The sequence below is a fragment of the Pseudomonas sp. NFACC39-1 genome, assembly GCF_900110355.1.
GTDB classification, from domain to species: Bacteria; Pseudomonadota; Gammaproteobacteria; order Pseudomonadales; family Pseudomonadaceae; genus Aquipseudomonas; species Aquipseudomonas tehranensis.
In genome coordinates, this window is the sequence record NZ_FODL01000005.1 from 403,701 (window position 1) to 519,043 (window position 115,343).

General features: G+C 62.1%; 93 protein-coding genes and 1 pseudogene (2 of these 94 cut by a window edge). 40 read left to right on the forward strand and 54 right to left on the reverse strand.

Going from position 1 to position 115,343, the window contains the following annotated elements; all coding sequences use genetic code 11:
* From BMY45_RS13710 to BMY45_RS13720, 3 genes are all read right to left on the reverse strand, one after another.
* Positions 1-1,382, reverse strand: partial view of a TonB-dependent receptor gene (locus BMY45_RS13710; protein ID WP_092398377.1) — the 5' portion only. 1,042 nt of this gene lie to the left of the window's left edge; the window shows 1,382 of its 2,424 coding nt (coding positions 1-1,382); its start codon is at positions 1,380-1,382; its stop codon lies off the left edge, out of view.
* Between the two features lie 67 nt (positions 1,383-1,449).
* Positions 1,450-2,394: a FecR domain-containing protein gene (locus tag BMY45_RS13715; protein ID WP_092398380.1), complete on the reverse strand. Its 945-nt coding sequence runs from the start codon at positions 2,392-2,394 to the stop codon at positions 1,450-1,452.
* Positions 2,394-2,903 (reverse strand): sigma-70 family RNA polymerase sigma factor, encoded by a 510-nt coding sequence (locus BMY45_RS13720; RefSeq protein ID WP_092398382.1) that lies wholly within the window; start codon positions 2,901-2,903, stop codon positions 2,394-2,396. Before BMY45_RS13720 ends, BMY45_RS13715 begins: the two co-directional genes overlap by 1 nt.
* Positions 2,904-3,227: 324 nt before the next feature.
* Here BMY45_RS13720 and BMY45_RS13725 point away from each other — a divergent pair, with 324 nt between their 5' ends.
* Positions 3,228-4,967, forward strand: coding sequence for a dipeptidase (locus BMY45_RS13725; protein ID WP_092398384.1), 1,740 nt, complete (start codon positions 3,228-3,230; stop codon positions 4,965-4,967).
* Between the two features lie 119 nt (positions 4,968-5,086).
* Here BMY45_RS13725 and BMY45_RS13730 read toward each other — a convergent pair whose 3' ends face one another.
* On the reverse strand, positions 5,087-5,314 hold the full coding sequence (locus tag BMY45_RS13730; RefSeq protein WP_092398604.1) for a DUF3079 domain-containing protein: 228 nt from the start codon (positions 5,312-5,314) through the stop codon (positions 5,087-5,089).
* 201 nt (positions 5,315-5,515) lie between these two features.
* Between BMY45_RS13730 and BMY45_RS13735 the strand changes: the two genes are divergently transcribed.
* From BMY45_RS13735 to BMY45_RS13750, 4 genes are read left to right on the forward strand one after another with little or no spacing between them, the layout of a single operon-like run.
* The gene (locus BMY45_RS13735) at positions 5,516-6,046 is read left to right on the forward strand and encodes an iron transporter (RefSeq protein WP_092398386.1); all 531 of its coding nucleotides are present in this window, start codon (positions 5,516-5,518) and stop codon (positions 6,044-6,046) included.
* A 47-nt stretch (positions 6,047-6,093) separates the two neighbouring features.
* Positions 6,094-6,399 carry a cupredoxin domain-containing protein gene (locus BMY45_RS13740; protein WP_256573652.1) on the forward strand — a complete coding sequence of 102 codons (306 nt, stop codon included), beginning with the start codon at positions 6,094-6,096 and terminating at the stop codon, positions 6,397-6,399.
* A 22-nt stretch (positions 6,400-6,421) separates the two neighbouring features.
* A complete protein-coding gene (locus BMY45_RS13745) occupies positions 6,422-7,276 on the forward strand; it encodes an FTR1 family iron permease (RefSeq protein WP_092398390.1) in 855 nt (284 codons plus the stop codon).
* The gene (locus BMY45_RS13750) at positions 7,264-8,619 is read left to right on the forward strand and encodes a 4Fe-4S binding protein (RefSeq protein ID WP_092398392.1); all 1,356 of its coding nucleotides are present in this window, start codon (positions 7,264-7,266) and stop codon (positions 8,617-8,619) included. The genes BMY45_RS13745 and BMY45_RS13750 overlap by 13 nt, the downstream gene beginning before the upstream one ends.
* A 164-nt stretch (positions 8,620-8,783) precedes the next feature.
* Here the strand turns inward: BMY45_RS13750 and BMY45_RS13755 are convergent, their stop codons facing one another.
* The 12 genes from BMY45_RS13755 to BMY45_RS13810 form a co-directional block, all read right to left on the reverse strand.
* Positions 8,784-10,406: a methyl-accepting chemotaxis protein gene (locus BMY45_RS13755; RefSeq protein WP_092398394.1), complete on the reverse strand. Its 1,623-nt coding sequence runs from the start codon at positions 10,404-10,406 to the stop codon at positions 8,784-8,786.
* A 123-nt stretch (positions 10,407-10,529) separates the two neighbouring features.
* Entirely contained in the window at positions 10,530-11,225 is a 696-nt protein-coding gene (locus BMY45_RS13760; RefSeq protein WP_092398396.1) for an anaerobic ribonucleoside-triphosphate reductase activating protein, read from the reverse strand.
* A complete protein-coding gene (gene nrdD / locus BMY45_RS13765; protein ID WP_003182303.1) occupies positions 11,222-11,383 on the reverse strand; it encodes an anaerobic ribonucleoside-triphosphate reductase in 162 nt (53 codons plus the stop codon). The genes BMY45_RS13760 and nrdD overlap by 4 nt, the downstream gene beginning before the upstream one ends.
* 31 nt (positions 11,384-11,414) lie before the next feature.
* Complete coding sequence (locus BMY45_RS13770) at positions 11,415-13,430, reverse strand: ribonucleoside triphosphate reductase (RefSeq protein WP_092398398.1); 2,016 nt, start codon at positions 13,428-13,430, stop codon at positions 11,415-11,417.
* 271 nt (positions 13,431-13,701) lie between these two features.
* Positions 13,702-14,694, reverse strand: a complete 993-nt coding sequence (moaA, locus tag BMY45_RS13775; protein ID WP_092398400.1) for a GTP 3',8-cyclase MoaA — start codon at positions 14,692-14,694, stop codon at positions 13,702-13,704.
* Between the two features lie 25 nt (positions 14,695-14,719).
* Entirely contained in the window at positions 14,720-15,691 is a 972-nt protein-coding gene (locus BMY45_RS13780; RefSeq protein WP_092398402.1) for a peptidylprolyl isomerase, read from the reverse strand.
* Between the two features lie 10 nt (positions 15,692-15,701).
* The gene (narI, locus tag BMY45_RS13785) at positions 15,702-16,382 is read right to left on the reverse strand and encodes a respiratory nitrate reductase subunit gamma (RefSeq protein WP_092398404.1); all 681 of its coding nucleotides are present in this window, start codon (positions 16,380-16,382) and stop codon (positions 15,702-15,704) included.
* A complete protein-coding gene (narJ, locus tag BMY45_RS13790) occupies positions 16,375-17,130 on the reverse strand; it encodes a nitrate reductase molybdenum cofactor assembly chaperone (protein ID WP_092398406.1) in 756 nt (251 codons plus the stop codon). Before narJ ends, narI begins: the two co-directional genes overlap by 8 nt.
* A gap of 2 nt (positions 17,131-17,132) precedes the next feature.
* Entirely contained in the window at positions 17,133-18,671 is a 1,539-nt protein-coding gene (gene narH / locus BMY45_RS13795; protein WP_092398408.1) for a nitrate reductase subunit beta, read from the reverse strand.
* Position 18,672: 1 nt separating this feature from the next.
* Positions 18,673-22,446, reverse strand: coding sequence for a nitrate reductase subunit alpha (locus BMY45_RS13800; protein ID WP_092398410.1), 3,774 nt, complete (start codon positions 22,444-22,446; stop codon positions 18,673-18,675).
* Between the two features lie 64 nt (positions 22,447-22,510).
* On the reverse strand, positions 22,511-23,908 hold the full coding sequence (locus tag BMY45_RS13805; protein ID WP_092398412.1) for a NarK family nitrate/nitrite MFS transporter: 1,398 nt from the start codon (positions 23,906-23,908) through the stop codon (positions 22,511-22,513).
* Complete coding sequence (locus BMY45_RS13810) at positions 23,886-25,187, reverse strand: MFS transporter (protein ID WP_092398414.1); 1,302 nt, start codon at positions 25,185-25,187, stop codon at positions 23,886-23,888. The genes BMY45_RS13805 and BMY45_RS13810 overlap by 23 nt, the downstream gene beginning before the upstream one ends.
* Before the next feature lie 311 nt (positions 25,188-25,498).
* Here BMY45_RS13810 and BMY45_RS13815 point away from each other — a divergent pair, with 311 nt between their 5' ends.
* The 3 genes from BMY45_RS13815 (at position 25,499) to BMY45_RS13825 (ending at position 28,882) form a co-directional block, all read left to right on the forward strand.
* Entirely contained in the window at positions 25,499-27,298 is a 1,800-nt protein-coding gene (locus tag BMY45_RS13815; protein WP_092398416.1) for a HAMP domain-containing protein, read from the forward strand.
* Positions 27,295-27,942 carry a two-component system response regulator NarL gene (narL, locus tag BMY45_RS13820; RefSeq protein ID WP_092398418.1) on the forward strand — a complete coding sequence of 216 codons (648 nt, stop codon included), beginning with the start codon at positions 27,295-27,297 and terminating at the stop codon, positions 27,940-27,942. The genes BMY45_RS13815 and narL overlap by 4 nt, the downstream gene beginning before the upstream one ends.
* Before the next feature lie 262 nt (positions 27,943-28,204).
* The gene (locus tag BMY45_RS13825) at positions 28,205-28,882 is read left to right on the forward strand and encodes a Crp/Fnr family transcriptional regulator (protein ID WP_092398420.1); all 678 of its coding nucleotides are present in this window, start codon (positions 28,205-28,207) and stop codon (positions 28,880-28,882) included.
* Positions 28,883-29,019: 137 nt separating this feature from the next.
* Here the strand turns inward: BMY45_RS13825 and BMY45_RS13830 are convergent, their stop codons facing one another.
* From BMY45_RS13830 to norR, 8 genes are all read right to left on the reverse strand, one after another.
* Positions 29,020-29,409 (reverse strand): putative zinc-binding protein, encoded by a 390-nt coding sequence (locus BMY45_RS13830; RefSeq protein WP_092398422.1) that lies wholly within the window; start codon positions 29,407-29,409, stop codon positions 29,020-29,022.
* Positions 29,409-29,879: a ubiquinone anaerobic biosynthesis accessory factor UbiT gene (locus BMY45_RS13835; protein ID WP_092398424.1), complete on the reverse strand. Its 471-nt coding sequence runs from the start codon at positions 29,877-29,879 to the stop codon at positions 29,409-29,411. Before BMY45_RS13835 ends, BMY45_RS13830 begins: the two co-directional genes overlap by 1 nt.
* Positions 29,873-30,763, reverse strand: a complete 891-nt coding sequence (locus BMY45_RS13840; protein WP_092398426.1) for a U32 family peptidase — start codon at positions 30,761-30,763, stop codon at positions 29,873-29,875. The genes BMY45_RS13835 and BMY45_RS13840 overlap by 7 nt, the downstream gene beginning before the upstream one ends.
* 10 nt (positions 30,764-30,773) lie before the next feature.
* Positions 30,774-31,769, reverse strand: coding sequence for a ubiquinone anaerobic biosynthesis protein UbiU (locus tag BMY45_RS13845; RefSeq protein WP_092398428.1), 996 nt, complete (start codon positions 31,767-31,769; stop codon positions 30,774-30,776).
* An 81-nt stretch (positions 31,770-31,850) separates the two neighbouring features.
* Entirely contained in the window at positions 31,851-33,098 is a 1,248-nt protein-coding gene (gene glp, locus BMY45_RS13850) for a molybdopterin molybdotransferase MoeA (protein ID WP_092398430.1), read from the reverse strand.
* The gene (gene moaB / locus BMY45_RS13855) at positions 33,095-33,649 is read right to left on the reverse strand and encodes a molybdenum cofactor biosynthesis protein B (RefSeq protein WP_092398432.1); all 555 of its coding nucleotides are present in this window, start codon (positions 33,647-33,649) and stop codon (positions 33,095-33,097) included. The genes glp and moaB overlap by 4 nt, the downstream gene beginning before the upstream one ends.
* 221 nt (positions 33,650-33,870) lie before the next feature.
* The gene (gene pdxH, locus BMY45_RS13860; protein WP_092398434.1) at positions 33,871-34,518 is read right to left on the reverse strand and encodes a pyridoxamine 5'-phosphate oxidase; all 648 of its coding nucleotides are present in this window, start codon (positions 34,516-34,518) and stop codon (positions 33,871-33,873) included.
* A 213-nt stretch (positions 34,519-34,731) separates the two neighbouring features.
* Positions 34,732-36,264 carry a nitric oxide reductase transcriptional regulator NorR gene (gene norR, locus BMY45_RS13865; protein WP_092398436.1) on the reverse strand — a complete coding sequence of 511 codons (1,533 nt, stop codon included), beginning with the start codon at positions 36,262-36,264 and terminating at the stop codon, positions 34,732-34,734.
* 159 nt (positions 36,265-36,423) lie between these two features.
* On the opposite strand from norR, the gene ytfE reads away from it, so the two are divergent.
* The gene (ytfE, locus tag BMY45_RS13870; protein ID WP_092398438.1) at positions 36,424-37,101 is read left to right on the forward strand and encodes an iron-sulfur cluster repair protein YtfE; all 678 of its coding nucleotides are present in this window, start codon (positions 36,424-36,426) and stop codon (positions 37,099-37,101) included.
* Positions 37,102-37,272: 171 nt separating this feature from the next.
* On the opposite strand, the gene BMY45_RS13875 is transcribed toward ytfE, so the two are convergent.
* Both BMY45_RS13875 and BMY45_RS13880 read right to left on the reverse strand, forming a co-directional pair.
* Entirely contained in the window at positions 37,273-37,713 is a 441-nt protein-coding gene (locus BMY45_RS13875) for a hypothetical protein (protein WP_092398440.1), read from the reverse strand.
* 13 nt (positions 37,714-37,726) lie between these two features.
* The gene (locus tag BMY45_RS13880) at positions 37,727-38,917 is read right to left on the reverse strand and encodes an NnrS family protein (RefSeq protein ID WP_092398442.1); all 1,191 of its coding nucleotides are present in this window, start codon (positions 38,915-38,917) and stop codon (positions 37,727-37,729) included.
* 576 nt (positions 38,918-39,493) lie between these two features.
* Here BMY45_RS13880 and BMY45_RS13885 point away from each other — a divergent pair.
* Both BMY45_RS13885 and BMY45_RS13890 read left to right on the forward strand, forming a co-directional pair.
* Complete coding sequence (locus tag BMY45_RS13885) at positions 39,494-40,177, forward strand: Crp/Fnr family transcriptional regulator (protein WP_047225841.1); 684 nt, start codon at positions 39,494-39,496, stop codon at positions 40,175-40,177.
* A complete protein-coding gene (locus BMY45_RS13890; RefSeq protein ID WP_092398444.1) occupies positions 40,174-40,374 on the forward strand; it encodes a protein DnrP in 201 nt (66 codons plus the stop codon). The genes BMY45_RS13885 and BMY45_RS13890 overlap by 4 nt, the downstream gene beginning before the upstream one ends.
* Before the next feature lie 4 nt (positions 40,375-40,378).
* Here BMY45_RS13890 and BMY45_RS13895 read toward each other — a convergent pair whose 3' ends face one another.
* The 6 genes from BMY45_RS13895 to BMY45_RS13920 all read right to left on the reverse strand — a co-directional run bounded on the left by BMY45_RS13895 (position 40,379) and on the right by BMY45_RS13920 (position 46,191).
* Positions 40,379-42,217 carry a nitric oxide reductase activation protein NorD gene (locus BMY45_RS13895; protein ID WP_092398446.1) on the reverse strand — a complete coding sequence of 613 codons (1,839 nt, stop codon included), beginning with the start codon at positions 42,215-42,217 and terminating at the stop codon, positions 40,379-40,381.
* A gap of 179 nt (positions 42,218-42,396) precedes the next feature.
* Positions 42,397-43,824 (reverse strand): cbb3-type cytochrome c oxidase subunit I, encoded by a 1,428-nt coding sequence (locus tag BMY45_RS13900; protein ID WP_092398448.1) that lies wholly within the window; start codon positions 43,822-43,824, stop codon positions 42,397-42,399.
* 3 nt (positions 43,825-43,827) lie between these two features.
* Positions 43,828-44,268: a c-type cytochrome gene (locus tag BMY45_RS13905; RefSeq protein ID WP_092398450.1), complete on the reverse strand. Its 441-nt coding sequence runs from the start codon at positions 44,266-44,268 to the stop codon at positions 43,828-43,830.
* Positions 44,269-44,546: 278 nt separating this feature from the next.
* A complete protein-coding gene (locus BMY45_RS13910; RefSeq protein WP_092398452.1) occupies positions 44,547-44,804 on the reverse strand; it encodes a cytochrome C oxidase subunit IV family protein in 258 nt (85 codons plus the stop codon).
* A 12-nt stretch (positions 44,805-44,816) separates the two neighbouring features.
* Positions 44,817-45,404, reverse strand: coding sequence for a cytochrome c oxidase subunit 3 family protein (locus BMY45_RS13915; RefSeq protein ID WP_092398454.1), 588 nt, complete (start codon positions 45,402-45,404; stop codon positions 44,817-44,819).
* Entirely contained in the window at positions 45,388-46,191 is an 804-nt protein-coding gene (locus BMY45_RS13920; protein ID WP_092398456.1) for a CbbQ/NirQ/NorQ/GpvN family protein, read from the reverse strand. Before BMY45_RS13920 ends, BMY45_RS13915 begins: the two co-directional genes overlap by 17 nt.
* A gap of 309 nt (positions 46,192-46,500) precedes the next feature.
* Here BMY45_RS13920 and nirS point away from each other — a divergent pair, with 309 nt between their 5' ends.
* From nirS to BMY45_RS13975, 11 genes and pseudogenes are all read left to right on the forward strand, one after another.
* Positions 46,501-48,069, forward strand: a complete 1,569-nt coding sequence (nirS, locus tag BMY45_RS13925; RefSeq protein ID WP_256573657.1) for a nitrite reductase — start codon at positions 46,501-46,503, stop codon at positions 48,067-48,069.
* A gap of 24 nt (positions 48,070-48,093) precedes the next feature.
* Positions 48,094-48,405, forward strand: a complete 312-nt coding sequence (locus tag BMY45_RS13930; RefSeq protein WP_047225832.1) for a c-type cytochrome — start codon at positions 48,094-48,096, stop codon at positions 48,403-48,405.
* Between the two features lie 222 nt (positions 48,406-48,627).
* Positions 48,628-48,957 (forward strand): c-type cytochrome, encoded by a 330-nt coding sequence (locus BMY45_RS13935; RefSeq protein WP_092398460.1) that lies wholly within the window; start codon positions 48,628-48,630, stop codon positions 48,955-48,957.
* Complete coding sequence (locus tag BMY45_RS13940; protein ID WP_092398462.1) at positions 48,954-50,132, forward strand: cytochrome D1 domain-containing protein; 1,179 nt, start codon at positions 48,954-48,956, stop codon at positions 50,130-50,132. The genes BMY45_RS13935 and BMY45_RS13940 overlap by 4 nt, the downstream gene beginning before the upstream one ends.
* A gap of 2 nt (positions 50,133-50,134) precedes the next feature.
* The gene (locus tag BMY45_RS13945) at positions 50,135-50,593 is read left to right on the forward strand and encodes an Lrp/AsnC family transcriptional regulator (protein ID WP_092398464.1); all 459 of its coding nucleotides are present in this window, start codon (positions 50,135-50,137) and stop codon (positions 50,591-50,593) included.
* Complete coding sequence (locus BMY45_RS13950) at positions 50,590-51,102, forward strand: siroheme decarboxylase subunit beta (RefSeq protein ID WP_092398466.1); 513 nt, start codon at positions 50,590-50,592, stop codon at positions 51,100-51,102. The genes BMY45_RS13945 and BMY45_RS13950 overlap by 4 nt, the downstream gene beginning before the upstream one ends.
* On the forward strand, positions 51,095-51,538 hold the full coding sequence (locus tag BMY45_RS13955) for an Lrp/AsnC family transcriptional regulator (RefSeq protein ID WP_092398468.1): 444 nt from the start codon (positions 51,095-51,097) through the stop codon (positions 51,536-51,538). Before BMY45_RS13950 ends, BMY45_RS13955 begins: the two co-directional genes overlap by 8 nt.
* Positions 51,513-52,037: pseudogene (locus tag BMY45_RS13960) on the forward strand (Lrp/AsnC family transcriptional regulator); the annotation flags it as partial. The gene BMY45_RS13955 and the pseudogene BMY45_RS13960, both read left to right, overlap by 26 nt.
* A 101-nt stretch (positions 52,038-52,138) precedes the next feature.
* Positions 52,139-53,335, forward strand: a complete 1,197-nt coding sequence (gene nirJ, locus BMY45_RS13965) for a heme d1 biosynthesis radical SAM protein NirJ (RefSeq protein ID WP_092398472.1) — start codon at positions 52,139-52,141, stop codon at positions 53,333-53,335.
* A 37-nt stretch (positions 53,336-53,372) separates the two neighbouring features.
* Entirely contained in the window at positions 53,373-54,203 is an 831-nt protein-coding gene (gene cobA, locus BMY45_RS13970) for a uroporphyrinogen-III C-methyltransferase (RefSeq protein WP_092398474.1), read from the forward strand.
* Positions 54,200-55,693, forward strand: a complete 1,494-nt coding sequence (locus BMY45_RS13975) for a nitrite reductase (RefSeq protein ID WP_092398476.1) — start codon at positions 54,200-54,202, stop codon at positions 55,691-55,693. Before cobA ends, BMY45_RS13975 begins: the two co-directional genes overlap by 4 nt.
* Before the next feature lie 181 nt (positions 55,694-55,874).
* Here BMY45_RS13975 and BMY45_RS13980 read toward each other — a convergent pair whose 3' ends face one another.
* Genes BMY45_RS13980 through nosR form a run of 6 tightly spaced genes read right to left on the reverse strand, consistent with a single transcriptional unit; the run spans position 55,875 to position 63,661 of the window.
* The gene (locus BMY45_RS13980) at positions 55,875-56,402 is read right to left on the reverse strand and encodes a nitrous oxide reductase accessory protein NosL (protein ID WP_092398478.1); all 528 of its coding nucleotides are present in this window, start codon (positions 56,400-56,402) and stop codon (positions 55,875-55,877) included.
* Between the two features lie 31 nt (positions 56,403-56,433).
* On the reverse strand, positions 56,434-57,264 hold the full coding sequence (locus tag BMY45_RS13985; RefSeq protein WP_092398480.1) for an ABC transporter permease: 831 nt from the start codon (positions 57,262-57,264) through the stop codon (positions 56,434-56,436).
* A complete protein-coding gene (locus tag BMY45_RS13990) occupies positions 57,261-58,178 on the reverse strand; it encodes an ABC transporter ATP-binding protein (RefSeq protein ID WP_092398482.1) in 918 nt (305 codons plus the stop codon). Before BMY45_RS13990 ends, BMY45_RS13985 begins: the two co-directional genes overlap by 4 nt.
* Positions 58,175-59,494: a nitrous oxide reductase family maturation protein NosD gene (locus BMY45_RS13995; RefSeq protein WP_092398484.1), complete on the reverse strand. Its 1,320-nt coding sequence runs from the start codon at positions 59,492-59,494 to the stop codon at positions 58,175-58,177. The genes BMY45_RS13990 and BMY45_RS13995 overlap by 4 nt, the downstream gene beginning before the upstream one ends.
* Before the next feature lie 26 nt (positions 59,495-59,520).
* Entirely contained in the window at positions 59,521-61,440 is a 1,920-nt protein-coding gene (gene nosZ / locus BMY45_RS14000) for a TAT-dependent nitrous-oxide reductase (RefSeq protein WP_092398486.1), read from the reverse strand.
* Positions 61,441-61,492: 52 nt separating this feature from the next.
* Positions 61,493-63,661, reverse strand: coding sequence for a transcriptional regulator NosR (gene nosR / locus BMY45_RS14005; protein ID WP_092398488.1), 2,169 nt, complete (start codon positions 63,659-63,661; stop codon positions 61,493-61,495).
* A gap of 117 nt (positions 63,662-63,778) precedes the next feature.
* Between nosR and BMY45_RS14010 the strand changes: the two genes are divergently transcribed.
* Positions 63,779-66,421: an excinuclease ABC subunit UvrA gene (locus BMY45_RS14010; protein WP_092398490.1), complete on the forward strand. Its 2,643-nt coding sequence runs from the start codon at positions 63,779-63,781 to the stop codon at positions 66,419-66,421.
* 86 nt (positions 66,422-66,507) lie between these two features.
* On the opposite strand, the gene hemN is transcribed toward BMY45_RS14010, so the two are convergent.
* From hemN to BMY45_RS14025, 3 genes are all read right to left on the reverse strand, one after another.
* Positions 66,508-67,896 carry an oxygen-independent coproporphyrinogen III oxidase gene (hemN, locus tag BMY45_RS14015; RefSeq protein ID WP_092398492.1) on the reverse strand — a complete coding sequence of 463 codons (1,389 nt, stop codon included), beginning with the start codon at positions 67,894-67,896 and terminating at the stop codon, positions 66,508-66,510.
* A complete protein-coding gene (locus BMY45_RS14020; protein ID WP_092398494.1) occupies positions 67,893-69,272 on the reverse strand; it encodes an oxygen-independent coproporphyrinogen III oxidase in 1,380 nt (459 codons plus the stop codon). The genes hemN and BMY45_RS14020 overlap by 4 nt, the downstream gene beginning before the upstream one ends.
* A gap of 96 nt (positions 69,273-69,368) precedes the next feature.
* Positions 69,369-69,812 (reverse strand): CopD family copper resistance protein, encoded by a 444-nt coding sequence (locus tag BMY45_RS14025; RefSeq protein ID WP_092398496.1) that lies wholly within the window; start codon positions 69,810-69,812, stop codon positions 69,369-69,371.
* 399 nt (positions 69,813-70,211) lie between these two features.
* Between BMY45_RS14025 and BMY45_RS14030 the strand changes: the two genes are divergently transcribed.
* Complete coding sequence (locus BMY45_RS14030) at positions 70,212-75,824, forward strand: putative Ig domain-containing protein (RefSeq protein WP_092398498.1); 5,613 nt, start codon at positions 70,212-70,214, stop codon at positions 75,822-75,824.
* A 25-nt stretch (positions 75,825-75,849) separates the two neighbouring features.
* Here the strand turns inward: BMY45_RS14030 and BMY45_RS14035 are convergent, their stop codons facing one another.
* A complete protein-coding gene (locus BMY45_RS14035; RefSeq protein WP_092398500.1) occupies positions 75,850-76,290 on the reverse strand; it encodes a carboxymuconolactone decarboxylase family protein in 441 nt (146 codons plus the stop codon).
* A gap of 205 nt (positions 76,291-76,495) precedes the next feature.
* Here BMY45_RS14035 and BMY45_RS14040 point away from each other — a divergent pair, with 205 nt between their 5' ends.
* The 3 genes from BMY45_RS14040 (at position 76,496) to BMY45_RS14050 (ending at position 79,002) form a co-directional block, all read left to right on the forward strand.
* Positions 76,496-77,929, forward strand: coding sequence for a MocR-like pyridoxine biosynthesis transcription factor PdxR (locus tag BMY45_RS14040; protein ID WP_092398502.1), 1,434 nt, complete (start codon positions 76,496-76,498; stop codon positions 77,927-77,929).
* A 123-nt stretch (positions 77,930-78,052) separates the two neighbouring features.
* On the forward strand, positions 78,053-78,334 hold the full coding sequence (locus tag BMY45_RS14045; protein WP_092398504.1) for a putative quinol monooxygenase: 282 nt from the start codon (positions 78,053-78,055) through the stop codon (positions 78,332-78,334).
* Between the two features lie 263 nt (positions 78,335-78,597).
* Complete coding sequence (locus BMY45_RS14050; protein WP_092398506.1) at positions 78,598-79,002, forward strand: cupin domain-containing protein; 405 nt, start codon at positions 78,598-78,600, stop codon at positions 79,000-79,002.
* A gap of 184 nt (positions 79,003-79,186) precedes the next feature.
* Here the strand turns inward: BMY45_RS14050 and BMY45_RS14055 are convergent, their stop codons facing one another.
* The gene (locus BMY45_RS14055; RefSeq protein WP_092398508.1) at positions 79,187-84,055 is read right to left on the reverse strand and encodes an NAD-glutamate dehydrogenase; all 4,869 of its coding nucleotides are present in this window, start codon (positions 84,053-84,055) and stop codon (positions 79,187-79,189) included.
* Positions 84,056-84,525: 470 nt separating this feature from the next.
* Between BMY45_RS14055 and BMY45_RS14060 the strand changes: the two genes are divergently transcribed.
* The 10 genes from BMY45_RS14060 (at position 84,526) to BMY45_RS14105 (ending at position 97,848) form a co-directional block, all read left to right on the forward strand.
* On the forward strand, positions 84,526-84,879 hold the full coding sequence (locus BMY45_RS14060) for a hypothetical protein (RefSeq protein ID WP_092398510.1): 354 nt from the start codon (positions 84,526-84,528) through the stop codon (positions 84,877-84,879).
* A gap of 365 nt (positions 84,880-85,244) precedes the next feature.
* The gene (locus BMY45_RS14065) at positions 85,245-86,204 is read left to right on the forward strand and encodes an AAA family ATPase (protein WP_025213310.1); all 960 of its coding nucleotides are present in this window, start codon (positions 85,245-85,247) and stop codon (positions 86,202-86,204) included.
* 10 nt (positions 86,205-86,214) lie between these two features.
* Positions 86,215-87,159, forward strand: coding sequence for a DUF58 domain-containing protein (locus tag BMY45_RS14070; RefSeq protein ID WP_092398512.1), 945 nt, complete (start codon positions 86,215-86,217; stop codon positions 87,157-87,159).
* The gene (locus BMY45_RS14075; protein ID WP_092398514.1) at positions 87,156-87,650 is read left to right on the forward strand and encodes a DUF4381 domain-containing protein; all 495 of its coding nucleotides are present in this window, start codon (positions 87,156-87,158) and stop codon (positions 87,648-87,650) included. Before BMY45_RS14070 ends, BMY45_RS14075 begins: the two co-directional genes overlap by 4 nt.
* Entirely contained in the window at positions 87,643-88,722 is a 1,080-nt protein-coding gene (locus BMY45_RS14080) for a vWA domain-containing protein (RefSeq protein WP_092398516.1), read from the forward strand. Before BMY45_RS14075 ends, BMY45_RS14080 begins: the two co-directional genes overlap by 8 nt.
* A complete protein-coding gene (locus tag BMY45_RS14085; RefSeq protein ID WP_092398518.1) occupies positions 88,719-90,455 on the forward strand; it encodes a tetratricopeptide repeat protein in 1,737 nt (578 codons plus the stop codon). Before BMY45_RS14080 ends, BMY45_RS14085 begins: the two co-directional genes overlap by 4 nt.
* Complete coding sequence (locus tag BMY45_RS14090; protein ID WP_092398520.1) at positions 90,452-92,089, forward strand: BatD family protein; 1,638 nt, start codon at positions 90,452-90,454, stop codon at positions 92,087-92,089. The genes BMY45_RS14085 and BMY45_RS14090 overlap by 4 nt, the downstream gene beginning before the upstream one ends.
* Positions 92,090-92,366: 277 nt before the next feature.
* Positions 92,367-93,611, forward strand: coding sequence for an exonuclease SbcCD subunit D C-terminal domain-containing protein (locus BMY45_RS14095; RefSeq protein ID WP_092398522.1), 1,245 nt, complete (start codon positions 92,367-92,369; stop codon positions 93,609-93,611).
* Positions 93,608-97,249: an AAA family ATPase gene (locus BMY45_RS14100; RefSeq protein ID WP_092398524.1), complete on the forward strand. Its 3,642-nt coding sequence runs from the start codon at positions 93,608-93,610 to the stop codon at positions 97,247-97,249. The genes BMY45_RS14095 and BMY45_RS14100 overlap by 4 nt, the downstream gene beginning before the upstream one ends.
* Complete coding sequence (locus tag BMY45_RS14105; protein ID WP_092398526.1) at positions 97,246-97,848, forward strand: glutathione S-transferase; 603 nt, start codon at positions 97,246-97,248, stop codon at positions 97,846-97,848. Before BMY45_RS14100 ends, BMY45_RS14105 begins: the two co-directional genes overlap by 4 nt.
* A 34-nt stretch (positions 97,849-97,882) precedes the next feature.
* Here BMY45_RS14105 and BMY45_RS14110 read toward each other — a convergent pair whose 3' ends face one another.
* The 9 genes from BMY45_RS14110 to BMY45_RS14145 form a co-directional block, all read right to left on the reverse strand.
* Positions 97,883-98,140, reverse strand: coding sequence for a hypothetical protein (locus tag BMY45_RS14110; RefSeq protein WP_092398528.1), 258 nt, complete (start codon positions 98,138-98,140; stop codon positions 97,883-97,885).
* Positions 98,137-98,349, reverse strand: a complete 213-nt coding sequence (locus tag BMY45_RS14115; RefSeq protein WP_092398530.1) for a hypothetical protein — start codon at positions 98,347-98,349, stop codon at positions 98,137-98,139. Before BMY45_RS14115 ends, BMY45_RS14110 begins: the two co-directional genes overlap by 4 nt.
* A gap of 114 nt (positions 98,350-98,463) precedes the next feature.
* Positions 98,464-98,589: a hypothetical protein gene (locus BMY45_RS28410; RefSeq protein ID WP_256244135.1), complete on the reverse strand. Its 126-nt coding sequence runs from the start codon at positions 98,587-98,589 to the stop codon at positions 98,464-98,466.
* A 161-nt stretch (positions 98,590-98,750) separates the two neighbouring features.
* Positions 98,751-98,930 carry a hypothetical protein gene (locus BMY45_RS14120; protein WP_092398532.1) on the reverse strand — a complete coding sequence of 60 codons (180 nt, stop codon included), beginning with the start codon at positions 98,928-98,930 and terminating at the stop codon, positions 98,751-98,753.
* A gap of 156 nt (positions 98,931-99,086) precedes the next feature.
* The gene (locus BMY45_RS14125) at positions 99,087-100,262 is read right to left on the reverse strand and encodes a lactonase family protein (RefSeq protein ID WP_092398534.1); all 1,176 of its coding nucleotides are present in this window, start codon (positions 100,260-100,262) and stop codon (positions 99,087-99,089) included.
* Complete coding sequence (locus tag BMY45_RS14130) at positions 100,249-100,545, reverse strand: DUF5629 family protein (protein ID WP_177193350.1); 297 nt, start codon at positions 100,543-100,545, stop codon at positions 100,249-100,251. The genes BMY45_RS14125 and BMY45_RS14130 overlap by 14 nt, the downstream gene beginning before the upstream one ends.
* Before the next feature lie 234 nt (positions 100,546-100,779).
* Complete coding sequence (locus tag BMY45_RS14135) at positions 100,780-102,360, reverse strand: aldehyde dehydrogenase (NADP(+)) (RefSeq protein ID WP_092398538.1); 1,581 nt, start codon at positions 102,358-102,360, stop codon at positions 100,780-100,782.
* 13 nt (positions 102,361-102,373) lie between these two features.
* Entirely contained in the window at positions 102,374-103,366 is a 993-nt protein-coding gene (gene araD1 / locus BMY45_RS14140) for an AraD1 family protein (RefSeq protein WP_092398540.1), read from the reverse strand.
* 147 nt (positions 103,367-103,513) lie between these two features.
* Positions 103,514-104,836 (reverse strand): MFS transporter, encoded by a 1,323-nt coding sequence (locus BMY45_RS14145; protein ID WP_092398542.1) that lies wholly within the window; start codon positions 104,834-104,836, stop codon positions 103,514-103,516.
* A 193-nt stretch (positions 104,837-105,029) separates the two neighbouring features.
* Here BMY45_RS14145 and BMY45_RS14150 point away from each other — a divergent pair, with 193 nt between their 5' ends.
* From BMY45_RS14150 to BMY45_RS14160, 3 genes are all read left to right on the forward strand, one after another.
* Complete coding sequence (locus BMY45_RS14150; protein WP_092165380.1) at positions 105,030-106,766, forward strand: IlvD/Edd family dehydratase; 1,737 nt, start codon at positions 105,030-105,032, stop codon at positions 106,764-106,766.
* A gap of 277 nt (positions 106,767-107,043) precedes the next feature.
* Positions 107,044-107,763, forward strand: a complete 720-nt coding sequence (locus tag BMY45_RS14155; RefSeq protein WP_076384441.1) for a FadR/GntR family transcriptional regulator — start codon at positions 107,044-107,046, stop codon at positions 107,761-107,763.
* A gap of 142 nt (positions 107,764-107,905) precedes the next feature.
* Positions 107,906-112,621, forward strand: a complete 4,716-nt coding sequence (locus tag BMY45_RS14160) for a dermonecrotic toxin domain-containing protein (protein WP_092398544.1) — start codon at positions 107,906-107,908, stop codon at positions 112,619-112,621.
* 225 nt (positions 112,622-112,846) lie between these two features.
* On the opposite strand, the gene BMY45_RS14165 is transcribed toward BMY45_RS14160, so the two are convergent.
* Positions 112,847-115,222: an efflux RND transporter permease subunit gene (locus BMY45_RS14165; protein ID WP_092398546.1), complete on the reverse strand. Its 2,376-nt coding sequence runs from the start codon at positions 115,220-115,222 to the stop codon at positions 112,847-112,849.
* Between the two features lie 43 nt (positions 115,223-115,265).
* On the reverse strand, positions 115,266-115,343 hold the final stretch of the coding sequence (locus tag BMY45_RS14170) for a WD40/YVTN/BNR-like repeat-containing protein (RefSeq protein WP_092398548.1). 975 nt of this gene lie beyond the right edge of the window; 78 of the gene's 1,053 nt are visible here — the last part of the coding sequence; its start codon lies beyond the right edge, outside the window; the stop codon is at positions 115,266-115,268.

Consider the following 115,343-nt stretch of genomic DNA (forward strand, 5'->3'; position numbering starts at 1 on the left):
TGGAACCAGTTGCGCACTCCGGCCGTGGCCGTGCGGACATTTTCATCCCGGGTAAAGTCGCGGGGTTGAACGCTGAAATCGCCCGCGTCGTTGCTGACCGAAACGTTATGGCGCAGGAAGTCATGATCACTTTTACGCGCCCCTGCGCCGCCGTACAGCATCACCGAATCGTTGACATCGTATTCGGCATTGACTGTACCGAAAGTGTCCTGGGTACGTGCCTTGCTCCAGCGCTGAGCGTAGTTGCGGCGCACATCGCTGGCATGCGGGACCTGTGCGTTGGCACCTACCAGTACGCGCTCCTGCGGCGCGTCGGTATCGCGCTCGGTGCGCCCGATGTCCGTCGAGAGGCGCAAACGCTCGCCACGAAAATCCAGGCCCAGCACGGCCATGTCGCGGTCGACACTCTGGTGATCCCATTCGGTGTCGCCGGACTGCTTCACGCCGTTGAAACGAACGCCGAACTTGTTGTCTTCACCAAAACGCCGGGCGACATCCACGGCCCCGCCGAGCTGGTTGTTGGAGGCGTAGCTGCCCGTGAACGAAGTGATGGGTTTGTCGGTGGCCCGCTTGGGCACCACATTGATCCCGCCCCCCACGCTGCCACGTGGCGAGACGCCGTTGATGAGCTGGGTCGGGCCCTTGATGATGTCGACGCGGTCGGCCATCTCCATGTCGATCGAATAGGTCGGCAGGATGCCGTAGAGGCCGTTGTAGGCGACATCACTGTTGAACAGACTGAAACCACGAATGGTGAACTGCTCGAAACGCCCGCCCGCCGGATTGGTGGCGCGAACCGAAGGGTCGCTGGCGATCAGGTCGCCCAGGGTACGAGCCTGCTGGTTCTTGACCACTTCGCTGGTATAGGTGGTCATGCTGAACGGGGTTTCCATGAAATCCCGCGACCCGAGCAAGCCTTGCGAGCCGCGGCGCGCAACCTGGCCACCGGCATAGGGTTCGCCCTGCGCCAGGCTCGTGGCCCCCATGATCGAGGTGGGAGCCAGTTGCAAGCTGCTGCCTTCCGGGGCCGGAGTCAGGATGTAAGCCTGCTCGCCCACTGGCTGCAGTTGCAGACCCGAGCCCTGCAACAGTCGGGCAAAGCCCTCCTCCACGGCATACTCACCCGACAGACCGGCGCTGTTACGCCCGCTCACCAGGGTCGGGTCGACCGACAGGTTGACACCCGCCAGGCCGGCGAACCGGGTCAGCGCGGCGCTGAGGCTGCCGGCCGGCACCTGATAGCTGCGTCGAGCAGCTTCTTCGGCCTGGCTGGAGGACATGAACAATGGACTGGCGCTCAGGCTTAGCACGAGGCTCAGGTTCAACAGCGCACGCCGGTCGGCAAAGGCCGGGCGAAAACGCAAAGGTACGACTGCGGACATTGGGGGGAGCTCTCATTTTTGTTCAGTTGCCTTGAATGACAAGCGAGACAAAAAAAGGGGACAGGCGTCAGACAGTATTTTTGCGAAGCGTCAATGTGACCCAGTATCGGGTGCGCATTTGCACGTGCACCGGCAGGCTGGCCGAGAGCAACGCGAGGATGCGATCGGTGTTTTCCAGACGGAAGCTGCCGGTCACCCGCAGCGACTCCAGGACGGGGTCCCAACGCAATAAACCTGAGCGATAACGGCCCAGTTCACGGAGAAAATCCCCCAGCGGCTGGTTCTGCGCCACAAGCACACCGTCACGCCAACCCAACTGCGCTACGTCGAACGCCCCCACAGGTCCCGCGCCCGAGGCCAAGAGGTTGACCTGCTCGCCTTCCTTGAGCGTCAGCATTGGCCCGCGCAGCGGTCGCAGTTGCACCGAACCACTGAGGACCGACACCCGGCAACTGCGCTCACTCAGACGTACGCAGACCTCGCTACGGCTGACGGAGATCAGGCCGAACGGTGCCTGAATGGCCAATGGCGCAGCCCCCGGGACGTTGAGGGCCATCTCCCCTTGCACCAGCACCAGGCGTCGAGCCTTGAGGTCCAGGTCCAGGGCGCTGTCGGTGTTCAACTGCAAGGCGCTGCCGTCGGCCAGCGACCAGCGCCGCTGTTCGCCCGTGGCTGTGTGCAGGTCGGCGCGCCAGACCTCCAGCGGCAGCTCTCGCCCCAGCCACCAGGCCGTGGGCACCAAGGCGGCAACGCCGAGCGCGCGCTTGAGCACCGCCCGACGGGGCAATGCCGGGCGATCCAGGGTCGCCAGGCCCAACGATGGCGGCACCCCGGCGAAACGCTGGCGCAATCGCTGGGCTTTTTGCCAGGCCGCCTCGTGCTGGGCGCTGCTGTCGCGCCAGCGTTGCAGCGCGGCGCAATCGAAGTCATCCCCGCCAGACTCCATCATGGCCAGCCAGCGAGCCGCCGCCCGAGCGACTTCACGAGCTTCAGGCGAAGGGGCCTGGCGCATCAAAAGTCCACCAACAGGCAATGCTCATAAGCCTGGGCCATGTAGCGCTTGATGGTGCGCTCCGACACCTGCATGCGCTCGGCGATCTCTCGGTAGCCCAGGCCTTCGAGCTGGCTCCACAAAAAAGCCCGCCGCACCAGAGCCGGCAGGCCATCGAGCAATTCATCCAGGGCTTGCAACGTTTCCAGCAGCAGCCAACGCTGCTCCGGTGAGGGTGCGCACGCTTCGGGCAAGCTCGCCAAGGCGTCGAGGTAGGCCTGCTCCAGATTGCGGCGAGCGTAAAAGTTGCTCAGCAGGCGCTTGCCGACTGTCAGCAGATAAGCGCGTGGTTCGTGCAGATCGGCCAATGGCTGAGCGCTGGACAGTACGCGCAGGAACGTATCCTGGCGCAGATCCGCAGCATCCCAGGCGTTGCCCATGCGTCGTCTCAACCAGCCTTCCAGCCAGCCACCGTGGTCTCGGTACAGCGCGTGCAAGGAACGCTCCGTTGGCGTAGCTGCATCAGACATGTCAAGAAGCCTTGTGCAAGAGATCGATTAAATGAGAGTGATTCTAATTAATGTTCCCGCACGAATCCAACTTCTTTATCGACCGCTCTGTTAAATGCACGCTGGCCTATCAATGTTTGCCCGCACCGCCAAACGGGTGCCCACCTGCGGGCACCCGTTGTCAGTCAGGCCTGGGAACGAGCCTGCTCGCGATAGCAATGGATCAGCATGCATGAGTGTTGATTACAAAACTCCCGGCAGGTCCTTCTCGGTGCTAGGTTGTAAGTGAGTGTTCCATCAACCAGTCACGTCTCTCCAACCGTCCGCAAAGGAATGCCTCTACCAATGAACTTATCCCTCAAGCACCTGGCCGTGACCACCCTGCTGCTGTCCAGCCTGGCGTCGATCACCCCAACCGCCTCGGCCAATATCACTGCGCAACAGAGTTCGGCCCTCGTTGAAACCCTCGCTGACACCTCCGTCACCGACTTCAGGCAGTTCCTGGGAGACGCGGCCAAGAGCGAGTTGGCCGAAACCGCCAAACTCGGCCCGGCCATCAGCACGTTCCTCGACAACAAGCCCCTTTCGGCTGAGCAGCAGAACGAAATCCATCGTCTGCTCGGCCTCTATGCTCGGGTGAAATACGGTAGCGCCGCCACGAAAACCCTGCGCGAATTGGTGGCAATCCCAACCTTTCGTAAGGACGGCGTTGCCCAGCACGAGAACCCCGAGTTCCTCAAGATCGCGGACAAGATCAAGCGCATTGCCCTAGCCTTCAACCTGGACTTTCGCAACGTCGACAACCGCGTCTACGAGATTTCACTGCATGGCAGTGGCAACGAAGTCGTGGGCATTCACGCCCATGCCGACGTCGTGCCGGTGACCCCGGAAAACTGGGTATTGAAAGACGGCACTCGTCTGGATCCGTTCAAGGTCACCCTGGTGGGCGACCGCATGTACGGCCGGGGCACCGAAGACGATAAGAACGGCATCGTCGTGGCGCTCTACGCCATGAAGATCATCAAGGAAGAAAAGCTGCCGCTGGCGAGGAATTTCAAGCTGCTGGTAGACACCACCGAGGAAACCACCGGCGACGCCATCCCCTATTACTTCGAGCGCAACCCAACCCCCAACTACAACCTGGCGCTGGATGGCGGCTACCCGGTTGTGATTGCCGAAAAAGGCTATGGCACCGTCATGGCCAGCTTCGCCCGGCGTGAGGCCCAGGGCAAAGGCGCTGAGATCACGGCAATGACCGGTGGCCTGGCCACCAACCAGATTCCGTCCACATCGGTTAGCACCTTCGTGGACGACCAGCCTGCTGAACTGGCCGCCACGCTGCTAAAAGCCGCTTCCGAGTATGCCAAGGGCAATGGCGGCGACTTCCAGGTAACCACCGCGGTCGTCGGCAAGGACGTCAAACTGACCTTCACCGGCGTCTCCGCCCACTCCTCAGAACCAGAGTCCGGGGTCAACCCGGTGGCGAGGATGCTGGGCTTCATCAACAGCCTCGAGGGCAAGGTTGCGCTCAAGCACAACCACATCACCGATGCCGCCCGCTATGCCGCCGATAACTGGGGCCTGGACTACCTGGGAAGCAAACTGGGGATTGGCTTTTCCGACGCTTTCATGGGCCCGCTGACCGCTTCCCTGACGTATGTCGGCATGGATGCCAACGCTTTCAAGCTGGCGGTCAATCTGCGCGTGCCGGTGGGCAAGCCGACGGAAACGCTCAAGGCTGAAATCACCGACAAGTTGGCCGCCTGGAGCAAGAAGACGGAGGTTGCCGTGGCGTTCGATTATTCAATCGATGAGCCGATGTATCGCAACCCTGACGGTGAATGGGTCAAGGCACTGTTGGCCGTAGCCAGCGAAAACCTGGGCATGGAGCACAAGTACGGCACCTCCGCTGGCGCCACATCGGTTCATGATTTGCCCAACGGCGTGCAGTTCGGCCTGGCCATGCCCGACGTCAAGTACACCGGTCATAACGACAACGAGTTCAAGACGGTCGAGCAGTTTTTGCTGGACCTGCAGATCGTGACCGAGATGATGGGGCGGATCGGGCAGTTGCCGAAGTTGTGATCCCCGTCCGGGACGGATGTGGCGAGGGGATTTATCCCCGCTGGGCTGCGCAGCGGCCCCAGGATTTTGCGGTCGCTGTGCAACCGAGCGGGGATAAATCCCCTCGCCACAGGTTCACTTCATTCCTTCGGGCGAGTGGCGCTTGGATCGATGACCTTGGCACTAATGTCGACCAGCTCCACCCCCCAATCACCATGCAGGTACCAATCTTCCCCGATCATTTCGGCCGGGTGCATGGTTCGATCTGCGCCGTTACCACACGCCAAGGCGCTGGCCGGGCAATAGCGGTCGCAGCCCCAGCATATGCGCTCGGGATGTTTCGGACTGATGGGAAAGGGCTTTGCCATGACGACCCCGTATAACCAATGGGTGTACCCGTACCCTACCGTTTCCGGGCCAAGGCGCCCTTGATTTCGATCAAGAAGGGTCAGCACGGCTGGACCGGCATTCACGGTCGGTAAATTGCCCTGAAAATTGACAAGAATCATTATTATTCGCAGCAAAGCTTCCTAGACTCGGCCATCCCTTAGTCCTCAGGAAGTCTTCACATGCGTACCCTTGCTCCTCTGTCTCTCGCCCTGCTGTTTCTCACACCGCTGGCCCAGGCCAAGGAATACCCCATTGGCGAACCGCAGATGTGCCCGGGCCTGGAGGTCGGCGCGGTGTACCTGCAACCGATCGAAATGGCCCCGGCCGGCATAATGCGCCCAACCGCCGAATCTGACGTTCACCTGGAGGCCGATATCCGCGCCACGGCAGACAACCAGCAGGGTTTCCAGGAAGGCAGCTTCGTGCCCTACCTCAACGTGTCGTTCCAACTGAAAAAACAGGGAAACGACACCCCGCTCAAGGGCGACTTCCACGCCATGGTCGCCAATGACGGGCCGCACTATGGCGACAACGTCAAGCTGCTCGGTCCCGGCAAATACCAATTGACCTTCACCGTCCTGCCGCCCGGCGGCCATGGCTCCCTCGGCCGTCATACCGACAAGGAAACCGGCGTGGCGCCATGGTTCGAGCGCTGTGAACTGCATTACGAATTCGTCTATGCCGGGATTGGCAAAAAAGGCGGGTATTGAGGATGCGGCGCGCGACGAGCCGAACAGCGCGACAGCTGGCCGGGTGGATGCTGGCCGGCCTGCTGTTGCCTTCAATCGCCCATGCCCAACTGCTGACTTACGAGTTGAGCATGCGCGACGGGCATTTCACTCCGCCGCTGCTGCAAGTGCCGGCCGGGCAGCGCTTCAAGATCGTGCTGAAAAACGTCGGCCAGGGGCCGGCGGAATTCGAGAGCACGCCCCTGCGGGTGGAAAAGGTTCTGTCGCCCGGCGTGACGACTTTTGTCGTCATTCACCCGCTGCGGCCCGGGCACTATCCGTTTTTCGATGAATTCAATCCGCAACTGCCCGAGGGCGGCATCCTCGCCCAGTAGTCGGCGAACAGGAGGTGTTTGCATGACTCAATCGATGTTTATTGTCTGGCGCGAAAGCGTCGAGGCGTTGTTGGTGATCGGGATCCTCCAGGCCTGGGTCAGCCGGCAGTCACAGGCCAGTCGCTTGTTGCAGTTCGTGTGGGCTGGCGTGGCGCTGGGGTTGCTGCTGTCGGGCATTTTGGCCGGCCTGATTCTGGTGGCCGGCGAAGCCATGAGCGGCGCCGCCAATGAATGGTTCCAGGCTGCGTTGGCGCTGGTCGCCAGTCTGCTGATCGTGCAAATGGTCGGTTGGATGCACCGAAACGCCGGGACGCTGAAACAGGATCTGACGCGTCACGCCGACCATCGTTTCAGCCGTCAGGGTGGATGGGGGCTGATGGTGTTGGCGCTGCTGGCCGTCAGCCGCGAAGGCAGTGAAACCGTGGTCTTTCTGTATGGCGCCGGGGCGCGTCTGCAAGGGGCGCCACTGGGCTTGTTCGCAGTGGGCGCGGTGGCTGGCCTGCTGCTGGCGCTGCTGACCATCGCCTTGCTGCACGGCAGTCGTCGGTTCATCTCATGGCCACGTTTCTTTGCCTTCAGCGAAACCATCCTGTTGTTATTGGGAGCGGCACTGCTGGTCAGCGGCATCGAGCGTATCAGCGGCCAGTTGCTCGCGATGGACTGGCCCGAAGTGGTCTATCACGGCATCGGCGACGCGCTCTGGGACAGCAGCGCGATATTGGATGACGGCCATGGCCTGGGCGGTTTCCTGGCGGATTTCACCGGCTATCGAGCCAGTCCCAGTGCCATGACCTTGTTGGTGTGGCTCGGTTACTGGCTGATGCTTGCCGGCTGGCTGCGGCCACGCAAAGCGCAGACGCTGCCATGTTCGACGTGAACCTCTGGCTCCAGCGCCTGGGTGACGGCATGCGGCGCCACGGCGCAACCATTCGCGCCATGCAATGGGCGGTGGTGCTGTTCTATGCGGTGCTGCTGGTGGTGCCGGCACTGTTGCCATTGCCCAGCAGCCAGGCTCGGCTGTTCGACAACCTCACGCTGCTGGCGCAGTTTCTGTTCTGGGGCATCTGGTGGCCGTTCGTGTTGCTGTCGATCGTGCTGTTCGGCCGGCTCTGGTGTGGCGTGCTGTGTCCTGAAGGTGCCTTGAGTGAATGGGCCAGCCAGTATGGCAAAGGCCTGGGCGTGCCACGCGGGGTGCGTTGGGCCGGCTGGCCGACCCTGGCGTTCTGCCTGACCACGATCTACGGGCAGTTGATCAGCGTCTATGACTATGCCCAGGCGGCGCTGTTGATCCTGGGAGGCTCGACGGTCGCAGCGGTGATCGTTGGCCTGCTGTTCGCCCGAGGCAAGCGCATATGGTGCCGCTACCTGTGTCCAGTCAGCGGGGTCTTCGCCCTGCTCGCCCGCCTGGCACCCGTCCACTTCCGTGTGGACGAACAACGCTGGCTGGAAAACCCCACGCCGCGTCGCCCTCCCCCCAATTGCGCGCCATTGCTGGACATCCGCCGGATGCGCGGTGCCGCCGATTGCCACGCCTGTGGTCGCTGCAGCGGCCAGCGCGATGCGGTGCGCTTGATAGCCCGCTCCAGTAACGAGGAAATCCTTCACTCAACAGCAACCACCCTTTCGCCCTGGGACGCGCGTTTGTTGTTGTTTGGCGTCATTGGCCTGGCCATGGGGGCTTTTCAGTGGACCATCAGCCCCTGGTTCATTGCCTTGAAACAAAGCCTGGCCCAATGGCTGGTCGCCCACGAGCTGTTCTGGCCGTTACAGGACAACGCCCCCTGGTGGTTGCTGACCCACTATCCGCAGTTCAATGACAGTTTCAGTTGGCTCGATGGCTTTTGCATCGTCGCGTATCTGGGCATGAGTGCCTTGCTGTTGGGCACGTCGCTGCTGCTGTTGATGCGCCTGGCGGCAAGACTCTCGGGCGACGCCGCACAATATTGGCCCTTAGCCATCACTCTGACGCCCCTCGGCGGTGCAGGGTTGTTCCTCGGCCTGTCGGCCACCACCGTCAAACTGCTGCGCTATGAAGGGTTGTTGCTCGAGTGGGTGCAGCCGGCTCGGGCCGCGCTGCTGCTCGCGGCAATCGCCTGGAGCCTGTGGTTAGGCTACAAGCGCCTGGAACATACCGCCCGCCGGCGACTGGCAATGGCCTGCCTGGTATTGGCCAACGGCCTGGTGGGCTATGGCTGGTGGTTGCAGTTCTGGGGTTGGTGATCGCCGCTCCCACATCCGGATGCAACACAAAACCCTGTGGGAGCGAGCCTGCTCGCGATGACGTAAGCACATCCAGCATCCATGCAACCTGACCCACCGCTATCGCGAGCAGGCTCGCTCCCACAGGGGATGCGTGTGGATCATTACATCTGACACGGGTTCGCCTAGACCTTGAAACGCGCCACCGTCTCATGCAGTGAACCGGCCATCTGCGCGAGGTCCTGGCCGGCGGTATCGGTATGCCGGGCCCCGAGCAATACCTGTTCAGACAAGTTGCGAATACCCACCAGGTTGCGGTCTACCTCCCGGGCTACCAACGCCTGTTCTTCCGTGGCGCTGGCGATCATCAGGTTGCGTTCGTTGATCTGCGAGATCGAACGGGCGATTTCATCCAGGGCATCGCCGGAGCGCCGGGCCACTTGCAGCGTGGTCTGCACCAGCTCGCTGTTGTTTTGCATGGATGTCACGGCGTGCTCGCTGTCCTGACGAATGTTGCCGATCATCTCTTCGATTTCCCGGGTCGAATCCTGGGTGCGATGGGCCAGCGCCCGGACTTCGTCGGCCACCACCGCAAAACCGCGCCCGGCATCGCCGGCGCGGGCCGCTTCAATAGCGGCGTTCAGGGCCAGCAGATTGGTTTGATCGGCGATGCTGCGGATCACGTCCAGCACCGAACTGATGTGCTCGACCCGTCCAGCCAACTGCTGGATGCGTCCCGAAGAGTCCGTGACCCCCAGCGCCAATGCGCTGATCGAAGCGACGGTCTCCTGGACCTGCTCACGACCACGCTGGGCGGTTTGCTCGGAGACCCGCGAGGCTTCGCTGGTACTCACGGCGTTGCGCGCCACTTCATCCACCGCCGCCGTCATTTGGTTCACGGCCGCCGCGGCCTGTTCGATTTCCTGGCCTTGCAGCTCCAAAGTGCTGTTGGTCTGACTGCTCACCGCGCTCAGCTCTTCGGAGGAACTGGCCACCCGATCCACCGAAGCTGCAATGTGCCGGACCATGCTGTTGAGGCTCTGTTGCATGTCATGCATGTTGCTCATCACACTGTCGTTAGCGCTACCGGCGTCCAATGGCACCTGGATCGTCAAGTCGCCTCGGGCAATCTGGCTCAGCACCCGCGCCGCATCATCGGGCTCGCCGCCCAACGGACGGGTCACACTGCGGGTCACCAGTACCGCAACGGTACTCACCAGGGCCAGGCAGACCAGCACCAACGCCAGCATGTTGCGCCGCGCGTCGCTGTAGCGCGCCTGGGCCAGACGTTCACGCTCGACAAACAACCTGCCCTGCATCGCCATCAGCCCTTCCAGGCTCTTGTAGACCTCAATCTCCGCCGGCATCACGCCTTGCTTGAGTTGCGTCATCGCGTCGTCCATCGCACCCTGGCGAATCAACGCCTGCACTTGAACGAACGCGGCCACATACGCCTCACGGTGCTTCTTCAGTGCCGCATACGCCGCTTTGCCCTCGGGCTGGTCGAACAACGGCTCCAGCGTGGTAAAGGCCTGGGTGATGCGTTGCCGGGTCATGTCGATCGATTGCTGGACCTGCGCGTTGTTCTTGTCGATCAACAGATCCCGGGTGTTCCTGGCGTTATCGCGCACGCCCGTGGCGATCACCATGATCGGCTCGATCTTCGGCCAATCCTGTTTGACGATCTGCACCGCCTGATCGCGCAGCGTGGCCAGGTCGTTCAAGGCGTACAACGCCAGAGCGATCAACGCCAGTGGCGCGATGGCAAAGCCGATCACGATACGGTGGGCAGTGGTGAGTCTGGTCATATCAAATGCTCCCTGTTCAACTACCTGCCGATTGGCAGCGCATTTGAAAACCATAAGAAAAGCCATAGAAAAGAACGGCTCGGCGATCCCGAGCCGCTGTCGGTCGTTCATCCCCGGGGACGGTCAACTACGTAAAACGAACGAGGGAAACAACTCGCGCATGGCGGCCCACAACTCCGGCTGCAAGGCCTGTGCCGAAACACTGGAAAGATGGGGGTCGAGCATTCGTGCGGTGCGCACCAGTTGCACAGCGAAACGCGTGACGCCCTGCTCGCTCAAGCGGCGAGCCAGGGTCAGTAAGCGTTCGGGGTCGAACAAATGCCAATGCACGGTGGTCCGGCATTCATAGTCCACGCCGCTTTCCAGCAAATGGTCGAGGCTGCGCCAGTTGGCGGCGCCGCTGCCATGAACCCGAGTCACGTCCAGAGCGTCTTCGGGCAAGGCCTTGATGTCGAAGCCAACCCAGTCGGCTTGCCCGACCACTTTGGCGAAGGCCGCCGGTTTGATGCCGGCGCTGTGCAGGCCAATGCGAAAGCCCATCTGCCGCACCTCGTCCATGGCCGAGGCCAGGCCGTCCTGCAAGGTCGGTTCGCCGCCGCTGAACACCACGGCGTCAAGCAGATTCTGGCGACGTTGCAAAAACGCTAGCACCCGACACCAATCCACTTCTTCGCTGCCGCGCGGCGGGATCAGTTGCGGGTTGTGGCAATAACGGCAACGCCAGGCGCAACCCTGGCAAAACAGTACGCAAGCCAATTGGCCCGGATAATCAAGGGTGGTCAGGGGCACCAGGCCCCCGACCCGTAGCACTCGACTCATGGACGCCCGGCCGCGCTTTCAGTGAAATGCACCCGTTCGCGGTGCTCGGACTGCTTGCCTGGATTGAAGGCCGCCACCGGGCGGTGGTAGCCCATCACGCGGGTCCAGACTTCGCAACGTTGACGCTGGGCTTGTGGAAGGCTCTGCGATGCATTCATGGGTGAAGCTCCTTGCGGTCGATGGATCGGATCAGTGAACGCTGCCTGCCAACTGCTGTTGCAGTAGCAAGGCCTCGTCGCATTTGGGGCAAAACTCATGCTCGCCAGCCAGGTAGCCGTGCACCGGGCAGATGGAAAAGGTCGGCGTGATGGTCAGGTACGGCAGGCGGAAGCGTCCCAGGGCCTTGCGCACCAGCTGCTTGCAGGCCTGTGTGGAGGAGATCTGCTCGGCCATGTACAGGTGCAGCACGGTGCCGCCGGTGTATTTGCATTGCAGTTCGTCTTGCAGTTCCAGGGCTTCGAACGGGTCGTCGGTGAAGCCCACCGGCAATTGCGACGAGTTGGTGTAATACGGTGCGATCGGACTGCCGGCCTGCAAGATATCGGGGTAGCGCTTGAGGTCTTCTTTGGCGAAACGGTAGGTGGTGCCTTCGGCGGGCGTGGCTTCCAGGTTGTAGAGGTGGCCGGTTTCTTCCTGGAAACGCAGCAGCGTGGCGCGTACGTGATCCAGCAGTTTCAGCGCGAATGCCCGGCCTTGCTCGGTATGCAGGCCTTGTTGGTCATCGGTGAAATTGCGCAGCATTTCGTGCAGGCCGTTCACGCCGATGGTGGAGAAGTGATTGCGCAGCGTGCCCAGGTAGCGTTTGGTGTACGGGTACAGCCCGGCGTCCATGTGGTGCTGGATGACCTTGCGCTTGACCTCCAGGCTCTCCTTCGCCAGTTCCATCAGCGTATCGATGCGTTGCAGCAACGCGCTGGTGTCGCCTTTGTACAGGTAGCCCAGGCGCGCGCAGTTGATCGTCACCACACCCAGTGAGCCGGTCTGTTCCGCCGAGCCGAACAGGCCTCCTCCGCGCTTGAGCAACTCGCGCACATCCAGTTGCAGGCGGCAGCACATCGAGCGCACCTGGTTGGGTTGCATGTCCGAGTTGAGGAAGTTCTGGAAATACGGCAGGCCATAACGGGCGGTCATTTCGAACAGCCGGTCGGCGTTCTCGCTGTCCCATGGAAAATCATGGGTGATGTTGTAGGTCGGGATCGGGAAGGTGAATACCCGCCCTTTCGCATCGCCGGCCTGCATCACCTCAATGTAGGCGCGGTTGATCAGCTCCATTTCTTCTTGCAGGTCGCCATAGGCGAACGGCATCTCTTCGCCGCCGATCACCGGGATCTGTTCGCGCAGATCCTCTGGGCAGACCCAATCGAACGTGAGGTTGGTGAACGGGGTTTGTGTCCCCCAGCGCGACGGAACGTTGAGGTTGTAGATAAACTCCTGCAACGACTGGCGCACCTCGCCATAGCTGAGCTTGTCCTTGCGCACATAGGGCGCCAGGTAGGTGTCGAACGAGCTGAACGCCTGGGCGCCGGCCCATTCGTTTTGCAGGGTGCCGAGGAAATTCACCATCTGCCCCAGGGCGCTGCTCAAATGCTTGGGCGGCCCGGCCTCGACCCGACCCGGTACGCCGTTGAGGCCTTCGTGCAACAGCGTACGCAAGGACCAGCCGGCACAGTAGCCGGCGAGCATGTCCAGGTCATGGACATGCAGATCCGCCTCGCGGTGTGCCTGGCCGATGGCCTGGCTGTAGACCTCGTCGAGCCAGTAGTTGGCGGTGACCTTGCCCGACACATTGAGGATCAGCCCACCGAGGGAGTAACCCTGGTTGGCGTTGGCCTGCACGCGCCAGTCTTCGCGGTCCAGGTATTCGTTCATCGAAGTGGCGACTTCGACCAGGGTGCGACGGTCGCGGCGCAGGCGTCCATGTTGCTCGCGATAGACGATATAGGCACGCATGGCCAGAAAGAAACCGGCGTCCATCAGCACCCGCTCGACACGGTCCTGGATCTGCTCGACGTTCAAGCGCGTTTGCCCTTCCAGTCGAGCCAGCACTGCCTTCAGCAACTCCTCGGCCTCGGCCTCGGCGTATTCGCCCGTGGCCTTGCCGGCGGCGATCAGCGCCTGGCGGATCTTGTCCGCGTCGAAGGCAACCACACTGCCGTCGCGCTTGTGCAAGCGGTTACACCCCACTGTGATCAACGTGCTCTGCATTTTGGCTCCAGACACTACATATAGATAATTAATAAGCTATAAACACAATATGCAGTGTAGATTACGGCCAAACGATCGAGTTGCAATTGACCGATATCAAGAATCGAGGGTCGGTCAGCAGGCATTGAGGTTGACCTTGCTGTCGTCATCGCGAGCAGGCTCGCTCCCACATTGGTTTCAGGCGACTGCAATTTCTGCGTACACCTTAGATCCCCTGTGGGAGCGAGCCTGCTCGCGATGGCGGCGGTACATTCAATATGTTCGGTGCAGCTCACCCACCACTCATATTCATGAACCGCACAATCTGCACTTCCCCGCCCGGGTTGAAGTCATGGCGCAAAGGTTTCCCGCGCAAGGCCTGTTGCACCGCCTGGATCACCGGTTGATCGTCCAGCGGATAACGCCGCAGCAAGCTGCGCAGGTCCAGCGAGTCCTCCTGTCCCAGGCACAGCAGCAACCGTCCTTCAACGGTCATGCGCACTCGGTTGCAACTGGCGCAAAAGTTATGGGTATTGGGGGAAATAAAACCGATTCGGGTCTGCGCATGCTGCTCCAGGCGCACATAACGCGCCGGACCGCCGCTGTTTTCGGTGCTGTCGAGCAGCCGGTGATGGCCGGCAATGACAGCCCGGACCTCATCGCTGGAACAGAACGACTCACCACGGGAACGCCCGACTTCACCCAGGGGCATTTCCTCGATGAAGCTGATGTCGATGCGTTGCTCGATGGCGTACTGCACCAGTGCCGGGACTTCATCGAAGTTGCGCCCTTTCATCACCACGCAGTTGAGCTTGATCCGCTCGAACCCCGCAGCCTTCGCCGCCTCAATGCCCGCCAGCACCTGATCCAGGTCACCGTTACGGGTGATCGCCCGAAAGCGCTCGCCATCTAGACTGTCCAGGCTGATGTTCATGCGTTTGACCCCGGCTTCGACCAGCGGTCGGGCCAGTCGCCCCAGTTGCGAACCGTTACTGGTCATCACCAGTTCCCGCAGGCCGGGCAACGCCGCGATGTCGCGACACAACCCGACGATGCCCGGACGGATCAGCGGTTCGCCACCGGTCAGGCGGATTTTCTTGACCCCCAGGCCCACGAACAGCCGCGCCAAGCGGTGCAGTTCCTCCAGGGTCAACACTTGCTGACGCGGCAGGAAGGTCATGTTTTTCGCCATGCAATACACACAGCGAAAATCACAACGATCGGTCACCGACATCCGCAGATAATCGATCTGGCGCCCAAATCCGTCCTGCAACACGGCGTTCATGTCTGTCCCCTGATTGAGCTGGTGCTCACTGCACCAGCGGCGAGTCGGCGCCCTGAAGATGAATGCCGCGAATGTCCGCCGCACCGATCAGGGTTTGCAGGTACTGCACCAGCGCCTTCTGCCACACGCCTTGTTGCAGTTGGGTGCGAATCGCCGTCGCCACCGCCTCATAAGGCAACGGTTGGCCTTCGACACGCTGATCGATGCTGATCACATGCCAGCCGTAGCGACTTTCCAGCGGTTTGCCAACCAGGCCGGCCGGCAAGGCAAACAACTGGCGCTCCAGTTCGGGCACGGTCTGGCCCTTGCTGATCTGCCCCAGCGAACCGCCCTGCGCCTTGGACGGGCAGGCCGAGTGATTCAGCGCCAGCTCGGCAAAGCTGCCGGGGAACTCGTCCAGGCGTTGCAGCAGGCTTTCGGCCTGGTCGTGAGCCTGGTCGCGCGCTTCGGCGTCGTCCGGTGCACACTCGAGCAGGATGTGCCGCACCGCCAGCAACGGTGCGCTGTGAAAGCGCGCCCGATTGCTTTCGTAGTAGCGCAGACAGGTCGCCTCATCACACTGCGGCACCTGCACCTCACGTTCGAGCAACAGCCGCGTGGCCGCCTCCTCTTCGTTTTCACCCGCGCCCACCTGCAACGCCAGTCCCAGCTCGGCAATGCGTTGCTGGAGCAATTCCCGGATCACCAACGCCCGGGCAGCCTGGTAGACCGCATCCTCGCGGCTTTCAGCCGGGTGATATTGCAGCTCCTGGGCCATCGCCTGCGGGGTGATCGACACCCCGTTGACGCTGATGATCGGCCACTCCTGCTCACTGCTGGCGATCAATTGCGCCGGGGCTTCATCGCCCGCTGCCGGCCCGGCCTGCGCCGGTTCGAACTGCACCGCCCCGGTCGGTTCGACCTCATCGATCGACGCCATCACCGGTGCCGCTTTTGCCGAAGAACCACAACCGCCGCTGCCGCCACCACTGCCACCACATCCGCATCCACTCGCCATGATCTTCTCCTCAAAACTTCTGCCGAACGATTTGATAACGACGTCCCAGGTACCAGACCGGCGCACTGACGATGTGTACCAGACGGGTGAACGGGAATAGCACGAACAGGGTCAGGCCCAGCACCACATGAAGCTTGTAGACCAAGCCCACTGGCGCAATGGCCGCGGCCGCCTCAACCGGACGCAACAGCACAGTGTTCTGTGCCCAGTCGGCCAGCATCACCATCACCGAGCCGTCCATATGGGCGGTCGACGCCACAATGGTCATCAAGCCCAGCACCAGTTGCACCAGCAGCACCACCAACACCAGGATGTCCGACGTACTGGACGTGGCACGCACCCGCGGGTCAGTCAGCCGCCGGTTGAGCAGCATCACCAGGCCGATCAGGCCCAGCACACCGAAGAAACCGCCGGACACCATCGCCAGCAACTGCTTGTTCTCAGTGCTCAATACATGGTGGTAGATCGCCGAAGGTGTCAGCAGGCCGACAAAGTGCCCGGCCAGCACGAACAGCACACCGACGTGGAACAGGTTGCTCGCCACACGCATGCCACGGTTGCTCAGCATCTGGCTGGAACCGGCCTTCCAGGTGTACTGGGACAGGTCGAACCGCGCCCAACTGCCGATCAGGCAAATCGCCAAGGCGACATAGGGGTAGACCCCGAACATCAACAGATCCCATTTAGACATTACCCACCTCCCCGGCTGGCGCTGCGGCCAGGCCTTCATGCTGAAAATCCACCCAGTGCAACGGCACCGCACTTTCGTCCCGCGCCTTGCCTGGCCCGCTGGGCAGTGAACTGCAACGGTCCTGCTGTTCGGCCTGCATGAAATCCACCGCTTCTTCTTCCCAGATCTTGTCCAGGGCCTCGAGGGAGTCATCCCGTGGCTCGGCCTTTACCTGCTCGCGCAACCCGGCCACGGCCACCTGGGGCTCGGCCCCGGCGATTTGCAGCAAGGCCCTGAAGCAACTGGCGTAGGCGCTTTCCCGCTCTTCCAGGCGTGCAGCGAGCAAGGCCAACAGGTGTTCCACGTCAGCCAGGCCCTCGCGAGCCTCGACGTCTTCGCGGGTGGAGAGAAACTCCAGGTACAGCGGGATGTAATCGGGCAGTTCCTTCACGCCGATGGCAAAACCGGCCTCTTCGTACTGGGCCATCATGTCCACCATGGCCTGGCCCCGATCGCGGGATTCGCCATGGACGTGTTCGAACAACAGCAGCGACAGCGAGCGCCCACGGCCGAACAGCGCACCGTAGTGCTCCTGGCCGTCCATCAGGTCCTTGCCGCAGATCAGTTCGAGCAGTTCGAAGAGCGCGGCGCGCTGTTGCGGACTGATTTCCCGTGCCTGGAGGATGGCCTGTTCCAGCTCGTCACGGCCTTGCACCAGGGTCTCGGTCGGATAATCGAGCAGCAACGAAATCACCTTGAGAATGCGCATGTTCATTCCTCCCACAACTGCACGGTTTTGATCACGTCGCGACGATTGGCTTTCTTGCCGCCGAACATGTTGGTGTCGGAACTGCCACTGCAACCGCTGCCGAAACTGAAACCACAACCGGAGCGTTCGGCGAACGCGTCGCTCATGGCGTCTTCGCGGTGGGCGCTTGGCACGACGAAACGGTCTTCGTAGTTGGCGATGGCCAGGTAGCGGTACATCTCTTCCACCTGGTTCACGCTCAGGCCGACATCGGCCAGCACCTGCAGGTCCTGCACGCCGTCCACCTGTTCGGAACGCTTGTAGGCACGCATCGCCAGCAGGCGCTTGAGGGCGCGCTTGACCGGCTTTTCATCGCCAGCGGTGAGCATGTTGGCCAGGTAGCGCAGCGGGATGCGCAGGCTGTCGACGTCCGGGATCACCCCGTTCATGCCCACAGTGCCGGCCGCCGCAGCGTTCTGGATCGGCGACAGTGGCGGCACGTACCAAACCATGGGCAAGGTGCGGTATTCAGGGTGCAACGGCAGCGCGAGTTTCCAGTCCACGGCCATTTTGTAGACCGGCGAGCGTTGCGCCGAGTCGATCACCGACTGCGGCACGCCGTCGGCCAGGGCCTGGCGAATCACCGCCGGGTCGTTCGGGTCGAGGAAGATCTCCAGTTGCTTCTCATACAGGTCGTGCTCGTTGGCGGTGCTCGCCACTTCACTGATGCGGTCGGCGTCATACAGCAACACACCCAGGTAGCGAATGCGCCCTACGCAGGTTTCAGCGCAAACGGTCGGCATCCCGGCTTCGATGCGCGGGTAGCAGAAAATGCATTTTTCCGATTTGCCGCTCTTCCAGTTGAAATAGATTTTCTTGTACGGGCAGCCGCTGATGCACATGCGCCAGCCCCGGCATTTCTCCTGGTCGATCAGGACGATGCCGTCCTCCTCGCGCTTGTAGATCGCCCCGCTCGGGCAGGACGCCGCGCACGCCGGGTTCAGGCAGTGCTCGCACAGACGCGGCAGGTACATCATGAAAGTGTTTTCGTATTCGCCGTAGATGTCCGCCTGGATCTGGTCGAAGTTCTTGTCCTTGCGCCGCTTGGCGAACTCGGTGCCGAGGATTTCCTCCCAGTTCGGGCCCCATTCGATTTTCTCCATGCGCTTGCCAGACACCAGCGAGCGCGGCCGTGCGGTGGGCTGATGCTCGCCCAAAGGCGCGGTGTGCAGGTGCTGGTAGTCGAAGTCGAACGGTTCGTAGTAATCGTCCAGGCTCGGCAGGTCCGGGTTGGCGAAGATGTTCGCCAGCACGCGGAACTTGCCGCCGATGCGCGGGTTGATCGAACCGTCGGCGTTGCGGATCCAGCCGCCCTTCCACTTGTCCTGGTTTTCCCATTCCTTGGGGTAGCCGATGCCGGGCTTGGATTCAACGTTGTTGAACCAGGCGTATTCCATGCCTTCACGGCTGGTCCAGACGTTCTTGCAGGTGATCGAGCAGGTGTGGCAGCCGATGCATTTGTCCAGGTTCAGGACCATGCCGATTTGTGAGCGAATTTTCATCTCAGTTCTCCTCGATATCGGTTGGCAGTGGACGCGGCAGATCATCGCCACTGGAACCGTCGAGCCAATCGACCTTGGACATCTTGCGCACCACGACGAACTCGTCGCGGTTGCAACCGACCGTGCCGTAATAGTTGAAACCGTAGGCCTGTTGCGCGTAGCCACCGATCATGTGAGTGGGCTTGAGCACTACTCGGGTCACCGAGTTATGGTGGCCGCCACGGGTCTTGGTGGTTTCCGAACCTGGCACGTTCACGATCCGTTCCTGAGCGTGATACATCATCACCATGCCTTCCTTGACGCGCTGACTGACCACCGCGCGGGCGGTCAGTGCACCGTTGACGTTGAAGCATTCGATCCAGTCGTTGTCCTCGATACCGGCGCGCTTGGCGTCGATCTCCGAGAGCCAGACGATCGGTCCGCCTCGACTCAAGGTGAGCATCAGCAAGTTGTCGCTGTAGGTGCTGTGGATGCCCCACTTCTGGTGCGGGGTGATCCAGTTCAGGACGATCTCGGTCTCGCCATTGCTGCGCTTGCCCTTCACGCCTTCGATGGTGCGGGTGTTGACCGGCGGCCGATAGCTCATCAGTTGCTCGCCGAACGCCTGCATCCACGGGTGATCCTGGTAGAACTGCTGGCGGCCAGTGATGGTGCGCCATGGAATCGCCTCGTGAACGTTGGTATAGCCGGCGTTGTAGCTGACGTGATCGTCTTCCAGGCCAGACCAGGTCGGGCTGGAAATGATCTTGCGCGGCTGCGCCTGGATGTCGCGGAAACGAATCGCTTCGTGGGCCTTGGACAGCGCCAGATGGCTGTGATCGATACCGGTGAATTTCGACAGAGCCGCCCAGGCCTTGACGGCCACCTGGCCATTGGTTTCCGGGGCCAGGGACAGAATAACCTCGGCCGCGTCAATGGCGCTGTCGATCTTCGGCCGACCCTGGCTGATACCGGCGTCGACTTCATGGTGATTGAGCTCACCGAGGAACTTCACTTCATCGTCGGTGTTCCAGTTGATGCCCTTGCCGCCGTTGCCGAGTTTTTCCAGCATCGGGCCCAGGGACGTGAACTGCTTGTAGATGTTCGGGTAATCGCGCTCCACCACCTGCAGATTGGGTGCGTTCTTGCCCGGTTGCGGCGCCACGCCGGCGCTTTTCCAGTCGGTGCCGCCAAACGGCTGGGCCAGTTCACCGACGCTGTCATGCATCAACGGCACGGTGACCAGGTCTTTCTCGACACCCAGGTGCCCGACCGACATGGCGGAGAACGCCTTGGCGATGCCCTTGTAGATTTCCCAGTCCGAACGCGATTCCCAGGCCGGATCGATGGCGGCCGACAATGGGTGGATGAACGGGTGCATGTCCGACGTGTTCATGTCGTCTTTTTCGTACCAGGTCGCGGTCGGCAAGACGATGTCGGAGTACACGCAGGTCGAGGACATGCGGAAGTCCAGGGTGGTCACCAGGTCCAGTTTGCCGATGGCACCGTTGTCGACCCATTCAGCCTCGGTAGGCTTGGATTCGCCGCCAAAACCGATGTCTTCGTTCATCACGCCGTTCTTGGTGCCCAGCAGGTACTTGAGCATGTACTCGTGGCCTTTGCCCGAGGAGCCCAGCAGGTTGGAACGCCAGATGAACATGTTGCGCGGGAAGTTAACCGGGCTGTCAGGTTGCTCGCAGGCAAACCGCAGGGTGCCGTCCTGCAGCGACTTGACCACGTAATCCTTGGGCTCCAGGCCCGCGGCGGCGGCATCGCGGCAGATGTGCAGCGGGTTGGTGTTGAGTTGTGGCGCGCTGGGCAACCAGCCAGCCCGTTCGGCGCGAATGTTGTAGTCCAGGGCATGCTCGGGGAACTGCGATTTGTCCGCCAGGGGCGAGAGCACGTCGTGCATGCTCATCTTCTCGTGGCGCCATTGCGAGCTATGGCCGTAGAAGAAGCTGGTGCCGTTCATCTGCCGGGGCGGACGGTTCCAGTCCAGACCGAAGGCCAGGGGCAACCAGCCGCATTGCGGACGGAGTTTTTCCTGGCCGACATAGTGGGCCCAACCGCCGCCGGTCTGACCGACACACCCACAGAGCATGAGCATGTTGATCAGCCCACGGTAGTTCATGTCCATGTGGTACCAGTGGTTCATCGCCGCGCCGACGATGATCATCGAGCGACCACGGGTCTTGTCGGCGTTGTCTGCGAACTCACGGGCGATCTGGATGGCTTTCTCGCGGCTCACGCCGGTGATCTGCTCCTGCCAGGCCGGGGTGCCGGGCACCGAGGCGTCGTCGTAGTCCTTGGCAACGTTGGCGCCACCCAGGCCACGGTCGATGGCCAGGTTGGCCGCCGACAGGTCAAACACCGTGGCGACCTTCGCCACGCTGCCGTCAGCCAGCACCACGCTGTGCACCGGCACTCGGCGGTACTGCACCGCCTCACCGGCCACGTGCTGGAAGTACTCCTGGGCTTCACCGGCAAAATACGGGAAGGCCACTTCAGCGACGTCATCGCCAATCAGGCTGAGCTTGAGGTCGATCTCACGGCCCTCACTGCCTTCACGGGCAAGAATGTTCCATTTGCCCTCCTCGCCCCAGCGATAGCCGATGGAGCCTTGTGGCGAAACCAGTTCACCGCTGGCATCCAGGGCGATGGTTTTCCATTCAGGGTTGTTCTCCTGTCCAAGGTTATTGGTCAGGTCGCTGGCGCGCAGGAAGCGATCAGGCTGGTAGCCCGAACCCGGCGCCACGCCGAGCATCGGCTTGAGCATCACCAGCACCGGCAAGTCGGTGTAACGCTTGGCGTACTCGGTGAAGTAGGCGCTGGGCTTGTCCAGGTGAAACTCTTTGAAGATCACATGGTTGAAAGCCTGGGCCAGGGCCGCGTCGGTGCCCTGCTTGGGGTTGAGCCACAGGTCGGTGAGCTTGGCGACTTCCGAATAGTCCGGGGTGATCGCCACGGTCTTGGTGCCCTTGTAGCGCACCTCGGTGAAAAAGTGCGCGTCAGGGGTGCGGGTCTGCGGGACGTTGGAGCCCCAGGCAATGATGTAGTTGGAGTTGTACCAGTCGGCCGATTCCGGCACGTCGGTCTGCTCGCCCCAAACCATCGGCGAGGCCGGTGGCAGGTCGCAGTACCAGTCGTAGAAGCTCAGGCACACGCCACCGATCAGCGACAGGTAACGCGAACCTGCGGCATAGCTGACCATCGACATGGCCGGGATCGGCGAGAAGCCGACCACCCGATCCGGGCCGTATTGCTTGACGGTGTAGACGTTGGCCGCGGCGATGATCTCGTTGACTTCTTCCCAGTTGGAACGGATGAAACCGCCCATGCCGCGCTTGCTTTTATACGAGTCGGCCTTGGCCTTGTCCTCGACGATGCTGGCCCAGGCTTCGACCGGCGCCAGGGTTTGCCGGGCGTCGCGCCACAGCTTGAGCAATGGCTTGCGGATCTTCGGGTACTTGAGCCGGTTGGCGCTGTAGATGTACCAGCTATAGCTAGCGCCGCGAGGACAGCCGCGCGGCTCGTGGTTGGGCAAGTCGTTACGGGTGCGCGGGTAATCGGTCTGCTGGGTTTCCCAGGTGATCAGGCCGTTCTTGACGTAGATTTTCCATGAGCACGAACCGGTGCAGTTCACCCCGTGGGTGGAACGCACGATCTTGTCGTACTGCCAGCGGGAACGGTAGACGTTCTCCCAGTCGCGGGACTCCTTGCGGGTCTCGCCATGGCCGTCGGAAAACTCGCCTTGCTTACGGTTGAAAAACCGCAGTTGATCCAGTAAATGACTCACAGTGTGTTCCTCTCAGGCTTGCTCCGCGGGGTCTGCGCCCCGCCCACGCAGGTTTAGGTTCGGCTTAGCACGGTGTTGCGGCGCCCTTGCGGGCGTACCACCACCAGGTCACCACGATGCAGCTCAGGTAGAAGCCGACGAACATGTAGAAGGCCATCTCCGGGCCGCCGGTCAGGGCCATCGAAGTGCCGAATGATTTGGGGATGAAGAACGCGCCGAAGGCGCCCATGGCCGAGCTGAAACCCAGCACCGCGGCCGACTCCTTGCCGGCGTTCTTGAGCGCTTGTTCACGCAGTTCGGGTTGTTGGCCGCGGCTGGCTTTTTCATGCAGGGTGCGGAAGATCACCGGGATCATGCGGAACGTGGAACCGTTGCCCACGCCAGTGGTGATGAACAGCAACATGAACATGCCGAGGAAGCCGTAGAAACTACCGCCCTGGCCGTTCTGCGGCAGGAAGTGCATGACGCCGAAGACCATCGCGATCATCAGTACGAAGTTCCACAAGGTGACCTTCGCGCCGCCGAGCTTGTCCGCCAGCCAGCCACCCAGTGGCCGTACCAAGGCACCCACCAGCGGGCCAAGGAAGGCGAATTTCAGGGCGATGACTTCCGGGAACGAGGTTTTGATCAGCAGCGGAAACGCGGCCGAGAAACCAATGAACGAACCGAAAGTCGCCAGGTACAACCAGCACATCAGCCAGTTGTGCTTGCGCTTGAAAATCACTGCCTGCTCGCTGAACGAAGCGCGTGCGCTGGACAGGTCGTTCATGCCGAACCAGGCAATCACGGTTACGGCGAGGATGAACGGCACCCAGATAAAACCGGCGTTCTGCAGCCACAACGAACTGCCGTCGGCCAGCACCTGCGGCTGGCCGCCCATGAAGCCGAAGACGCCGAAGGAAATCACCAGCGGCACGCTGAACTGCATCACCGACACGCCCAGGTTGCCCAGCCCGGCGTTCAGGCCAAGGGCGGTGCCCTGCTGGGACTTGGGATAGAAGAAGCTGATGTTGGACATGCTCGAGGCGAAGTTGCCGCCGCCAAAACCACAGAGCAGCGCGATCAGCACGAACACGCTGTAAGGCGTGGCCGGATCCTGCACGGCAAAGCCCATCCACAGCGCCGGTATCAGCAGCGACGCGGTGCTCAGGGCCGTCCAGCGACGACCGCCGAAGATCGGCACCATGAACGAATAGAAGATGCGCAAGGTCGCGCCCGACAGCCCCGGCAAGGCCGCGAGCCAGAACAACTGGTCGGTAGTGAAGCTGAAGCCGATGGCGTTCAGGCGCACGATCACCGTGCTCCAGACCATCCACACCGCGAAGGCCAACAGCAGCGCCGGGATGGAAATCCACAGGTTGCGCCGGGCGGTCTGTTTGCCACTCTTGCCCCAGAACGCGGGGTCTTCCGGGCGCCAGTCATGGATGACCGGGCCCTTTTCAGGCGTTTGCAGAACGGACATGTTCTTCTCCTTGGGCAATGCTGGAAAACGGGGATTGGCTGGCGGGCGGCTGTTTACCCAACAGCGGGCGCTTGCGCACCTCGCTCAGGTACATCCAGATGAGGGAGACCCAGACCACGCCGTACATCAACATGAAGCAGGACGAGCGCACGCCGGTGAGGTCCACCAGGGCGCCGAACATGATCGGCAGCACAAAGCCCCCCAACCCGCCGGCCAGGCCGACGATGCCGGACACCGCGCCCATGTTTTTCGGGTAGTCATTGGCGATGTACTTGAAGACCGAGGCCTTGCCGAACGCGAAGGCAATGCCCATCACGAACAGCAGCACGGTGAACAGCGTGGCGTTGAGGCCGATGTGAAAATCCACCGTGCCGTTGACGGTCTGCACTTGCAGTTGGGTCTGTGGGTACGAGAGCAGGAACAGGCAGATCCAGCTGACCCACAACACCCACCAGGTGACGCTCTGGGCGCCCCAACGGTCGGACATCCAGCCACCGACCGCGCGCAGCACGCCACCGGGCAGGGAGAAACATGCCGCCAGCAACGCCGCGCTTTGCAGGCTGAAGCCGTATTCCTGCACGTAGTACTTGGTCATCCACAGGGCCAGGGCCACATAGCCGCCGAACACGATCGAGTAGTACTGGCAGTAGCGCCAAACGGCCGGCTCTTTCAGGGTTTTCAATTGCTCGCGCAACGTGGCGCCACCGCTGCCGCTGTGTTCCTTTTTCTCGGTGGTGAGGAACCAGAACAGCAGCGCGGTGATGAACAGAATGGCGCTGAACACCTTCGGCACCAGGTGCCAGGAACCGAATGCGATCAAGGCCGGCGCGAGGAATTTGGTCAATGCGGCGCCAGCGTTACCCGCGCCGAACACACCCATCGCGAAGCCTTGGTTCTGTTTGTCGAACCACTTGGCCACATAAGCGATGCCCACCGAGAACGATCCCCCGGCCAGGCCGACGAACAGACCCAGCACCAGGAACTGCCAGAATGCAGTCGCCAGGGTGATCAGGTACAGCGGCAGCACACAGGAGAGCATCAGCAGGAAGAACACGATGCGCCCGCCGAAGCGGTCGGTCAGCAACCCCAGAGGCAGGCGCACCAGCGAACCGGTGAGCACCGGCGTGGCCGCCAGCAAGCCAAACTGGGTTTCGTTCAGGGCCAGCATTTCCTTGATCGGAACACCGAGCACGGCAAACATCATCCAGACCATGAAGCACACGGTGAAGGCCAGGGTACTCATCCCCAGTACCAGCCCTTGTTGCACTTGCGCTCGCATCTCGGTGCACTCCCCATAAGTTCGATGAGCGCAGCCTAGTGATGCGTACCCTGCTAAAACTTGACTTGGGTCAACGTGCGTCCCGGCGGTACTGACCTATGCTGGCGCCGTCTACCTCTTAGGGGGTAGAGCCTGAAGTTGATAAGAACCTTTATTTATCAAGGCCTTGAACATTTCGGCCGACGCTTTTATCGAAACGGAGCGGCCGACAACTCTTTAGAGGTAGTGCGTCCGGGATCGGCTGCTACCCCCCCAAGTCCAGGGCATCCCCCCATGTTCGGTTTGCAGATTTTCTTCCAGGGTCGGTCTCGATGATGCGCTGGCTGCGCAGTTCCCTGCCCGCTCGCGCCGGGCTGGCGGTGATCCTGATCGCCATCCTGGCCCTGGCCAGCTCCTTGAGCGCCGGTCTGATTGCCTGGTTCAGCCAGGGTGATGCAGCCGCCATCAACACCGCCGGATCCGTGCGCATGGAGACCTATCACCTGAGCTGGAAATTGACCGCCGGGGCCAGCGACGATGTCCCGGCGATCATCGACAGCCTGCAACGACGTCTCGAAAGCCCGTCCCTGCGCGCCGTGCTGGAAGACGGACCGGCGACCTCCCTGCATCAGAGTTATCAGAGCCTCCTGCAGCGTTGGAACCAGACCTTGCGTCCGGCCATCGAACGCGGCGATTCAGCGTTCTTTCATGCCAGCGCTGGCTCCTTCGTCGAGCAACTGGACCAGTTCGTCACCCTGTTGCAGCGCCAGAGCGAGCACAAACAAGCCTGGCAACAGACGATCCAGGGCATGGCGCTGTTCAGCACCATGATCATCCTGCTGATCGGTTTGTATGAATTGCAGTACGGCGTGGTCACGCCGTTGCAGGAGCTGGTGGATGCCACTCAGCGCTTTCGCCGTGGTGAGTTCCAGGTGCGGGTCAATCATCAGTCCGAGGATGAACTGGGCCAGTTGGCGACCAGCTTCAACACCATGGCCGAGACGATCGAGCAATCGCACCGCACCCTGGAGAACCAGGTCCGGCAAAAGACCCTGAACCTGCAACAGGCCAATGCCGCCCTGGAGCTGCTGTATCAGAGCAGCCGCAGCCTGGCCACGCGGCAGGCCAATGCCGAAGGGTTGGATGAACTGATCAGCCGGTTCCAGCAGCGGCTGCCGGGCCTGCGTCTGTCGCTATGCCTGCAAGGCCAGTTGCAGGCACCGGCCCGGCAACTGCTGTCGCTGCATGGCGCCAACAGCCGCGAGGTCTGCGCCAGCAGCGATTGCGCCACCTGCCAGAAACATCACAGCGCCCGGCCGCAGACGTTCAGCATCAGTAACCAGGGCACGGAGCTGGGTGAGCTCAAGGCGAATTTTGTTGACGGCCATAAGGCCCAACCCTGGGAAACCGCACTGATCCAGGCCCTGGCGAACCTGATCGGCACTTCGCTATCCCTCAAGCGCCAGCGCGAACAGGACCATCGCCTGCTGCTGCTCGATGAGCGCACGATCATTGCCCGCGAGCTGCATGACTCCCTGGCCCAAGCCTTGTCGTACATGAAGCTGCAGGTGAGCCGCATGCAAACCCTGATGCGGCGTGGCGAGCCGGTGCAAACCCTGGAAATCGTCACCGCCGAACTGCGCGAAGGCCTGAACAATGCCTACCGCCAGTTGCGTGAACTGCTCACCACGTTCCGCTTGCAGATCCACGACGACGGGTTGGTCCAGGAACTCAAGGACACCGCTGAAGAGTTCTCCCGCCGGGGCGATTTCCAGGTGCATCTGTTCGTCGACACCCTGGCCTTCGAGCTCTCGGCCAGCGAGCAGATCCATATCCTGCAGATCACCCGTGAGGCGCTTTCCAACTGCCTGCGCCATGCCCATGCAGAGAACGCCTGGCTCGAACTTCGCCAGGAAGGCGAAACCGTGCGCTTGTCGGTCGAAGACGATGGCCGGGGCTTCAGTGGCGAAGTGGACCAGCGCGAACACCATGGCCTGAACATCATGAACGAACGAGCCCGCAGCTTGCGCGGCCAACTGCAAATTAACTCCCGAACGCCCCAGGGCACCCGTATCCAGGTGCATTTCCAACCGGAATTCCTGGGCCAACACAGCGAAGGTCTCGCAACATGAACGCCCCCCTGCGTCACACCCTCCTGCTGGTCGACGACCATCCCATGATGCGTCGAGGGATCCGTCAGATGCTCGAACTCGAAGACGACTTGCACATCGTCGGCGAAGCCAGCCACGGCGAAGAAGCCCTGACCCTGATCGAACCGCTCAAACCCGACCTGGTGCTGCTGGACAACAACATGCCGCAAATGAACGGCATCGAAACCCTGCGCCGGCTGCGGGCCATGCATTACACCGGTAAAGTATTGCTGTTCACCGTCTCCGACGCCGAGGATGACATCCGCGATGCCCTGCGCCTCGATGCCAACGGATACCTGCTCAAGGACATGGAGCCGGAGCTGCTGGTGCAGTACATCCGCGACGCCCTCAACGGCGCGCTGGTGATCAGCCCCGGTCTGACCCGCGTCATGGCCCAGGCCTTGCGCTCCCCGCCCCGCCAAGCCGACGTGGAACTGACCGAGCGCGAACGCCAGGTACTCAAGACCATCGCCGGCGGCTGCAGCAACAAAGTCATCGGCCACAAACTGGGCATCACCGAAGGCACGGTCAAGGTTCATGTGAAGAACTTGCTGCACAAACTGGGTTTGCGCTCACGGGTCGAAGCGGCCGTGTGGGCGATGGAGCATTTGCGCGGGGCGGGCTAACTCAATCAACACCTACCCCTGTGGGAGATGGGTGGTGAACACAAGCCCGGGAACACTCGAAAAACTGTGGGAGCGAGCCTGCTCGCGATGACGGCGGCATATTCAACATCCCTGCAAGCTGACCCTCCGCTATCGCGAGCAGGCTCGCTCCCACAGGGTTTGTGTTTGAGCGGGGACGCACCTCCCTCTTCCGAGGTAAGCCTGCCGAGGCATAGGCCGCAAGCGCGTGGGGTTCTACCATGACGGTACGCGGAGGTACGCCATGCTGACTCATCCTTCCATCGTTTTACTGTTGCGTCGTCATCATTTGTTCAGCCAGTTACCGGAACGGGTCTTCGAGGACGTGTGCAATCTGGCCGTGCTCAAACGCCTGGAGTGCAACAGCACGCTCATGCATCAGGGCGACCCGGCCAAGCGGTTTTTCCTACTGATCAGCGGTCAGATCAAACTGTTCCGGGTCACCGGTGAAGGCCAGGAAAACCTGGTGGAGATCATCCAGCCTGGGCAGACCTTTGCCGAGGCACTGCTGTTCAGCCAGGCCAGGTGCTACCCGGTCAGTGCGTCGGCACTCAAGGACAGTGTGCTGGTGAGTATCGAAGGCACCCACTACCGCAAGGCCCTGGAAGACCAGCCAAAGGTCTGCCTGGCGATTCTGGCGAGTATGAGTATCCATTTGCACCAGCGCCTCAAGGACATCGACAACCTGACCCTGGCCAGCGCCAGCCGACGGGTCATCAACTTTCTGCTTCAAGAGCGCGATCCGCGCGACGGCCAGGTAGTGCTGCAGGTGTCCAAACGCCTGGTGGCCTCCAAGCTGGGAATCCAGCCAGAGACTTTCTCGCGCATTCTTCATCGCCTGGTGGACGGCGGCCTGATCGCCATGGAGCGGCGCAACATTCGCATCCTGGCCGAGGATGAGCTTGACGCTTACCAGCAATAATGCGCGCAGCCCCAACTCCCTTGTGGCGAGGGGATTTATCCCCGCTGGGGCGCGAAGCGGCCCCTATTCAAACTGTCTGACACAGCGCATTGGGACTGCTTCGCAGTCCAGCGGGGATAAATCCCCTCGCCACAGGTTCAGCCAGACTCACTATCTGCTGTGTCATTTCCAACGATCATCGGTATCAACCGCTCAAACAACGCCTCCCCCTCTTCTTGCGTGCAATCGACCCCGAACCGCTTGCGCCAGCCCAACTGACTCAGAATCACATGCACATCCGCCCTCAAATCATGCTGCTGCAAACACGCCTGGACGCATTGCAGCGGGCAACCGTCCAGCGCGATGATCCGCCGCCCCGAGCGGGCTTTGTTGACCAGTGCCGGCACATGCCCGCCGACCCCGACAATGCAGGACATCTCGGCCAGGCCGGCGCGGTCCAGGCGCAGGGCGACGGTGTTGGCCAGTTGCGCGACGTTGGAGCAACCGGAACAGGAGTACACCAGGGGCAGTGTGCCTGGAGTTTTCATCAGGCCGTCGCCAATCCCTTGCCCGCCCGCTCCAGATTGCGCCATAGCCACGGCGGCAATACTTCCGGGTCGAGGCTGTCGATCAGGTTCTTCAACGCCAGCCCCAATTCGGTGTCGCCCTCGATCACCAACCGCCGCCGGAAGAACAACGTATCGGGATCCTCCTGACGACTGGCGAGCAAGAGGAATTCACGCCAGTTGCCGCTGATGGTGACCTGGGCTTCGGCCCGTTCGGCGATGCGCAGTCCATCCTGCGCCAGGGTCAGGTACCAGCACAACTTCAGGTCCGGCACCCGCAGGCACAGCCAGCGCCCACGTAGCACCTCGAAACCGCCATCGCGCAGCGGCTCGGCCAGGCAACGATTGAGCGCCTGTTGCAGCGCCAGGCGCTGCACGACAAACGGCACCTTGCCCACCAGCGGCAGCACCCGGTCAGCGCCTTTGAGCAACCATTTTTTAGGACTCAGCACAGGCCCGCCTCCTCAACTTTCAACATACCGGCATGGCCGTGCCAATAGCCGTTGCAACCGTCCACAAACAGCGGTGGCGCCTCGCCCTGGCGAACCTTGTCGAAGGCCCTGACCACCTCGGCCATGCCCTGGGCGCGCGGGCTCAGGCGCAGGACGTTGGCGCCACTGGCCATCAGCGCGGGGTAATCGGCCAGCAGATTGGTCACCTCACCGGACATCGTCTGAATGCCATTGAGGGTGAACAGTTGCTGGCCCTCCTGACTGCTCAACGCCAGGCCATCGGGATAGTTGATGCAACAGAACTGACAGTCGTCCTTGGGCCGGTTTTCGGCCCGGGCGGTAAAGCAGCGCGCCGAATAAGCCAGGGGCAAGTGGCCGTAGGCAAAGATCTCCACCTCGGGCACCTCGCGGTCCATTTCCCGCACCTGCTCCAACACATCGCCGATCAGCGCCGCCGAGCATTCCACCGGCGGCACCCAGCGAATCATGCCGCTGTCGAGCAATTGCTTCAGGGCGTGGCCGTTGTACAGGTTCAACGCCGGGCCGCCGACGAAGGGCAGCTTGCGTTCGGCGAGCAACTGCACCGCGCCCATGTCATTGGCTTCCACCAGCAGTTGACCGTTGTCACACAGGCGTCGCAGCGACGACAGCTCCGAAGCCGCTTCGATCAGTGTCAGGCTCGACAACACGATCTGCGCCTGGCTGCACGTTTGTAGCTCGCGCGCCAAACCCAGCCATTGATCCAGAGAGAATGCCCGGCGCTTGGAACACACGGTTTCCCCCAGGTAAATCACATCCAGCGGCAAGGCCGACATCTCGGCGTAGAAATTCCCCAGTTGCGCTTTGTCCCAGTAAAACAGGACCGGTCCCAGGCTGAGTTTCATCTGGCCTCCCTCATTGCCATGATCGATGGTAAGCGCCCAGGGTGGTCTGGCTGCCTTCCGACAAACCGGCCAATACCTGGCGCCATTCTTCCCGCACCCGGAATCGTTGCGGTGCAGCGCGGTGGGCATCCAGTGCGGCGCGCCAGACCCGGGTCACTTGTTCGACGTAGGCCGGGCTGCGCTGGCGGCCTTCGATTTTCACCGCTTCGACGCCGATGGCCGCCAGCTCCGGCAGCAGGTCCAGGGTGTCGAGGCTGGTGGGTTCTTCCAGGGCATGGAAACGCTTGCCGCCCACCAGGAAGCGGCCCTTGCACAGGGTCGGGTATCCGGCCGGCTCTTCAGGGGTGTAGCGGTCGATCAGGACCTCGCTCAAGCGTGCGCTCAGGCCATCGGCGTCTTCGCTCCAGCGCACTGCCTTGGCCGGCGAGCACACGCCGCACAGGTTCGGTGACTCACCGGTGATGTAGGAGGACAAGTGGCAACGGCCCTCGGCCATGATGCACAGGCTGCCGAAGCCGAAGACCTCGATCGGCACTGGACTGGCCGCTGCCACCTGTCGCACCTGGGCCAGGGACAGCACCCGTGGCAGCACGGCGCGGCGAATACCGTAGCGCTCGGCGTAAAAAGCCAGTGCCGCCGCATGGGTCGCCGAACCTTGTACCGAAAGGTGCAGGGCCAATTGCGGATGGCGCTGGCTGGCATAGCCGAGCACGCCGGGGTCGGCAGCGATCAGGGCGTCGACGCCCAAATCGGCGGCGCGATCCACCGCGCGCTGCCAGCGCTCCCAGCCCTTGGGTTGCGGGTAGGTGTTGACCGCCACGTAGAGTTTGCGTTGATGCTGGCGGATGTGCGCGACGGCCGCGTCGAACTGCTTGTCGTCCATGTTCAGCCCGGCGAAGTGCCGGGCGTTGGTGTCATCGCGAAAACCGACATAGACGGCATCGGCGCCTTGGCGCACCGCCGCTTTGAGGGCAGGCAGATTTCCTGCCGGGCAAACCAGTTGCATGGGGCATCCTCATGAGAAAACTCGGGGCGCCGCCAGTCTAGTCAGCTCGTGGGCGGCGACCTTGACGACAATCAATTGCCGTCAATGCATCAGGCTCGCGAACGGCAAGTACATCACCTTGTCGTGCAGACGCACTTGCGTCTGGCACTCGACCACGGCCAAACCATCGGCCCAGCATGCGGCAGCCAACATGGCCGAACTTTGCTGGGGATGCAGCTCGACACACAGCGAGCCATCGGCGCTCGGGGCCAGTTTCGCCCGCAGGTACTGGCGCCGCCGATTGGGTTTTGGCCAGTCAAACCCGGCCGGCAACTGCAGCGGGACAGGCAACACTTGCTCCATGCCTTGAGCCCGAAACAGGAACGGGCGCAGGACAATCAACGCGGTGATCAGCGCCGCCGATGGGTTACCTGGCAGACCGATCCAGGGTTTGCCGGCCACTTCGCCAAAGGCCAGCGGTTTACCCGGCTGGATTGCCAGGCGCCACAGGTCAACGCTGCCCAGCGCTTCGATGGCTTGTTTGAGATGATCCTCCTCGCCCACCGAGACTCCGCCGGAGGTCAGCAGCAAGTCGCACTCGGCCGCCGCCAGGCTCAAGGCCTGGCGACTGGCGAGCAGCTTGTCGGGCATGGCGCCATAGTCATGCACTTGCATGCCCCAGCCGCGCAGCAATGCCGCGAGGCTATGGCGATTGCTGTTATAGATCTGCCCCGGCGCCAACGCTTCGCCCGGTTCGCGCAGTTCATCGCCGCTGCTGAGTAGGCCCACCTGCAAGGGCCGATAGACCTCCACCTCGGCAATCCCGGCACCGGCCAGCAGCCCCAACTCCTGAGCCCGCAAGCGCTTGCCGGCACGAAGCAAAAGGTCTCCTTGGCGCATTTCCTCGCCTTCCTTGCGCACATGGTCCCCGTCATGGACCGGTGGCAACCAGACCCGCTCACCTTCTACCTGACAGCTTTCCTGGGGAACCACGGTGTCTGCCCCCGGCGGCAGCGGCGCGCCAGTGAAAATCCGTACGGCCTGCCCGGGCTGCAGCGGTATATTCGATGCCTGCCCGGCGGCAATGCGTCCGGTCAGGGCCAGATAACCGCCGGCGGCGGGCAGATCACAGGCCCGCAGGGCGTAACCATCCATGGCGCTGTTGTCCCATGCAGGCAAATTCATGGGGCTGTGAATGTCTGTCGCCAGCACCCGGCCCAGGGCCTGGTCCAGCGCCACCCGTTGCACCGGCGGCGGCAGCGGTGCCTGATCCAGCAGGTAGCGGATGGCTTCATCCACCGGCATCAGTGCGCCGCTCTCACAGACGCTGCCACACGCTCCGCTGCTCATGAGCGTGTCCCGCAAGGCTCAACGACAACGCCTGGTTGCGGTTTGAGGTGGGGAGTGAAGTTGCACGGGCCGGTGCGGCTGTCCAGTTGGCCGGCCAGGATCTGGTCCCAACCGGTGCGACACGCCCCCGGCGAACCCGGCAGGCAGCACACCAACACGCCGTTGCTCATGCCCGCCAATGCCCGCGATTGCAGGCTAGACATGCCGATCTCCGCCAGTGACACCTGTCGGAACAGTTCGCCGAAACCGTCCACCTGCTTGTCCAGCAGCGGCAGCACCGCCTGGGGGGTGTTATCGCGAGGGGTGAAACCGGTGCCGCCGGTCATCAGCACCACTTGCACTTGCGGATCGGCGATCCACTGCGAGACCTGGGCGCGAATCTGGTAGATATCATCCTTCACCAGCCCGCGGTCGATCAGCACATGCCCGGCGGTTTGCAGCAGATCGGCGAGGGTCTGGCCGGAAGTGTCGGTCTCGAAGCTACGGGTATCGCTGATGGTCAGCACCGCGATGTTCAGCGGTTGAAAGTGTTGTTGCGTCAGATGGGCCATGGTCAGCCGTCCTTAAAAAAAACATGGCCCAGCCTGAACCGCAATCGGCGCCGGGCCTATTCCTCCATGGAGGTACCTCCCTCGGCGCTCCTTGCACAAACAATGATCCCCCCGTAGGAGCTGCCGAGCGTAGCGAGGCTGCGATCTTTCCCCGGCCACTTGAGCCTCAAGCGAAGGATCAAAAGATCGCAGCCTGCGGCAGCTCCTACAGGGGCGTTCAGTCAGGGTGCCAGGCGGCTACGCCGCCAGGTGCCATCTTGCAGGCGGTAGTCGAGGCGATCGTGCAGACGGTCGGCGCGGCCTTGCCAGAACTCCAGCCGTTCAGGCCTCAGGCAGTAGCCGCCCCAGTGTTCTGGGCGCGGCACCGGCTGATTGATAAACCGTCGTTCTGTTTGCGCCAGCAACGCCTCGAGGGCGGCCCGATCATCCAACACACGGCTCTGCGGCGAGGCCCATGCGCCAAGACGGCTGGCCAGGGGGCGGGAAGTGAAATAGGCATCCGACAGCCCGGGGTCGAGTTTGTGAACCTGCCCTTCAACCCGCACCTGCCGTTCCAGCCCCGGCCAGAAAAACGTCATGGCCGCCCACGGATTGATCGCCAGGTCCTGTCCCTTGCCACTGTCGTAGTTGCCGAAGAACGTGAAACCGTCCTTGTCGAACCCCTTGAGCAACAGCACCCGACAATGCGGTCGGCCCTGCTCGTCGACGGTCGCCAGGGCCATGCTGTTGGCTTCCACCGGAGGGCTTTCGGTGTCGCGGGCTTGTTGCATCCATAGCCCGAACAGGACCATCGGGTCGTCCGGGGCCTGGGTTTCATCCAGACCGTCGAGGGTGTACTGGCGGCGCATTTTGGCCAGGGAAAGGGGCATGAGGGTGATCTCCCGATAGGTTTGGCCCAGTCTGCATCAGGCCACCCGGGGCAACCTTGATCACCATCAATAGGGCGCCGCCCTGTAGGAGCTGCCGAAGGCTGCGATCCTGTCCCAGGCAAGGGAGTCTCGAGCTAAGAGCAGGTCAAAAGATCGCAGCCTTCGGCAGCTCCTACAGTCAGTGCATGGCTCAGTAGCAGAGTGACCAAAGATTCATTTGAGCCCCAACCGCCGAGCCAGTTTATGCAGGTTGCTCGGGTCTACCTCCAACAACCGTGCCGCCCCCGCCCAGTTCTGCCCGCAACGCTCCAGGGCTTTGAGAATCGCCTGGCGCTGACACGTGTCGACAGCTTCGTTCAAAGGCTGGAACGGTACATCGGCGACCTCTGGAGACTGTTCAAGCGTCGCGTGGGCCGTGGATCCGCTGGCATTGACATCCAGATCCAGCACCTGCGGTTCCAGGGTCATGATCAGGCTGCGACTGGCCCCGCGGCTGAGTTGTTTCAACGCCGCGCGACTGATCACGTGTTCCAGCTCCCGCACATTGCCTGGCCAGGTATACGCCAGCAACGCCTGTTCAGCGGCCGGCGACAGGCGCAAGCCGCGCAAACCCAGGCGCGTGCGGTTCAGCTCCAGGAAATGCCCGGCGAGCATCAGCACATCGTGACCGCGTTCGCGCAGTGGTGGGATCGGCACCGGGTAGACCGAGAGCCGGTGATACAGGTCGGCGCGAAACAGCCCGTCGCGAATGCTGTCGGGCAGGTGGCGGTTGGTGGCGGCGATGATCCGCACATCGACATGCAGCGGCTTGTCAGCACCCAGGCGCTGGATCTCACCGTTTTGCAGAGTGCGCAGCAGCTTGGCCTGCACACTTAACGGCAACTCGCCCACCTCGTCGAGAAACAGCGTACCGCCATTGGCTGCGTCAAAGCGCCCGGCGCGGTCGGTCGTCGCCCCGGAAAATGCCCCTTTGACGTGGCCGAACAGTTCACTTTCGGCCAGGGATTCGGGCAATGCCGCGCAGTTGACCTGCACCAGCGGCTTGTGGCTGCGCCGGGACAGGCGATGCAAACGACGGGCAAACAACTCCTTGCCGACACCGGTTTCTCCCAGCAACAGCACCGGCAATTCGGAGTCGGCCAATACGTCCAGCTCGTTGAGCAGTTGATCCAGCACCTCGCTGCGCCCAAGGATCTCGCCCTCTTCGGCCGGCAGCCGGACATCCGGCAGATCACTGCGCGAGGCCCGCAGGCTGCGGTTTTCCTGTTCGAGTCGGGTCACCCGCACCGCTGCTTCGATCTGCAAGGTGCAGCGTTTGAGTTCCTCCCGTGCACGGCTGTCGAAGGTGCCGGCGTGCAAGGCATCCAGGGTGATCGCGCCCCACAGGCGGCCTTCCACATACAGGCTCACGCCCATGCAGTCGTGCACCGGCAGCGGCTCGCCGACATGGTTGTCGAGCAAGCCGTCATAAGGGTCCGGCAAACGGCTGTCGGGCTCAAACCAGGTGGGTTCGCGCGAAGCCATGATCGCCGCCAGACGTGGGTGTTGGGCAATCACGAACCGACGGCCCAGCGCCTCATGCACCAGGCCTACGGTGGCGACGGGCCTGAGGCTGTCATCGTCCAGGCGCAACAAGCCTACGGCGCCACTGTTGAAGTATTCGCGCAGGGTCTGTACCAGGCGTTGCAATCGAACGGCATTGGGCAACTCGACGATCAGGTCGGCGGCCAGGCTTTCACGCAGCATGGTAGTGATTACCCTCCAGGGTTCGTTTGACCCCTTGCAGCCAGGGTGAGAATCACCCTGGTAAATATTTATTCGTTAATTTTCAGGCATTTAAATCTGGCACGTCGGCTGCAAAGTTCGCTCATCTGTCCCTGCCGGGATTCAACCCAAGGAAACATGATGAGCCTCGATCTGCTGGAACAAAGCCTCGGCCAATTGGCCTGCGACATTCCCGGTGCCACCCGTACCTTCCATCACTACAACCTCGACTTCTGTTGTGGCGGGCAAAAATCCTTGCGCGAAGCAGCGCTGGGCAAGGGCCTGAACCCACTGCTGATCGCCGACGCCCTGCGCACCTTGCAAGCCGCCGGGGAGCTGGGTCATGACTGGCGCGACGAACCCCAAGCGTTGTTGATCGCCCACATTCTGGAACGCTACCACGCCCGCCACCGCGAACAGCTGCCGGAATTGATCCGTCTGGCCCGCCGCGTCGAGATGGTCCATGGCGCCCGCGCCAGTTGCCCCGTCGGCCTGGCCGATCACTTGCAGGACATGTATCAGGAGCTCGAAGGCCACATGCTCAAAGAAGAGCAGGTGCTGTTCCCGATGCTGCAACAGGGCCTGGGTGAACGGGCCTTGGCGCCGATCCAGGTGCTGCGCTACGAACACGACCAGCACGGTGAAGCGTTGGAAACCATGCTCGCCCTGACCGACCAGATCACCCCGCCCTCCAACGCCTGCAACACCTGGCGCGCCCTGTATCGCGGGCTGGTGGAGTTACGTGACGACCTGATGCAGCACATCCATCTGGAAAATAATGTGTTGTTCGTCAATGCGATGAAGCCAACTGCTCGCTGAGCCTTAAACATCGCACTTCTCACTGTGGGAGCGAGCCTGCTCGCGAAGCGTCGGATCAGTCGGTATTGAGTTGTCTGACCCACCGCAATCGCGAGCAGGCTCGCTCCCACAAAGGCCTTTGGAGCCCACCCTTTTTTGCACACCCTCGGTTCGGTGTTGTTCTCTCCTACTTCAAAACTGCCAATAGAACATCGCCTTGGCCAACACCACGATCAGCAACATGTGCCCCAGGATACTGCGACGCAGCCAGCAGGCCCGATTCGGGGTGAGACGGCCGCTCTTGAGCCAGTACGCCAGCCACAGATAGTGCCCGATGATGCTCAGCGCCAGCAGGATTTTCAGGCTCAGCAGCAGGCCGAAGCTGTTGCTCAGCGGTTGGCTCAAGGCGCCACGATGCTGCCAGGCCAGCGCGATACCGGCGCTGTAAAGCACCAGCACCACACCGTGCAACACCTGCCGCGAACGCTTGGCGATCGCCGGGTCGGCGGCGTCCTTGACGACTTGGGCCAAAGGCCTGCGGGCGGCATGCCAGATAAAAACCTCGAAAAACAACGTGCCGATAAAAGCGATAGCCGCCAATAGATGAGTGACTAGCAAAACCCCATACATCATCGATCCCCTCGGCTCATCCCGGATGCCCATCCACGCGGGCCTGCAACAGCATCAGGCCATAACGCCAGGCGTAGAGTCCGAATGCCAGGGTCCAGCACAGCCCCGCCAGCCACAGTGCAGCCAACGGGAACAGCAGCACCAGCAGCACTCGGCTCAGGCACGCCAGGTTCAGCAGGACGAAAGCCAGGGTCATGCCCGCCGGCGGTTCCAGCGCTCGCCCAGTATGCCCCAGGCTGACGCGGGCGATCATCGCCAGGATCAACCCGGCCATGGCGCCGATGGACAAGCTGTGCACCGCCAGGCTCGGGTTCAGCGCGACGCCGAAATGCCACAGCGCCATGCCCAGGCAAGCCAGCGCCAGCCAGGCGTAGGCCAGGTGCAGCGACCACAGCAGCGGCACCCGCCATAAATCCCGATCATGCCAGCGCACCAGTCGCACCCCGTGCCCCACCGCCAGCGCGGCGAACAGCAGGCCGACCCAGAGGCTGGCCGACAGTGCCGGGCCGAAGGCATACAGCAGCGCCACCAACGCTGACCCTGCCAGTAACAGGCGATCGAGCCACGGCCAGGGGGCAACGCCCTCGACCCGGCCGAGACCGCGCTGAGTAAAGAAAGGAATCACCCGCCCGCCGATCAGCCCCATCATTGCTGCCACCAGCCACAGGCCAGTGAGCACGCTTTGGCGCTGCAAGCCCTCGTCATGTTGCACCAGACCGTACACGGATAACCCATCAGCGGCGGCCAACAGCAGCAAGACCAACACAATCGGGTAATTGCGCTTCTGCCGCACGCGCCACAACGTAATGCCCATCAACGCCGCAACCGCCAGGGCGAAACCCAGCTCCAGCACCGTCAGCAATGGCCACGGCGCATCCACCAGCCAGGCCAGTCGCGCGCCCAGCCATAACAACGCCAGCGCCGCCAGACGTTTGCCGCTGAGCCCCGGAGTACCTGTCCAGGTCTGCACGGCCGTCAACAAGAACCCGGCGATGATCGCCAGGCCGAAGCCGAACAACAGCTCATGACGGTGCCAGGCCAACCAGCCGCCGGCCGGTTGCCAGGCCGACAGCCTTCCCGTGAACGCCGCCAGCCACAACGGTATGGCCAACAACGCAAGCACACACCCGGCCAGGAAAAACGGCCGAAACGCCAGCCGCCACAACGGCAGGATGGCCATGGCCTTGCGACGGTCAAGCACTTGCATACACCACTCCTTTACCTCACCGCAGGACGGGCCTGGCGATAAGGGGTCAACAATCAGGGGTCGAATGATCAGCTATCGGCACGGACGGGCCTTGTCTCAGATCAAGCCAGCCTGCCTCACCCAGGTACTTGCAAGGGGCTTGCCGAAACCGGTCGAGGGTGTAACGCCCCACTCAATAAACCGTCTGCTTATCCCTTGAAGGGGCGAGCCTGCTGGCGATGAGGCCGTTAGCTCGATATCTCCGCTGACTGTCAAGCCGCCATCGCGAGCAGGCTCGCTCCCACAAACAGCCATCAGCCGGGTAAATATGACCCTGTCATGGTGATTATTACCCTAGCAGACCAGGGTCATTTATACCCACTCAACAGTAAGGCCCCACAAATCAACGGTTGCGGGCCTGGCCCGGCTCTTGCTCAAGCAGGGCACAGACTTTTTTGCCGGGGTTATCCATGAAACACGTCGCGCTGCCGCTTGCCTGGTTCGTCTTGCTCTCTTGCGTCGTGGGGCTGGCCAGCGGCCTGTCCCTGAGCCTCGTCTGAATCCGATCCATCTTCCTGCCCTACAAGGACTCATGCCATGGTGCTCCACCGTGTTCATCACCAGATTCTGCGCAGTCATCACCTGTTCGAGCCGTTGAACGAAGAACAACTCGACGAACTGATGAGTACCAGCCAACTGCTGAATGTCGACAGGGGCGAACCGCTGTTCCGCCAGGGCGAACCGGCACAGGCGTTTTACTTCGTGATCTCCGGGGCGGTGAAAATCTACCGGCTGACGCCAGACGGCCAGGAAAAAGTCTTCGAGGTGATCGGCGAGCGCCAGACCTTCGCAGAAGCCATGATGCTGATGGACACCCCGAACTACGTCGCTTGCGCAGAAGCCGTTGGGCCCACCCAGCTGTATCGCCTGTCCAACGCCACGTACATGCGTCTTTTGCAGAGCAACAGCCGGTTGACCTTCGCCCTGCTCGGCAAGCTCTGTGTGCGCCTGCATCAACGGGTCAACGAGATTGAAACCCTGTCGCTGAAGAACGCTACCCACCGCGTGGTGCGCTATCTGCTGACGCAACTGGTGCGCCTGCAAACCGTGGACAGCCAGTTCGAGCTGCCAATGGCCAAGCAACTGATCGCCGGACACCTGTCGATCCAGCCGGAAACGTTTTCGCGGATCATCCGCCGGCTGATCGATGAAAAGATCATCACCCAGGACGGTCGCCAGATCGCCATTCTCGACCGCCTGCGCCTGGAACATTTCGAATGAGCGCGCAACCCACGTGCCTGTATTGCCAACACGCCAACCCGACGAATGAAACCGAATGTCGCCAGTGCGGCATGCCCCTGCCGGCCGAGGCTGCACGGGCCGGCGAGCGCCGCCTGCGGCGCTTCACCTGGTTCTGTGTCGGCCTGACGGTGTTCTGCGTCGTCATGTTTTTCTGGTTACCTCGCAGCATCGCTTGAACCCTCAATCCTGAGTCAATTGCCGGTACAACTGTGGCAAACGCAGCGGCAGCTGTTCCGGTTGACGGATCAAGGTGTAGCCATTGGCGCCGAACATGTACGGCAGGTAATCCCCGGCTTCACGATCGATGGTGATGCAAAACGGCGTCAGCCCCTGGCGCCGGGCCTCCAGCACCGCCTGGCGGGTGTCCTCCACGCCATAGCGCCCTTCATAGAGATCCAGGTCGTTGGGCTTGCCATCGCTCACCAGCAACAACAACTTGCGTCGCCGCTTGCAACCTTCCAGCCGCTGGGTCGCCTGGCGAATGGCGGCGCCCATGCGCGTGTAATAACCGGGCCTGAGGCCCTGGATCCGACCTCGGGTGTGGTCGTCATAACCTTGGTTGAACGCCTTGATCTCGTGCATCCGCACTTGTTGGCGGCGCAGTGAAGAGAATCCGTACAGGGCAAAATCGTCCCCCAGCACTGACAGGGTTTCACCGAACAGCAGCAGGCTGTCGCGGATCACGTCGATCACCCGGTGCTCGTCGTTGAGATGAGCATCGGTGGACATCGACAGATCGGCCAACAGCAGGCAAGCCAGGTCGCGGCGGGTCTGGCGCTGTTCCATGAACAGGCCGCGTTCGCTGCACTGGCCGTGCTGGCGCTCGACGTGAAAGTCCAGCCAGGCTTGCAGGTCCAGCTCCGAGCCCTGGGTTTGCTGGCGCAGCCATTGGCGATCGTTGCGCAGATGCTCGAACTGGCGGCGCAAACGCTGGGCCGAAGCGCGCAGGCGGGCCGGCAGCGGCTGGGGTTCGCAGTCTCGGGGAATGAAGGTCTGCACGCTGACGAAATCGTCCTGCAGGCGTTGCTTACGGTAGTCCCATTCCGGCAACAGGATGCCCGCTCCCAGGGGAATGTCATCCACATCGGCTGGTGGCAGGTCCAGGTGCAACTTCAAACCGCCGCCCTTGCGCAAGCGGGTGCGCGACAGGGTCAATTGGTCCAGGTCCTCGGCGACTCGCGCCGCGTCCGGGTCTTCGCTGTCATCCGCCCAGCGATCCAGGTCCACGTGTTCGGTCCAACTGAACAGGTTCTCCAGGCGCACGATCAGCAACCCACCGTCACGGCTGGTGTCATCGATTCGCTCGGCGCGCTTGCGACCGCCCTGCTGCTCACCCGGCGGCGTCGCCAGGTATTGCTCGGACTCTTCGAGGTTGGCCGCCTGGGGATTGCCCAGATGCTGGGGCGGATACAGCCACAGCGGCAGTGGCCAGGCGGCCCGCTCACTGCGCGGAAACTGTTCGACGCTGCCCGGCTCGCGCAAGGCTTGGCACAGTGCGCGCTCCAGGGCAGCTTCGGCCGGGGGCAACGATTGCGGATCGGGGCGCAAGGACAGATGCGCCTCCACCAGTCGCCGATATCGGCTGCGCAGCGCCGGGTAACGCCCCAGCAGCGCTTGCGTCCAGCGCTGGTTGTCCCGCCCCCAATGCGTCATCGGCCCCGCTTGCGCGGCCAGCAACGCCAGCCAGCGGTACAGTTCTTCGTTCAATTTGGCATCGGGAAACGCCGCCAGGCTCGCCGGCAAACGCAGGTTGTCGCCATCGCAGCAGGCCAGCGGCACTTGCTTGCAGGTGCCGGCGATCTGCTGCAACAGGTTGCGCCGCAGCAGCAGGTCGCGGTCGCTGACGGCCTCCACACCCAGGTGAGAAGCACCACCGGTGGCGCGCAACAGCACATGCAGAGCGCGTTGCCGGGGGATCAACTCCACCCGTGCTTCGGGAAAATCCACGCTGGCTCGTCGGGTGATGAAACGGTGCCAGACGCTGCCGACCCATTCTTCCAGTTCTAGGGTGAATGCCATGGTTATTCTCCTATCGACCCGTTGCGGTGAGGGAGCTGGTTCGCACTGCGCTTTGTGGCGAGGGAGCTTGCTCCCGCTTGGGTGCGCAGCGCCCATCAAAAAGGGTCTGCTACGCAGCCCAGCGGGAGCAAGCTCCCTCGCCACAAAAGCTCCCTCGACACGGCTTCAGTGGTGGCCCGTCAAGAAGGCACCACTGCTGCCGGGGCGCGCAAAGCGGCACGGCCACGTTGGCGGAAGCTGAACAGGTAGCAGAGCAAGCCAGCCAGGAACCCGACGCCGCTGACCAGACGCGCCCAGAACAGCGGCTTCAAATGGTCCATCGTCGCCATGAACGGCAAGGCGCTGCCGTCCGCCATCCAGCGTTGCAGCCACACCTGGACGACACCGGCGGCGGTGAGGAACAAGGTGATCATCACCATCGACAGCGTCATCAGCCAGAAGCCCCAGATCTCCAGGCGCTGCGAACGCTCATCAGCCGCTTCACCCAACCCGCGCAGACGCGGCATGGCGTAACTGATCAGGGTCATCACGATCATCGCGTAGGCCCCGTAGAAAGCCAGGTGACCGTGGGCTGCGGTCAGTTGCGAGCCGTGGGTGTAGAAGTTCACCGGTGCCAGGGTGTGCAGGAACCCCCAGACGCCGGCACCGAAGAACGCGGTCACCGTGGTGCCCTTGGCCCACAACGTCGCGGCGCGGTTGGGGTGTTGCCGACGACGGTTTTTCACCATGCTGAAGGCGAAGATCACCATCGCCAGGAACGGCAGCGGTTCCAGCGCGGAGAAGATCGAGCCGACCCACAACCAGACCTCGGGTGCACCGATCCAGAAGAAGTGGTGACCGGTGCCGATGATCCCGGTAATCAGGGCCATGGCGATGATCACGTAGAGCCACTTCTCGACCACTTCCCGGTCCACGCCAGTGACCTTGATCAGCACAAAGGCAAGCATCGAACCCATGATCAGTTCCCAGACGCCTTCAACCCAAAGATGCACCACCCACCACCAGTAGAACTTGTCGCGGACGAGGTTTTCCGGGTTGTAGAAGGAGAACAGGAAGAACACCGCCAGGCCGATCAGGCCGGTCATCATCACCATGCTGACGGTGGTCTTGCGGCCCTTGAGCAGGGTCATGCCGATGTTGTAGAGGAAACCCAGGCAGACCACCACGATGCCCATCTTGGTGATCGTCGGTTGCTCCAGGAACTCACGGCCCATGGTCGGCAGCAAATCGTTGCCGGTGACTTTGGCCAGCGTGGCATAAGGCACTGAGAGGTAGCCCAGGATCGTCAGTACCCCGGCGGCGGCGAACACCCAGAACAGCACGATCGCCAGCTTCGGACTGTGCAGCTCCCGATCGGCTTCCTCGGGTATCAGGTAGTACGCCGCGCCCATGAAGCCAAACAGCAGCCAGACGATCAGCAGGTTGGTGTGGACCATACGGGCCACGTTGAAGGGAATCAGCGGGAACAGGAAGTCGCCGACCACGTATTGCAAGCCCATGATCAAACCGAACAACACCTGCCCCAGGAACAGGATCAAGGCAAACACGAAGTAGGGTTTGGCAACGGCTTGCGAGGCGAATTTCAGATGCGGATTAGCCATGCTCATCTCTCAGCCCTCCTTGTTTGGCGGCCAGCCATTGGTATTGATTTTCGCGCTCCACTTGAGGAACTCGGCGATGTCGTTGACTTCCTGTTCGCTGAGGTTGAATTGCGGCATGGCCCGGCGTCCGGGCACGCCCAAAGGCTGCATCTTCATCCAGGCTTGCAGGAACGGCGTGAAGGCTTCATCGCCGCCGCGCCGGTTGACCACATTGCCCAGCTCCGGCGCGAAATACGCGCCCTCGCCCAGCAGGGTGTGGCAGCCGATGCAGTTGTTGCGCTCCCAGACGCCCTTGCCGCGAATCACCGATTCGGTCAATTGCGTATCGTTGCTGCGTTCCGGAAACGTTTGTTCCGAGTGGTAGGTCAGGGCCAGGAAGATCAGGAAAAAGAACACGCTTCCCCCGAAATAAATATTCCTGGCCATGCCTTTGGTGAAGGTATCTGACATGGTCACGTCCTCATTGCTTGGCGTGTCCATTCTAGGAAGTGAGGGTCTGAAACCCGCTTGATGGCGATCAAGAATCTCCGATGGTTTTAGTGGGTTGTTCAAACACCGCTCGAAAGTCAGATGAGCTTTTGCTTTTGTAGCGAGGGGATTTATCCCCGCTGGGCTGCGAAGCGGCCCCCGACATGCTGTCTGATACACCGAGGTAGCAGAACATTTGGGTCTGCTTCGCAGCCCAGCGGGGATAAATCCCCTCGCCACAGGGGGTTGCATTCGCAGTGTCAGGCAGCGGAGATGATGACGCCCCCGATCACCGTCGCCAACAGCACCGCCCAACTCAACACCAACCAGCGCCACAATCGCGGCGCATGGCGCAGTTCCATGAAGCCGTCGGCGATCAACCAGGCCTTGGTCACCGCCACCGCCAGGATGGCGACGGACACCAGCCCGGTGGCAGCGACCTGGCCCAGGGCAACGGTGCCGATGCTCAACACGGCCAGTGTCATCCAGCAGGTGATCAAGACATGGGAAGCCGACATGAGCACCTCCGCTCAACCGAGAATGTAGACAACCGGAAACAGCAGCACCCAGACCAGGTCCACCATGTGCCAATACAGCACGCCGGATTCCAGCCCGCTGCATTGCTGCGAACCGTAACGCCGCCGCCGGCAACCCTCGGCCAGCCAGCCGAGGATGACCATGCCAAGCAGCACGTGCAGGAAATGAAACGCCGTGAGGATCCAGTACAAGGTGAAAAAGGTGTTGTGCTCCAGCCCGAGGCCGTTCGCCCACAAGTGGGCGTACTCAATGAGCTTGAGCGCCACGTAGGCGCCGGCAACCAGCAAGGCCAGCCACAACAGCAGCGCCGCTTGGCGTGGCCGGTCCTGCCGGACTTGCTCCTGGGCCAAGGCGGCGAACAACCCGGCGCTCAGCAGGCTGAGGGTCATCGCCAGGCCGGTGGAGCGGTCCAGCAATTGCCGGCCTTCGCTGAACAAAGGCGGGTTCAATGCCTGGGCGACGGCGAATGCCAGGATCAGCAAGGCAAACACCGTCAGTTCGGCGAGGATGAAAAACCACATCGCCAGGTCCCCTGGCAAACGCCGGGTGGACAGCGCAGCGGCTTCAGCCGAAGTGGACATCGGCCACATCCATCAGCGCGGCCACGGTCTGTGGATCGTCGCTCAACGGCTCGGCCAGACAGGCCAGGCAGGCTTGGCGCGGGTCCATGCCGGATCCGATCATGCGCGCGGCGAAGATCAGCAGACGGGTGGAGGCCACCTCCTCCAGGTCATGCTGATCGAGCCGGCGCAGCGCCTGCCCCAGCCGCACCACCTGGGCCGCCAGAGCCATATCCACCCCGGCCTCGCGAGCCACGATGCGCTCTTCATCGGCAATCGTCGGATAGCCAAAGCGCATCGCCACGAAACGCTGGCGGGTGCTGGGTTTCATGCCCTTGAGCAAGTTCTGGTAACCGGGGTTGTACGACACCACCAGCATGAACGAGGGCGGTGCCTGAAGAACCTCACCGGTGCGTTCCAGGTACAGCTGTCGGCGATCATCGGCCAAGGGATGCAATACCACGGCGGTGTCCTGGCGTGCCTCCACCACCTCGTCCAAATAACAGATACCGCCCTCGCGCACTGCTCGGGTCAGCGGCCCGTCTTGCCACCAGGTGCCCTGGGCGCCAATCAGGTGGCGCCCCACCAGATCGGCTGCGCTCAGGTCATCGTGGCAAGCCACGGTGTACAACGGCAATTTCAGTCGATGGGCCATGTGCTGGACAAAACGGGTCTTGCCGCAGCCCGTCGGGCCTTTGACCAGCACCGGCATGCCGTGCCGCCACGCCTGTTCGAACAACGCCAGCTCGTTGTCCTGGGGTTGGTAAAAAGGTTCGGCCGGGTGTTCAAGGGTGTGGATAGCGTTCATGGCATGACCTGATCAGATAACACGATTGCCAGCCACGCTACGGGCCCCTGCGACAACCTGGCAAGGGCTGTGGCCGGCAAACTTGATCGCCGTCAAGCAGGTAACCACCGGCCTGGGCATAGCCTTGCAGCGCACCAAGAATCTGCGCGCCGAACGTCAACTGCAGGGCCGCGCGGGTCATGCCTGAGGAGAAATGGAATGCTGATCAGCCACAAAAAATCGTGGGTCATGGGGGTCGGGGCGCTGTGTACGGCGCTGGCTGCACTCAATGCCTTCGCCAACCCACCCGCTGCGCCGCAAGACGCCCGCATGGTCAAGACCGAAGGCGCGCCGGACCTGAGCCAGGCCGACTTCGACTCGGCCAAGCAAATCTACTTCCAGCGCTGCGCCGGCTGCCACGGTGTGCTGCGCAAGGGCGCCACCGGTAAACCGCTGACACCCGACATCACCCAGGGCCGCGGCCAGGCCTATCTGGAGGCGCTGATCACCTACGGTTCAGCCGCCGGCATGCCCAACTGGGGCACCTCCAACGCCCTGACCAAAGACCAGATAACGGTAATGGCCAAGTTTATCCAGCACACCCCGCCCACCCCACCGGAATGGGGCATGGCCGAAACCCTCAAGACCTGGAAAGTGCTGGTCAAGCCTGAAGACCGGCCCACCCGGCAACTCAATTCGCTCAACCTGCAAAACCTGTTTTCAGTCACCCTGCGCGATGACGGCAAGATCGCCCTGGTCGACGGCGACAGCAAAAAGATCGTCAAGCTGATCGACACCGGTTACGCGGTGCACATTTCGCGTATCTCGGCATCGGGCCGCTACCTGCTGGTGATTGGCCGCGATGCCAAGATCGACATGATCGACCTGTGGCCCAAGGAGCCGACCAAAGTCGCGGAAATCAAAGTAGGCATCGAAGCGCGCTCGGTGGAAACCTCCAAGTTCAAGGGCTACGAAGACAAGTACACCATCGCCGGCTCCTATTGGCCGCCGCAGTTCACCATCATGGACGGCGAGACCCTGGAGCCCAGGCAGATCGTCTCGACCCGCGGCATGACCGTCGACACCCAGCAATATCACCCCGAACCGCGGGTTGCGGCGATCATCGCGTCACATGAATGGCCGGAGTTCATCGTCAACGTCAAGGAAACCGGCAAGGTGATGCTGGTCAACTACCAGGACATCAAGAACCTCACCATCACCAGCATCGACGCCGCACCGTTCCTGCATGACGGCGGCTGGGACAGCAGCCATCGCTACTTCATGACGGCGGCCAACAACTCCAACAAAGTCGCGGTGATCGACTCCAGGGAACGCAAGCTCACCGCCTTGGTGGATGTCGGTAAAACCCCGCACCCGGGACGCGGCGCCAACTTCACCCATCCGCTTTACGGCCCGGTCTGGGCCACCAGCCATCTGGGCGATGCCGGCGTCTCGCTGATCGGCACCGACCCGGTCAAGCATCCGCAATATGCCTGGAAACAGGTGGGCTCTCTCCAGGGCCAGGGCGGCGGTTCGCTGTTCATCAAGACCCACCCCAAGTCCCGTCACCTGTACGTCGACACCACCCTCAGCCCCGACACCAAGCTCAGCCAATCGGTGGCGGTGTTCGACATCGACAAACTCGACGCCGGCTACACCGTGCTGCCGATTGCCGAGTACGCCGGTATCAAGAAGGGGGCGATGCGCGTGGTGCAACCGGAATACAACAAGGCCGGCGATGAGGTCTGGTTCTCGGTCTGGAGCGGCCAGGAAGACGAGTCGGCGCTGGTGGTGATCGATGACAAGACCCTCAAGCTCAAGAGCGTGATCAAGGACAAACGCCTGATCACCCCCACCGGAAAATTCAACGTCTACAACACCCAACACGACATCTATTGAGCCCCATCAATAAGAGGAAAAACCATGAAGCCTATTCTGCTTGCCCTGACCTTGAGTGCCGCCTTCAGCCTGCAACCGGCGCTGGCCCAGGACGGCCCGACGCTGTTCAAGAGCAAACCCTGTGGCGCCTGCCACTCCATTGACACCAAGTTGGTAGGACCGGCGCTCAAGGAGGTGGCGGCAAAGAATGCCGGCGTCGCCGGAGCACAAGAACTGTTGGCCAAGCACATCAAGGAAGGCACACAAGGAAACTGGGGGCCGATGCCGATGCCGGCCAATCCGGTGACCGATGAAGAAGCCAAGATCCTTGCGGCGTGGGTCTTGACCCTTAAGTAACCACCCAGGAGGGCGGCTTTTAAAGCTACCTGTGGCGAGGGAGCTCGCTCCCGCTGGGCTCTGTAGGAGCTGTGTAGGAGCTGTCGAGTGCAACGAGGCTGCGATCTTTCCTCAGCCACTTAAATCTCAAGCGAAAGATCAAAAGATCGCAGGCTTCGCCAGCTCCTACAGAGTCCGGCGGAGTTTGCTCCCTTGGCTTTATTTCTCAATCAGGAGGACGTCATGGACCGACACCGCTGTGCAACCCGGATAACCACCCTCCTCTTCGTCTTCTGTACCCCGGTGCTGGCCGCTCCCGACCACCCGCGCCAGGCGCAACTGCAACACCTGCTGGTTCAGGACTGTGGCGCCTGCCATGGCCTGCACCTGACCGGTGGCCTTGGCCCACCCCTGACCGGTGAGGCCCTGACCGGAAAATCCCGCGACAGCCTCATCGCCACCGTCACCCAAGGACGGCCCGGCAGCGCCATGCCCGGCTGGGCGCCGCTGCTCAGCCCCGACGATATTCGCTGGTTGGTGGACCGGCTCCTTCAAGGAACTCCCGCCCCATGATCCGATCTCTGCTGTCTCTCACCGCCTGCGCGCTGTTGCTCTCGGCATGTGCCCAGCCAGCGCTGCGCGGCACCGGCGACTTGGGCGTGGTGGTGGAGCGTGCCACCGGCAGCCTGCAAATCATCGAAAGCGACACGCGCACCGCCCTCGCCCGCGTCGAAGGGCTGGGGGATCTGTCGCATGCCTCGGTGGTGTTCTCCCGCGACCAACGTTATGCCTATGTATTTGGTCGCGATGGCGGCTTGAGCAAGGTCGACTTGCTGAGCGCACGCATCGACCGCCGCATCATTCAGGGCGGCAACAGCATCGGCGGCGCGATCAGTCAGGACGGCAAGCTGATCGCCGTCTCCAACTACGAACCCGGCGGCGTCAAGGTGTTCGACGCGCGGACATTGGAACCGGTCGCGGACATTCCGGCCACACCCCTGCCCGACGGACAAAAACGTTCGCGGGTGGTCGGCCTGGTGGACGCGCCGGGGCAGCGTTTCGTTTTCAGCCTGTTCGACACCGGCGAAATCTGGACCGCAGACTTCAGCCAAAACCAAACGCCACGCATCGAACGCTTCACCGCCATCGGCCGGCAACCCTACGACGCGCTGATAACACCGGACGGGCGTTATTACATGGCCGGGCTGTTTGGCGAGGACGGCATGGCCCAACTCGATCTCTGGCATCCCGAACACGGTGTGAAACGGGTGCTGGAACACTACGGACGCGGCGAGACCCGGCTCCCGGTGTACAAGATGCCTCATCTGGAAGGCTGGGCCATGGCCGGCCAACAGGCCTTTGTCCCCGCCGTCGGGCACCATCAAGTGCTGGTGATGGACGCCCGCACCTGGCAGCAGACCGGCACGATCGCCGTGGCCGGCCAACCAGTGTTCGTCACGGCGCGCCCCGATGGCCGCCAACTGTGGGTCAACTTCGCCTACCCGGACAACGACCGGGTGCAGGTCATCGATACCCAGACTCACGCCATCATCGCGGACCTGCGGCCAGGGCCTGCGGTGCTGCACATGGAATTCACCGCTCGCGGCGATCAGGTGTGGCTGTCCGCCCGCGACGGTGGCGAGGTGCAGGTCTGGGATCCGTATCGGCTCGAACGCCTGAGCAGCCTGCCGGCCCTGAGCCCCAGCGGCATCTTCTTCAGCAGCCGTGCACACAAACCGGGGTACTGACCATGACACCAAGCCCACTCGCCCGCCGCCTGATCGATCAGTTCCAGCATGGCCTGCCGTTGTGCGCCGAACCCTATCGGGCAATGGCCGATGCCCTGGGTTGCAGCCAGGCCCAGGTGCTCGATTGCCTGCAGCACCTGCAACTGGCGGGCACCCTGTCACGGGTCGGTCCGGTGTTCGAACACACCCGAGCCGGGGCTAGCACCCTCGCCGCCCTGGCAGTGCCCGTGGACCGACTGCAGCAGGTGGCGGCGCGCGTCAGCCAGTACCCGGAAGTCAATCACAACTACGCCCGTGAACACCGCTACAACCTGTGGTTCGTGCTGACCGGTCCTGATCGTGCCCACCTGGACAACATTCTCCGGGAACTGGAAAACGACACCGGCCTCACGCCGCTGGACCTGCCCATGCTGACCGCTTACCGCATCGACCTGGGCTTTGCCCTGGAGGCTACCCCATGAACCCGACCTTAAGTGACCACCAGTCGCTGCAACTGCGCCGTCTACTGGAGACCGGCTTGCCCCTGACACCCCGTCCCTTCCAGGCCCTGGCCGAACAGATCGACGCCAGCGAACAGCAGATTCTTGACCAGATGCAAGACTGGCATGAACAAGGCCTGTTCCGCCGCGTCGGCCTGGTGGTCAACCACCGCGCCTTGGGCTTTGCCGCCAACGCCATGCTGGTGCTGGACGTGCCGGATGCCTTGGTCGACGAAGTCGGTCGCCGCCTCGGCCAGGCGCCCGGCATCAGCCTTTGCTATCAACGACCACGCCGCTTGCCCCAGTGGCAATACAACCTGTTCTGCATGATCCACGGTCGTCAGCGCGAGCGTGTCGAGGCCCAGGTCCAGGCGCTGCTGGAGGCGCACTTGCTGAGTGATCTACCGCACCAGTTGCTGTTCAGCACCCACCTGTTCAAGCAGTGTGGCGGGCGCTACGCCACGCCGGCCGGAGTGGCGATCGATGGATGACCTGGACCGACGCCTGATCAATCGCCTGCAATTGGGTTTGCCGCTGGTACGCCATCCCTGGCAGGCATTGGCCGAAGAACTGGAGAGCAGCAGTAGCGAACTGCTCGACCGCCTGCACGAGTTGCTCAACGACGGCGTACTCACCCGCTTCGGCCCGATGTTCGACATCGACCGCCTGGGCGGTGCCTTCACCCTGGCGGCTCTGGCGGTGCCCGAACCGCGTTTCGAGACCATCGCCGAGTTGCTCGCGGCCATGCCCGAAGTGGCCCACAACTACCGCCGCGAGCACAGCTGGAACATGTGGTTCGTGCTTGCCTGCTCCAGCGAACAGGCGATCAGCGACACCTTGTTGCGTATCGAACGCCTGACCGGCCTGGAGCCGCTGAACCTGCCCAAGGAGGAGACCTACCATGTCGGCCTGTATTTCCCAGTCTGAGCCGTTGCCGCAAACGCCACCTCGCCTGGAGGAAACGCCTCTGGCCCTGCGGCTGGTGGAACTGACCCAGGACGGCCTGCCCTTGCTCGAAGATCCCTGGGCCTGGCTGGCCGAGCAACTGGGGCTGAGCGTGGAATCGACCCTCGACCTGCTCAAGCGTTTACAGGCCGAAGGGGCAATCCGCCGCATCGCTGCGGTGCCCAATCACTATCGCCTGGGTTATCGCCACAACGGCATGACCGTCTGGGACGTGTGCGACGCCGACGTGCCGCGCCTGGGCGCCCTGCTGGGTGCGCAGCCTTTTGTCAGCCATTGCTACCGCCGCCCGCGCCGGGCCGGTTGGCGCTACAACCTGTTTGCCATGGTCCATGGCCGTAGCCGCGAGGAAATCGACAGCTACCGTGAGCACCTGCGCTATCTGCTGGGTGACGCCTGTAGCGCCGACGACATGCTGGTGAGCAGCCGCATCCTGAAAAAAACCGGCTTGCGCCTGTCGCCTGTGGGAGCAAAGCTCGCTCGCGAAACAGCCGCCTCGGTTTCTGAGGAACTGCATCGGCTTCATTGCGGACAAGCCTTGCTCCCACAACGAAGGAGCGACTTATGTTGAGGATCAGCCACTACCTGCGCGCCCTGGCTGGCCAATGCCCCGCGCCGCGTGTGGCGCCACCGGGCAGCACACGGCCGCCGGTGGTGATCTGGAACCTGCTCAGGCGCTGCAACCTGACCTGCAAACACTGCTACGCCACCTCGGCCGACAGCGTATTTCGCGATGAGCTGGACACGACGGCGGCACTCAAGGTCATCGACGACCTGCATGACGCGGGCGTACGGGTATTGATCCTGTCCGGCGGCGAGCCGTTGCTGCGCGAGGACCTGTTCCAGCTCAGTGCCTATGCCCGGGGCAAGGGCTTTTTCCTGGCCCTGTCCACCAACGGCACGTTGATCGACCCGAGCAACATTGGGCAGATCGAGGCGGCGAACTTCGACTATGTGGGCATCAGCATCGATGGCCTGGAAGCGACCCACGACGCCTTCCGCCAGCTCAAAGGCAGTTTTGCCCGTTCCATGGCGGCCATCGGCTTGTGTCGCGAACGAGGGATCCGGGTCGGGTTGCGCACCACCCTGACCCAGCAGAACCACGCCCAGTTACCACGACTGCTGGATCTGATGACTGAATACGACGTGCAGAAATTCTACCTGTCGCACCTCAACTACAGCGGCCGCGGCAAGCGCAGTCGCCAGCTCGACGCCCGGCAACAGATGAGCCGCGAAGCCATGGTCCTGATCTTCGAGCGGGCCTGGGACGACGTTCTGCAGGGTCGCGAGACGGACTTCGTCAGCGGCAACAACGATGCCGATGCGGTGCTGTTGTTGCAATGGGCGGCCGGGCGCCTGCCCCATCACTACGCCGAGCTGGAGCGCATGCTCAAGGCCTGGGGCGGCAATGCCTCGGGCAGCGGCATTGCCAACATCGACAACACCGGCGAGGTGCACCCTGACACCTACTGGTGGCAGCACTCGGTGGGCAATGTCCGCCAAACGCCGTTTCGCACACTCTGGCTCGAACGTCCCGACGCCCTGCTGCAAAAACTGCGCGAGCATCCGCGGAGCGTGGGAGGCCGTTGCGGACAGTGCCGTTGGCTGGCCATCTGCAACGGCAACACCCGCACACGCGCCTGGGCCGACGGCGACCTGTGGGGCCAGGACCCCGGCTGCCACCTCAGCGATGACGAAATTGGCTTGCAGGCAATCCCCAGCGCTTTGATTCCCAGCGTTGCATTGCCCTGTGCCCGATAACCCGACGGCGAACCTGATGATGAACCAAGGAAGTCCCATGCCTGCCTCTATCGTTCTGCCCGCTGCCCTGCAATCGCCCTTCAGACCGGGGGAAGTCGCCCTGGTGGGTGCCGGTCCCGGTGACCCCGGCCTGCTGACGCTGCGCGCCTGGAGCCTGTTGATGCAGGCCGACGCGGTGGTCTACGACCGCCTGATCAGCGCGCAACTGCTGGGACTGATCCCGCTGACATGCGCCCGGCATTACGTCGGCAAGGCCGCCGGTTGCCACAGCCTGCCCCAGGCGCAGATCAACGAACTGCTGGCCGATCTCGCTGATCAGGGCCAGCGGGTTGTGCGGCTCAAGGGCGGCGACCCGTTCATTTTTGGCCGCGGTGCCGAAGAGCTGGAGTACTTGCTGGGGCGAGGTATCGATTGCCAGGTGGTGCCTGGTATCACCGCCGCGTCCGGTTGCAGCGCCTACGCCGGCATTCCGCTGACCCATCGTGACCTGGTCAATTCCTGCCGTTTCATCACCGGCCACTTGCAACGCGAAGGTGATTTGAGCCTGCCGTGGCAAAGCCTGGCGGATGACAGCCAGACCCTGGTGTTTTACATGGGCTTGTCGAACCTGGGCACCATTGCTGCGCGGTTGATGGCGGCAGGTTTGGCCGCGGATACTCCGGCGGCGTTGATCAGCAACGGCACTCGCCCCGACCAGCAAGTGCTTCGCGGCACCCTGCAACAACTGCCGGCCATGGCACGAGATTGCGTCGAAGGTCTGCCAACATTGACGGTGATCGGCAAAGTGGTCGGCTTGTTTGCCCTGCAGCCGTTGCAGCATCCGGCGCGCGTTCATCCCCTCCCCCAGGCTTTGAAGGTGGCGCTATGAGGCGCTGCTGGGTGGCCATGCTGTGGATCGGTGCAAGCCATGGCGCCGTTACCGCCGGCGCCGACCTGGAGCAGGCCGAGCGCAATTACCAGCAGCTCTGCCAACAATGTCACGGCGTGAACCGCATCGGCGGCGCCGGGCCTGCGCTGCTGCCCCAGAGCCTGGGCCGGATCAAACCCGGCGAAATCCGCCAGGTGATCGAGAACGGCCGCCCCGCCAGTCAGATGGCGGCGTTCGGTGCGCTGCTGGAACCTGCGCAAATCGACGCCCTGGCACTGTATCTCCAGCGCCCGCCCAGCGTCGCGCCAAACTGGAATGAAGCGGATATTCGCCAAAGCCATCGTGTGCTGGTGGACGTCGCCACCTTGCCCAACCAACCGCAACACCGGGCCGACCCGCTGAACCTGTTCGTGGTGGTGGAAGCCGGCGATCATCACGTCGCGGTGGTCGACGGTGATCGCTTCGAAGTGCTCGCGCGCTTCGCCTCGCACTTTGCCGTACACGGCGGACCCAAGTTTTCCCCGGACGGACGTTTTGTCTACCTGGCGTCGCGCGATGGCTGGATCAGCCTGTATGACCTGCACAACCTCAAACTGATCGCCGAAGTGCGGGCCGGACTCAATACCCGCAACCTGGCGGTGAGCAAGGACGGTCGCTGGGTGCTGGTGGGCAACTCGCTGCCTGGCAACCTGGCGGTGCTGGATGCCCGAGACTTGTCACTGGTCAAGACGATCGCGACGCTGGGCAGTGATGGCCAGGCCTCCCGGGTCAGCGCGGTCTATACCGCTGCGCCGCGCAACAGCTTCATCGTCGCACTGAAGGATGTGAACGAGGTTTGGGAACTGTCTACCGGTCCGAACCCGGACTTCGTGCCCAGGCGCATCGAGGTCCAGGATCATCTGGATGACTTTTCCTTCTCACCCGATTACCGCCAGTTGCTCGCCACCTCGCGCAAGGCCCAGGGTGGCCAGGTGATCGATCTCGACAGTGGCCAGGTGGTCACCGACATCAGCCTGCCGGGCATGCCGCATCTGGGTTCGGGCACCTATTGGCAGCGCGATGGCCGCTGGGTGTTCGCGACACCCAATATCAGTAAAGGCCTGGTGTCGGTGATCGATATCGGCACCTGGCAAGTCATCCGGCAGATCCCTACCCTCGGACCGGGTTTCTTCCTGCGCAGCCACGCCAATTCCCGCTATGCCTGGACCGACGTGTTCTTCGCTCCCGGCAACGATGCCATCCACCTGATCGACAAACAGACCCTGGAAATCGCCCACACCTTGCGCCCCATGCCCGGCAAAACCGCCGCCCACGTCGAATTTACCCATGACGGCCGTTACCTGCTGTTGAGCATCTGGGACACCGACGGCGCGCTGATCGTCTACGACAGCAACACCCTCAAGGAAATCAAACGCCTGCCCATGAACAAGCCTTCGGGCAAATACAACGTGGGCAACAAGATCGAGTTCGCCGAGGGCACGTCTCACTGAGCGAACAAAACCGCTCCCGCTCGGTCCTGTAGGAGCTGGCGAAGCCTGCGATCTTTTGATCTTTTGATCTTTCGCTTGAGATTCAAGTGGCTGGGGAAAGATCGCAGCCTCGTTGCACTCGTCAGCTCCTACGCAGCTCCTACGCGGTGCCTGTGCGCCTCAGCGGGAGCAGGCTGCTGGTTCAATGACTCATCGGCGACATGGCGGTTGCCTGTCCTAGCAGCTTCTGATCAATGTCTTCCAGACGCAGCACTCGGCCGCCGGTATCGCGGGCGAGTTTTTCTGCCGCCTGGGCGTCGGAGAAGGAAGCCAGGACCACACCCATGGCGCCTTTGAGTCCCGAGCCGAGCACGAAGTACGCACTCCGCGCGTCGATCAAATGTTCATCATCCGGGGTATTCCAGTGACTGCGGCCCATGTCGTGGACGTACAACTGGACGTCAGCCCGATGGTTCTCCGGCTGCAGCCACCAACCGAGCATTTCTGCCGGCGAGCAGAACTTCTTCACGCCGCTGGCGGTAGCTGCGGCGCCCTTGGGGCCGGGAAAATCCGTGATCACCATGCCGCACACGTGGCATTCATCACTCGGATGGAACGCCAGCGTCGCCTTAGAGGCCGGTGGCAACTCAGTCTTGCCGCATGCCACCAGCGCCAAGCACACCAACACCCCGGCCAGCCATCGGCCAGTCTTCACATACACCCTGTTCATCGTTACAGGCTCCCTCTATCAACGTAAGAAATCACGGGCAGCGGCGGTTGAATAACCGATAGGCCAGCCACAACGGCACAGCCATCCACAACCACAGGCACAACCAGAGCCAAGGTCCGGGCACCGGCAGGTCGCTGCCCAGAGTCAGCACCGCCGCGCCGCTGGAACCGGGGTCGAACCCCGACAGGTTGATCAACCGATACACATCGGTGGGATTGAACAGCAACAGCCAGGGCAGCAGATCCGGGCTGAAGCGGCCTTCGCTCAGCACCAGCAGCGCCAGCAACGCCAGGTCAAACACCAGCACAAAGAAAAACCACACCCCCAGCGCAAGGCCGGCGGCGGTGGATTTTTCCGCCGACAGACTGCTCAGCACATAAGCCAGCCCGAGGAAAACCCACCCCAGCAGCGTGCTGGACACGATGAAGCGGCCAAACGCCCAGAGCAGCAGACTCAGCTCGATATCGTCCACCAGCAGGGCGATGGCGACCATCGCGCAGCCGAAGCCAATCAGGGTCGCCAGGGCCAGGATCAGCCCATGACCGACAAACTTGCCCAGCAGCAACTGGCCACGCCCCAACGGATACGTCAGCAACAGCAGCAAGGTGCCGCTCTCGTCCTCGCCGACAATCGCGTCATAGGCCAGCAGCAACGCGATCAATGGCATCAGGAACGTTGCCAGGCTGGCCAGGCTCGCCACCGTCGCCGGCACCGAGGTAAAACCCAACTGGCCGGACGCTGCCGCGCCAAGCCAGGCGATGCCGATGGCCAGCACCGCGAACAACAGGCTGATCGCCAACAACCAGCGGTTGCGCAAGCCGTCACTGAACTCCTTGCGGGCCATGTTCCAGATCGGGTTCATGAGCCAGTCTCCTCAAGCGCCGCGCGAACCATGTAATGGCGGTACAAGTCTTCCAGGGACGGCGGTTTGATCTCGACATCCGCCGGGTCATCCTGGGCCAGTAGCTGGCGCAGCAATTTAAGTTTGCTGCCATCGGGTGCGGACACTTGCAGCCCTTGCGCGCCCCAACCTTGAGTGGCGTGCCCTTCGCTGCGCCAATGCTGGCGAAGCCAGTCGGCCCGTGACAGGCCCGAGGCGCGGATCAGCGTCGGCAGCCCCGCGTCTTCGCGCAAGCGCGCCAGGCTGCCCAGGGCCAACAAACGCCCTTGGGTGAGAATCGCGGCGCGATTGATGTGCGCTTCCACGCCCGGCAAGACATGGGAACAAAGAATGATGCTGGTGCCCTGCCAGCGCAGGCGATCGAGCAGTTGATAGAGGTCCTGGGTGGCGATGGGGTCCAGGCCAACAGTGGGTTCGTCCAGCAACAGCAGCCGCGGCTGGCCGAGCAAGGCCTGGGCCAGCCCCAGGCGTTGGCGCATGCCCTTGGAGTACGTGCGCACCCGCCGGCTGGCCGCTTCCGCCAGCCCGACCTCCTCCAGCAAGCGCTCGACCTGTTCTGGAGCCGCGCCCTTGAGCCGGGCGAAATGGCGCAAGGTTTCCAGCCCGCTCAACTGCGGGTAAAACATCACGTTCTCCGGCAGGTAACCGAGCATTCGCCGCACCCCCGGATCACTCGGCGCCCGGCCAAATACGCGCACCTGACCCTCACTGGCCCGGAGCAGGCCGAGTATCAGCTTCATGGTGGTGGTCTTGCCCGCACCGTTATGCCCGAACAGGCCGAGCACTTCGCCCTGGGCCAGGTCCAGGTTCAGCCCGCGCAACACGGCGACATCGCCATAGCGCTGACTGACGCCTTCAATCTCGACGACGTTCAAGACGCGTCCTCCTGAGCACTGTTGCGTGGCGGGGGTTGGCGCGGCGCCTCCATCAATGGATGGCTGTCCATCACCCCAGGGGATTTCATCACCGGGAACGCCCGCTGCACCCAGCGCAGCAGCTCGATACCCGGACTGTTCATCAACAGCCGTACCTGGGGGTACAGCCACAGCAGGCGATCGACGTTGTCGTTGGGCTCATAGGCCACGTCCCCGAGCCCGTCGCCGTTGCGATCCCAGCCCAGGTAGTCACTCCAGTAATTGCCGCGCCCGTCCACCGACCATTCCTGCAGCCGCGTGGCCACGTATTTGACCTGGCGCTGGTTGCCGGCGAAAACGTTGCCGGTGATGCGGTTGTCCTCCGAGCCGGCGGTCAGGTGGATGCCCACCGCGCTGCGCTCGAAATGATTGCCTTCGATGCGGTTGAACAATGAGTTGTAAATGAACAGGGCCTTGCCCTCGGCACCGCTGATCATGGTGTCGCCGGTGGACCCGTCGCGAACATCGGTAACCACGTTGTCGCGCAGAGTGGAATAGGTGATGTAGTTCATCAGGATCCCGTAGTTCTGATCCTGTTCGGAGCGGTTGCCGATGACCGTCAGTTGGCGGCTTTGCATCAAGGCATAACCGGTGCGGGTGCGCCGGGTGATATTGCCCAACAGGCTGTTATCGTTGGCGAACATGTAATGCACGCCATAGCGCAGATCCTCCAGGAGGTTGCCTTCGATCAGGTTGCCGTTGGAGGTATCGATGTAGATGCCGTCGCGAGTCTCGCGGACCTGGTTGCCGATCACCCGGGCACCGTGTACCGCGTACAAGTGGATGCCGTTACCCCGGTCCTGGGAGCGCAGCCCGGGATCGCCTTGGATGCGGTTATCGATCAGGCTGACATCCCGCGTGCCATCGACCCAGATACCGAAACCCGGGCCCTGCATGCGGTTGGCACGCACCACGGCCCCCTGGGCGCCAGGCTGGATGAACACCGCAGCATTCATGGCCGTGAGGTCATGCCCCCAGTCCAGGAAGGTGCAACCCTGGATCTGCACGTTGGGCGCGCGAATGATCAAGGCATTGCCCTGGCCCAGCCCCTGGAATACCGCATCCGGCGCGCACGTCAGGGTCATCGGCTGGTCAATGCTGAACGACCCCCGGTACTGCCCCGAGGGCAGGCGCCATTGCCGTTCACCGTCGGCCTGCAACGGCAGGTCGGTGATCGGCTGCGGCGCTGCAAGCGCACCGCCCGCCAGGAGCAGGAGCACCAGGGCAATGACCGGTGCGCGAGCGTAGCCCGCGGGCTGTTGCTGGTTGCCGGTCATTGAACCTGCCTCCTCGATGAACCTGCTCAGGCCTTCTCAACCAGCATGCGTCCGACCATTTCCATGTGCAGGGCGTGGCAGAACCAGCTGCAGTAGTACCAATGCAAACCGGCCTTGTCGGCGATGAAGGTGATGGACGAGGTCTGTTGCGGGCTGATCTCCATGCTCACGCCGTGGTTGGTCATGACAAAGCCGTGGGAGACGTCTTCGATCTGGTCAATGTTAGTGATCGTCACCGTCACCTCGTTGCCTTGCTTGACAGTGAACTCTGTCAGGCCATAGGCCGGCGCCATCGAGGTCATGTACACCCGCACCGTGTTACCGTCGCGGATGACCTTGTTGTCGGTCTCCAGGTTGATGCCGTCCTTCTTGGCCAAAGCCACGGTTTCGGCAAAGTACGGATCGGTGCGGCTCCAGATTTTCTGGGTCTTGATCTGGTCACGCCGGGCGAGAATGCAGTCGTGGGGTTCGGCGAAAGCCGGGCCGTCGTGTACCAGCTTCATCTCGTCGCCGGAAATGTCGATCAGTTGATCGTTCTCCGGGTGCAGCGGACCGGTGGGCAAGAAGCGGTCCTTGGAGAATTTGCACAGGACCACCAGCCATTTGCCGTCTGCCTCACTGGTTTCGGTCAGGGACGCGTGGTTGTGGCCGGGTTGGTACTGCACGTCGAGCTTCTGCTTGATGTAGTTGACCTTCTCGCCCTTGTAGGCGCGGATGGCCTCGTCCATGTTCCACTTGACCACCTGACTGTCGATGAACAAGGTGGTGTAAGCATTGCCGCGCCCGTCGAAGGTGGTATGCAGCGGCCCCAGGCCCAACTCCGGCTCTGCGACGATCACCTCGCGAGGGTCTTTGTAGCGGTCGTCGAACAGGTCATCCAGCCGGTCGATGGCGATCATCGAGACGGTAGGCGACAGCTTGCCGTTGGCGATGAAGTATTTGCCGTCGGAGGAGGTATTGAGCCCGTGGGGGTTCTTCGGCACCGGAATGTAGCGGGTGAACGCGCTGTCCTTGCCATCGGTTTTACGGCCATCGACCACCGGCACCTTGGAGCCGTCCAGGGTGATGAACTTGCCGGCCTTGATCGCCGCTTCGATGCGCGGGATGTTGAACACCACCACCCAGTCGCGCTCGTTGCGCATCATACCGCCCAGGTCGTAGGCCTTCTCGGAGTTGTAGCAGGTGCTGGCGGCGTATTTGCCGGTGTAGTCGGCGTCGGAGTTGTCCAGGTTGCCATCGACGATCACCTGGAAGGCCATCTCCATCTTCTCGGCATCGATGGCGTTGAACATCGTGTAGCTGTTCTTGTCTTGCAGGTCGAAAGTGCGACCGTCATTGGGGTGCGGGATCACAAATTCGGCGTTGGCGAACACGTACTTGGTGTACGGCACCTTTTGCAGGCGCAGGCCATGGATGGCTTGCACGTTGGGCACGGTGAGAATCTTGTCGCACTTCATGATGTCCAGGCGAATGCGCGCGACCCGGGAATTGGCCTTGTCGTTGATGAACAGGTATTTGCCGTCGTATTTGCCGTCAGTCATGGAGATGTGCGGGTGATGGCAGTCGCCGTTCTGGTACTTGGCGCTGTCACCCAGGATGCGCTTGCTTTCGTTGGTCAGGCCCCAACCGGTGGCCGAGTCGACGTTGAACACCGGAATACGCATCAGCTCGCGCATGGACGGCACGCCCAACACCCTCACTTCGCCCTGATGGCCACCACTCCAGAAACCGTAATAGTCGTCCAGCTCGCCGGGGCCGACGTGTACTTTGGACTTGGCCTCCTTGGCTGCTGCGGCCCAGGACTCTCGAGTAAAGACCGCGCCACCCAACGCCGTGGCGCCGGCCAGCACCGCGCCAGTCACCGCGCTGGTGCCCAGGAAACCCCGACGACTGACGCCCTTGGGCGCTTCGTCCGTGCCGCTGGTTTCGGTTTTTTTATCGCTCATGCTGTGTGCTCCATGAAAAATGAAAGGGTCAAGGGACAGGCCATTGGCAACCTCAAGGCGCCGGGTTCACCTGCACCACGGCAATCAACTGAGGATCGGTCACGGCCGCCTTGCCGCGCTTTTTGCGTTTATTGATTAGCGGCGGGCATTTGTTTTCGTTGTGCCAGGTCATCTGGCAATCGAGGCAGTAATGACATTCGTTGGCGTTGATCCGGCCATCGGGGTGAATCGCCTGGATCTCGCATTCCTTGGCGCACAGCTGGCAGGGGTTGCCGCATTCCTTGCGGCGCTTGAGCCAATCGAACAGCCGCAGCCGGGTCGGCATCGCCAGGGCGGCCCCCAGCGGGCAGATGTAGCGGCAATAGACTTTGCGGGTGAACAGGTTGATCACCAGCAGGCCCGCTGCGTAGGCGACGAACCACCACTGACGGTCGAACCTGAGGGTGATGGCGGTCTTGAAGGGTTCCACTTCGGCCAACCGCTCGGCGCTGGACATTGACTCCAGCGAGACGCCGAACAGCACCAGCAAAATGATGTATTTGATAGCCCAGAGTCGCTCGTGAACGGCGAATGGCAACTCGTACTGCGGCACTTTCAACTTGCGCGCCAGCTCGTTGAGCAACTCCTGCAACGCGCCGAACGGACACAACCACCCGCAGAACACCCCGCGCCCCCACAGCAGGATGCTGGCGGCGGTGAACACCCAGAGGATGAAAATCAGCGGATCGGTGAGGAACAGTTCCCAGCGGAAATCTTCGAACAGCGCATGCACAAAGGTCAGTACATTGACCACCGATAACTGTGCCAAGGCATACCCACCGAGGAACACCACGGTGAACATCAGGTAGCCACGGCGGACCCCGTGCAACAGCTTCGGGCGCCGGGCCAGCGCATCTTGCAGGAACAGGATCGCCGTGAGCACCAACAGGGCCACCCCAAGTACCGTGATCTCGACGCTTTTCTGGTACCAGAGGGTCAACCACATCGGCCGGCTGGCTTCTTCAGCCGCCGCCAGTTGTTCAGCGGTCGGCAATGGCCGTTCCAGATACGGCTCGGGCAATTGATAACCGAGCTCGAAACTGCTGAAGATGCCGCTGACAGGACCGGTCTGGCGACGCACCAGCAGTTCCAGGCTCCAGGGCGAGCCCGGATCGAAACGGTGGGAGGCACGGACGATGAACACCGCCATTTCGTCGAACTCAGGCATGTCCGCGGCCGCCACGTCGTCCAGGCGCTGGAAGTCCAGGTCGCGAAAGCTGATGGCGTCGCCGAACTGGCGCACCTGCACGCGATCGAAAATACCGCCGCGCACATACCCCGAACCCTTGAAGGAGTAACGCCCGCTGCCCATCACCGCGATGGCCTGCTCGCCGGGTTTGAGCTCGGCCATCAACCTGCGGTATTGCGCCTCGCCCAGTAGGTTGCGGCCGATGGTGGGCGGGTTCAGGTGAGTGACGTACAGGTCAATGAACGTGTCGTCCGCTTGTTCGGCGCTGGCGGCTTCGACGCCCTCGGCCTCGGTCCCCTTGAAGGAAGCATCGGCCTGGCCGCGCGTCAGGTGCAGGCGACGCACCGCGCCGTTGCCGGTCAAGGTTTTCCAGTCGGCGGGCTCGTAGAGGTCATCGCGCACGCGTGCCGGCGCCACTGCCAACCCCGCGTCCCCCTTGACCAGCTCCAGGGAAACCGCGACATCGTGAGCGGCGCGCATGATGACTTCATTGACCACCATCGCCGTCACAGTGGCGCCGGCAATTGCATCCACCGTCACCGCGTTCGGGTCGCTGGAATGCCCCACCACCACCCGTTGATTGACCTTGATGCCGCTGTAGCGGGCACTGAACGCGTGGAGTTTTTCTTCGGCAATCCCGATCAGTAGAATCGGTTCGTGGTGCTCAAGCACAAAAGCGTCGAGGATCACACCGGCCGGATCAAGGATCACCTGGACGTTGATGGGTTTGCCCGAGTAAGCGGGAATGTCCACCACATCCAAGCTCTGGAACACATAGCCCACGACCTTGCCGGCAGCGGACAGTTTGCGAACTTTGTAAGGACCTTCGGACTCGGAGATTGAGTCGGTCTGACTCAGAACATGGTGGATGCGCTGTTGCTGGATATCACCGTAGTCTTTGGCCTGGGCGAGGCCCGCGAGCAAAAGCAGTAGAACGCACAGGCCATAAAGCCAGAATCGGGACGGGTGCAACGATGCAAAAGGACGGGTCATGGACGCCAGGTCTTGAAGACAGGATCTTGGCGCTGATGGTAGGGGCCGCTCCCCTGCCCCGCCCTTGATTGAAATCAACTTGCAAGAATTTGCCCCGCCACACCAAAGGAACGCTCCATGCCCCAACGCTTCGCTCCACCGTCTGAAAACACCGGCTTCGTCCGGGTGCGGGGCGCCCGCGAACACAACCTCAAGAATGTCGACGTCGACATCCCCCGCGATGCCCTGGTGGTATTCACCGGCGTGTCGGGGTCGGGCAAGTCATCGCTGGCCTTTTCCACGCTGTATGCCGAAGCCCAGCGCCGGTACTTCGAGTCAGTCGCGCCGTATGCCCGGCGCCTGATCGATCAGGTGGGCGTGCCGGACGTGGACAGCATCGAAGGCCTGCCGCCGGCGGTGGCCTTGCAGCAACAACGCGGCACGCCCAGCGCACGATCCTCGGTGGGCAGCGTCACAACTTTGTCGAGTCTGATCCGCATGCTCTACTCCCGGGCCGGTAGCTACCCGGCCGACCAACCCATGCTCTACGCCGAGGATTTCTCGCCCAACACCCCACAGGGCGCCTGCCAGCAATGCCATGGCCTGGGTCGGGTCTATGAAGTGACCGAAGCGTCCATGGTGCCGGACCCTTCGCTGACCATCCGCGAGCGCGCCGTAGCGGCCTGGCCCGTGGCCTGGCAAGGCCAGAACCTGCGGGACATTCTGGTAACCCTGGGTTATGACGTCGACGTTCCTTGGCGCGACCTGCCGAAAAAGCAGCGTGACTGGATTCTCTTCACTGAAGAAACCCCCACCGTCCCGGTGTACGCCGGGCTCACCCCAGCCCAGACCCGCGCCGCCCTCAAGCGCAAACTCGAGCCCAGCTATCAGGGCACGTTCAGCGGTGCCCGACGCTACCTGTTGCACACGTTCATGCACTCCCAAAGCGCTCAGATGCGCAAACGCGTGGCGCAATACATGCGCGCCAGCCCTTGCCCGGTGTGCGAGGGTAAACGCCTCAAGCGCCAGGCACTGACGGTGACTTTTGCCGGTCTGGATATCGCCGAACTGTCCCACCTGCCGTTGCTGGAACTGGCCGAGGTGCTCAAGGGCGTTGCCGCCCCCGATTATCTGGCGCAAGCCGAGGAACCGGGAACAACCCTGACCCACCAGCAAACCCGCGAGGCCCGCGAGCAACGCGCGGCCCGGGGCGAAAATCCCCACGCCGGCGGGCCTGATGCGCGCCACACCCACAATCTTTCCCTGGAAAAACGCCTGGCCGCGCAACGCATCGCCACTGAATTGCTGGAGCGCATCGTCACCCTGATCGACCTGGGCCTCGGCTACCTGGCCCTGGAGCGCAGCACGCCGACGCTGTCGTCCGGCGAGCTGCAACGCCTGCGCCTGGCAACCCAGCTCAACTCCCAGTTGTTCGGGGTGATCTATGTGCTGGACGAACCCTCCGCCGGCCTGCACCCGGCCGACAGCGAAGCGCTGTTCCAGGCCCTGCAACGCCTCAAGGCTTCGGGTAACTCCGTATTTGTGGTCGAACACGACCTGGACACCATGCGCCGCGCCGATTGGCTCATTGACGTGGGTCCCGATGCGGGCGAACAAGGCGGAAAGATCCTCTACAGCGGCCCGCCGGCGGGCCTCAGTCAGGTGCCTGAGTCACGCACTCGCGCCTACCTGTTTGCCCAAGACACCGCTGCTGGGCGTATGCCTCGAACACCCAAGCACTGGTTGCGCCTGGAAGGCATCACCCGCAACAATCTCGACAACCTCAGCGCCGCCTTTCCGCTGGGTTGCTTCAGCGCCGTGACCGGCATTTCCGGTTCGGGGAAATCCAGCCTCGTCAGCCAGGCCCTGCTGGACCTGGTGGGCGGCCATCTGGGCCAGGCCAGCCACAACGCCGAAGCCGACGAACACAGCCTGGAAGATGAACCGCTGCAAACCAGCGGTGGCCATGTCACCGCCGGGCTCGAGGCGGTCAAGCGGCTGGTCCAGGTGGACCAGAAACCCATCGGCCGCACCCCGCGCTCCAACCTCGCCACTTACACCGGGCTGTTCGATCACGTACGTAAATTGTTCGCCGCCACGCCCCAGGCGCGGGAACTGGGTTTCGATGCCGGACAGTTCTCCTTCAACGTCGCCAAAGGCCGTTGCGAAACCTGCGAGGGCGAGGGTTTCGTCAGCGTCGAGCTGCTGTTCATGCCCAGCGTGTATGCGCCCTGCCCCACGTGCCACGGGGATCGCTACAACCCCCAGACCCTTGAAGTGAACTGGCAGGGGCTGAACATCGCTCAGGTGTTGCAACTGACCGTGAATCAGGCACTTGAGGTGTTTGCCGAGCAGGCGTCGGCGAAGCGCTCACTGCAAGTGCTGCAGGACATCGGACTGGGTTATCTGCGCCTGGGCCAACCGGCCACGGAACTGTCCGGCGGCGAGGCCCAGCGCATCAAACTGGCGACCGAGCTGCAGCGCAAAGCCCGGGGCGCCACTTTGTACGTGCTGGATGAGCCAACCAACGGCTTGCATCCCCAGGACGTGGATCGCTTGCTGGTGCAATTGAATCGCCTGGTGGATGAAGGCCACAGCGTGGTGGTGGTGGAACATGACATGCGCGTGGTGGCGCAGAGTGATTGGGTCATCGACATCGGCCCGGGCGCTGGGAACCAGGGCGGAAAAGTCGTGGTATGCGGGCCTCCGGCGCAGGTGGCGGAGTGTCGAGAGAGCCGAACGGCGGTGTTTCTGCGCAGGGTGCTGCAGCCCGGCGGTTGAAGTGCAATCACTGTGGCGAGGGGATTTATCCCCGCTGGCTGCGCACCCGCGCAGCCCGGCGGGAACAGCCAGCGCTCGTCATAACGTCAAACCGTACGCGAATACTGAACCGCCTGACCTGTCTCCAGATACGCATCGAACGCCATGGCCACGTTGCGCATCATCAATTGGCCCTGGGGCAGCAGCACCAGCGAGTCGGGGTGGATCTCCAGCAGGCCGTCGCGCACCAGTTCCTCAAGCCGGACCAGGGCATCGGCAAAGTACTCGTTGAAACCCACACCGTGACTGATCTGAATCCGGTTGAAATCGATCCGCCCATGGCACATCAACTCGCTGATGACCTCGCGGCGCAACCGATCATCGTCGCTCAGGCGATAGCCCCGCTGCACCGGCAGCAGGCCTTGATCCAGGCGAGCGTAGTACTGGGAAAGCTCCTTGACGTTCTGACCATAGCTGTCACCGACCTTACCGATCGAAGACACGCCCAGGCCGATCAAATCGCAATCGGCATGGGTGGAATAGCCCTGGAAGTTACGTTGCAGCGAGCCCTGTGCCCGAGCGCGCACCAACTCGTCGTCCGGCAAGGCGAAATGGTCCATGCCGATGTAGACATAACCGGCTTCGGTCAGACGATTGATGGTCAACTCCAGCAACTCCAGCTTGCGCTCCGGCGGTGGCATGTCTTCGGGTCGGATCATCCGTTGCGCCCGCACCCGTTGCGGCAGATGCGCATAGCTGTAGGCGGCGATCCGGTCGGGACGCAGGGCGATGATCTTGCTCAGGGTCACATCGAAACTGGCGATGGTTTGCAGCGGCAGACCGTAAATCAAATCGACGCTGACCGACTTGAAACGCGCCAAACGGGCAGCCTCCACCAACTCGACCACCTGGGCCTCGCTCTGCACCCGATTGACCGCGGCCTGCACCTGGGCATCGAAATCCTGGACGCCGAAGCTCAGGCGATTGAACCCCAGTTGGCGCAGCCCCTGGATCTGTTGCGCGCCGATGGTCCGCGGATCGACCTCGATGGAAAACTCATGGGCGTCACTGTCGTCCATGTCGAACGACTGATGCAGACACTCCATCAGCTCGGCCAGTTGCTCATGGATCAGATAGGTCGGCGTGCCACCGCCCAGGTGCAGTTGCGTCAGTTTGCGCGAACGATCAAACAGTGCCGCCTGCAAGCCAATTTCGCGCTTGAGGTAAGTCAGGTATTCAGCGGCGCGATGAGTCTTGCGGGTAATAATCTTGCTGCACGCGCAGTAGTAGCAAAGGCTCTGGCAGAACGGAATATGGATGTAGACCGACAACGGCTTGGGCACCGGCGCCTGGTTGCTCAGCTCGGCGGCCTGGCGGTACTCATCCATGGCAAAGGCCTGATGAAACTGCGGGGCGGTCGGATAGGAGGTGTAGCGCGGCCCCGGACAGTCGTACTTCTCGACCAGGGCGCGATTGAAAGCGGATACAGCATTCATGATGGGGTCAACCTGTCAAAGGGGCCGGTCAAAATGCCTGCGTCGTCGGGAGCTGGATCAAACAGATTGCAGATCGCATCCACACTCAGGCGCCCGGCGGGCAAGATGCCGATAAAACGGCTGGTCAATTCGATCAAGCCCTGGCTGCGCAACGCCTCCAGCTGCGGCCAGATGGACGCGAAGTAGTCGCGCAACACCAGCCCGAAACGCGCTTCCATGGCCGGGATATCCAGCTCCAGATCGCAGGCAAGTTGCTCGGTCACTGCGGCCCTGAGCTGGTCCTGCGCTTCACAGCGCCAGCCGCGCGACACCGGCAACTGCCCGGCGTCCAGTTGCTGGCAATACTCAAGCAGGTCATCGGTGTTCTGCACGTACAAGTGTTCGATCTGAGTGATGGCCGCCAGGCCGAAACCCAAGTGGTCACAGCAACCGCGCCGGGTGAAACCCTGGCAATTGCGATGCAGGCGCCCGTGCTCTTGGGCGACGGCCAGGTCATCGTCTGCCCTGACGAATTGCCCCAGCCCGATGTAGTGATACCCCGCCCCGGTCAGTTGCTCACAGCAGATCCGGCGCATGGTGTCTGTATCGGCCTGGCTGCTGAAGGCTCCCGCCTGCTGGTGTTTTTTTGAACGATAGCGATATGGCGCATGGGCGTAGTCGAACACGTGCAGTCGGTCTGGCTCCAGCTCGATCAGCGTGGCCAGTTTGCGCGCGAAGCTATGGGGCGTTTGCCAGGCATGACCATAACCGAGGTCGATGTTGATGGAACGGAAGCCAAAGGTTCTCGCGGCATCGATCAGCGAATGAATCGGTGCGGGGTTCTGATAGCAATCAACGGATAAATCGCTGTCCAGGCCAATGTCCGGCACACCGATGCTGACGTGGGTGAACCCCTGGTCGCGAATCAGCCCCATGGTGGACCAGTCGGTGTGATGCAGGTCGACCTCGATGCTGTGTTCGGCGCTGTCGTATTCGCCGAACTCGAAACGCTTACGCAGGTCATCCATCAGCCGCTGCAAATGGGCGATCACCGGCGTGCCGCCGGTCAGGCAAAACGCCTCGACCCGACGTCCTGTGCCCAAGTGACAACCGACCAGGCCGATTTCATAGGTCAGGTGTTGCAGGTAGCCCTCGATCTCGCCACACCGACACACGCTCGCCAGGGGCGAACACGATGACAAACGCAAACGCGAAGGCAGATGCACCGCCAGGGACAGCGGCCGCCGTTTATGGCGGCTGTCGCGCAACTCCCGGAGCAGATCCAGCGAGCCAACGCCCGTATGGAATTTGCGCGTACCGACCGGGCAATCGACATCAGCCACCGCCGGGATACGCTGCGGGGGGCTATCGCCGAGGGTGTGGAACAGGTCAAACATGACAATCTCCGAGTGGCTGCGCAGGCACAGTGTCGGACTTAACCTGGTGGGGCGCCTTGACCTGTATCAAGCGCCTTGGATACCGGCCGCAACGGCTCACCAGGTCAGGTAAAACATACCCTTGGCCAACAGTACGATCGCCACCAGATGGATAAACACACTGGTATGGATGATCCGCACGTAACGGGCGTTCATGCGCCCGCTTCTGAACAGCCACATGGCCCACAGAAAATGCCCCAGCACACTGCCCGCCAACACAATCTTGAGCCCCAGCAGCAAGCCGAACGAGGACGCCAGCGGCGCCGACAACACCGACCAATAGCGCAACCAGACCATGGCAGCGCCGGCACCGAACAGCGTCAGCAATACCCAGGGCATCAACTGCCGGGCGCGCCGGCTGATGCCCTGCTCCAGCAGCACCATGACTTTGGCGGGCAGCTGTTTGCGGATGCTCTCCAGGAACAACACCTCAAAGAACACCGTGCCAATGAAAACCAGCGCGGCAAACAGGTGCAAGGTCAGAAACAGCGGGTAACTCATGGACGCCTCGGTCGCCCTTGATCATCGGGCGATGGTTTATTCGAGGTTATCCCGTGGCGTCGGATTGGGGGTTGATGCCAATCAAGGAAACCCGAAACCCGATACCGCACCTGTGGGAGCGAGCCTGCTCGCGATAGCGTCGGTTCAGCTTGCATCCCATCGACTGACAAACCGCTATCGCGAGCAGGCTCGCTCCCACAAGGGTTGCGCGGACCCAAAAGCGTCAACAGAACGTTACCTTTTCCTGAAACCGTTCCTACCGCTGATCAGCTAGTTCTTTTTTTTGACACTTGCCCGATATGCGGTCACAACTTTCGCGCTCCTGCGGGTCATAACACGGTGGCCGCCGATGGAATATTGGCTTCTACCGTGGTTCCAGCCCGATACGGAGATAAGCTCATGATTTTCAACGTACAAAATTTTGGCGCCAAAGGAGATGGCATCACCGACGACACGGCGGCGATACAAAGTGCCATTGATGCGGCGGCTGCCGCAGGCGGCGGGCAGGTGTACATGCCGACCGGGACCTACATCGTTTCGGCCGGCGAGGAACCCTCCGACGGCTGCCTGATGCTCAAGAGCAACGTCTATTTGTACGGCGACGGCATGGGCGAAACCACCGTCAAGGTGGCCGACGGCTCCGACACCAAGATCACCGGCATCATCCGCTCGGCCTACGGTGAAGAAACCCACGATTTCGGCGTCAGCCACCTCACCATCGACGGCAACCGCGACAACACCACAGGCAAGATCGACGGCTGGTTCAACGGCTACATTCCCGGCGAAGAAGGCTACGACTCCAACGTCACCCTCGACAGCGTCGAGATCAAGGATTGCTCCGGGTACGGCTTCGACCCCCACGAGCAGACCGTCAACATGGTCATCAAGAACAGCGTGTCCCACGGCAACGGCCTGGACGGTTTCGTTGCTGACTTCCTCAGCGACAGCACCTTTGAGAACAACGTCGCCTACGACAACGACCGCCACGGTTTCAACGTCGTCACCAGCACCCACGACTTCACCCTCACCAATAACGTTGCCTACAACAACGGCGGCAACGGCATCGTGGTGCAGCGCGGCAGCGAGGACATCCCCTCTCCCAGCAACATCACCATCACCGGCGGCGAGGTGTATGGCAACGGCGGCGAAGGCGTGCTGATCAAGCTCTCCAGCGACGTCACCGTCAGCGGCGTCGACATCCACGACAACGCCAGCGCCGGGATTCGCATCTACGGCAGCAACCACGTGGAAGTCATCGACAACACCCTCAACAATAACTCCCTGGGCAATCCGGTACCGGAAATCATCATCCAATCCTACGACGACACCCTGGGCGTGTCCGGTCGCTACTTCAACGGCAGCGATAACCTTATCCAGGGCAACATCATCAGCGGCAGCGACCTGTCGACCTACGGTGTTGCCGAACGCAATGAAGACGGCACCGACCGCAATGCGATCATCGCCAACACCATCAGTCACACCAGCAAGGGCGCCACGCTGGTCTACGGCGACGGCAGCTATGTCAGCGCCACGGTACCGGTGACCACCGTACAAGGCACGCCCGGCAACGACACCCTGGTGGGCAGCAGCGCCAATGAGATTTTCTATGGCGGGGCCGGCAACGACACCATCAACGGTGGCGCGGGTGACGACATCCTGGTGGGTGGCGCGGGCATCGACAGACTGACTGGCGGCACCGGCGCCGACACGTTCCGCTTCGCCAGCCAGTCCGACAGTTACCGCAACGCCACCACCAGCTTCGACGACACCATCACCGATTTCGACGTCACCCAGGACAAGATCGACCTCGCGGACCTGGGCTTCACCGGCCTGGGCAATGGCCGTGGCGGTACATTGCAGATCAGCTACAGCGCCAGCAGCGACCGCACCTACATCAAGGATTACGATGCCGACGCCAGCGGCAATCGCTTCGAGCTGATTCTGTCGGGCAACCTGACCAGCACCCTGACGACCAGCAACTTCATCTTCAATCGGGTGGTCACCGGCACCAGTGGCAGTGACTCGCTGATCGGCAGTGACTCGGCCGACACCCTGCTGGGCCTGGCGGGCAACGACAGCCTCAGTGGCGGCGCGGGCGACGACAAGCTCGACGGCGGCGCCGGCATGGACACCCTCACCGGTGGCACCGGGGCCGATATCTTTGTGTTTTCCAACCGCCTGGACAGCTACCGCAATTACAACACCGGCGGCGTCAACCTCGGCGATGTGATCACCGATTTCGATGTCAGCGCCGACAAGATCGATCTGTCGGCCATGGGCTTCACCGGCCTTGGCGACGGCAAGAACGACACCGTGTACGTGGTACTCAACAGCGCCGGGACCAAGACCTACATCAAATCCCTGACCGCTGACGCCAATGGCAACCGCTTCGAAGTGGCGCTGGAGGGCAATTACCTCAACACGCTGACCAGCGCCAATTTTGTCTTTGCCACTGCGTCGCCGACCAATCAGGCACCGGTGCTGGCTACGCCACTGCTGGACCAGAACGCGACCGAAAACACCCCGTTCAGCTACGTGGTACCGGCCACCAGTTTTACCGACCCGGACAACGACAGCCTCAGCTACACAGCCAAACTGGCTGACGGCAGCGCCCTGCCCAACTGGCTGGTCTTCGATGCCGCCACGCGTACCTTCAGCGGCACGCCAAGCGATACAGCATCAGGCACGTATTCCATACAGGTCACGGCGACCGACGGCAGCAACGCCACCGTCAGCGACAGCTTTACCCTGGCGGTGCAGGACGTGCCCGCCGCGCCCATTGTGATCAATGGCACGCCGAACAACGACACGCTGACCGGTACCGCGGCCAACGAACAACTGTATGGCGGCGCCGGTAACGACACCCTCAATGGCGGGGCTGGCAACGACATTCTGGTAGGCGGCACCGGCGTGGACAAACTCACCGGCGGTGCGGGTGCCGACGTGTTTCGCTACACCTCAAAGCTCGACAGCTACCGCACCAGTTCCACCAGCGCCAGTGACCAGATCCTCGATTTCGACGTGTCTGCCGACAAGATCGATGTATCGGCCCTAGGCTACACCGGACTGGGCAATGGCCAGGGCGGCACGCTGCTGGTGACCTACAGCAGCTCGACCAACCGCACCTACCTCAAGGACCTCACGGTCGATGCCAACGGCAACCGCTTCGAAGTGTCGCTGGCGGGTAACCTGGTCAGCAGCCTGACCGCCAGTCATTTCGTCTTCGCCGACCAGAACACCCCCAGCAATGTGGCGCCCGTGGTGGTTATTCCCCTGCTCGACCAGAACGCCACCGAAAGTACGCCGTTCAGCTACACCGTCACCTCCGACAGCTTCAGTGATGCCAACCAGGATGTACTGACCTACACCGCCACCCTGGCCGACGGCAGTGCCCTGCCCGCCTGGCTGACTTTCAATGCCAGCAATCTGACTTTCGCCGGCACGCCGACCAGCACTGCGGCAGGCAATTACAACGTACTGGTCAAGGCCACCGATCCGTCAGGTGCCTCGGTGAGCGACAGCTTCGCCCTGGCAGTGGCCGATGCGCCGGCCAATACCATCACCGGAACCCACAACGCCGACTCCCTCACCGGCACCGCAGGCGCGGACTTGATCCTCGGCCTGGGCGGCAACGACACGATCAGGGCCGGCACTGGGGCGGACATTGTCGATGGTGGCGCCGGTCGCGACTCGTTGTACGGCGGCGACGGAGCCGACACCTTCCGCTACACCAACGTGCTCGACAGCTACCGCGACTACGACACCGGCGGCGTCACGGCCACGGACACGATCTATGACTTCACCGTGGGCGTCGACAAGATCGATGTCTCCGGCCTGGGCTTTCTCGGTCTGGGCAATGGCAGCAACGGCACGCTGTACATGACCCTCAACTCGGCCGGCGACAAGACCTATGTCAAATCCAGCGAAGCGGACGCCGACGGCAATCGTTTCGAAATCGCCCTGAGCGGTAACTACCTCAACACCCTGACCGCCGATGACTTCGTGTTCGGCGAGCGCGCCCAGCAGGACATCCTCTACCTGCCGACCCTCGGCCAGTCCAATGCACGCCTGCTGCGCATGACCGAGGACGATGATCAGTCCGGTACGTCAATGCTGGTCAATGACCTGAGCAGGTACACCACCTATGACGTTCGCAGTCAGTTCGAGGATGCCGACGGAAATGGCATCGACATCGCGGTGGGTGGCAGTACAGTCAATGGCCTGTCGACCCTGGGCGCCGAAGAGCTCAAGTTGTGCTGGTGGCTGACCGACACCAACCAACCGGGGCCTGCGCTGTTGCGCGCCGTGGCGTTGCTGCAGGATCAGCTCGCCGAGCTCAGGGCCATCGACAACGTCACCCTGGGCATCGTTTGGGGCCAAGGCGAGGAAGCGGCCCAGGAGATCGCCCGTGCCTCCGACAAGGAAGCTGCGGCGGCAGCCTACAAGACCGCCACGCTGGCCGTGTTTGATTACCTGCACGCCCAGTTCGGCAGTTTCAACGTGTACCTGATGGAGACCGGGCACTACCAACAGGACGCGGCGCGTGCCCGTGGTTATTCGGAAGAAAAGATCGCTGACATTGTTGAAGGTGTCGGTTATGTCCGCGCCACCCAGGAGGCCATCGCCGCCGAGCGCGCGGACGTGAAACTGGCCGTGGACTACACCGATCTGCCCTTGCGCTACGAAGTCGATCCGCTGGTGTATCCCGACGACGTCTGGCACTTGCACGAGGAATCGGCGGAAATCGTCGGCCAGCGCCTGGCCGATTACATCGCCGACGACTTGGGTTTCCAGGGCAATCCCGATGACAACAACAGCGTGCAGGACATTTTCGACGACGCTCAGAACGAAGGCGGGATGATTTCCGGCACCGACCAGGACGACACGCTGGTGGGCAGCTCGGGCAATGACACGCTGGATGGCGACTTGGGCGCCGACACCCTGACCGGTGGCGATGGCAACGATATTTATGTGGTTGATAACGCGTTCGATACGGTGGTGGAAACCAATACCTCAACCGCACAGATCGACACAGTGCAGGCCTCGGTCAGTTGGACTTTGGGCGATAACCTGGAAAATCTGTTGCTCACCGGCGTATCGGACATCAACGGCACCGGCAATGAGCGGCGCAATTTCATCACCGGCAATGCCGCCAATAACGTACTCGATGGCGCCGCCGGCGCCGACAGCATGAGCGGGGGCGATGGCAACGACACCTATTATGTCGACAACACCGGCGATGCCGTTATCGAAACCAACAGCAACCCGGTGTCTGGCGGGATCGACAGCGTGCACAGCAGCCTGACGGCCTATACCCTCAGCAACAACGTCGAGAACCTGTACATCGATACCCCCGACGCCGCCAACGGCACCGGGAATGCGTTGGACAACATACTGTTTGCCGGGGCCGGCAACAACGTGCTGGACGGCCGCGACGGCAATGACACGGTGTCGTTTGAACGGGCCATGGCCGGTGTCACGGCCACCCTGTCCACCTCCGCGCAACAGAACACCGTGGGTTCGGGCCTCGACACCTTCAAGTATGTCGAGAACCTGACCGGCAGTGCCTACGCCGACAACCTGACGGGTAACAGCGGCGCCAACGTGCTCAACGGTGGGGCGGGCAACGATACGCTGGTGGGTGGCTCAGGCGATGACCGGTTGATCGGCGGCGCGGGCACCGACAGCCTGAGCGGCGGCACGGGCGCAGACACTTACGTCTTCGAGGCGCTGACGGACATGGGCGTCGGGGCGTTACGCGATGTCATCAGCGGTTTCAAGAGCACGGAGTTCGACCAACTGGACTTCACCGGGTTGGACGCCAATCCGCTGACCGCCGACATCGACGCCTTCACCTTCATTGGCAGCAATGCCTTTGGCGCCGATGCCACCGGTCAACTGCGTTTTGCCGATGGCATCCTCTACGGCAGTGTCGATGCCGACGCCAGTGCCGAGTTCGAATTCGAACTGGTGGGGGTCAAGGAGCTGCATGCCAGCGACTTCACGGCCTGACGGGAGCAGGCAGATCTATCAACCATCAGGGACCGGGACTCTGGCGGAAACTCACCGCCAGCCGGTTCCAGCTGTTGATGGTGCTGATCGCCAGCGTGAGGTCGACCAACTCCTCCTCGCTGAACACGGCGCGGGCCTGGGCAAAGACCTCATCCGGCACCTGGCTGTCGGCTAACAGCGTTACCGCCTCGGTCCAGGCCAGGGCGGCGCATTCGCGGGGGCTGAAAAAACCACTGTCGCGCCACACTGCTACGGCGAACAGGCGCCGCTCGCTCTCGCCCAGGCGGCGCGCATCCACCGAGTGCATGTCGGTGCAGAACGCACAGCCGTTCAGCTGCGAGGCACGGATCTTGATCAGATGCACAAGTCCCGGTTCTATACTCAGGCGACTGCTTAGCGCTTCAAGGCCAATCATGGCTTTCATCGCCCTTGGGGACGCACTGTAGTAATCCAGACGCTGGCTCATGGCGAACTCCGTGATGATCTGTACCTGCACGGTAGGACGTGAGCAGGCTGCGCGACAGATCCAATCGGTCGAAAAACACCGGACCATTTCCCAGCCAGGCCAATTGGCGCGATTTTCTTCACGCAACTTCTTTGCATTCGCACAATGCGGTTAATCTTGCGCCTTTGAGGGCTGGCGCCAAACAATCGCTCAGGAGCGCGCGGGTATGGAACTTCATGTTGTCATCAACGGCCGCAAGGACCTGGCGGGCCAGTTGTATCAACAACTGCGCAGCGCCATCGAAAGTGGGCGCCTGGCCGCCGGCACGCAACTGCCGCCCAGCCGCTTGCTCGCTGAACAGCTGGGCGTCTCGCGCAAGACCGTGTCCGACACCTACACCCAACTGACCTACGAAAACTTTCTCACCGGTATCATTGGCAGAGGCACCTACGTCAATGCCCGCCCGGCCCCAATCGTGCGCAAACAAAGCCACCGCGAGCTGGCCGGTGCCGATGTCGTCGAGACCTGGCGCAACATGCCGGACCTGATGCGCCATCCCACCCTTGAAGGTGCGCTGCGTTACGACTTCATCGGCGGCGCCACCGGCAAGGGTCAGTTTCCCCTGGACGACTGGCGGCGTTGCACCGCTCACGCCTTGCGCCAGATCGCCAGCGCCAAGGGCTTCTACAGCCAGCCCGAGGGCTTGCCGGCGCTGCGCAATGCCATTGCCCGGCATATTGCATTTTCCCGTGGGGTCAATTGTCAGGACGATGACGTGGTGGTGTGCAACGGCGCACAACAGGCCCTGGACCTGATCTCGCGGGTCTTGACCCGGTCGGGCAGCCTGGTGGCCATGGAGGACCCGGGATATCCGCCGGCGCGCCTGCTGTTTGGCTCCCACGGCGCCACGGTGGCCGGGATACCGGTGGATGACCAGGGTATGCGGGTAGACCTCATACCCGACGGCACGAGCCTGATTTATGTGACGCCATCCCACCAGTTTCCCTTGGGCATGCCCATGAGCCAGGCCCGCCGCGAGGCCTTGCTGGCGCGGGCCTACGCGTTGGGGGCAATCATCATCGAGGATGATTACGACAGCGAATTCCGTTACGAAGGCCGGCCTGCCGACTCACTGCAAAGCCTGGACGAACGCGGGATCGTGGCCTACGTCGGCACCTTCTCGAAAACGCTGTTGCCGGAGCTGCGCCTCGGTTACGCGATCCTGCCACCGGCGATTCTCGAAGCGGTGATCCTGGCCAAGCGCCTCACCGATCAACACACCTCCACCCTGCCCCAGTGGGCACTGGCCAAGTTCATTGCCGAGGGCTGCCTGCTCAAGCACATCCGCCGCTGCCACACGCTGTATGCCGGGCGCCGTGAGCGAATCCTGGCGCGCATGGCCGGGGACCTCTCGCCCTGGTTCGAGGCGGTTCCCACAACCGCAGGCTTCCACCTGGCAGTGCTGTGCAAGGTGCCCATCGACCTGGCGCTGGTGATCGAGCTGGCGAGAAAAGCCGAAGTCGGGCTGTACAGTCTCGACGGCTTTTTCAATGAGGCTGCGGTGCGTCCCGGCCTGTTCCTGGGTTTCGGCGCCATTGACACCCTGGACATCGACATCGCCCTGGACCGCTTGCGAGACATTTTGCAGCAGGTCACTTGAGCCATTGGACTGGGCATTTATCCGCCCATTGGCTGTTTTAGCCTCGCCATTACAGGCCTATCCTGCTGGGGTCTCGTTGATGTCGAGCCAAATCCCGTCCGACTTGATTCAGGAGCCAGAACCATGACTCGCCAGGTGATCAATACCGTACAGGTCCAAGCCGCCGCTGGTCGCTCGGAAGAACTGGGCCGCCAGTTGCAGCAAATCGTCGAAACCCTGCGCGCGCAGCCTGGGTGCGATGCCTACATGGTTGACCGTTGCCCGGACGACGGTGACCGCTGGACCGTCAGCGCTCGCTGGCAATCGGAAGCGGCGATGCAAGCCCATTTCAACTGCCCCGAGGTGCAAGGTTTTATCGGCCTGATCGACAACCACCTGGCCCGAAGCGTGGACTTCAACCGCTGACACCCACGCCCGTAGGAGCTGTCGAGTGCAACGAGGCTGCGATCTTTTCCCAGCCACTTGAGTCTCAAGCGAAAGATCAAAAGATCAAAAGATCGCAGCCTTCGGCAGCTCCTACAGGGGGTTACCTTTCAAGTTTGGTGGAGCGCGGTATTGGTCTACCCGCCTTCTTAAAGATTGGACGTTTGTTTGCACCACCGTGGGGCTTAGGGTGAATCCATCGCCGCGCCAGCGCGAACTCACTCAAACCCACGAAGGTCATTGCAATGAAAACCCTCTACCTGATCGCCACCCTCAGTCTGCTGCCTCTGGCCCCGGTCTATGCCCACGAAACCGCCCCTTCGGAAAAGGTCAACGTACTGCAGGAGAAGATGCTGAAGAACCTGCCGGGTAAAAAAACCATGATGCTGACGGTCGACTACGCCCCCGGCCAGTCGTCCGTTGCCCACAAACATGAAGGAACGGCCATGGCCTATGTGCTGGAAGGCGCCATCACCTCCCAGGTCAAAGGCGAGCCGGCGAGGACCTACAAGGCCGGGGAGTTCTGGTACGAAGCAGCGGGTTCCGAGCACTTGGTTTCAAAAAACGCCAGCTCGACCGAACCGGCGAAATTGCTGGTGTTCATGGTGATGGGGGAGGATGAAGCGGTGTTGATTCCGCTGAAGAACTAACCGATCGCACCACAGTTTCCCTGTGGGAGCGGGCTTGCTCGCGAAGGCGGTGCTCCAGTCAAAATTTTGTTGGCTGACACACCGCTTTCGCGAGCAAGCCCGCTCCCACAAGGGATCTCTATTCCAAACTGGCATGAAAAAGCCCCGCATCTCTCGATGCGGGGCTTTTTCATTCAACGCCGGATCAGTTGGCCGTTACGACCGCCTGACCACTCAACGCCAGGTCCAGCAGTTCGCGGTTGGCGACCGCGTACATGGCGTAGTCCGTGCCACTGGCGGCACGGATGTCCACCAGCATGGCACGCCAGCGCTCGACCATGTCGTGATGCTGCTCCAGCCACAGCGCCAGGCGAGTTTCCACCTCCTGGGTGCCGTCGCCCTGCTGCAGGACCGAAATGGTGATCGCCCGTTGCTGCCAGTCGACGTCATCACGGAACGCTTCACGGGCCAGGGCCTGCCAGTTGTTTTCCACCGGCAGCGCGCTGATCTGTTGCAAGTACCAGGTGATGTCCAGGGCACTGCCTACGGCGAAGTAAGCCTTGGCCACATCGGCGGCGTTCTGGCCGGTGACATCGGACGCCTCGATGATCGGCAGCAAGGTGTACAGGTGCGTAGTGCCTGCAACCATGCGCGCCAGCAGTTCCGGCACGCCGGCTGCTACGTAGGCCTGGTAGCGGGTCTGCCAGCCTTCACGGGTCGGGCCTTCCAGCAGTTCGTCGAGCTTGAGGCCCAACGCCGCCAGGTGCGGACCGAAGTGAGCCACGTCACGGGCAGCGTTCTGCTCGTTGCGGCGGCTGCGCAGGAACCAGCGCGTCGCACGACGACCCAGGCGCATCAGCTCGTCCATCAGCTCCAGTTGCACGTCAGCCGACACCTGGTGATCCAGGGCTTCAATCTGACGGAACCAGTGCGGGAGATGGAAGATGTCCCGCACAATCACGTAAGCGCCCGCCACGTTCGCCGGGCTCATGCCGGTGGACTCTTTGAGCCGCTGAACGAAGGTGATGCCCATGTGGTTGACCAGGTCGTTGGCGATCTGGGTGCTGACGATCTCGCGCTTGAGGCGATGGCGACGCATGGCTTCGGAGAACTTGCTCACCAGAGTCGGCGGGAACGCGGTCTCCATGTCACGGGTCAGGTAATCGTCATCCGGCACCTGGGAGTTGAGCAGCGCTTCCTTGAGGTCGATCTTGCTGTAGGAGATCAGCACCGACAGTTCGGCACGGGTCAGGCCTTGGCCCGCCGAGACGCGTTCGGCCAGTTGTTCTTCGGCCGGCAGGAACTCGATGGCGCGATCCAGCTTGCCTCGTGCCTCCAGATCGTTCATCAGGCGCTTGTACTCGGCAATGCGCACGAATGCCCGGCGTGCCGCCAGGGACAGGGCCTGGGTCTGCTTGTAGTTGTTGCCCAACACCAGGCCACCGACTTCGTCGGTCATGCTGCCAAGCAACTGGTTACGTTGCTTCTCGGTCATGTCGCCGGCCTGCACCACTTCATTGAGCAGGATCTTGATGTTCACTTCGTGGTCGGAGCAGTCCACACCACCGGCGTTGTCGATGAAGTCGGTGTTGGTGGCGCCGCCATGCAGGCCGAACTCGACACGACCCAGTTGAGTCATGCCCAGGTTGCCACCCTCGCCCACCACCTTGCAGCGCAGTTCGTTGCCGTTCACGCGCAGCGCATCGTTGGCCTTGTCGCCCACATCGGCGTGGCTTTCGCTGCTGGCCTTGACGTACGTGCCGATACCGCCGTTCCACAACAGATCCACCGGCGCCTTGAGCAAGGCGTTGAGCAGCTCGGTCGGGGTCAGTTTGTCGGCCTTGATGTCGAAGCGTTCTTTCATCTGAGGCGAGATGGCGATGCTCTTGGCGCTGCGCGAGAAGATACCGCCGCCTTCGGACATGATGCTGGTGTCGTAGTCGGTCCAGGCCGAACGCGGCAAGTCGAACAGACGCTGGCGCTCGGCGAAGCTGCTGGCAGGCTCCGGGTTCGGGTCGATGAAGATGTGCAGGTGGTTGAAGGCTGCCACCAGCTGCAACTTGTCAGACATCAACAGACCGTTACCGAACACGTCGCCGGCCATGTCGCCAACGCCCACCACGGTGATGCTGTCTTCCTGGACATTGATACCGCGTTCACGGAAGTGACGCTGTACGCCGACCCACGCGCCCTTGGCGGTGATGCCCATTTTCTTGTGGTCGTAGCCAGCAGAACCACCGGAAGCGAACGCATCGCCAAGCCAGAAGCCGTAGTCGATGGCGATGCCGTTGGCGATGTCGGAGAAGGTCGCAGTGCCCTTGTCCGCAGCCACTACCAGGTACGGGTCATCGCCGTCATGACGCACGACATTGGTCGGCGGAACCAGTACGCCTTCCTTGAGGTTGTCGGTGATGTCCAGCAGGCCGGAGATGAAGATGCGATAGCACGCCACGCCTTCGGCGGCGATCTCGTCCCGGCCACCGCCCAACGGCAGGCGTCGCGGCAGGAAACCGCCTTTGGCGCCCACCGGCACGATCACCGAGTTCTTCACTTGCTGGGCCTTGACCAGACCCAGCACTTCGGTACGGTAGTCTTCTTCACGGTCGGACCAGCGCAGGCCACCGCGAGCAACGTTACCGAAGCGCAGGTGCACGCCCTCGACCCGAGGCGAATACACGAAGATCTCGAACTTGGGCACCGGTTTCGGCAGTTCCGGGATCAGGTGCGGGTTGAACTTGAAGCTGAAGTAGGACTTGTTCTGGCCGTTGGCGTCGGTCTGGTAGAAGTTGGTCCGCAGGGTGGCCTTGATCAGGTCCAGGTAGCGACGCAGGATGCGGTCTTCGTTGAGCACCTGGACGTCGTCCAGCGCCGTGAGGATCGCCTGTTCCAGACGCAACTGCTTGTCTTCCAGGTCGTCGCCGCTGAGTTTGCGCGCCAGGTAGAAGCGGGTCTTGAACAACCGGGTCAGTTCGCGAGCGATGTCGGTGTGGTTGTTCAGCGTGCTGGCGATGTAACCCAGGTCGAAGCCCAGGCGGATCTGCTTCAGGTAACGGGCGTAGGCACGCAGCAGCGCCACGTCGCGCCATGGCAGGCCGGCAGTCAGCACCAGGCGGTTGAATGCATCGTTCTCGGCATCACCACGCACGATGTGGACAAAGGCGTCCTGCAAGGTGTCGTTGAGCTGCTGGATGTCCAGGTCCAGGCCTTCGGCGGCGGTGAACGCGAAATCATGAATCCAGAACTCGCGGCCATTGGTGTGGCGCAGGCGATACGGGAACTCGCCCAACACGCGCAGGCCGAGGTTCTCCAGGATGGGCAACACATCGGACAACGCCAGCGGCGTGTCGGCGTGATACAGCTTGCAGTGCAGCTCGCGCTGGCCGGAAACCTGGCCCAGCGGCTGGTAGAAGCTCATGACCAGCGGATTTTTTTCGTTCAGGCTCAGCAGGTGCTGCATGTCGACCACGGCCGAATGCGCGGCAAAACGCTCGCGGTAGCCGGCCGGGAAGCCTTTCGGGAAGTCGGACAGCACGTTGGTGCCCTGGGCTTCGCCGAAGCTTTCGATCACCAGGCTGGCGTAGTCGTCCTTCCAGCTGCGGCAGGCCTGCACCACTTCTTTTTCCAGCAAGACCGGGTCGATGTCGAGACGATTCTTCGGGTCCACCCGCAGGATCAGCTGTACACGGGCCAGCACGGATTCGGAGAAGAAGGTCCAGAACTCGCAGTCCGAGGCTTTCAGACGCTCCATCAGCACTTGCTGGATCTTCTGGCGCACTTCGGTGGAATAGATGTCACGCGGCACATAGGCCAGGCAGTAGCAGAAACGGCCATACGGGTCTTTACGCAGGAATACGCGGATCTTGTTGCGTTCCTGGATCTGCACGATGGACATCACGGTGCTGAACAGCTCGTCCACCGGGGTCTGGAACAGATCGTCACGGGGCAGCACTTCGACCACCTGGGCCAGTTCCTTGCCCAGGTGCGCCTTGGCCTGGAAGCCAGAGCGACGTTCGATTTCCTCGACCTTGCGACGGATGTAAGGGATCACGCGCACGCTTTCGCCATACACCGACGAGGTGTACAAGCCCATGAAGCGGCATTCCTTGATGACCTTGCCATCGGCGTCGATCTCACGGATCGACACGTAGTCCGGGTAAGCCGGACGGTGTACGCGGCTTGGGTGTGCGGCTTTGGCGAACGACAGCGGAGTCGGTTCGCGCAGGTAGTTGACGGCGTAGTCTTCAATGCGCAGGTCATCGACCGTGAGGCCGGCACGCAGCAGTTTAGTCAGGCCGAGGAACGAATCGGCGTCGTATTCGATATGGCCGCCATCGGCGTCATCACGAACCACGAATTCTTCATAGCCCAGGAAGGTGAAGTGGTTACCCACCAGCCATTCCAGGAAACTCTTGATTTCACCTTTTTCGTCGGCATCGATAGCGTAGGCGCTGCTGTCCAGATTCGACAGAATATCCTGGACCTTGGCTTTCATCGGCTCGAAATCAGCCACCGCCACGCGCACTTCGCCCAGCACCTGCTCAAGTTCCTTGCTCAGGACGTTGAGTTCGGCGGCGTTGGCGCAGCGGTCGATTTCAAGGTACATCAGCGATTCTTGGAGGATGCCATCGCCTTGGGTGCCTTTGGGCAGGATTTCCAGCAACTCGCCCTTGTTGCCGCGACGCACGCTCAACACGGTGGTTTGCAGGGTATGGATGCTGTAACCGCGACGGTTCAGTTCGGTGCGGACCGAATCCACCAGAAATGGCAGGTCGTGGTGCAACACTTCCACCGCCGTATGGGTCGACTGCCAGCCGTGGCGTTCGTAATCCGGGTTGTAGACACGGACCTGCGGCTGCGTGTGATCGAAGCGCTCAAGCAGGCGCCAGGCAGACAGGGTGCAGCCGGCGAGGTCGGACAACCGGCGCTGGGTAAGTTCATCGAGGGAAATGATGCCGAAGAATTGTTCAGCGAACAGCGCCACTTGTGGCAGTGCCTGTTCACTGATGTGCTGCGCCAGTGCCGCTTGCAGTTGATGCTGGAAGTCGGCTTTGCTGGCTGCGGTGAAGAACGCCATCTGTGGTACTCCGCTTGGGCTTGTTATTGATGGAAGCGTCGCGTGCAGCCCTTTTTCAGGGCTGTCGGCCATCCTGTTCCTGATTCTCGGGCAGAGGAAACAGGACGACAGGTGGGTGAAGCTGGACAGGACCGGCAGGTCACATCCTTTTCCATGTAATTTCCATGTAATGGACACCTGCAAAAAGCCCTCGTGGTGCCCTTTGCAGGTGTACATCCGCCGTGCAGCTTAACGAGTGCGACAATGTGCCTGCTTGCAGCGCTGCGACATATTCGGTCAACGGCAAGCTAAACAGCCGGTTTGCATCGAACAACCGTAGCAGCCCCACGACCAAAACGGCACCTTGCGGTGTGAAATTGCACGCAGTTTTTTTTGCGTGTGACTGCAGTAATCCAGCAGAAAATTACACGGGCTGGCAAAATCCACTTTATTTGCGCCCAGCAAGGCTCATCGAGCCAGGAGCCATCACCATGCAAATGACCACCGCCCTTCTGATCGCCAACCCGTGCGACGACGAAGAAGACAACATGGCCATGTTGTGCTGCCACAGCGCCCAGGGCGAAATGTTCCTGATGACCCGCTACCCCGACGAAGACGAACTGGAAATCGCCCTGGATGGAGAGCCTTCGACACTGGAGGGCGTCAAGGTCACCCTCAGCCGGACCCTGCTGAAAATCGAAATTGCTGCGGCGGATGCCGATGTGTTGAATGGGGATGATGTGCTGGAGATCACCCACGACACCGACGCGGCGGACCTGGCGGAAGTGGAACTGACGCTGCAGAACATCCTCAAGGGGACGGGCACCTATATAAGCCAGCTCTGACTCCAAAGGCGACCGCGCGCCCTTTGGCGAGGGAGCCTGGTAGGAGCTGTGTAGGAGCTGTGTAGGAGCTGTGTAGGAGCTGTCGAGTGCAACGAGGCTGCGATCTTTCCCACTACACTTGAATCTCAAGCGAAAGATCAAAAGATCGCAGCCTCGCTTCGCTCGACAGCTCCTACACGGCGCCTACAACCCAGAGTGGGTAAATGAGAGCTCTATCGCGAGCAAGCTCAGCTCCCAAACCGATCACAAATCCGCACACCAAACAAAATCCCGTTAGTCGCCACCCCCCGCCATGCATTAAAGTAACGCCCCCAGCTCCGACGTTATCCGAACGCCTGGGCCACCCTTTCCAGGAACAGTCATCGATGGAACATCGTGAAGCGCTGCTGGCGCTGCGAACCTTTCTTTCAACGCAGATCCTCGGCCAGGAAAAACTCATCGAGCGTCTGCTCATCGCCCTGCTCGCTGACGGCCACATGCTGGTGGAAGGCGCGCCGGGGTTGGCCAAGACCAAGGCCATCAAAGAACTGGCCGAGGGCATTGAGGCGCAGTTCCATCGCATTCAGTTCACCCCCGACCTGCTGCCCGCCGACATTACCGGCACGGAAATCTACCGCCCGGAAACCGGTAGTTTTGTGTTCCAGCAGGGACCTATCTTCCACAACCTGGTGCTGGCGGACGAAATCAACCGTGCCCCGGCCAAGGTCCAGTCGGCCTTGCTCGAAGCAATGGCCGAGCGCCAGGTCAGCGTCGGGCGCAGCACCTATGAGCTGTCGCCGCTGTTTCTGGTGATGGCCACGCAAAACCCGATCGAGCAGGAAGGCACCTACCCGCTGCCCGAAGCCCAGCTCGACCGGTTCCTGATGCACGTCAAGATCGGTTTTCCCGATGCGGCGGTGGAACGGCGCATTCTGCAGCAGGCCCGGGGTGAGGCGCTGAATGGCGAAACCAAGCCCGAGCGCCGCGTGAGCCAGCAGGCCATTTTCTCCGCACGCAAGGAGATCCTCGGGTTGTACATGGCCGACGCCGTGGAGGAATACCTGGTGCAACTGGTCATGGCCACCCGTACGCCGGCCAAATTCGACCCGGAAATGGCCGAATGGATCGCCTACGGCGCCAGCCCGCGAGGCTCCATTGCCCTGGACCGATGCGCCCGTGCCCACGCCTGGCTCGCCGGCCGCGACTTCGTCAGCCCCGAAGACATCCAGGCCGTGCTGTTTGACGTGCTGCGCCACCGCATCATCCTGTCGTTCGAAGCCGAAGCTGCCGGCATTGACCAGGACCGCGTCGTGCAGCGGATTCTCGACGTCGTCGCCGTCGCTTGAGTAGCCAGCCATGAACAACCCACTGGCGCCCGTCCCGGGCATCCGCGTCAGCCTTTCGGAGCTGATCGAGATGCGCCATCGCGTGCGTGAAGTGCAGTTGTTCTCGACGCCAGGCCAGCGCAGCCCGCTGATCGGTCTGCATCACTCCAAGCTGCGCGGGCGCGGCGTGGATTTCGATCAGGTGCGGGTCTATCAGGCCGGCGACGATGTACGCACCATCGACTGGCGCGTGACCGCCCGAACCCAGGAGCCCCACACCAAGCTGTTTCATGAGGAGCGGGAACGACCGATCTTCATCATGATCGAGCAAAGCCATCGGCTGTTCTTCGGCTCGGGGCTGGTGTTCAAGTCGGTGCTCGCGGCCCAGGCCGCCAGTCTGATCGGCTGGGCCGCCCTGGGGCACAACGACCGGGTCGGCGGGCTGGTGTTCGGAGATAACACCCATTACGAGGTCAAGCCCAGGCGCAGCAAACAGAGCCTTCTGCAACTGCTTAACCGCCTGGTGCGGGTCAATCAGTCGTTGCATACCGAGGGCGAAGCGGACCGCGATTCGTTCGGCAACGCCTTGCGCCGGGCCCGGGAAGTGTTGCGTCCTGGCAGCCTGGTGATCGTGATTTGCGATGAGCGCGCGCTGTCCGACAGCGCCGAGCAACAGTTGAGCCTGCTGTCACGCCATTGCGACCTGTTGCTGTTGCCGCTTTCGGATCCGCTGGATCACGCCCTGCCCGCCGCCGGATTGCTGCGTTTCGCCCAGCGCGGCGCGCAGTTGGAGCTCGACACCCTGAATTTCGAACTGCGCCAGACCTATCGGGCCCAGGCCGAGGCCCGCCAGGAGCGCTGGGAATTGCTGGCCCAGAAGCTGCGGATTCTGCTGATGCCCCTGAGCACCCAGGGCGACATGGTCGAACAACTACGCGAATACCTGAACCCCAAGCGGTCGGGGAAGAGCCGATGAGCAGCCTCGATCAACTGCAACCGCTGATCACGCCGCCACCCATCGGTTTCTGGCCCCCTGCGCCGGGCTGGTGGCTGCTGCTGGTCGTGTTGCCGTTGCTGGGTCTTGGACTGTGGCAATTGCGCCGGTTCCTTCCCGCCAAGCGCTCCACCGTGCGCGCCGAGCAGCCCCTGGACCCGGCGCGCCTGGCCGCTCTGGCGGAACTCGCCCAGCTCCCCAAACCCTACGATGGCGCCCCTGCCGGCGCCTGGCTGCAACAACTCAACGGGCTGCTCAAGCGCCTGTGTCGCAACCACTACCCGTACAGCCAGAGCCACACCCTCAACGGACGTAAATGGCTGGCTTTCCTGGATAACCGCTGCCCGGCGGCAGGCCTGACCCGCTGGATGGTGCTGGTGGAAGGCGCCTACAAACCCGAATGCAAGCTCGATGACAAAGCCATTGCCGGCCTGACCCACGCCGTCGAAATCTGGATTCGCAAACATGTTTGAGTTCGCCTGGCCGTGGATTTTCGCGCTGTTGCCGCTGCCCTGGCTGATGCGTCTGGTGCTGCCGGCGGCCGACAGTGGCGAGCCGGCCCTCAGGGTCAGTTTCCTGGGCGATCTCGAAGGTCTCGTGGGGCGCCGGGCCCGAAGCAATCTGCCGACCTGGCGTCAGCAGGCGCCCTTCATCCTGCTCTGGCTGCTATTGCTGATTGCCGCAGCCCGCCCACAATGGTTGGGCGAGCCGTTGCCGATTGCTGCCAGCGGCCGAGACCTGTTGGTGGCGGTGGATGTTTCGGGGTCCATGGACTTTCCCGATATGCGCTGGCAAGACGAGGACATCAGTCGTCTCGCGCTGGTCCAGCATCTGCTGGGAGATTTTCTCGAGAGCCGCGAAGGTGATCGGGTCGGCCTGATCCTGTTCGGTAGCCAAGCCTACCTGCAGGCGCCGCTGACCTTCGACCGGCGCACCGTGCGGCTCTGGCTGGATGAAGCGCGCATCGGCATCGCCGGCAAGAACACCGCTATCGGCGACGCCATCGGTCTGGCGCTCAAGCGTCTGCGTCAACGTCCGGCAAACAGCCGTGTGCTGATCCTGGTGACCGACGGGGCCAACAACGGCGGGGAAATCGACCCGTTGACCGCCGCCCGGCTGGCCGCTGAAGAAGGCGTGAAAATCTACCCGATCGGCATTGGCGCCGATCCGGAAGAAAGTGGCACGGCAGGGTTTGTCGGGGTCAACCCGAGCCTGGACCTCGACGAAGCGACACTCAGGGAAATTGCCCAAGCCACGGGCGGCCAGTATTTCCGCGCCCAGGACGGTCAACAGTTACTGGCGATCAAGACCACCCTCGATCAGCTCGAACCGGTGACCCAGCAACCGACCCAAGCGCGCCCCGCCCAGGCACTTTACCAATGGCCCCTGGCCGTTGCGCTGCTGCTGAGCGTTTTGCTGGTAGCCCGGGAACGCTGGCCGGACAACCCTTTGCAGCGCCTGTTCACCCAGCCCTTGTTCCAACCGGCAGAACATTCCGAGTGGCGCCGGCGACTCAAGCGCATGCGCCTGGGGAAACGCCGATGATCGCTCTCTGGCCACACTGGCTGCGTCCCTGGTTTCTCTTGCTGCTGCCTGTGTTGGGCTGGCTGCTGTGGCAGCTGTGGCACCGGCAGAAACGCGTGGGCCGCTGGCAAATGATTCTGCCGCCGGCGTTTCATGCCGTGCTACTCAGTGGCGGCAGCGGCCGCGAAAGCAAGCTCCCGTGGATTGCCCTCGGCCTGGGCTGGTTATTGGTAGTGCTCGCGCTACTGGGCCCCAGTTGGGCACGGGTCGAACAGACCAGCCAAAAACCTGCCGATCCGCTGGTGGTAGTGCTGGAGCTGACTCCGCAAATGCTCGCCGCCGACGTCCCGCCCACGCGTCTGGAGCAGGCCCGGCGCAAGGTGCTGGACTTGCTGCATAGCCGCAGCGACGCCCAGACCGCAATCATCGTCTACTCCGGCAGTGCCCATACGCTGGTACCGCTGTCCGACGACCTGTCCACCAGCGCCAACCTCCTGGAGGCACTCACCCCCTCGATCATGCCCCAAAACGGCCATCGCGCCGACCTGGCGGTCAACAAGGCCAAGGCCCTGTTAAATCAGAGCGGGCTCGGCCACGGTCGGATTCTGCTGATTGGTTCGTCGTTGAACGACCAGGAACGCGAGCATATCCGCCAGATCCTCGATGGATATGCCACGCAATTACTGATGCTCGGCATCGGGACACGCGAAGGTGCCCCGGTAACCCAGGAAGATGGCAGTTACCTCAAGGATGCCCAGGGCGCGATTCTGGTACCGCGCCTGGACAGCCCGAGCCTCAAGTCCTTCCTCAATGAGCTGGACGGCCGCTATCGCCCGGCGCGCCTGGACGATAGCGACCTGCGCGGCCTGGGGCTGCTGGACGGTCCTCGCCATTTGCGCAGCGACGGTCAGACGTTGCGCCTGGATACCTGGGCGGACCATGGCTACTGGCTGCTTCTGCCGCTGTTGCTGCTGGCCGCCTGCGCGGGACGTCGTGGCTGGCTGTTCTGCCTGCCGTGGGTGTTCATGTTGCCGCAGACCGGTCATGCCTTCGAACTCCAGAACCTGTGGCTGCGCCCCGATCAACAGGGCCAGCACCTGCTCAAGCAGAAGCGTCCGGCCGAGGCCGCCGCCCACTTCGAGGACCACCAATGGCAAGGTGTGGCCCTGTATGAAGCCGGTGACTACAGCGAAGCCGCCCGCCGCTTTGCCGAGGGCAACGACGCCCGCGCCCACTACAATCGCGGCAACGCCTTGGCCAAAAGCGGCGAACTGGACGCCGCGCTGGATGCGTACGAGCAAGCCCTGGAATTGCAGCCGGACCTGCGTCCCGCCCAAACCAACAAAGCGCTGGTGCAGAGCCTGCTCAAAGAGCAGGCGGCAAAACCTGCCGAACCTGAGCCCAGTGAAAGTGAGCAGCCAGGGCCCGCCGAGCAATCACCGAACGCCAATGCCCAGGCACAAAGTTCTGCGCCGGGACAGCCCTCCCCCGAAGCGACCGCGACACCGGAACGATCCCAGGGCCCCCAGGCACCGGCACCGCCCGGCGCCCAGGATGTGCCGGGCAGTGAGTTGCCCGATGAGCGGACCACGACCCCACCGCTGCGTCCCGCGGCCGGCCAGCGCAATGACGAAGAACAGCGCCAGGCACTGGAACAATGGCTGCGCCAGATCCCGGATAATCCGGGCGAACTGCTCAGACGTAAATTCTGGTATGAACAGCAAAGCCATCAGGCCCAGGGAAAAACCCCATGACCCGCTTCACCGCCTACCTCCTCGTCTTGCTGCTCTGGGCCTCTGGAACCCAGGCTGCACAGCTGACTGCCAGTGTGGACCGCAGCCGCCTGAACTCCGGGGAAACGGTGGAACTGACCTTGGAATCCAATGACGCCACACTGTTCGGCAAACCCGACCTGAGCCCGCTCCAGGCGCTGTTCGAAGTGCGCGGCACCCGCCAGGTCAACCAACTGACGACGCTTGACGGCGAGAATCGCGCCACCACCCGCTGGATCGTCACCCTGCTGCCGCGCCAGAGTGGCACCGTGGTCATTCCGCCCCTGCAATTGGGCGAAGTAACGAGCCAGCCGATCACCCTGCAAGTGATCGAAAGCGAAACGCGCAATGAGCCAGGCAAACTGGCCCCGGTGTTCATCGAGGCCAGCCTCGACCAGACCCAGGTCTATGTGCAGGCACAGGCGATCCTGACCTTGCGCATCTACCATTCGGTGTCGCTGTACGACGACAGCAGTCTGACGCCGCTGCACATCCCCGATGCCCGCACCGAACAACTGGGCGAATCGCGCACCTACGAAAAGGTCATCAACAACTTACGCCACGGCGTGATCGAACTGCGCTATGGCATCTACCCCCAGCGCAGCGGCGAACTGACGATCCCGGCCCAGACCTTCAGCGCCACCCTGGTCGAGCCGGTGGCCCAGGGAGCTGCCCCGTCGGGGCCCAAACCCGGCCAGTTGATACGTGTCAGCTCCGAGCCACTGCGCCTGACCGTCAACCCCAAGCCCGCCAGTTACCCGGCTGATGTGCCCTGGCTGCCGGCACGCAGCCTTTCCTTGAGCGAGAGCTGGAGCCCGGAACCGACCCACAGCCAGGTGGGTGACTCCCTGACCCGCAGCCTGACCCTGGAAGCCGAGGGCCTGGCCAGCGCCCAGATCCCCCCCCTGCCGGCCACTGAAATCAGTGGCCTGCGGCGCTACCCCGACCAACCGGTACTCAGCAGTCGCAGCAGTGAGCGCGGTTTGGTCGGCAGCCGTGAAGACCGCGAGGCCCTGGTGCCCAACCGCAGTGGCACCATTGAACTGCCGCCGGTGGAAGTGGTTTGGTGGAACACCCTGGAGGACCACCTGGACCGCACCAGTCTTCCAGCGCGGACCCTGCAAGTGGCGAACAACCCGAGCCTGATGGTGGACACGCCAACAAGCACACCCCAGATCGTGACAATCGTCGACAGCGACACCTTGTGGTATTGGCAATTGAGCACGTTCATCCTGGCCTGCACCACGCTACTGGGCCTGGGCCTATGGTGGCGAGCCCGTTCGCAGCCGGCGATCCTGCGCGCGACCCAGGCCGGGCCGAGCCCGCGGACCTTGCTGGACGACCTCAAGCGTGCCTGCCTGGCCAACGACTCCCACGCTACACGCCAGGCGCTGGACGCCTGGGCTCGCCAGCAACCGGAAACCCTGGCCGACATGGCCGCGCGCTTCGTGCCACTGTCCGACGCCCTGGACGGCCTCAACGGCGCGCTCTACAGCGAAACGGGTCAGTATTGGCAAGGCGAAGATTTATGGCGGGCCATTCGTACCATTCCCGCTGCGGAAGGCTTCCAGGACCCGGCCAGCGACAGTGGCTTGCCGCCGCTGTACCCCAAATAACCCCCTTTGCGGGACATAGAGCATCTGTGGCGAGGGGATTTATCCCCGTGGGGCTGCAACGCAGCCCTGAAACCCGACATTTCGATCAGCTTGGTTGATTGAGTTCGCTTCATGGGGCTGCTTCACGCAGCCCAGCGGGGATAAATCCCCTCGCCACAGGATTGGTGCCAACTCATTTGTAGAGGTTGTCCGGGTTCTCCGCCCTGTTTCCCAGTAAACTCTGCTTCTTTTAGCCGCCCATCTTCCTGCGGCCATCACCTGTTTTCTGGAGTTCCCCTTGCGTCTGTTCCACACCTCCGACTGGCACCTTGGGCAAAACCTGCACGGTCAGGAACGCGATTTCGAACACGCCTGTTTCCTTGACTGGCTGCTGCGTCAGTTGACCAGCGAAAAGCCCGACGTGCTGCTGATTGCCGGTGATATCTTCGACACGGTGAACCCGCCGGTCAAAGCCCAGGAGCGGCTGTACGATTTCATCGTCAGTGCCCATGAACAAAACGCCAATCTGACCATTGTGATGATCGCCGGCAACCACGACTCCGGCTCGCGCATCGAACTGCCGGCGCCGCTGATGCGACGCTTGCGCACGCATGCCCTGGGCCGGGTGTTGTGGCTGGACGACGGGCAACTGGACGTCGAGCGCCTGCTGCTGCCGCTGCCCGACGCCAAGGGCAAGGTCAAGGCCTGGTGCCTGGCCCTGCCGTTCCTGCGGCCTGCCGAGGTGACCGGCGCACAACTGGGTGACGACTACCTGCGGGGCATCGGTCAGGTCCATGAATGGCTGATCGCCGCCGCCAACGACAAACGCAAGAAAGGCCAGGCGCTGATCGCCATCAGCCATGCGCACATGGCCGGCGGCTCGGTGTCCGAGGATTCCGAGCGCAGCCTGATCATCGGCAACGCCGAAGCCCTGCCCGCCAGCCTGTTCGGCCCGAGCATCAGCTACGTTGCCCTTGGCCATCTGCACAAGCCGCAAAAGGTCAACGGCGAAGAGCGCATCCGCTACAGCGGCTCGCCGATTCCATTGTCGTTTTCGGAGATCGGTTATCAGCATCAGATTCTCGATATCACCCTGGACGGCGAAACCCTGGTCAAGGTCGAGCCACGGCTGATTCCCCGGGCCGTCAATCTGCAGCGCCTGGGCCCGGCCCCTCTGGCCGATATTCTTGTGCAACTCAAAGACCTGCCGGACATCGACCTGTTGGCCGATGTCCAGCGCCAACCCTGGCTGGAGGTGCGGGTGCGCCTTGATGAGCCGCAGCCGGACCTGCGCCATCAAGTGGAAACCGCCCTGCAAGGCAAAGCCGTGCGCCTGGTGCGGATCGCCGCCGAATACGCCGGCAACGGCGGCAGCGCAAGTGCCGATGACGACGCCGCGCTGGTCGAACTGGATCAGTTGAGCCCGCAAGAGCTGTTCAGCCGCGCCTGGCAGGACAGCTACGGCAACGAAGTGGACGAACAGACCCTCAAGGATTTTGCCGTGCTGTTGCAAGACGTGCAGATGGAGGGCGAACAACCATGAAAATTCTCGCGATCCGTCTCAAGAACCTCGCCTCCCTGGCCGGACCTTTTGAAATAGACTTCACCGCCGAACCGCTCGCCAGTGCCGGCCTGTTCGCCATTACCGGTCCCACGGGCGCCGGTAAAAGCACGCTGCTCGATGCCTTGTGCCTGGCGCTGTTCGGCGCCGTGCCGCGCCTCAACAACACCGGGCGCGACGCCAAGGTGCCGGACGCCGACGGTGAAATCGCCACGGGCGACCCGCGTACGCTGTTGCGCCGTGGTACCGGCGATGGTTACGCCGAAGTGGATTTTCGCGGCATCGACGGTCGTCGCTACCGGGCGCGCTGGGAAGCCAATCGCGCCCGGGAAAAGGCCGGTGGCAAGCTGCAAGCCAGTCGCCAGAGCCTGCGGGATCTGGACAACGATCAGTTGCTGGCGAGTCAGAAAGGCGAATACAAAACCCAGCTCGAAGCCGCCCTGGGCCTGAACTTTGAACAGTTCACCCGTGCCGTGTTGCTGGCCCAGAGCGAGTTCAGTGCATTCCTCAAGGCCGATGACAACGACCGCAGCGAACTGCTGGAAAAACTCACTGATACGGCCCTGTATACCCGACTGGGCCGGCGAGCCTTCGACAAGGCCAAGCAAGCCAAAGAGTCCCACAAGCAATTGCAGGACCAGGCCACCGGGGTCACACCGCTGGCCCCCGAGGCCCGCGCCGAACTGGACCAGCGCTTCAACGAAGCCCAGCACCAGCTCAAGGCCCACCAGGCGCAACTCAAGCAACTGGAGCAACAACACACCTGGCTCAAGGAACTGCGCCAGTTGCAAGAGCAACAGGCCAGCGCCGCCGAGCAACTGCAACAAGCCCAGGCCGACTGGAACGCCCTGGCCGACGAACGCCTGAAGCTGACCCGCCTGGAACAACTCGCGCCGCAACGGCATCAGTTCATCCGCCAGACGGAGCTGACCCGGCAGCTCGAACCCCTGGCGGTACAGGTCCAGCAGCTCACCCAGCAACAGATCGATCTGCATGAACGCCAGGCCGAGCTGGAGAAAGGCCTGGGCGTTGCGCAACTGGCGCTGACCGCAGCCCGACAACAAAGCAGCGAGAGCGCCCCCTTGCTGCGCCAGGCCTTTGAAGAACAAGGCACCCTCGCCCGCCTCGACAGGGAGGCTCGCCAAAGCGCCGAACGCCAGGAGCAGGCACAACACGCCTGTAGCGAAGGCCAGCGCACCCTCGACACCCTGCTTGAGCAGCAAAAGCAGGTGGCCGGGCGCTTGCAGCGAATCGCCGGGGAGCTTGAACAAAGCACTCACCTGGCGCCGTTGAGCGACGCCTGGCAGGCCTATCGTGATCGCCTCCAACAGCTGATGCTGATCGGCAACCGCCTGAACCAGGGGCAGGTCGAACTCGCCACCCTGGAGCAAAATGCCACCCACGCCGCCGAGCATCTGGCAACCCACCGGCAAAACCTCGAAGTGCTCTATAAGGAAGCCGACGCCGAGCCGCAAGCGGTGGCCGAGCAGATCCAGTTGCTCGCTAATCTGCTGCAAGACAATCGCAAGCAACTGCGTGCATTCGAGGATCTGACGCGGCTCTGGGGCAGCCAGCAAGAACTGGACAAACGAGGTGCCGAGCTTGAACAGCGCCAGCAACAGGCGTTGCAGGAACGCGACCGTCTAGTGCGCGAAGGCAGCGAAGCCAAGGCCGAACTGGCGATTGCCGAACAGACCCTGAGCGTCACCCGGCAACTGCTGGAGCGTCAGCGTCTGGCCCGCAGCGAAAGCGTGGAACAACTGCGTGAACAGCTCAAGGATGACCAGCCATGCCCGGTGTGTGGCAGCGTCGAGCATCCTTACCATCAGCCCGAAGCCTTGCTGCAAAGCCTGGGGCGTTTTGATGAAAGCGAAGAGGCCAATGCGCGCAAAGCCGTCGAGTCGCTCCATGAAAAAGTCATCGACCTGCGCGCGCAATACAGCGGCGTCATCGCCCAGCTCAAAGAACTCAAGCAGCAACAGGAACAGCTCGCCAATCAGCATCAAAATCTGGCGCCCAGCCTTGAAGGCCATCCGCTCTCGGCGCAACTGCTGGCCCAGGATGCAGCCAAACGCGACGCCTGGCTGGACCAGCAAAACAGTCAGCTCAACCTGCGTATCAGCCAGGACGAACAACGCCAGGCCGCCCTGCTGACCCTGCAACAGGACGCCGCGCGCCTGGCGCAGCAATTGCGCGAGGCTGAAACTGCGCATCAGCAGGCATCACTGCACCTGAACAATCAACAGCAGGAGCTGGCCCGGGATCGCCAGCGCCTGGACGAGGAACTGAGCCACTTCAGTACGTTGTTGCCGGCAGACACACTACAGGCCCTGCGCACCGAGCCCGCCGCGACCTTCATGCAGCTTGACCAGCAGATCGCCCAACGCCTGGCGCACCTGGAACAGCAACGTGACGAACTCAGCGAGCAGCTTCAGCGTCAGCAGACCCTGGAGAAAGAGCAGGATCGCCAGCAAACCCGCCTCCAGCAGTTGGAGTTGGCGCAACGGCAACTGAGCGCCCTGACCGAACAACAGCAGGCCTGCCAGCAACGGCTCAAGCAATTGCTGGGCGAACACATCAGCGCCGAACAGTGGCAGCAGCAACTCGACCAGGCTCTGGAACAGGCCCACAGCGCCGAAACAACGGCCAATCAACAACTGCAAGCGCTACGCCACAACCTCGTGGAACTGGCCGCCGAACTCAAAGCCCGCCAGGAACAGGCCCAAGCGTTGGACACCGAACACACGGCACTGGCCGCCGGCATCGCACAATGGCGCGCCTGCCACCCGGAACTGGATGATGCGTCTCTGGCCGCCTTGCTTGACTTGGACGAGCAAAGCGTCGGCCAACTGCGCCAGCAACTGCTCAACAGCGAAAAAGCCATTGAGCAGGCCCGCGTGTTGCTCACAGAACGCGAGCAGCGCCTGCAACACCATCAGGCCCAGCACAACGGCAACCTGGAATCCGAACAACTGGCCCAGGCCCTCACCGAACTGCAAACCCAATTTACCGCCAGCGAGCAACGCTGCGCCGAACTACGCGCCGAACAGGCCGAAGACCAGCGCAGGCAGAACGCCAACCAAGCCTTGGCCCAGCAGATCGAACAGGCTTATACCGAGTACCAGCGCTGGGCACGGCTCGATGCGCTGATCGGTTCGGCCACCGGCGACCGCTTCCGCAAGTTGGCGCAGGCGTACAACCTCGATTTGCTGGTGCATCACGCCAACGTGCAGCTACGACAATTGGTGCGTCGCTACCGGCTCAAACGCGGTGGCAGCATGTTGGGGCTGCTGGTCATGGACACGGAGATGGGCGACGAACTGCGCTCGGTGCATTCGTTGTCCGGCGGTGAAACCTTCCTGGTTTCCCTGGCCTTGGCGCTGGGCCTGGCCTCGATGGCTTCCAGCACGCTGAAAATCGAGTCGCTGTTCATTGACGAAGGCTTTGGCAGCCTGGATCCCGAGTCCCTGCAACTGGCCATGGATGCCCTCGACGGTTTGCAAGCCCAAGGACGCAAGGTTGCGGTGATTTCCCACGTGCAGGAAATGCACGAGCGAATCCCGGTGCAGATCCAGGTTCGTCGTCAAGGTAATGGCCTGAGTACCGTGGAGGTGAAATGAACCGCGCCACGCTCTACTCCTTCCGGCGTTGTCCCTACGCGATGCGAGCGCGCATGGCGTTGCGCTACAGCGCGGTCGAATTGAACATTGTCGAAGTCAGCCTCAAGGCAAAGCCGCCCGAGATGCTGGCGCTTTCCAGCAAGGGCACGGTGCCAGTGTTGCAGGTCGATGGCGAGGTGATTGATGAAAGCCTGGAGATCATGCGCTGGGCCCTCGCGCAGCATGATCCGGATAATTGGCGGTTGCTCGGCAACCTCGAAGGCCAGGCGTTGACGGCGGCGTTGATCGAGGAAAACGACCAGGTCTTCAAGCTTCATCTGAACCGCTACAAATACCCCGAGCGCTATCCTGAGTACCCCTTGGAGCATTATCGGGCCGAGGGCGAGGTCTTCCTGCGCAGACTGGAAGCATTGCTTGAAACCCGAGCATTTCTGGCAGCGGCTCACCAGAGCCTGGCCGACGTGGCGCTGATGCCGTTCGTGCGGCAGTTTGCTCATGTCGACCGCGAATGGTTTGCCGCAGCACCCTACCCTCGCCTACAGCGTTGGTTGCAAGGCTTGCTGGATTGCGAGTTGTTCGTGGCGATCATGGTCAAGTAATCACCCCACCCGTGAACAGTTTTTGTGGCTTGCTTCAGGCAGCAACGCTGCACATGCGCACCACTGCACAATCGATCTGAAAAGGCCCGAAGACGGCAACCCTGGGCTTGACCGGCGGATTCCCCACCAACGCCCCCAAAGCCTTGGCAGTCAGGATGTTGTGAGCGATGTTGTGGTTGCACTCGATGGTCCGCGCCAGAGATCCCGCCGAGGCTTGCCCCAGACCCAGCAATGAAAAGCCATTGGTGATGAACGCCAGGAATGCGATCACCCAAAACTTGCTTCTGTTCATGCGCCGACCGCCCCTTTTGCTGCGCCATGCTCGAGCGCCGCGCCGGCAACCGGGGGACCATAGTGAACAGAAGGCCGGGCGGCCTGGAGGGAGGTTTCGGCAGAGCCTTGGAATTGGGCACCAAGGCTGACCACCAACACCATCGCCACGTAAAGGCCGATGGCAATGTACGCGCCGTGTCTGGCAGAAGAAAGGATAGTGCTGGCCATGGGGTTCTCCGTGGGCATGTTTCAGTGCCCACAGAATCAATCAACTAAACCGATTTTAATAGCGATCAATACGCATAGTGTCTATCAGTTTTATTGATTACTCACCCAAAAAGATCAGTCTTCAAGCAAGCTCAATAATCGCTCACGCGCCACTTCCGGCTCGCCGGGGGTCGGCTGGGCGGCCGAAACAATGGGGGTGGAATAGAGGAACAGCAGCATCATTGCCAGACGCATCGCCATAGTGTCGATCTCTTGTTGGAGAAGGAGTCAATTTACTAGCGTCAAATTTAAACACATGGCTAAGTGATATTACAGCGGGTTTTTCGTAGGAGCAGGCAAAGCCTGCGATTTTTTCTCTTTTCGAAGATGAAAAGATCGCAGGCTTCAGTTCTCAGCGCGGTTCAGTGTTGGGTCTTGTGGTCCAGGGCGGCGTAGAAGTTGGCGCTCTGTTGCAGGTATTTTTCGGTGTAGCTCTGGGTGCGGTTTTTCTTGTTGCTGATTTCAATGCTGGCACTGGCGGGCAGCGCCACGGTAGCGGAGATAGCGGAAGCAGCGATCACAGAAAAGAGATTCAGATTCATGTCGGTAGTCCTCGGATTCAGTTGGCTTATCTGCCCGGTTGGGCCGTGAAGCAAACTTACGCGCCGAGGCGTCCCGCTTTGAAATGCTTTGCAACACTAGCGAATATCAGTCTTGTTGATACAGCGACGCAGGCCCCGAAAATCGGGGCCTGCGCTTTACTGAGGGGCCATGAACTTCAAGTCGCTCGGTGCATCCATCGCCAACTTCTGCACGGTTTTGCCCAGCAGGCCGGTCTTGGGGTCACGCTCGACAACCACGATCTGGTTGCTCTTCTGATTGGCGATCAGCAGGAATTTTCCGCTCGGATCGAGGCTGAATTCCCGCGGGTGATCCCCCTCCACGGAGCGGCGCTGAAGCTCTTTCAGCGTGCCGGCCGCCGGGTCGATGGCGAACACCAGCACTTCGTTGGTGGTGCCACGATTGCTGACGTACAGGAACTTGCCATCCTTGGAGGCATGCAGCGCTGCCGCCGCTCTGCCAGGCTGTGGTTTACCCGCTGCCAGGTCGACCAGTTGCCGCTGGCTCAAACGCCCGTCCTGATAATCGAACACCGCCACCTGGGCGGTCATTTCCATCGTCAACCACGCATGCTTGCCGTCGCCACTGAACAGCAAATGACGTGGCCCACTTCCCGGCGGCAGTTGCACGAATGCCGGCTCGGCGGCGGTCAATGGCAGCTCGGGATTAGCCTGCGGGTCATATCGGTAGACAAATACCTTGTCCGCCCCCAGGTCGCTGGCGAACACGTATTTGCCATCGGGCGAAGATACTGCCGAGTGCACATGAGCGGACATCTGCCGCTCGGGATTGACCCGGCTCGGTTGATGGCTGCTCAGTTGCACCACCGGCGACAGCTTACCGTCGGCGCCCACCGGCAACACCGCCAGGGTGCCGCCCGGGTCTTCCACCACCGAATAGTTGCTGACCAGCAGATGTCGACCATCACCGCTGAGGCTGGAATGGGTCGGCTCGTTGCCCAGGGACTGCACCTGGTTGATCAGGCTCAGTTCATGGGTTTTCGGGTCGATGGCGTAGCTGCTGACCTTGCCCACCGGGTCTTTTTGCCCCGGCCCGTTTTCATTCACCACGAACAGCCGGCTCATGTCCTTGGAAAGGGTCAACCACGATGGGTTGTCGGTCTTGATCACTTGCAACGGCTGGGCATCGAGCTGGCCGCTGCGGCTGTCGAATTGCAGGCGGTAGATGCCCTGGCTCTGGCCGGCGGTATAGGACCCCACCAACAGTTGATGGCGTTCATCGGTCTCTGCCTGGACGCCCATGGCGCCCACGCTGCCGGCCATCAACAAGGACCAGAAACTACGCATCCTCATGTTCGTCGTCCTCATCGGCGTGGCCGCTCGTCGCTTCCACGCACTCCAGATGGTGGTCACCCGAATCGCTGGTGATGATCCAGTGATTCGAGGCTTTGTCGAACGTCGCGGCCTCCATCTGCGTAGGCGTGAAGCGCCAATGCTCGAGGGTGCGACCGTTCATGCACTCGACGCGCAGTTGGCCTTGTTCGTCGAGGGCAAAATTGAATGCGTGCAGGCCATCGATAATCAGCATGTCGCAGGAGTCGAGGGCGTGCAGCAGGGTGTCGGTCAAGGCAGTCATGGTGATCAGTCGGTCGTTGGGAAAGTTGTCATGATAACCCAATGGGCGAGTGGGCCTTGGGCCAAAAGGTTCGAAAGCACTGTCGACTGCCAGATCGCATCGCGAGCAGGCTCGCTCCCACAATTGGATTTGCAGCAAACACACATCTTGTATTTACCACCCATCCACTGTGGGAGCGAGCCTGCTCGCGATGGCGGCAGCCCGTTGAACCTCAATGCAACTGCCTTACTGCGATCAGAGCGCCTCGCGCCCCGGCACCCCATCGACCAACCGCTGGATGCCCAACGGATTGGCGTTTTTCAACGGCTCCGGCAACAGGCTGTCGGGGTAGTTCTGGAAGCACACCGGGCGCAGGAAACGATCGATCGCCAGCGTACCTACCGAAGTCCCACGGGCATCGGAAGTCGCCGGGTAAGGCCCGCCATGGACCATCGAATCACACACCTCCACCCCGGTTGGATAACCGTTGAGCAAGATGCGGCCAACCTTCTGCTCCAGCAGCGGCGTCAATTCGCTGAACCGTTCGAAATCCGCCGGCTCGCCAATCATCGTCGCGGTCAGTTGACCGTGCAGGCCGTTCAGCGCAGCGCTGAGTTGCGCCTGGTCCGCCACTTCGACAAACACTGTGGTCGGGCCGAACACTTCTTCCTGCAACGCCTCGTCACCGTTGATCAACAAGCTGGCATCAGCCTTGAACAACTGCGGCTGGGCCTGGTTGCCCTGCTGCTCGCGCCCGGCCAGGTGCTCAATACCTGGGTGAGCCAGCAGCTTCTGCAGGCCCTTGCCGTAGCTTTGCAGCGTGCCGGCGTTGAGCATGGTCTGGGGCGCCTGGTCGCCGATCAACGCGGCCACTTGCTGGGTGAAGGCGGTAAATTGCGGCGAACGAATGCCGATCACCAGGCCAGGATTGGTGCAGAACTGACCACAGCCCTGCACCACCGAGGCAGTCAAGTCACGCGCAATGTTCTCGGCACGGGTCTCCAGCGCTTGCGGCAAGACGATCACCGGGTTGATGCTCGACATCTCGGCAAACACCGGGATCGGCTGCGCACGTGCGGCCGCCATGTCGCACAGGGCCCGGCCGCCCTTGAGGGAACCGGTGAAGCCCACGGCCTGGATCGCCGGGTGCTTGACCAGCCACTCACCGACACCACCACCGTAGATCATGTTGAACACACCGGCCGGCATCGCGGTTTTTTCCGCCGCACGGATGATCGCATCGGCCACGTGCTCGGCGGTCGCCATGTGACCGCTGTGGGCCTTGAACACCACCGGGCAACCGGCGGCCAGAGCCGACGCGGTGTCACCACCGGCCGTGGAAAACGCCAGGGGAAAGTTACTGGCGCCGAACACCGCCACCGGCCCCAGGCCGATGCGATACTGGCGCAGGTCCGGACGTGGCAACGGCGTGCGTTCCGGCAAGGCGCGGTCGATGCGCGCACCGTAGAAATCGCCACGACGCAGAACCTTGGCGAACAGGCGCATCTGGCCGCTGGTGCGACCGCGCTCGCCCTGGATCCGTGCCGCCGGCAGCGCGGTTTCACGGCAGACCACGGCCACGAACTCATCGCCCAGGGCATCCAGTTCATCGGCAATGGCCTCGAGGAACTCGGCCCGGCGCACCGCGCTCAGGCTCCGGTAGGCCGGATAAGCCGCAGCCGCGGCTTTGGCGGCGGCGTCGACTTCTTCTGCCGTGGCCTGGATGAAATCATGGGGCAAGGCCTCGCCCGAGCTGGCGTCGACGCTTTGCAGGCGGGTCTGGCCGGCCGCGCTGCGCGCCCCGCCGATGTAGTTGTGGCCAAGGATCTGGTTCATCGCAAGTCTCCTTTTAAAGTGTGCCGATAGTACCCGGGTTGAACACCGCGTCTACCGGGGCAATGCCATTGACCAGCGGCGCGCCGAATTCAGCCTGGCTGATTTCGAACACATCCCCCGGCTGGGTGCGGATGCCGTCGGCGAACGACAGGGTCGCGGTACCGAAGAAATGAACGTGCACGTCCCCCGGGCGCAGGAACTGACTGTACTTGAAGTGATGGAACTCCAGGTTTTCGAGGCTGTGGCACATGTTGGCCTCGCCGCTGAGGAACTCGTTCTGCCACAGCACTTCGCCGTTGCGCAGGATACGACTGGTCCCGGAAAGATGTTGAGGCAGTTCACCCACGCGAAGTTCCGGACCAAAACTGCAGCTGCGCAATTTCGAGTGGGCCAGGTACAAGTAATTCTTGCGTTCCATGACGTGGTCGGAGAACTCGTTGCCCACCGCGAAGCCCAGGCGATAAGGCTTGCCGTCGTGGCCGATGACATACAGCCCGCTGATTTCCGGCTCTTCGCCGGCATCTTCGGCAAACGGCGGCAGCGGGAACGGATGGCCCGGACGGACCACAATGCTGCCGTCGCCCTTGTAGAACCACTCGGGCTGCACGCCAGCCTGTCCGGCCTCGGGCTTACCGCCCTCCACGCCCCATTTGAAAATGCGCATGGTGTCGGTCATGGCGCTTTCGTCGCCAGCCTGCTGGTGCATCTTGTCCCGGGCCGAGGCACTGCCCAGGTGGGTCAGGCCGGTGCCGCTGACCAGCAGATGCGCCGGATCCGGGTGATCCAGCGGAGGCAGGATGCGCAGTTCACTGAGCAACCGGGTGTAGTCATGACCGGCGCCCAGGCCCAGGCTGTTGACGTGTTGCTCAAGCTTCACGCCCGCCTCGATGGCCGCCAGCGCCAGGTCGCGCACGCTACCGGCGCCCTGCACTTCGCGCACCTGGTCGCCGTCGACCACACCGACGCGGCGTTCGCCGTTAGGCAATTCGAACTGAACTAAACGCATACTTTTCTCCCTGCAAACAAAACTTGAATAACACGCTGGTCCCTGTGGGAGCGAGCCTGCTCGCGATGGCGCTGGACCAGCAACATTGATGCGACTGACAGACCGCAATCGCGAGCAGGCTCGCTCCCACAGTTGATTTCAATCACCTCAGGTACGCGTCGCCCCCCGGGCGCTGGCCGCGAACTGATCCGTCGGCAGCACATGCTTACGCTCCAGCAGGCGATACACCACGCCGGTCAACACCAGGCCGAACACCATCACGCAGGACAGGAAGTACAGCCCCGACGCCAGGTTGCCGGTGTACTCCTTCAGCGCACCGATCACGAATGGCCCGATGTAGCCACCCAGGTTGCCCACCGAGTTGATCAGTGCGATACCCGCCGCCGCACTGGCGCCGGCAAAGAAACGCCCCGGCAAGGTCCAGAACACCGCGGTGCAGGAAAACAGCGCAAACGCCACCAGGCACAACGCCGCCAGTTGCAACACCGGCACCGTCAGCCAGGCACTGAGGAACAGGCCTATGGCGCCCAGCACATAGAGCACGGCCAGATGACCGTAGCGATCGTTCAAGCGGTCGGAACTGCGAGGAATGATCAGCAAACCGATGATGCCGAAGATGTAGGGCACCGAGGACACGAAACCGGTCACCAGATCAGTGCCGCCAAACTGCTTGATCAACGTGGGCAGCCACAGGCCCAGCCCATAGATGCTCAAGGTCACCGGCAGATAGAACAGCGCCAGCAGCAGGACACGCTTGTCCTTCAAGGCGTGCAGCGGATTGCCGTGCCGGGTCTGGCCGTATTCCTCAAGGTCTTTTTTCAGTTCCCCGGTCAGCCAGTCCTTTTCGGCCTGGTCCATCCACTTCACCTGTTGCGGACCATCCGGCAGATAACGCAGCACCGGCCAGGTCAGCAAGACCGCCGGCAGGCCGATGACGATAAACAACCACTGCCAGCCGTGCAGGCCCAGGATGCCGTCCATGCCCAGCAAGCCGCCGGAGACGGGGCCGGTGATCATCATGGCGATGGGCTGAGACAGAATGAACAGGCCCAGGATCTTGCCGCGATGGCGAACCGGGAACCATTGGGTGATGTAGTACAGCACGCCGGGGAAGAATCCGGCTTCCGCCGCGCCGAGCAGAAAGCGCATCACATAGAAGCTGTAAGGCCCTTGCACAAACGCCATGCCGATGGTGATGGCGCCCCAGGTGATCATGATCCGCGCGAACCAGCGCCGGGCACCGAAGCGTTCCAGCATCAGGTTGCTGGGGATCTCCAGCAGGAAGTAGCCAATGAAAAACAACCCCGCGCCCAGGCCGTAGGCGGCGTCACCGATGCCGATGTCGGCGCCCATGTGCAGCTTGGCGAAGCCCACGGCGGAACGGTCCACGTAGGCGATCAGATATAGCAGGATCAGAAAAGGAATCAGTTTCAGCGTGATGCGGCGAATAAGCCGCAATTCCTGGCTCATGGGACCGGTCTCCGATTGTTGTTGTTATAGAACCTTGGGGGATTTCTCTGGCCAATGAGCGCCAGGACAATCCCTCCGTTGAATCGGACTATATAGTAATACTATTTACCCAGCAACACTTCCAAACCGAGCGAATTGAGCTTATGTTAGGCGCAAGCTAAAACCATATAGTCATACAATAAGAGAATCGATCATGTCTGATAAGAAACCCTCCCTGCGCTCGGCCCAATGGTTTGGCACCGCCGACAAAAACGGCTTCATGTACCGCAGCTGGATGAAAAATCAGGGCATCGCCGACCATCAGTTTCATGGCAAGCCAATCATCGGCATCTGCAACACCTGGTCGGAGCTGACGCCATGCAACGCACATTTCCGGCAGATCGCCGAACACGTCAAGCGCGGCGTGATCGAGGCCGGGGGCTTCCCGGTGGAGTTTCCGGTGTTCTCCAACGGCGAATCGAACCTGCGCCCTACCGCCATGCTGACGCGCAACCTGGCGAGCATGGACGTTGAAGAAGCGATTCGCGGCAACCCGATTGACGGCGTCGTGCTGCTCACCGGTTGCGACAAGACCACGCCCGCTTTGCTGATGGGTGCCGCCAGTTGCGACGTGCCGGCAATCGTCGTGACCGGCGGGCCGATGCTCAACGGCAAACACAAGGGTCAGGACATCGGTTCGGGCACGGTGGTCTGGCAATTGAGCGAACAGGTCAAGGCCGGCACCATCACCATTGACGACTTCCTCGCGGCCGAAGGCGGCATGTCCCGTTCGGCCGGTACCTGCAACACCATGGGCACCGCGTCCACCATGGCCTGTATGGCCGAAGCCCTCGGCACGTCCCTGCCCCACAACGCTGCGATTCCGGCGGTGGATGCGCGCCGTTATGTGCTGGCCCACATGTCCGGCATGCGTGCGGTGGAAATGGTCCGCGAAGACCTGAAGCTGTCGAAAATCCTGACCAAAGAAGCCTTCGAAAACGCCATCCGCGTCAACGCGGCCATCGGCGGCTCCACCAACGCGGTGATCCATCTCAAGGCCATCGCCGGACGCATCGGCGTGCAACTGGACCTGGACGACTGGACCCGCATCGGTCGCGGCATGCCGACCATCGTCGACCTGCAGCCGTCCGGACGCTTCCTGATGGAAGAGTTCTACTATGCTGGTGGCCTGCCAGCGGTACTGCGCCGTCTCGGCGAAGCCAACCTGATCCCCAACCCGAATGCCCTCACCGTCAACGGCAAGAGCATCGGCGAGAACACCAAGGACGCACCGATCTACGGCCAGGACGAAGTCATCCGCACCCTGGACAACCCGATCCGCGCCGACGGCGGCATCTGCGTGCTGCGTGGCAACCTGGCGCCACTGGGGGCGGTGCTCAAGCCATCCGCCGCCACCGCCGAACTGATGCAGCATCGCGGTCGCGCGGTGGTGTTCGAGAACTTCGACGAGTACAAGGCGCGGATCAACGATCCGGAACTGGATGTCGATGCCAGCTCGATCCTGGTGATGAAGAACTGCGGGCCCAAAGGTTATCCGGGCATGGCCGAAGTCGGCAACATGGGGTTGCCGGCCAAGCTGCTGGCCCAGGGCGTGACGGATATGGTGCGGATTTCCGATGCGCGCATGAGCGGCACCGCCTACGGCACCGTGGTCTTGCATGTGGCGCCGGAAGCAGCAGCCGGCGGGCCTCTGGCGGCGGTGAAGGAAGGTGACTGGATCGAGCTCGATTGCGCCAGCGGTCGTCTGCATCTGGACATCCCCGACGCCGAACTCGCCGCTCGCCTGGCCGACATCGCCCCCCCGCAGCAACTGCTGGTGGGCGGCTATCGCCAGCTGTACATCGACCATGTGTTGCAAGCAGACCAAGGCTGTGACTTCGACTTCCTGGTCGGCTGCCGCGGCGCCGAAGTACCGCGTCATTCCCACTGACCCTACGAAAGCTGTCTAGCCACTGCGTAGGAGCTGTGTAGGAGCTGTCGAGTGCAACGAGGCTGCGATCTTTCCCCAAACACTTGAATCTCAAGCGAAAGATCAAAAAGATCAAAAGATCGCAGCCTCGCTTCGCTCGGCAGCTCCTACACCACATTCCAGCGGAGCTAGCGCCCTCTCCACAAGGTCACTCAGGCCCAGGGTTTGGCCTGATGAATATCCGTCGCGCCTGCTATCATGCGCATCACTCCCCTCGCACAGGATCGCGCCGCATCCCATGGACTACCGTAAACCCTCCGACCGCAAAAGCATGCACGCGCGCATCGTCCAGGAACTGGGCATGCAGATCGTTTCCGGGCGTTTCAAACCCGACGATAAACTGCCCGCCGAAGCATTGTTGTGCGAGGAGTATGCCGTCAGCCGTCCGGTGTTGCGCGAGGCAACACGCGTGCTGGTCGCCAAGGGGCTGGTGTATTCGCGGCCACGGGTCGGCACGGTGGTCAAGGCGCGCCGGGAATGGCACATGCTCGACCCCGATGTGCTGCACTGGTTGATGCAAAGCAGCCCGCAAAATGAGTTCTTCAATCTGCTGACCAGCGTACGCAGCATCATCGAACCGGCCGCCGCGGCCCTCGCCGCACAGTTTGCCAACGATGCCGACATCGCCGCGATCCGCGAGGCCTACCAGCGCATGGAGGCGGCACCGACCCCCGAGGCCGTGCTGCAACCGGACCTGGACTTCCACAGCCGCATCGCCGACGCCACCCACAATGACCTGCTCGCCAACCTGTGCAACATGTTGTCGGTCGCCATCGCCGAAGCCCTCAAGCACTCCAACCAGCGGCCCAACCTGCATGAACTGGCGATGCCGCGCCACAAGGCGATCCTCACCGCCATCGAGAACCGCGACGCCCTCGGTGCGCGCCATGCCACCCTGGTGCAACTGGACGATGCCCGCAGTGCGCTGAACGTGGTGTTGGGCGCCGATCCTTCCTGATATCCCCAAGCACTCCCGACGAGGCCTGGCATAACCGGTATTCACCGAGGTGGTATTTATTTACCGCCCTGGTGGGACCGGGATGTCGATACTGTGCGCGTCGTCATTTCCGGCGGCCCTGAGTTTATGAAAAGGACTTCATATGACCGCGCCCTCTACGGCCAATACTCTCCCCGCGTTGGCTCAAAGCGTCAGCCTGCAATTTGCCAGTCGCCCGACCTTCGAGCAGTTCGCCAAACGTATGCTCGAACAGGCCATCAAGGAAAAATACCCCACACTGGCCTTCGACCTCTCCAAAACCCGGCTGGCAACGCCCGATACAGCTTCGCGCGGCTATCTGCTCGAACCCTTCATGGCCCGCGTCCTCGACTACCTGGCACTGGGCACTCCTGTGCAATTCAAGGATCGCAACGGGCGGCGCAGCTTCCTGTCCGACGCGCCGCCGCGGCTGCTTTCGCCAGACGACGGCAAGCTGGATATGAACGTCATCAAAAAGCTGCTGCTCGAACTGCCCTGGAGCGTGCCCATCGGGCTAGAGGATGCGCTGACGCGTTACTGGAACGCCAACATCGACACCGCCTCGCAAACCGACAGGCAGGACGGCACCAGCCGCTGGCAGTGGCTCAGCGATGTGCTCAGAAATCTGCTGCATATCCGCGGTCTGCAGCAGCCTGGCCTTTCTGAAGAGGCCCGCGACGCCCTCGACCAGATTGTCCAATGGCCAGATCGTGAACAACGCTTTCGGCGTCACGGCCAATCGTCCGTCTATGCCTACAGCCTTGAGACCCGGCTCACTCGGGACGGCTCCAGCAGTGTGTTGATCAGCAGCGAAATGCTATTGGTCCGCTGCAAGAACAACTCGACACGCCTACTGCTTTGCAGTCCTGCCGGTGCTGTCCAGGCCTTCGACTCCCTGGATGCGTTCACTCAACACTGGGGCATTCTGATCGCCAGCCGGTACCTCGTCGACAGCGTGACTTGCCAACGTAACGAGATCAGTGGCAATGCCTTCGAGACCCAGGCGGCCCTGATCCTGGAGCAGCAACTGGCCGACCTGGAGGCGGTGCAACTGCCCTCGCGGATTGGCCTGCCAGAGCTCAAGGCACTCTATGCCGAGCTGAGCGACCCCGCCCGCTATCTGCTCGACGCCCCGCAGCCGATGCCCGAAACGGCGGCACGGATCGCCCCCCTGATTCCCGACTGGCTGAAACAGGCGTCCGTCATCGACAGGACGAAGATCCAGCAATACAGCCTGGCATTGGCCAGTGCCAAGAAACGCAACCAGGGCCGCACCTTTCTCAGCGACATCCAGGACATCAAGGTTTTCGCCGCCGAGGCCCTGCTCAACGTCCTGCAGCAGGCCAACGACCGCAGTCCGACCAAGGCCCAGGCCAGCCAATACCAGCCCGACGATGTGCAACTGACCTTCAGCGCAGCGGCGGGCTACCCCGGCACCACCGGGATTGTCGAAAAAAGAACGATGAGCCTGACCGAACTGGCGATCGACAACCTCGTCTCCCGCCCCGGCGTGGATCCGGTGCTCAGCCATCGCCTGGGCCTGGCGCTGCCGATGTGGTTGACGGCGGACTTCATCACTCGCAAGGACGGGCTGATCGAACAGGTGGACATCGGCACGACCTACCCGCGCTACCTGCAACAAAAGCTGTTGGACGATGTGTCGCAAGCCCACCAGCGCCAACGGATGTTCGCCGAGGAGATCCCCGCCCAACTGCCGCTGGATGCCCTCAAGCAGATCCTCAACCACGAAAACGGCATGACCCGCCAAGGACTGGCCCTGATCGAAGCCCTGCTCAAACCCGACGCCGATGAGCAACGGGTCGCGGGGGGCGCTCCGGTCGTCATTCGCCACCTGGCCTTCCTGCGCAAGCCTGAAGCCCACCCTGATACCGTGACGAACATGTTCATCATCGAGCCGGAGGATATCGCCACTGGCCCGCATGTGCTGTATCGCCCGCTCTATACGCCTTCGCTGCTGCAATACCCGACGCGTCAGGCATTGCTGCAAGCCATCGCCGCGCCCGGAGACCTGCAACAGAGTGTACTGACCTGGATGTCCGACGCCGCTCGCCTGATCTACGCCAACGGCGGTTTCCAGGAACCCCATATCGTGCGCTTCTATCAGGGCGATGAGTTCAGCCTTCCCCAGAAGCCGGCGCCGGCGACCCTGGCGGTCGACAGCGTCAACGACGAACTGCGGCAGTTCCTGCGCAACGGCGAATTGATGCAATACCTCTACGGCAGCAATGCCCGGGCTCTGGTCACTCAGGCAGACCGGGACTCGGTGTCCAACAGTGAAAGCCGCTGGGACATTCTGCTTCACGGTGGCAGCCTGTTGTTCAACACCCTGCTGTTGCCCCTGCTGCGCGGCCCGGCCATGGCCACCGCCTGGCTATGGAACCTGATGGCCAGCGCCAATCAGGACATCCCGGCCCTGAGCAGCGAAGACTCGGTGACCCGGGAACTCGCCGCTGTCGATCTACTGCTCAACCTCGGCATGCTGCTGGTCCAGTTTCCCTCCATCAGTGCGCCCCCTCGGGCCCCATTGCCCGAAGCGCTCAAGGAACAGGTGATGCGCCCTCCCGCGCCGCGCATCATCCCGGAGCAGTGGCCCGCACCCGCGCCACCGAGCATTCATGAAGGGCCCGTGGCCTTGCCAGGGGAACACTCCGGCGGCAGCGGCAGAAACCTTGACCTCAGTTTCGCCAGCGCGGGCCGACGGTTGACACCGGAGCAACTCGCCCGCCTGCAACGCTTCCAGGTAAACCAACCGGCGTCCATGCCGGAGCCGACAAAATATGGCCCTTACACAGGCCTGTACGTTATCCGCAATACATGGCACGCCCTGGTGGATGGGAAGATGTATCAGGTGACCCCGGAACCAGACGGCACCGCGATCATTGTCAACCCCATCGCCCCACGGGACTCGGCTCAGTATGGTCCGGTGCTGCAAGCGGATGCCCGCGGCAACTGGTCCATTGACCTGCGCTTGCGCCTGCGTGGGGGCATGCCGCCCAAGCGCCTGGCCAAACTGCGGGACATCAAGGCCCAACGCGCGGCCGAACTGAGCGAACTTCTGAAGAGTTATTACAAGGGCGAGGCCGATGAGCAACGCGCCCTCGACACTGCCCAGGAAGTCATGACCAGAACCCAGGCAGGCAACTTTACCGAAGCGCAACGCGCGGACAAGCGGGCACGCTTCTACAAGCTGCTGGAGAAACAGACTGACACCTATCTGAAGCTGCTGGACAACGTCACCGAATATGCCAGCCACGATATGCAACTGCCCCCAGGCATCATCCGCGCCTTGATGGAGAATGTGGTCAACAATGCCCGCAAGGCCTTCCTGATCAACGAGTTCGAGCTGACGGCACTGGATGCCGCTCATGGCCAATTCACACAAGATTATTCGACCCTGCAAGCGAATGTCGCTGGCAACGTTCTCGACTATTTCAATTACCTTGACGCCTTGAGTGACATCAACGATCGCTCGATCTATTGGCTGGAACTCAGGGACCGCTACCTGGAAGCGCTGTTGAACCTGGATGCCGCGGGCGCGCAAGTCTTCGAGCGGCTGACCCGGGACCGTCCATTGGGTGAACGAACGGCATTGGCCACCAAGGCCCTGCAACTGCCTACGCTGGCAGCGCTGATCTTCAAGGACCCCGATTCCGACCTTCCCGAGAACCTGCACAACGTCACCCAGTTATTGATGGAACAGGCGCGCTCCCAGTCCGACCTGAGCACCTACGAACTGAGCCCATCGGAACAGATCGAGGTTCTGGAAAGCCTGATCGAACACTATGGCGCGGCCCTCGATGCCATGCAGGGTATGAAAGCCCTCAATGCCGCAGACATGGACACCTCCTATTTCGGCAGGCTGTTCAGGCTGGTGGAAGGCCTTTATCAAGACGCATCCGCCAAACTGGCCGCCGAGATCAAGCCCGAGCCGGCACCGCGCAAGCGTGCGCCCAAACGTAGCAGGACACCTGCCGGGCGCCCGCAGAAAAAGGTCATCAAGACGCGCAAGAGCGGTGTTTTGATCGGCGACCTGAAACCGGCCGGCACGTCGTTGCCGATCGAGGTCGTCGAGCTGCGCTCCGAAGTCGACGACAGGCTACTCGCCACCTACTCGCAACACGACGACGTCTGGGACCTCGTCGAGGTCCAACGACCAGTCCCAGCTCCCCGCACACGCTCGGTCAAGGCGATCAAGGCCGATGCACGAAAGCTGCTCGGGCAGCTGGAAAACAGTCTGTTGAACGCCGAACGCTATAAAACCCAGTGTCGCTTCCCACAGGAAATAGAGGAAATCCTCAGCAATGAAGCGAGTCGCTACCGCAAGCTGTCCGAAGAACTCGAACGAGCCTTCACCGCCTCGAAAAACCCGCGCACCGCAGCCGATCAGACACTGACCGAGCAACTGTCAAACGCTGTTTCGCGCCTGATCACCCGAGGCAGTGAACTGCGCACCGAATTGAGCCTGAAACTGCCCCCCACCGACAGCAACCTTCGCTACCTGTTCGAGAAAAACCTGATACAAGTTGCCAAGCTCGGCGAACGCAAAGCCTTGAAGGGCGAGCGCAAGGATTTCCTCCAGGAGTACGCCATCAATGACCGGGACGGTTGGCCCCTCTGGTACGCGCACTTTCATTACGAAACGGCAGACACGCCAAAAGCTGACTTTAGCGTCGCGCATTTGAAAACCAAGGAACAGCGCAAGGAGCACTACCATTCAATGCTGGCCAAGGCGAAAAGCCCTTACGCAGTGGTGAATGTGTACCGAGGACAGATCGGCAGGCCGTTGGCGCAAAGCAAGTTCTTGCCGTTGGCGCCTTGACGGGAGTGGGTGACTCACCGTGGCGAGGGAGCTTGCTCCCTCGCTAAATAAACCCAGGTTGAGGCTTTTTGTGGCGAGGGGATTTATCCCCGCTGGGCTGCCCAGCAGCCCCAAGAATTGAATGCGATCAGCCTGATACACCGCAGTGGCTGGTTTGGGGGGCTGCTTCGCAGCCCAGCGGGGATAAATCCCCTCGCCACAGGGTGTTGTGCTTTGTGCAAGAAGTCAGTGGGCAAACAACGACTTACTCTTCTGCCCTGCCATTTTCTCAGGTTTGATCAGGAAGCGCGCCAGCGCCGGCAGCAGCCACAGTGCCCCGAACATGTTCCACAGCAACATGAACGTCAGCATCAGCCCCATGTCGGCCTGGAACTTGATGGCCGAGAAGATCCAGGTGCACACACCGATGGCCAGGCACAGGCCAGTGAACAACACCGCCTTACCGGTGGACTTCAGCGTCTGGTAGTACGCCTCTTGCAACGGCAACCCGGCCCGCAGGAAGCTTTCCAGGCGGCTGTAGATGTAGATGCCGTAATCCACGCCAATCCCCACGCCAAGCGCCACCACCGGCAGCGTCGCGACTTTCACGCCAATCCCCATGAAGGCCATCAGCGCGTTACCCAGCACCGAGGTTAGCACCAGAGGCAGCACGATGCACAGCGTCGCCGCCCAGGAACGGAAGGTGATCATGCACATGGTTGCCACACAGATGTACACCAGGATCAGAATGGTCAGTTCCGACTCCTTGATCACTTCGTTGGTCGCCGCTTCAATGCCAGCGTTGCCGGCGGCGAGGATGAACTCCAGGCCGTCGCGATTATTTTCCTTGGCAAACTCCTGCACCACCTTCACGGCGCGGTCCAGGGTCTCGGCCTTGTGGTCGTTGAGGAACACCAACACCGGAGCCACGGAGCAGTTGTTGTTGTACAGGCCATCGGCCCGAGCAATGGAGTTGTTCAACACATCAGGGTTGCGCGACAGGGTTTCCCATTTCAGGTTGCCCTCGTTCATGCCCTTGATCATTTGCTTGGATACGGTGACCAGGGAGATCGCTGACTGCACCCCCTCGGTGTTCTGCATTTTCCACATCAGTTCGTCGATGGGGGCCATGGCTTCATAGCGCGAGCAGCCTTCAGCCTTGGTCTTGACCATCACCACCAATACGTCGGAGCTGGTGGAATAGTTGCTGATGATGAAGTTGTTGTCCTGGTTGTAGCGCGAGTCCGGTCGCAACTCCGGCGCGCCCTGGTCCAGGTCACCGATCTTCAGGTTCTGGCTGTACCAGAGGCCGCCACCAAAGGCGATCAAGGCCAGGACGATCGACACCGGCGCGACCTTGGCGCTGGCAAACTTCGACAGCAGGCGCCAGAACGGGTGCTCACGCGTCGCATCCTTTTTGCTGCGCTCAATGGCACGTTTGCTGATGCCGACATAGGAAATCGCCACCGGCAACAGGATCAGGTTGGTGAACACAATCACCGCCACGCCGATGGACGCCCCAAAGGCCAGTTCCCGGATCACGCCGATATCGATGATCAGCAAGGTGATGAAGCCGACGGCATCCGCCAGGATCGCGATCATCCCCGGCAGGAACAATTGACGGAATGTGCGCCGCGCCGCCGTCAGGGCGTTGTCCGCTTCACTGGATTGCAGAGCGATACCGTTGATTTTCTGCACGCCGTGGGAGATACCAATGGCGAAGATCAGAAACGGTACCAGCATCGAATAAGGATCGAGCCCGAAACCGACGGCGTGCATCAGCCCCAACTGCCAGACCACGGCTACCAGGGTCGTGCTCAGCACTGCAATGGTGCTGCGCATGCAGTTGGTGAACCAGTACAGCAGCACCAGGGTAATGATGAAGGCCACGCCGAAGAACATCACCACCATGGTCAGGCCGTCGATCAAGTCACCGACCTTCTTGGCGAAGCCCACGATATGGATCTTCACGTTGGGGTTCTGGGCTTCAAACTTGTTGCGGATCTTGTCTTCGAGTTCGTGGGAGAACTTCTGGTAATCCAGGGCCAGCAGCTTGCCCTGGTCCTGCGGGTCCGGATAGGACTCCAACAGCGGGATATCGATGATGCTCGATTTGAAATCGTTGGCCACCAGGCGTCCGACCTGACCGGACTTGAGCACGTTGTTGCGTAACAGGTCGAGGCTGTCGGCCGAGCCGTCATAGCTCTGGGGAATCACCTCACCACCGGCAAAGCCCTCCTCCGTCACTTCGGTCCAGCGCACGCTCGGGCTCCACAACGACTTGAGGCCGGAGCGGTCGACGCCGGAAATGTAGAACACCTCATCATGAATCTGGCGCAAGGTCTCCATGTAATCCTTGGAGAAAATGTCACCGTTGGTGGCCTCCACGGAAATCCGCACCGTGTTGCCCAGGTTCGCCAAGTCATTGCGGTGTTCGAGCATCTTCTCGATGAAGGGGTGCTCGAGGGGGATCATCTTTTCGAAACTGGTGGACGGCCGGATCAGCGTGGCCTGCCAGAACAGGAAAATACTGACCAACAGGCAAATGACGATCACTGCCGGGCGGTTGTTGAAAATCAGGCGTTCGAGAAACGTCGCCTTGTCTTGATGATGACTGCTCATGGGGTCCGCCTTCTTGTTATTGTGCCCGCCGGATGTTTGCGGCTCATTTGCTCAATTCAGCGCCGGTGGGGGTGGTGGCGTGAACGCCACCCTGTCCTGCCAGGATCAGATTGCCGTTGCC

Bases quoted from the DNA above. Each gene is read 5' to 3' on its own strand.
- BMY45_RS13715 (WP_092398380.1), bottom strand. From the start codon at position 2,394: ATGCGCCAGGCCCCTTCGCCTGAAGCTCGTGAAGTCGCTCGGGCGGCG.
- BMY45_RS13720 (WP_092398382.1), bottom strand. From the start codon at position 2,903: ATGTCTGATGCAGCTACGCCAACGGAGCGTTCCTTGCACGCGCTGTAC.
- BMY45_RS13725 (WP_092398384.1), top strand. From the start codon at position 3,228: ATGAACTTATCCCTCAAGCACCTGGCCGTGACCACCCTGCTGCTGTCC.
- BMY45_RS13730 (WP_092398604.1), bottom strand. From the start codon at position 5,314: ATGGCAAAGCCCTTTCCCATCAGTCCGAAACATCCCGAGCGCATATGC.
- BMY45_RS13735 (WP_092398386.1), top strand. From the start codon at position 5,516: ATGCGTACCCTTGCTCCTCTGTCTCTCGCCCTGCTGTTTCTCACACCG.
- BMY45_RS13740 (WP_256573652.1), top strand. From the start codon at position 6,094: ATGCTGGCCGGCCTGCTGTTGCCTTCAATCGCCCATGCCCAACTGCTG.
- BMY45_RS13745 (WP_092398390.1), top strand. From the start codon at position 6,422: ATGACTCAATCGATGTTTATTGTCTGGCGCGAAAGCGTCGAGGCGTTG.
- BMY45_RS13750 (WP_092398392.1), top strand. From the start codon at position 7,264: ATGTTCGACGTGAACCTCTGGCTCCAGCGCCTGGGTGACGGCATGCGG.
- BMY45_RS13755 (WP_092398394.1), bottom strand. From the start codon at position 10,406: ATGACCAGACTCACCACTGCCCACCGTATCGTGATCGGCTTTGCCATC.
- BMY45_RS13760 (WP_092398396.1), bottom strand. From the start codon at position 11,225: ATGAGTCGAGTGCTACGGGTCGGGGGCCTGGTGCCCCTGACCACCCTT.
- nrdD (WP_003182303.1), bottom strand. From the start codon at position 11,383: ATGAATGCATCGCAGAGCCTTCCACAAGCCCAGCGTCAACGTTGCGAA.
- BMY45_RS13770 (WP_092398398.1), bottom strand. From the start codon at position 13,430: ATGCAGAGCACGTTGATCACAGTGGGGTGTAACCGCTTGCACAAGCGC.
- moaA (WP_092398400.1), bottom strand. From the start codon at position 14,694: ATGAACGCCGTGTTGCAGGACGGATTTGGGCGCCAGATCGATTATCTG.
- BMY45_RS13780 (WP_092398402.1), bottom strand. From the start codon at position 15,691: ATGGCGAGTGGATGCGGATGTGGTGGCAGTGGTGGCGGCAGCGGCGGT.
- narI (WP_092398404.1), bottom strand. From the start codon at position 16,382: ATGTCTAAATGGGATCTGTTGATGTTCGGGGTCTACCCCTATGTCGCC.
- narJ (WP_092398406.1), bottom strand. From the start codon at position 17,130: ATGCGCATTCTCAAGGTGATTTCGTTGCTGCTCGATTATCCGACCGAG.
- narH (WP_092398408.1), bottom strand. From the start codon at position 18,671: ATGAAAATTCGCTCACAAATCGGCATGGTCCTGAACCTGGACAAATGC.
- BMY45_RS13805 (WP_092398412.1), bottom strand. From the start codon at position 23,908: ATGTCCGTTCTGCAAACGCCTGAAAAGGGCCCGGTCATCCATGACTGG.
- BMY45_RS13810 (WP_092398414.1), bottom strand. From the start codon at position 25,187: ATGCGAGCGCAAGTGCAACAAGGGCTGGTACTGGGGATGAGTACCCTG.
- BMY45_RS13815 (WP_092398416.1), top strand. From the start codon at position 25,499: ATGATGCGCTGGCTGCGCAGTTCCCTGCCCGCTCGCGCCGGGCTGGCG.
- narL (WP_092398418.1), top strand. From the start codon at position 27,295: ATGAACGCCCCCCTGCGTCACACCCTCCTGCTGGTCGACGACCATCCC.
- BMY45_RS13825 (WP_092398420.1), top strand. From the start codon at position 28,205: ATGCTGACTCATCCTTCCATCGTTTTACTGTTGCGTCGTCATCATTTG.
- BMY45_RS13830 (WP_092398422.1), bottom strand. From the start codon at position 29,409: ATGAAAACTCCAGGCACACTGCCCCTGGTGTACTCCTGTTCCGGTTGC.
- BMY45_RS13840 (WP_092398426.1), bottom strand. From the start codon at position 30,763: ATGAAACTCAGCCTGGGACCGGTCCTGTTTTACTGGGACAAAGCGCAA.
- BMY45_RS13845 (WP_092398428.1), bottom strand. From the start codon at position 31,769: ATGCAACTGGTTTGCCCGGCAGGAAATCTGCCTGCCCTCAAAGCGGCG.
- glp (WP_092398430.1), bottom strand. From the start codon at position 33,098: ATGAGCAGCGGAGCGTGTGGCAGCGTCTGTGAGAGCGGCGCACTGATG.
- moaB (WP_092398432.1), bottom strand. From the start codon at position 33,649: ATGGCCCATCTGACGCAACAACACTTTCAACCGCTGAACATCGCGGTG.
- pdxH (WP_092398434.1), bottom strand. From the start codon at position 34,518: ATGCCCCTTTCCCTGGCCAAAATGCGCCGCCAGTACACCCTCGACGGT.
- norR (WP_092398436.1), bottom strand. From the start codon at position 36,264: ATGCTGCGTGAAAGCCTGGCCGCCGACCTGATCGTCGAGTTGCCCAAT.
- ytfE (WP_092398438.1), top strand. From the start codon at position 36,424: ATGAGCCTCGATCTGCTGGAACAAAGCCTCGGCCAATTGGCCTGCGAC.
- BMY45_RS13875 (WP_092398440.1), bottom strand. From the start codon at position 37,713: ATGATGTATGGGGTTTTGCTAGTCACTCATCTATTGGCGGCTATCGCT.
- BMY45_RS13880 (WP_092398442.1), bottom strand. From the start codon at position 38,917: ATGCAAGTGCTTGACCGTCGCAAGGCCATGGCCATCCTGCCGTTGTGG.
- BMY45_RS13885 (WP_047225841.1), top strand. From the start codon at position 39,494: ATGGTGCTCCACCGTGTTCATCACCAGATTCTGCGCAGTCATCACCTG.
- BMY45_RS13890 (WP_092398444.1), top strand. From the start codon at position 40,174: ATGAGCGCGCAACCCACGTGCCTGTATTGCCAACACGCCAACCCGACG.
- BMY45_RS13895 (WP_092398446.1), bottom strand. From the start codon at position 42,217: ATGGCATTCACCCTAGAACTGGAAGAATGGGTCGGCAGCGTCTGGCAC.
- BMY45_RS13900 (WP_092398448.1), bottom strand. From the start codon at position 43,824: ATGAGCATGGCTAATCCGCATCTGAAATTCGCCTCGCAAGCCGTTGCC.
- BMY45_RS13905 (WP_092398450.1), bottom strand. From the start codon at position 44,268: ATGTCAGATACCTTCACCAAAGGCATGGCCAGGAATATTTATTTCGGG.
- BMY45_RS13910 (WP_092398452.1), bottom strand. From the start codon at position 44,804: ATGTCGGCTTCCCATGTCTTGATCACCTGCTGGATGACACTGGCCGTG.
- BMY45_RS13915 (WP_092398454.1), bottom strand. From the start codon at position 45,404: ATGTCCACTTCGGCTGAAGCCGCTGCGCTGTCCACCCGGCGTTTGCCA.
- BMY45_RS13920 (WP_092398456.1), bottom strand. From the start codon at position 46,191: ATGAACGCTATCCACACCCTTGAACACCCGGCCGAACCTTTTTACCAA.
- nirS (WP_256573657.1), top strand. From the start codon at position 46,501: ATGGTCAAGACCGAAGGCGCGCCGGACCTGAGCCAGGCCGACTTCGAC.
- BMY45_RS13930 (WP_047225832.1), top strand. From the start codon at position 48,094: ATGAAGCCTATTCTGCTTGCCCTGACCTTGAGTGCCGCCTTCAGCCTG.
- BMY45_RS13935 (WP_092398460.1), top strand. From the start codon at position 48,628: ATGGACCGACACCGCTGTGCAACCCGGATAACCACCCTCCTCTTCGTC.
- BMY45_RS13940 (WP_092398462.1), top strand. From the start codon at position 48,954: ATGATCCGATCTCTGCTGTCTCTCACCGCCTGCGCGCTGTTGCTCTCG.
- BMY45_RS13945 (WP_092398464.1), top strand. From the start codon at position 50,135: ATGACACCAAGCCCACTCGCCCGCCGCCTGATCGATCAGTTCCAGCAT.
- BMY45_RS13950 (WP_092398466.1), top strand. From the start codon at position 50,590: ATGAACCCGACCTTAAGTGACCACCAGTCGCTGCAACTGCGCCGTCTA.
- BMY45_RS13955 (WP_092398468.1), top strand. From the start codon at position 51,095: ATGGATGACCTGGACCGACGCCTGATCAATCGCCTGCAATTGGGTTTG.
- nirJ (WP_092398472.1), top strand. From the start codon at position 52,139: ATGTTGAGGATCAGCCACTACCTGCGCGCCCTGGCTGGCCAATGCCCC.
- cobA (WP_092398474.1), top strand. From the start codon at position 53,373: ATGCCTGCCTCTATCGTTCTGCCCGCTGCCCTGCAATCGCCCTTCAGA.
- BMY45_RS13975 (WP_092398476.1), top strand. From the start codon at position 54,200: ATGAGGCGCTGCTGGGTGGCCATGCTGTGGATCGGTGCAAGCCATGGC.
- BMY45_RS13980 (WP_092398478.1), bottom strand. From the start codon at position 56,402: ATGAACAGGGTGTATGTGAAGACTGGCCGATGGCTGGCCGGGGTGTTG.
- BMY45_RS13985 (WP_092398480.1), bottom strand. From the start codon at position 57,264: ATGAACCCGATCTGGAACATGGCCCGCAAGGAGTTCAGTGACGGCTTG.
- BMY45_RS13995 (WP_092398484.1), bottom strand. From the start codon at position 59,494: ATGACCGGCAACCAGCAACAGCCCGCGGGCTACGCTCGCGCACCGGTC.
- nosZ (WP_092398486.1), bottom strand. From the start codon at position 61,440: ATGAGCGATAAAAAAACCGAAACCAGCGGCACGGACGAAGCGCCCAAG.
- nosR (WP_092398488.1), bottom strand. From the start codon at position 63,661: ATGACCCGTCCTTTTGCATCGTTGCACCCGTCCCGATTCTGGCTTTAT.
- BMY45_RS14010 (WP_092398490.1), top strand. From the start codon at position 63,779: ATGCCCCAACGCTTCGCTCCACCGTCTGAAAACACCGGCTTCGTCCGG.
- hemN (WP_092398492.1), bottom strand. From the start codon at position 67,896: ATGAATGCTGTATCCGCTTTCAATCGCGCCCTGGTCGAGAAGTACGAC.
- BMY45_RS14020 (WP_092398494.1), bottom strand. From the start codon at position 69,272: ATGTTTGACCTGTTCCACACCCTCGGCGATAGCCCCCCGCAGCGTATC.
- BMY45_RS14025 (WP_092398496.1), bottom strand. From the start codon at position 69,812: ATGAGTTACCCGCTGTTTCTGACCTTGCACCTGTTTGCCGCGCTGGTT.
- BMY45_RS14030 (WP_092398498.1), top strand. From the start codon at position 70,212: ATGATTTTCAACGTACAAAATTTTGGCGCCAAAGGAGATGGCATCACC.
- BMY45_RS14035 (WP_092398500.1), bottom strand. From the start codon at position 76,290: ATGAGCCAGCGTCTGGATTACTACAGTGCGTCCCCAAGGGCGATGAAA.
- BMY45_RS14040 (WP_092398502.1), top strand. From the start codon at position 76,496: ATGGAACTTCATGTTGTCATCAACGGCCGCAAGGACCTGGCGGGCCAG.
- BMY45_RS14045 (WP_092398504.1), top strand. From the start codon at position 78,053: ATGACTCGCCAGGTGATCAATACCGTACAGGTCCAAGCCGCCGCTGGT.
- BMY45_RS14050 (WP_092398506.1), top strand. From the start codon at position 78,598: ATGAAAACCCTCTACCTGATCGCCACCCTCAGTCTGCTGCCTCTGGCC.
- BMY45_RS14055 (WP_092398508.1), bottom strand. From the start codon at position 84,055: ATGGCGTTCTTCACCGCAGCCAGCAAAGCCGACTTCCAGCATCAACTG.
- BMY45_RS14060 (WP_092398510.1), top strand. From the start codon at position 84,526: ATGCAAATGACCACCGCCCTTCTGATCGCCAACCCGTGCGACGACGAA.
- BMY45_RS14065 (WP_025213310.1), top strand. From the start codon at position 85,245: ATGGAACATCGTGAAGCGCTGCTGGCGCTGCGAACCTTTCTTTCAACG.
- BMY45_RS14070 (WP_092398512.1), top strand. From the start codon at position 86,215: ATGAACAACCCACTGGCGCCCGTCCCGGGCATCCGCGTCAGCCTTTCG.
- BMY45_RS14075 (WP_092398514.1), top strand. From the start codon at position 87,156: ATGAGCAGCCTCGATCAACTGCAACCGCTGATCACGCCGCCACCCATC.
- BMY45_RS14080 (WP_092398516.1), top strand. From the start codon at position 87,643: ATGTTTGAGTTCGCCTGGCCGTGGATTTTCGCGCTGTTGCCGCTGCCC.
- BMY45_RS14085 (WP_092398518.1), top strand. From the start codon at position 88,719: ATGATCGCTCTCTGGCCACACTGGCTGCGTCCCTGGTTTCTCTTGCTG.
- BMY45_RS14090 (WP_092398520.1), top strand. From the start codon at position 90,452: ATGACCCGCTTCACCGCCTACCTCCTCGTCTTGCTGCTCTGGGCCTCT.
- BMY45_RS14100 (WP_092398524.1), top strand. From the start codon at position 93,608: ATGAAAATTCTCGCGATCCGTCTCAAGAACCTCGCCTCCCTGGCCGGA.
- BMY45_RS14105 (WP_092398526.1), top strand. From the start codon at position 97,246: ATGAACCGCGCCACGCTCTACTCCTTCCGGCGTTGTCCCTACGCGATG.
- BMY45_RS14110 (WP_092398528.1), bottom strand. From the start codon at position 98,140: ATGAACAGAAGCAAGTTTTGGGTGATCGCATTCCTGGCGTTCATCACC.
- BMY45_RS14115 (WP_092398530.1), bottom strand. From the start codon at position 98,349: ATGGCCAGCACTATCCTTTCTTCTGCCAGACACGGCGCGTACATTGCC.
- BMY45_RS28410 (WP_256244135.1), bottom strand. From the start codon at position 98,589: ATGGCGATGCGTCTGGCAATGATGCTGCTGTTCCTCTATTCCACCCCC.
- BMY45_RS14120 (WP_092398532.1), bottom strand. From the start codon at position 98,930: ATGAATCTGAATCTCTTTTCTGTGATCGCTGCTTCCGCTATCTCCGCT.
- BMY45_RS14125 (WP_092398534.1), bottom strand. From the start codon at position 100,262: ATGAGGATGCGTAGTTTCTGGTCCTTGTTGATGGCCGGCAGCGTGGGC.
- BMY45_RS14130 (WP_177193350.1), bottom strand. From the start codon at position 100,545: ATGACTGCCTTGACCGACACCCTGCTGCACGCCCTCGACTCCTGCGAC.
- BMY45_RS14135 (WP_092398538.1), bottom strand. From the start codon at position 102,360: ATGAACCAGATCCTTGGCCACAACTACATCGGCGGGGCGCGCAGCGCG.
- araD1 (WP_092398540.1), bottom strand. From the start codon at position 103,366: ATGCGTTTAGTTCAGTTCGAATTGCCTAACGGCGAACGCCGCGTCGGT.
- BMY45_RS14145 (WP_092398542.1), bottom strand. From the start codon at position 104,836: ATGAGCCAGGAATTGCGGCTTATTCGCCGCATCACGCTGAAACTGATT.
- BMY45_RS14150 (WP_092165380.1), top strand. From the start codon at position 105,030: ATGTCTGATAAGAAACCCTCCCTGCGCTCGGCCCAATGGTTTGGCACC.
- BMY45_RS14155 (WP_076384441.1), top strand. From the start codon at position 107,044: ATGGACTACCGTAAACCCTCCGACCGCAAAAGCATGCACGCGCGCATC.
- BMY45_RS14160 (WP_092398544.1), top strand. From the start codon at position 107,906: ATGACCGCGCCCTCTACGGCCAATACTCTCCCCGCGTTGGCTCAAAGC.
- BMY45_RS14165 (WP_092398546.1), bottom strand. From the start codon at position 115,222: ATGAGCAGTCATCATCAAGACAAGGCGACGTTTCTCGAACGCCTGATT.